The organism is Desulfitobacterium dichloroeliminans LMG P-21439, assembly GCF_000243135.2.
GTDB lineage: Bacteria > Bacillota > Desulfitobacteriia > Desulfitobacteriales > Desulfitobacteriaceae > Desulfitobacterium > Desulfitobacterium dichloroeliminans.
The window spans coordinates 1,079,433-1,194,775 of sequence record NC_019903.1 but is presented as its reverse complement, the minus strand read 5'-3'; the positions used below and the strand labels follow the sequence as shown (position 1 = coordinate 1,194,775).

The 115,343-nt window shown below is 41.9% G+C and carries 124 protein-coding genes and 2 riboswitches (2 of these 126 cut by a window edge); of the genes, 29 read left to right on the top strand and 95 right to left on the bottom strand.

The window, feature by feature from the left end; all coding sequences use genetic code 11:
• Positions 1-810, bottom strand: the start of a protein-coding gene (locus tag DESDI_RS05605; RefSeq protein ID WP_015261670.1) for a methyl-accepting chemotaxis protein. The gene continues 879 nt to the left of window position 1, outside the view; 810 of the gene's 1,689 nt are visible here — the first part of the coding sequence; it begins with the start codon at positions 808-810; the stop codon falls past the left edge of the window.
• A 27-nt stretch (positions 811-837) separates the two neighbouring features.
• On the bottom strand, positions 838-1,491 hold the full coding sequence (locus DESDI_RS05600; RefSeq protein WP_242825444.1) for a GGDEF domain-containing protein: 654 nt from the start codon (positions 1,489-1,491) through the stop codon (positions 838-840).
• A gap of 4 nt (positions 1,492-1,495) precedes the next feature.
• Here DESDI_RS05600 and DESDI_RS18030 point away from each other — a divergent pair, with 4 nt between their 5' ends.
• Both DESDI_RS18030 and DESDI_RS17250 read left to right on the top strand, forming a co-directional pair.
• Positions 1,496-1,648 (top strand): hypothetical protein, encoded by a 153-nt coding sequence (locus DESDI_RS18030; protein ID WP_172635867.1) that lies wholly within the window; start codon positions 1,496-1,498, stop codon positions 1,646-1,648.
• Between the two features lie 79 nt (positions 1,649-1,727).
• Complete coding sequence (locus DESDI_RS17250; RefSeq protein ID WP_015261668.1) at positions 1,728-3,005, top strand: HD-GYP domain-containing protein; 1,278 nt, start codon at positions 1,728-1,730, stop codon at positions 3,003-3,005.
• 145 nt (positions 3,006-3,150) lie between these two features.
• On the opposite strand, the gene DESDI_RS05590 is transcribed toward DESDI_RS17250, so the two are convergent.
• The 24 genes from DESDI_RS05590 to DESDI_RS05480 form a co-directional block, all read right to left on the bottom strand.
• Positions 3,151-3,627 (bottom strand): PspA/IM30 family protein, encoded by a 477-nt coding sequence (locus DESDI_RS05590; RefSeq protein ID WP_015261667.1) that lies wholly within the window; start codon positions 3,625-3,627, stop codon positions 3,151-3,153.
• A 106-nt stretch (positions 3,628-3,733) separates the two neighbouring features.
• Entirely contained in the window at positions 3,734-4,450 is a 717-nt protein-coding gene (locus tag DESDI_RS05585) for a heparan-alpha-glucosaminide N-acetyltransferase (RefSeq protein ID WP_015261666.1), read from the bottom strand.
• Positions 4,451-4,625: 175 nt separating this feature from the next.
• On the bottom strand, positions 4,626-5,579 hold the full coding sequence (locus DESDI_RS05580; RefSeq protein WP_015261665.1) for a Tim44 domain-containing protein: 954 nt from the start codon (positions 5,577-5,579) through the stop codon (positions 4,626-4,628).
• 24 nt (positions 5,580-5,603) lie between these two features.
• Positions 5,604-6,281 (bottom strand): PspA/IM30 family protein, encoded by a 678-nt coding sequence (locus tag DESDI_RS05575; RefSeq protein ID WP_015261664.1) that lies wholly within the window; start codon positions 6,279-6,281, stop codon positions 5,604-5,606.
• Between the two features lie 166 nt (positions 6,282-6,447).
• Positions 6,448-7,083, bottom strand: coding sequence for a Fe-S-containing protein (locus tag DESDI_RS05570; RefSeq protein WP_015261663.1), 636 nt, complete (start codon positions 7,081-7,083; stop codon positions 6,448-6,450).
• A 62-nt stretch (positions 7,084-7,145) separates the two neighbouring features.
• Complete coding sequence (locus DESDI_RS17555) at positions 7,146-7,289, bottom strand: CcmD family protein (protein WP_015261662.1); 144 nt, start codon at positions 7,287-7,289, stop codon at positions 7,146-7,148.
• 4 nt (positions 7,290-7,293) lie between these two features.
• A complete protein-coding gene (locus DESDI_RS05565; RefSeq protein WP_015261661.1) occupies positions 7,294-7,983 on the bottom strand; it encodes a cytochrome c biogenesis protein in 690 nt (229 codons plus the stop codon).
• A gap of 2 nt (positions 7,984-7,985) precedes the next feature.
• On the bottom strand, positions 7,986-8,657 hold the full coding sequence (locus DESDI_RS05560; RefSeq protein ID WP_015261660.1) for a heme exporter protein CcmB: 672 nt from the start codon (positions 8,655-8,657) through the stop codon (positions 7,986-7,988).
• Complete coding sequence (gene ccmA / locus DESDI_RS05555; RefSeq protein WP_015261659.1) at positions 8,654-9,358, bottom strand: heme ABC exporter ATP-binding protein CcmA; 705 nt, start codon at positions 9,356-9,358, stop codon at positions 8,654-8,656. The genes DESDI_RS05560 and ccmA overlap by 4 nt, the downstream gene beginning before the upstream one ends.
• A 24-nt stretch (positions 9,359-9,382) precedes the next feature.
• Positions 9,383-9,595 carry a hypothetical protein gene (locus DESDI_RS17835; protein ID WP_156801120.1) on the bottom strand — a complete coding sequence of 71 codons (213 nt, stop codon included), beginning with the start codon at positions 9,593-9,595 and terminating at the stop codon, positions 9,383-9,385.
• A 263-nt stretch (positions 9,596-9,858) separates the two neighbouring features.
• The gene (locus DESDI_RS05545) at positions 9,859-10,218 is read right to left on the bottom strand and encodes a hypothetical protein (protein ID WP_015261657.1); all 360 of its coding nucleotides are present in this window, start codon (positions 10,216-10,218) and stop codon (positions 9,859-9,861) included.
• A gap of 15 nt (positions 10,219-10,233) precedes the next feature.
• Positions 10,234-10,725 (bottom strand): cytochrome c-type biogenesis protein, encoded by a 492-nt coding sequence (locus tag DESDI_RS05540; RefSeq protein ID WP_015261656.1) that lies wholly within the window; start codon positions 10,723-10,725, stop codon positions 10,234-10,236.
• Complete coding sequence (locus DESDI_RS05535) at positions 10,722-12,749, bottom strand: heme lyase CcmF/NrfE family subunit (protein WP_015261655.1); 2,028 nt, start codon at positions 12,747-12,749, stop codon at positions 10,722-10,724. The genes DESDI_RS05540 and DESDI_RS05535 overlap by 4 nt, the downstream gene beginning before the upstream one ends.
• A 36-nt stretch (positions 12,750-12,785) precedes the next feature.
• A complete protein-coding gene (locus DESDI_RS05530; protein WP_015261654.1) occupies positions 12,786-13,259 on the bottom strand; it encodes a cytochrome c maturation protein CcmE in 474 nt (157 codons plus the stop codon).
• 11 nt (positions 13,260-13,270) lie between these two features.
• Positions 13,271-14,203, bottom strand: coding sequence for a hypothetical protein (locus tag DESDI_RS05525; RefSeq protein ID WP_015261653.1), 933 nt, complete (start codon positions 14,201-14,203; stop codon positions 13,271-13,273).
• A 105-nt stretch (positions 14,204-14,308) separates the two neighbouring features.
• A complete protein-coding gene (locus DESDI_RS17830) occupies positions 14,309-14,488 on the bottom strand; it encodes a hypothetical protein (protein ID WP_156801119.1) in 180 nt (59 codons plus the stop codon).
• 575 nt (positions 14,489-15,063) lie between these two features.
• Entirely contained in the window at positions 15,064-15,801 is a 738-nt protein-coding gene (locus DESDI_RS05520) for a GGDEF domain-containing protein (RefSeq protein ID WP_015261652.1), read from the bottom strand.
• A gap of 175 nt (positions 15,802-15,976) precedes the next feature.
• Positions 15,977-16,429, bottom strand: a complete 453-nt coding sequence (locus DESDI_RS05515; protein ID WP_015261651.1) for a hypothetical protein — start codon at positions 16,427-16,429, stop codon at positions 15,977-15,979.
• 648 nt (positions 16,430-17,077) lie between these two features.
• Positions 17,078-17,728 carry a methyltransferase family protein gene (locus DESDI_RS05505; protein ID WP_015261649.1) on the bottom strand — a complete coding sequence of 217 codons (651 nt, stop codon included), beginning with the start codon at positions 17,726-17,728 and terminating at the stop codon, positions 17,078-17,080.
• A 31-nt stretch (positions 17,729-17,759) separates the two neighbouring features.
• The gene (lgt, locus tag DESDI_RS05500) at positions 17,760-18,563 is read right to left on the bottom strand and encodes a prolipoprotein diacylglyceryl transferase (protein WP_015261648.1); all 804 of its coding nucleotides are present in this window, start codon (positions 18,561-18,563) and stop codon (positions 17,760-17,762) included.
• 24 nt (positions 18,564-18,587) lie between these two features.
• The gene (locus DESDI_RS05495; RefSeq protein WP_015261647.1) at positions 18,588-19,073 is read right to left on the bottom strand and encodes a hypothetical protein; all 486 of its coding nucleotides are present in this window, start codon (positions 19,071-19,073) and stop codon (positions 18,588-18,590) included.
• Positions 19,074-19,160: 87 nt separating this feature from the next.
• Positions 19,161-19,913, bottom strand: coding sequence for a cytochrome c biogenesis CcdA family protein (locus tag DESDI_RS05490; RefSeq protein ID WP_015261646.1), 753 nt, complete (start codon positions 19,911-19,913; stop codon positions 19,161-19,163).
• 132 nt (positions 19,914-20,045) lie between these two features.
• Complete coding sequence (locus DESDI_RS05485; protein ID WP_015261645.1) at positions 20,046-20,648, bottom strand: class I SAM-dependent methyltransferase; 603 nt, start codon at positions 20,646-20,648, stop codon at positions 20,046-20,048.
• Positions 20,649-20,714: 66 nt separating this feature from the next.
• The gene (locus DESDI_RS05480) at positions 20,715-21,560 is read right to left on the bottom strand and encodes a C40 family peptidase (RefSeq protein WP_015261644.1); all 846 of its coding nucleotides are present in this window, start codon (positions 21,558-21,560) and stop codon (positions 20,715-20,717) included.
• Between the two features lies 1 nt (position 21,561).
• A riboswitch (cyclic di-AMP (ydaO/yuaA leader) is annotated at positions 21,562-21,701 on the bottom strand.
• A 573-nt stretch (positions 21,702-22,274) separates the two neighbouring features.
• On the opposite strand from DESDI_RS05480, the gene DESDI_RS05470 reads away from it, so the two are divergent.
• Complete coding sequence (locus DESDI_RS05470) at positions 22,275-22,958, top strand: response regulator transcription factor (RefSeq protein WP_015261642.1); 684 nt, start codon at positions 22,275-22,277, stop codon at positions 22,956-22,958.
• Positions 22,955-24,379, top strand: coding sequence for a sensor histidine kinase (locus DESDI_RS05465; RefSeq protein WP_015261641.1), 1,425 nt, complete (start codon positions 22,955-22,957; stop codon positions 24,377-24,379). Before DESDI_RS05470 ends, DESDI_RS05465 begins: the two co-directional genes overlap by 4 nt.
• Before the next feature lie 45 nt (positions 24,380-24,424).
• Here DESDI_RS05465 and DESDI_RS05460 read toward each other — a convergent pair whose 3' ends face one another.
• Both DESDI_RS05460 and sigI read right to left on the bottom strand, forming a co-directional pair.
• Positions 24,425-25,597: an anti-sigma factor domain-containing protein gene (locus tag DESDI_RS05460; RefSeq protein ID WP_015261640.1), complete on the bottom strand. Its 1,173-nt coding sequence runs from the start codon at positions 25,595-25,597 to the stop codon at positions 24,425-24,427.
• Between the two features lie 11 nt (positions 25,598-25,608).
• Positions 25,609-26,355, bottom strand: coding sequence for an RNA polymerase sigma-I factor (sigI, locus tag DESDI_RS05455; protein ID WP_015261639.1), 747 nt, complete (start codon positions 26,353-26,355; stop codon positions 25,609-25,611).
• A gap of 450 nt (positions 26,356-26,805) precedes the next feature.
• On the opposite strand from sigI, the gene DESDI_RS05450 reads away from it, so the two are divergent.
• The 4 genes from DESDI_RS05450 to DESDI_RS05435 all read left to right on the top strand — a co-directional run bounded on the left by DESDI_RS05450 (position 26,806) and on the right by DESDI_RS05435 (position 29,115).
• Positions 26,806-27,477, top strand: coding sequence for a hypothetical protein (locus DESDI_RS05450; RefSeq protein ID WP_015261638.1), 672 nt, complete (start codon positions 26,806-26,808; stop codon positions 27,475-27,477).
• A gap of 270 nt (positions 27,478-27,747) precedes the next feature.
• Positions 27,748-28,236 (top strand): hypothetical protein, encoded by a 489-nt coding sequence (locus tag DESDI_RS05445; RefSeq protein ID WP_242825443.1) that lies wholly within the window; start codon positions 27,748-27,750, stop codon positions 28,234-28,236.
• Positions 28,237-28,411: 175 nt separating this feature from the next.
• Positions 28,412-28,702, top strand: coding sequence for a hypothetical protein (locus tag DESDI_RS05440; RefSeq protein WP_015261636.1), 291 nt, complete (start codon positions 28,412-28,414; stop codon positions 28,700-28,702).
• Between the two features lie 59 nt (positions 28,703-28,761).
• On the top strand, positions 28,762-29,115 hold the full coding sequence (locus tag DESDI_RS05435) for a YckD family protein (RefSeq protein WP_015261635.1): 354 nt from the start codon (positions 28,762-28,764) through the stop codon (positions 29,113-29,115).
• A gap of 202 nt (positions 29,116-29,317) precedes the next feature.
• Here the strand turns inward: DESDI_RS05435 and DESDI_RS17545 are convergent, their stop codons facing one another.
• From DESDI_RS17545 to DESDI_RS05390, 10 genes are read right to left on the bottom strand one after another with little or no spacing between them, the layout of a single operon-like run.
• Complete coding sequence (locus DESDI_RS17545) at positions 29,318-29,470, bottom strand: CcmD family protein (RefSeq protein WP_015261634.1); 153 nt, start codon at positions 29,468-29,470, stop codon at positions 29,318-29,320.
• Positions 29,471-29,473: 3 nt separating this feature from the next.
• The gene (ccsA, locus tag DESDI_RS05430; protein WP_015261633.1) at positions 29,474-30,145 is read right to left on the bottom strand and encodes a cytochrome c biogenesis protein CcsA; all 672 of its coding nucleotides are present in this window, start codon (positions 30,143-30,145) and stop codon (positions 29,474-29,476) included.
• Between the two features lie 2 nt (positions 30,146-30,147).
• A complete protein-coding gene (locus tag DESDI_RS05425; RefSeq protein WP_015261632.1) occupies positions 30,148-30,840 on the bottom strand; it encodes a heme exporter protein CcmB in 693 nt (230 codons plus the stop codon).
• Positions 30,803-31,531 (bottom strand): ABC transporter ATP-binding protein, encoded by a 729-nt coding sequence (locus DESDI_RS05420; protein WP_156801118.1) that lies wholly within the window; start codon positions 31,529-31,531, stop codon positions 30,803-30,805. The genes DESDI_RS05425 and DESDI_RS05420 overlap by 38 nt, the downstream gene beginning before the upstream one ends.
• A gap of 4 nt (positions 31,532-31,535) precedes the next feature.
• Positions 31,536-32,018: an EF-hand domain-containing protein gene (locus tag DESDI_RS05415; RefSeq protein WP_015261630.1), complete on the bottom strand. Its 483-nt coding sequence runs from the start codon at positions 32,016-32,018 to the stop codon at positions 31,536-31,538.
• A gap of 42 nt (positions 32,019-32,060) precedes the next feature.
• The gene (locus DESDI_RS17245; protein ID WP_015261629.1) at positions 32,061-32,462 is read right to left on the bottom strand and encodes a cytochrome c maturation protein CcmE; all 402 of its coding nucleotides are present in this window, start codon (positions 32,460-32,462) and stop codon (positions 32,061-32,063) included.
• A gap of 11 nt (positions 32,463-32,473) precedes the next feature.
• Complete coding sequence (locus DESDI_RS05405; RefSeq protein WP_015261628.1) at positions 32,474-32,788, bottom strand: hypothetical protein; 315 nt, start codon at positions 32,786-32,788, stop codon at positions 32,474-32,476.
• 10 nt (positions 32,789-32,798) lie between these two features.
• On the bottom strand, positions 32,799-33,263 hold the full coding sequence (locus DESDI_RS05400) for a cytochrome c-type biogenesis protein (RefSeq protein ID WP_015261627.1): 465 nt from the start codon (positions 33,261-33,263) through the stop codon (positions 32,799-32,801).
• 3 nt (positions 33,264-33,266) lie between these two features.
• Positions 33,267-35,225, bottom strand: coding sequence for a heme lyase CcmF/NrfE family subunit (locus tag DESDI_RS05395; protein WP_015261626.1), 1,959 nt, complete (start codon positions 35,223-35,225; stop codon positions 33,267-33,269).
• 40 nt (positions 35,226-35,265) lie between these two features.
• Positions 35,266-36,240, bottom strand: a complete 975-nt coding sequence (locus tag DESDI_RS05390; RefSeq protein ID WP_015261625.1) for a hypothetical protein — start codon at positions 36,238-36,240, stop codon at positions 35,266-35,268.
• Positions 36,241-36,491: 251 nt separating this feature from the next.
• Here DESDI_RS05390 and DESDI_RS05385 point away from each other — a divergent pair, with 251 nt between their 5' ends.
• Both DESDI_RS05385 and DESDI_RS05380 read left to right on the top strand, forming a co-directional pair.
• Positions 36,492-37,187: a response regulator transcription factor gene (locus DESDI_RS05385; RefSeq protein WP_015261624.1), complete on the top strand. Its 696-nt coding sequence runs from the start codon at positions 36,492-36,494 to the stop codon at positions 37,185-37,187.
• Positions 37,180-38,592 (top strand): sensor histidine kinase, encoded by a 1,413-nt coding sequence (locus DESDI_RS05380; protein ID WP_015261623.1) that lies wholly within the window; start codon positions 37,180-37,182, stop codon positions 38,590-38,592. The genes DESDI_RS05385 and DESDI_RS05380 overlap by 8 nt, the downstream gene beginning before the upstream one ends.
• 77 nt (positions 38,593-38,669) lie before the next feature.
• On the opposite strand, the gene DESDI_RS05375 is transcribed toward DESDI_RS05380, so the two are convergent.
• From DESDI_RS05375 to DESDI_RS05360, 4 genes are all read right to left on the bottom strand, one after another.
• Complete coding sequence (locus tag DESDI_RS05375) at positions 38,670-40,514, bottom strand: heavy metal translocating P-type ATPase (RefSeq protein WP_015261622.1); 1,845 nt, start codon at positions 40,512-40,514, stop codon at positions 38,670-38,672.
• Positions 40,515-40,530: 16 nt separating this feature from the next.
• Entirely contained in the window at positions 40,531-40,752 is a 222-nt protein-coding gene (locus DESDI_RS05370) for a cation transporter (RefSeq protein WP_015261621.1), read from the bottom strand.
• Positions 40,753-40,790: 38 nt separating this feature from the next.
• Positions 40,791-41,153, bottom strand: a complete 363-nt coding sequence (locus tag DESDI_RS05365; protein WP_015261620.1) for an ArsR/SmtB family transcription factor — start codon at positions 41,151-41,153, stop codon at positions 40,791-40,793.
• Between the two features lie 147 nt (positions 41,154-41,300).
• Positions 41,301-42,041, bottom strand: a complete 741-nt coding sequence (locus DESDI_RS05360; RefSeq protein ID WP_015261619.1) for a ZIP family metal transporter — start codon at positions 42,039-42,041, stop codon at positions 41,301-41,303.
• Between the two features lie 269 nt (positions 42,042-42,310).
• On the opposite strand from DESDI_RS05360, the gene DESDI_RS05355 reads away from it, so the two are divergent.
• Genes DESDI_RS05355 through DESDI_RS17240 form a run of 3 tightly spaced genes read left to right on the top strand, consistent with a single transcriptional unit; the run spans position 42,311 to position 44,348 of the window.
• Positions 42,311-42,862 carry a hypothetical protein gene (locus DESDI_RS05355; RefSeq protein ID WP_015261618.1) on the top strand — a complete coding sequence of 184 codons (552 nt, stop codon included), beginning with the start codon at positions 42,311-42,313 and terminating at the stop codon, positions 42,860-42,862.
• 24 nt (positions 42,863-42,886) lie between these two features.
• Positions 42,887-43,567 (top strand): hypothetical protein, encoded by a 681-nt coding sequence (locus DESDI_RS05350; RefSeq protein WP_015261617.1) that lies wholly within the window; start codon positions 42,887-42,889, stop codon positions 43,565-43,567.
• A gap of 58 nt (positions 43,568-43,625) precedes the next feature.
• Entirely contained in the window at positions 43,626-44,348 is a 723-nt protein-coding gene (locus DESDI_RS17240; protein ID WP_015261616.1) for a hypothetical protein, read from the top strand.
• A gap of 90 nt (positions 44,349-44,438) precedes the next feature.
• On the opposite strand, the gene DESDI_RS05340 is transcribed toward DESDI_RS17240, so the two are convergent.
• Positions 44,439-44,816 (bottom strand): ArsR/SmtB family transcription factor, encoded by a 378-nt coding sequence (locus DESDI_RS05340; protein ID WP_015261615.1) that lies wholly within the window; start codon positions 44,814-44,816, stop codon positions 44,439-44,441.
• 152 nt (positions 44,817-44,968) lie between these two features.
• Here DESDI_RS05340 and DESDI_RS18025 point away from each other — a divergent pair, with 152 nt between their 5' ends.
• Positions 44,969-45,250, top strand: a complete 282-nt coding sequence (locus DESDI_RS18025; RefSeq protein ID WP_041219291.1) for a DUF5616 domain-containing protein — start codon at positions 44,969-44,971, stop codon at positions 45,248-45,250.
• Between the two features lie 627 nt (positions 45,251-45,877).
• Positions 45,878-46,057 (top strand): hypothetical protein, encoded by a 180-nt coding sequence (locus tag DESDI_RS05330; protein WP_041219289.1) that lies wholly within the window; start codon positions 45,878-45,880, stop codon positions 46,055-46,057.
• A 530-nt stretch (positions 46,058-46,587) separates the two neighbouring features.
• Here the strand turns inward: DESDI_RS05330 and DESDI_RS05320 are convergent.
• From DESDI_RS05320 to DESDI_RS05220, 21 genes are all read right to left on the bottom strand, one after another.
• Positions 46,588-46,839, bottom strand: coding sequence for an SHOCT domain-containing protein (locus DESDI_RS05320; protein WP_015261613.1), 252 nt, complete (start codon positions 46,837-46,839; stop codon positions 46,588-46,590).
• A gap of 86 nt (positions 46,840-46,925) precedes the next feature.
• Entirely contained in the window at positions 46,926-47,336 is a 411-nt protein-coding gene (locus DESDI_RS05315) for a hypothetical protein (protein ID WP_015261612.1), read from the bottom strand.
• A gap of 207 nt (positions 47,337-47,543) precedes the next feature.
• On the bottom strand, positions 47,544-47,936 hold the full coding sequence (locus DESDI_RS05310; protein ID WP_015261611.1) for a hypothetical protein: 393 nt from the start codon (positions 47,934-47,936) through the stop codon (positions 47,544-47,546).
• 204 nt (positions 47,937-48,140) lie between these two features.
• Positions 48,141-48,560, bottom strand: coding sequence for an OsmC family protein (locus DESDI_RS05305; protein ID WP_015261610.1), 420 nt, complete (start codon positions 48,558-48,560; stop codon positions 48,141-48,143).
• 85 nt (positions 48,561-48,645) lie between these two features.
• Entirely contained in the window at positions 48,646-49,566 is a 921-nt protein-coding gene (gene cysK / locus DESDI_RS05300) for a cysteine synthase A (protein WP_015261609.1), read from the bottom strand.
• A gap of 44 nt (positions 49,567-49,610) precedes the next feature.
• The gene (locus DESDI_RS05295; protein ID WP_015261608.1) at positions 49,611-50,639 is read right to left on the bottom strand and encodes an aliphatic sulfonate ABC transporter substrate-binding protein; all 1,029 of its coding nucleotides are present in this window, start codon (positions 50,637-50,639) and stop codon (positions 49,611-49,613) included.
• Positions 50,640-50,722: 83 nt separating this feature from the next.
• Positions 50,723-51,481 (bottom strand): ABC transporter permease, encoded by a 759-nt coding sequence (locus tag DESDI_RS05290; protein ID WP_041219288.1) that lies wholly within the window; start codon positions 51,479-51,481, stop codon positions 50,723-50,725.
• The gene (locus DESDI_RS05285; protein ID WP_015261606.1) at positions 51,414-52,253 is read right to left on the bottom strand and encodes an ABC transporter ATP-binding protein; all 840 of its coding nucleotides are present in this window, start codon (positions 52,251-52,253) and stop codon (positions 51,414-51,416) included. Before DESDI_RS05285 ends, DESDI_RS05290 begins: the two co-directional genes overlap by 68 nt.
• A 216-nt stretch (positions 52,254-52,469) precedes the next feature.
• Positions 52,470-52,910, bottom strand: a complete 441-nt coding sequence (locus DESDI_RS05280; RefSeq protein WP_015261605.1) for a rhodanese-like domain-containing protein — start codon at positions 52,908-52,910, stop codon at positions 52,470-52,472.
• A gap of 41 nt (positions 52,911-52,951) precedes the next feature.
• Entirely contained in the window at positions 52,952-53,893 is a 942-nt protein-coding gene (locus DESDI_RS05275) for a gluzincin family metallopeptidase (protein WP_015261604.1), read from the bottom strand.
• 152 nt (positions 53,894-54,045) lie between these two features.
• Entirely contained in the window at positions 54,046-55,437 is a 1,392-nt protein-coding gene (locus tag DESDI_RS05270; RefSeq protein WP_015261603.1) for a B12-binding domain-containing radical SAM protein, read from the bottom strand.
• A gap of 209 nt (positions 55,438-55,646) precedes the next feature.
• Positions 55,647-56,969: a B12-binding domain-containing radical SAM protein gene (locus DESDI_RS05265; RefSeq protein ID WP_015261602.1), complete on the bottom strand. Its 1,323-nt coding sequence runs from the start codon at positions 56,967-56,969 to the stop codon at positions 55,647-55,649.
• Positions 56,969-58,327 (bottom strand): B12-binding domain-containing radical SAM protein, encoded by a 1,359-nt coding sequence (locus tag DESDI_RS05260; RefSeq protein ID WP_015261601.1) that lies wholly within the window; start codon positions 58,325-58,327, stop codon positions 56,969-56,971. Before DESDI_RS05260 ends, DESDI_RS05265 begins: the two co-directional genes overlap by 1 nt.
• Positions 58,328-58,338: 11 nt before the next feature.
• Positions 58,339-58,971, bottom strand: coding sequence for a class I SAM-dependent methyltransferase (locus tag DESDI_RS05255; protein ID WP_051015664.1), 633 nt, complete (start codon positions 58,969-58,971; stop codon positions 58,339-58,341).
• Between the two features lie 21 nt (positions 58,972-58,992).
• On the bottom strand, positions 58,993-60,294 hold the full coding sequence (locus DESDI_RS05250; RefSeq protein WP_172635886.1) for a B12-binding domain-containing radical SAM protein: 1,302 nt from the start codon (positions 60,292-60,294) through the stop codon (positions 58,993-58,995).
• A gap of 4 nt (positions 60,295-60,298) precedes the next feature.
• Positions 60,299-61,393: a hypothetical protein gene (locus DESDI_RS05245; RefSeq protein WP_015261598.1), complete on the bottom strand. Its 1,095-nt coding sequence runs from the start codon at positions 61,391-61,393 to the stop codon at positions 60,299-60,301.
• A complete protein-coding gene (locus DESDI_RS05240; RefSeq protein ID WP_015261597.1) occupies positions 61,390-62,472 on the bottom strand; it encodes a hypothetical protein in 1,083 nt (360 codons plus the stop codon). The genes DESDI_RS05245 and DESDI_RS05240 overlap by 4 nt, the downstream gene beginning before the upstream one ends.
• 185 nt (positions 62,473-62,657) lie before the next feature.
• Positions 62,658-63,794, bottom strand: a complete 1,137-nt coding sequence (locus DESDI_RS05235) for an ABC transporter permease (RefSeq protein ID WP_015261596.1) — start codon at positions 63,792-63,794, stop codon at positions 62,658-62,660.
• A 12-nt stretch (positions 63,795-63,806) separates the two neighbouring features.
• Positions 63,807-64,967 (bottom strand): ABC transporter permease, encoded by a 1,161-nt coding sequence (locus DESDI_RS05230; RefSeq protein WP_015261595.1) that lies wholly within the window; start codon positions 64,965-64,967, stop codon positions 63,807-63,809.
• Positions 64,964-65,662 carry an ABC transporter ATP-binding protein gene (locus tag DESDI_RS05225; RefSeq protein ID WP_015261594.1) on the bottom strand — a complete coding sequence of 233 codons (699 nt, stop codon included), beginning with the start codon at positions 65,660-65,662 and terminating at the stop codon, positions 64,964-64,966. Before DESDI_RS05225 ends, DESDI_RS05230 begins: the two co-directional genes overlap by 4 nt.
• A gap of 50 nt (positions 65,663-65,712) precedes the next feature.
• Positions 65,713-66,297 carry a DUF2318 domain-containing protein gene (locus DESDI_RS05220; protein WP_015261593.1) on the bottom strand — a complete coding sequence of 195 codons (585 nt, stop codon included), beginning with the start codon at positions 66,295-66,297 and terminating at the stop codon, positions 65,713-65,715.
• 267 nt (positions 66,298-66,564) lie between these two features.
• Here DESDI_RS05220 and DESDI_RS05215 point away from each other — a divergent pair, with 267 nt between their 5' ends.
• A complete protein-coding gene (locus DESDI_RS05215; protein WP_015261592.1) occupies positions 66,565-67,254 on the top strand; it encodes a response regulator transcription factor in 690 nt (229 codons plus the stop codon).
• A 4-nt stretch (positions 67,255-67,258) separates the two neighbouring features.
• On the top strand, positions 67,259-68,656 hold the full coding sequence (locus tag DESDI_RS05210) for a sensor histidine kinase (RefSeq protein ID WP_015261591.1): 1,398 nt from the start codon (positions 67,259-67,261) through the stop codon (positions 68,654-68,656).
• 169 nt (positions 68,657-68,825) lie between these two features.
• On the opposite strand, the gene DESDI_RS05205 is transcribed toward DESDI_RS05210, so the two are convergent.
• The 4 genes from DESDI_RS05205 to DESDI_RS05190 form a co-directional block, all read right to left on the bottom strand.
• Positions 68,826-70,670, bottom strand: a complete 1,845-nt coding sequence (locus tag DESDI_RS05205; protein ID WP_015261590.1) for a heavy metal translocating P-type ATPase — start codon at positions 70,668-70,670, stop codon at positions 68,826-68,828.
• Between the two features lie 18 nt (positions 70,671-70,688).
• The gene (locus DESDI_RS05200; RefSeq protein ID WP_015261589.1) at positions 70,689-70,910 is read right to left on the bottom strand and encodes a cation transporter; all 222 of its coding nucleotides are present in this window, start codon (positions 70,908-70,910) and stop codon (positions 70,689-70,691) included.
• A 53-nt stretch (positions 70,911-70,963) separates the two neighbouring features.
• Positions 70,964-71,326 carry an ArsR/SmtB family transcription factor gene (locus DESDI_RS05195; protein ID WP_015261588.1) on the bottom strand — a complete coding sequence of 121 codons (363 nt, stop codon included), beginning with the start codon at positions 71,324-71,326 and terminating at the stop codon, positions 70,964-70,966.
• A gap of 233 nt (positions 71,327-71,559) precedes the next feature.
• The gene (locus DESDI_RS05190) at positions 71,560-72,498 is read right to left on the bottom strand and encodes a DUF2935 domain-containing protein (protein ID WP_015261587.1); all 939 of its coding nucleotides are present in this window, start codon (positions 72,496-72,498) and stop codon (positions 71,560-71,562) included.
• Between the two features lie 324 nt (positions 72,499-72,822).
• Between DESDI_RS05190 and DESDI_RS05185 the strand changes: the two genes are divergently transcribed.
• Positions 72,823-73,371 (top strand): nitroreductase family protein, encoded by a 549-nt coding sequence (locus DESDI_RS05185; RefSeq protein ID WP_015261586.1) that lies wholly within the window; start codon positions 72,823-72,825, stop codon positions 73,369-73,371.
• Between the two features lie 140 nt (positions 73,372-73,511).
• Here the strand turns inward: DESDI_RS05185 and DESDI_RS05180 are convergent, their stop codons facing one another.
• Complete coding sequence (locus tag DESDI_RS05180; protein ID WP_015261585.1) at positions 73,512-74,087, bottom strand: DoxX family protein; 576 nt, start codon at positions 74,085-74,087, stop codon at positions 73,512-73,514.
• Between the two features lie 344 nt (positions 74,088-74,431).
• Here DESDI_RS05180 and DESDI_RS05175 point away from each other — a divergent pair, with 344 nt between their 5' ends.
• A complete protein-coding gene (locus DESDI_RS05175) occupies positions 74,432-76,660 on the top strand; it encodes a sigma-54-dependent Fis family transcriptional regulator (protein ID WP_015261584.1) in 2,229 nt (742 codons plus the stop codon).
• A 170-nt stretch (positions 76,661-76,830) separates the two neighbouring features.
• Positions 76,831-77,028 carry an alpha/beta-type small acid-soluble spore protein gene (locus tag DESDI_RS05170; protein ID WP_015261583.1) on the top strand — a complete coding sequence of 66 codons (198 nt, stop codon included), beginning with the start codon at positions 76,831-76,833 and terminating at the stop codon, positions 77,026-77,028.
• Between the two features lie 88 nt (positions 77,029-77,116).
• Here DESDI_RS05170 and DESDI_RS05165 read toward each other — a convergent pair whose 3' ends face one another.
• From DESDI_RS05165 to DESDI_RS05145, 5 genes are all read right to left on the bottom strand, one after another.
• The gene (locus DESDI_RS05165) at positions 77,117-77,836 is read right to left on the bottom strand and encodes a gamma-glutamyl-gamma-aminobutyrate hydrolase family protein (protein ID WP_041219743.1); all 720 of its coding nucleotides are present in this window, start codon (positions 77,834-77,836) and stop codon (positions 77,117-77,119) included.
• Positions 77,837-77,997: 161 nt separating this feature from the next.
• On the bottom strand, positions 77,998-78,348 hold the full coding sequence (locus tag DESDI_RS05160) for a type II toxin-antitoxin system PemK/MazF family toxin (protein ID WP_015261581.1): 351 nt from the start codon (positions 78,346-78,348) through the stop codon (positions 77,998-78,000).
• Positions 78,345-78,623 carry a CopG family ribbon-helix-helix protein gene (locus DESDI_RS05155; RefSeq protein ID WP_015261580.1) on the bottom strand — a complete coding sequence of 93 codons (279 nt, stop codon included), beginning with the start codon at positions 78,621-78,623 and terminating at the stop codon, positions 78,345-78,347. The genes DESDI_RS05160 and DESDI_RS05155 overlap by 4 nt, the downstream gene beginning before the upstream one ends.
• Before the next feature lie 278 nt (positions 78,624-78,901).
• Positions 78,902-79,660, bottom strand: coding sequence for a type 1 glutamine amidotransferase (locus tag DESDI_RS05150; protein WP_015261579.1), 759 nt, complete (start codon positions 79,658-79,660; stop codon positions 78,902-78,904).
• Positions 79,657-81,066: a Mur ligase family protein gene (locus tag DESDI_RS05145; RefSeq protein WP_015261578.1), complete on the bottom strand. Its 1,410-nt coding sequence runs from the start codon at positions 81,064-81,066 to the stop codon at positions 79,657-79,659. The genes DESDI_RS05150 and DESDI_RS05145 overlap by 4 nt, the downstream gene beginning before the upstream one ends.
• 185 nt (positions 81,067-81,251) lie before the next feature.
• Here DESDI_RS05145 and DESDI_RS05140 point away from each other — a divergent pair, with 185 nt between their 5' ends.
• A complete protein-coding gene (locus DESDI_RS05140; RefSeq protein WP_015261577.1) occupies positions 81,252-81,776 on the top strand; it encodes a gamma carbonic anhydrase family protein in 525 nt (174 codons plus the stop codon).
• Between the two features lie 112 nt (positions 81,777-81,888).
• Here DESDI_RS05140 and DESDI_RS05135 read toward each other — a convergent pair whose 3' ends face one another.
• The 6 genes from DESDI_RS05135 to DESDI_RS05110 all read right to left on the bottom strand — a co-directional run bounded on the left by DESDI_RS05135 (position 81,889) and on the right by DESDI_RS05110 (position 88,240).
• Entirely contained in the window at positions 81,889-82,908 is a 1,020-nt protein-coding gene (locus DESDI_RS05135) for a 2-hydroxyacid dehydrogenase family protein (RefSeq protein WP_015261576.1), read from the bottom strand.
• A gap of 222 nt (positions 82,909-83,130) precedes the next feature.
• Positions 83,131-84,243: an alanine racemase gene (gene alr, locus DESDI_RS05130; RefSeq protein ID WP_015261575.1), complete on the bottom strand. Its 1,113-nt coding sequence runs from the start codon at positions 84,241-84,243 to the stop codon at positions 83,131-83,133.
• A gap of 12 nt (positions 84,244-84,255) precedes the next feature.
• A complete protein-coding gene (locus DESDI_RS05125; RefSeq protein WP_041219741.1) occupies positions 84,256-85,821 on the bottom strand; it encodes a bifunctional ADP-dependent NAD(P)H-hydrate dehydratase/NAD(P)H-hydrate epimerase in 1,566 nt (521 codons plus the stop codon).
• Positions 85,822-85,890: 69 nt separating this feature from the next.
• On the bottom strand, positions 85,891-86,247 hold the full coding sequence (gene acpS / locus DESDI_RS05120) for a holo-ACP synthase (protein WP_041219282.1): 357 nt from the start codon (positions 86,245-86,247) through the stop codon (positions 85,891-85,893).
• A 39-nt stretch (positions 86,248-86,286) separates the two neighbouring features.
• Positions 86,287-87,567, bottom strand: coding sequence for a histidine kinase (locus DESDI_RS05115; protein WP_015261572.1), 1,281 nt, complete (start codon positions 87,565-87,567; stop codon positions 86,287-86,289).
• 34 nt (positions 87,568-87,601) lie between these two features.
• Positions 87,602-88,240 carry a GntR family transcriptional regulator gene (locus tag DESDI_RS05110; RefSeq protein ID WP_015261571.1) on the bottom strand — a complete coding sequence of 213 codons (639 nt, stop codon included), beginning with the start codon at positions 88,238-88,240 and terminating at the stop codon, positions 87,602-87,604.
• A 225-nt stretch (positions 88,241-88,465) separates the two neighbouring features.
• Positions 88,466-88,593: riboswitch (cyclic di-AMP (ydaO/yuaA leader) on the top strand.
• 119 nt (positions 88,594-88,712) lie between these two features.
• Here DESDI_RS05110 and eam point away from each other — a divergent pair.
• Entirely contained in the window at positions 88,713-89,954 is a 1,242-nt protein-coding gene (gene eam, locus DESDI_RS05105) for a glutamate 2,3-aminomutase (protein WP_015261570.1), read from the top strand.
• A 128-nt stretch (positions 89,955-90,082) separates the two neighbouring features.
• Here eam and mnmL read toward each other — a convergent pair whose 3' ends face one another.
• The 4 genes from mnmL to DESDI_RS05085 form a co-directional block, all read right to left on the bottom strand.
• Entirely contained in the window at positions 90,083-91,036 is a 954-nt protein-coding gene (mnmL, locus tag DESDI_RS05100; protein ID WP_015261569.1) for a tRNA modification radical SAM protein MnmL/YtqA, read from the bottom strand.
• A 37-nt stretch (positions 91,037-91,073) separates the two neighbouring features.
• Positions 91,074-91,454, bottom strand: a complete 381-nt coding sequence (locus tag DESDI_RS05095; RefSeq protein WP_015261568.1) for a VOC family protein — start codon at positions 91,452-91,454, stop codon at positions 91,074-91,076.
• A 47-nt stretch (positions 91,455-91,501) separates the two neighbouring features.
• A complete protein-coding gene (locus DESDI_RS05090; RefSeq protein WP_015261567.1) occupies positions 91,502-92,662 on the bottom strand; it encodes a DVU0298 family protein in 1,161 nt (386 codons plus the stop codon).
• A 127-nt stretch (positions 92,663-92,789) separates the two neighbouring features.
• On the bottom strand, positions 92,790-93,005 hold the full coding sequence (locus DESDI_RS05085) for a tautomerase family protein (RefSeq protein WP_015261566.1): 216 nt from the start codon (positions 93,003-93,005) through the stop codon (positions 92,790-92,792).
• A gap of 204 nt (positions 93,006-93,209) precedes the next feature.
• Between DESDI_RS05085 and DESDI_RS05080 the strand changes: the two genes are divergently transcribed.
• Entirely contained in the window at positions 93,210-93,398 is a 189-nt protein-coding gene (locus tag DESDI_RS05080) for a CooT family nickel-binding protein (RefSeq protein WP_015261565.1), read from the top strand.
• 5 nt (positions 93,399-93,403) lie between these two features.
• Complete coding sequence (gene tsaA, locus DESDI_RS05075) at positions 93,404-94,021, top strand: tRNA (N6-threonylcarbamoyladenosine(37)-N6)-methyltransferase TrmO (RefSeq protein WP_041219738.1); 618 nt, start codon at positions 93,404-93,406, stop codon at positions 94,019-94,021.
• 94 nt (positions 94,022-94,115) lie between these two features.
• Here tsaA and DESDI_RS05070 read toward each other — a convergent pair whose 3' ends face one another.
• Positions 94,116-94,622, bottom strand: coding sequence for a DoxX family protein (locus tag DESDI_RS05070; RefSeq protein ID WP_015261563.1), 507 nt, complete (start codon positions 94,620-94,622; stop codon positions 94,116-94,118).
• 66 nt (positions 94,623-94,688) lie between these two features.
• Complete coding sequence (locus DESDI_RS05065) at positions 94,689-95,519, bottom strand: manganese catalase family protein (protein ID WP_015261562.1); 831 nt, start codon at positions 95,517-95,519, stop codon at positions 94,689-94,691.
• 282 nt (positions 95,520-95,801) lie between these two features.
• Between DESDI_RS05065 and DESDI_RS05060 the strand changes: the two genes are divergently transcribed.
• The 3 genes from DESDI_RS05060 to DESDI_RS05050 all read left to right on the top strand — a co-directional run bounded on the left by DESDI_RS05060 (position 95,802) and on the right by DESDI_RS05050 (position 100,089).
• Complete coding sequence (locus tag DESDI_RS05060) at positions 95,802-97,895, top strand: glutamine synthetase III family protein (RefSeq protein WP_015261561.1); 2,094 nt, start codon at positions 95,802-95,804, stop codon at positions 97,893-97,895.
• A 274-nt stretch (positions 97,896-98,169) separates the two neighbouring features.
• Positions 98,170-98,550 carry a RidA family protein gene (locus DESDI_RS05055; RefSeq protein WP_015261560.1) on the top strand — a complete coding sequence of 127 codons (381 nt, stop codon included), beginning with the start codon at positions 98,170-98,172 and terminating at the stop codon, positions 98,548-98,550.
• 174 nt (positions 98,551-98,724) lie between these two features.
• Entirely contained in the window at positions 98,725-100,089 is a 1,365-nt protein-coding gene (locus DESDI_RS05050) for an FMN-binding glutamate synthase family protein (RefSeq protein WP_015261559.1), read from the top strand.
• Positions 100,090-100,298: 209 nt separating this feature from the next.
• Here the strand turns inward: DESDI_RS05050 and DESDI_RS05045 are convergent, their stop codons facing one another.
• A complete protein-coding gene (locus DESDI_RS05045; protein WP_015261558.1) occupies positions 100,299-102,551 on the bottom strand; it encodes a cell wall-binding repeat-containing protein in 2,253 nt (750 codons plus the stop codon).
• A 915-nt stretch (positions 102,552-103,466) separates the two neighbouring features.
• Positions 103,467-103,952, bottom strand: coding sequence for a PspC domain-containing protein (locus DESDI_RS05035; protein ID WP_015261556.1), 486 nt, complete (start codon positions 103,950-103,952; stop codon positions 103,467-103,469).
• A 181-nt stretch (positions 103,953-104,133) separates the two neighbouring features.
• Here DESDI_RS05035 and DESDI_RS05030 point away from each other — a divergent pair, with 181 nt between their 5' ends.
• Entirely contained in the window at positions 104,134-104,619 is a 486-nt protein-coding gene (locus DESDI_RS05030; RefSeq protein WP_015261555.1) for a LiaF transmembrane domain-containing protein, read from the top strand.
• Between the two features lie 19 nt (positions 104,620-104,638).
• Here the strand turns inward: DESDI_RS05030 and DESDI_RS05025 are convergent, their stop codons facing one another.
• The 3 genes from DESDI_RS05025 to DESDI_RS05015 form a co-directional block, all read right to left on the bottom strand.
• Entirely contained in the window at positions 104,639-105,520 is an 882-nt protein-coding gene (locus DESDI_RS05025; RefSeq protein WP_015261554.1) for an NAD(P)-dependent oxidoreductase, read from the bottom strand.
• 159 nt (positions 105,521-105,679) lie between these two features.
• On the bottom strand, positions 105,680-106,645 hold the full coding sequence (locus DESDI_RS05020) for a DUF2935 domain-containing protein (RefSeq protein ID WP_015261553.1): 966 nt from the start codon (positions 106,643-106,645) through the stop codon (positions 105,680-105,682).
• 270 nt (positions 106,646-106,915) lie between these two features.
• The gene (locus DESDI_RS05015) at positions 106,916-109,138 is read right to left on the bottom strand and encodes a YcdB/YcdC domain-containing protein (protein ID WP_015261552.1); all 2,223 of its coding nucleotides are present in this window, start codon (positions 109,136-109,138) and stop codon (positions 106,916-106,918) included.
• A gap of 281 nt (positions 109,139-109,419) precedes the next feature.
• On the opposite strand from DESDI_RS05015, the gene DESDI_RS05010 reads away from it, so the two are divergent.
• Positions 109,420-109,971 carry a hypothetical protein gene (locus DESDI_RS05010; RefSeq protein WP_015261551.1) on the top strand — a complete coding sequence of 184 codons (552 nt, stop codon included), beginning with the start codon at positions 109,420-109,422 and terminating at the stop codon, positions 109,969-109,971.
• A gap of 130 nt (positions 109,972-110,101) precedes the next feature.
• Here the strand turns inward: DESDI_RS05010 and DESDI_RS05005 are convergent, their stop codons facing one another.
• From DESDI_RS05005 to cydB, 4 genes are all read right to left on the bottom strand, one after another.
• Positions 110,102-111,496: a sodium:proton antiporter gene (locus DESDI_RS05005; protein WP_015261550.1), complete on the bottom strand. Its 1,395-nt coding sequence runs from the start codon at positions 111,494-111,496 to the stop codon at positions 110,102-110,104.
• A 144-nt stretch (positions 111,497-111,640) separates the two neighbouring features.
• On the bottom strand, positions 111,641-113,386 hold the full coding sequence (cydC, locus tag DESDI_RS05000) for a thiol reductant ABC exporter subunit CydC (protein ID WP_015261549.1): 1,746 nt from the start codon (positions 113,384-113,386) through the stop codon (positions 111,641-111,643).
• Positions 113,383-115,158, bottom strand: coding sequence for a thiol reductant ABC exporter subunit CydD (cydD, locus tag DESDI_RS04995; RefSeq protein WP_041219279.1), 1,776 nt, complete (start codon positions 115,156-115,158; stop codon positions 113,383-113,385). The genes cydC and cydD overlap by 4 nt, the downstream gene beginning before the upstream one ends.
• An 82-nt stretch (positions 115,159-115,240) precedes the next feature.
• Positions 115,241-115,343, bottom strand: partial view of a cytochrome d ubiquinol oxidase subunit II gene (gene cydB / locus DESDI_RS04990; protein ID WP_015261547.1) — the end only. 902 nt of this gene lie beyond the right edge of the window; the window shows 103 of its 1,005 coding nt (coding positions 903-1,005); its start codon lies beyond the right edge, outside the window — the gene reads right to left on this strand; its stop codon occupies positions 115,241-115,243.

Sequence of the window (115,343 nt, the reverse complement as noted above, 5' to 3'; positions counted from 1 at the left end):
TACGGTCTGTTTGGCCGTCAAGACGTTATGCTGTACTTGTTGAATCACTCCACGTAGGTTGTCTACCATTATTCCAAAATGATTTGAAAGAAGTTGAACTTCATCTTTTGCCTGATGTCGTATGTTGAGCCTTAATGACAAATCCCCATTGGCAATTTTTGAACTGACCTCTGTTAAATTTCTCAGAGGATTGACAATAGTCTTGGTTAGCCAAAGCCAGCTTAAAGCAGCCAAAAGCACGAAAATGATGCTAATTGTGAACGCAAGAGTTAGGCCTCGTGTGGATATTTGACGAATATTCTCAATATTGGCTGCAACCGCCTTAGTCTTGTGTTCAAGGAGTTCACTAACGTCTTTATTCAATTGATCAATTGCCATCATCTCTTCGCCATAGTGAATTTTTTGAGCACCAGCTATATCTTTTGATTTAACTTTGTTTTCAACCATTTGACTGAGTATTAGATACTCTTCGAGATCTTTTTCAAGAATTTCAATTCTTTCTGATTCTGCTATATCGTTATTAAGCGTTTTGGCTTGGTCTAAGCTTGCTTTAATTGCATCCGTCTGGTGCGAAATCATTTCCAAATGCATAGTATCTTGTGTCACAATAAAGCTAAGCTCGCTCATCCCACGGCCCTGAATATTAACTTGTATATCCTTCAGCAAAATCTGTAAGGGGTAGTTATTCTCAGCTAGATCATTAAATCGATTGATTGTCCTTTGTTCGGTAATGACAAAAGTGCTTCCCAAGATAATAATGAGAAGTACCAGAATAAAATTTGCCAAGCCTATTTTGAAGCTAATTTTCACAATATTCCTCCTATAATTTTAGATGAATTAACCATCAAAGGCTAAGGTACGATTTTTGCCTAACCTCTTTGCTAGTAATAGCGCTGAATCGGACTTCTCAAGAACATCCTGAATTGAGTGTCCATCCTCGGGACAGCTTGCAACTCCTAAGGAAATGGTTATTGGTGGATAAGGGGTATTATCTATGCGGCTTACCTGAACGCGAATCTTTTCGGCAATTTGCAGAGCATTTATCTTTTCACAATCCTTAAGTAACACAACAATTTCCTCTCCTCCATAACGGTATGCATTATCCCCAGATCGAATTATTGCTCTTATTACATCACCCACTTGGTGAAGGACACGGTCTCCGCTTTTATGTCCATATCGATTATTATACATCCTAAAATCATCCACATCAACAAATAGCACGGAAAAAACTTGATTATTGAAATTATTACACTCTAATTCAAGTGCTTTACGATTAAGCAATCCTGTTAAATCATCTCCATATACCTTCGATTTGAGGCTTTCGTTATCGCGCTTAATTTGAGCATTTTTAGCCATGTACCAGTTCGCAAGCAGGAAATTAATTATTCCAAATCCAGATCCCAAAATAAGACAATGAATCAGAGTACTATCAAACAAGGGCATCGATAAAGTATGAAAAAACAGAGCATATATATTACCAATACTTATCATTCCAATGAACAAACCAATTTTGACCATCCTGTCCACCCCTGACTTCGATGTTCATTCTTCTCAATTCTATATTCAAGTTGTGAATTTTCGCTTAATTAATGATGAATATCATATGAAGATTATTACCCGAGCTCCAAAATTTCCTTATGTTCTTTAAGACAAGGAAAATCTTTACAAGTTCTTCATAATCTTGTGTTAAAATTCATCAAAAGAACTTAAGAGGAGCATTTTATGCAATGAATTATTCTCTTTCCAAAAAGTTTATACTCCTAAGTCTTACCGCATTTCTTATTACTGGACTCCAGATTAGTCTTTTCGTTACTAACCATATAAAAACTGATAAGCTAAATAATATTCAAGAATCTACCTTATTAACTCTAGATACAATTCTTACTCCAAAACTAATTCCAAATGATTTTCAATTTTCTGCCCCTAAAAGCAGGACTGTTTCCTTAAATGAAACTTTAAGTAATATTGCAAAATCTTCAGATATCTTCGGAATACGAATTTGGAATACAGAAAGTGAAGAGATATTTTCAACAAATATTCCTATCTCTTATGATGGTGGAAAAGAAATTGCCCAAGCTTTAAATGGCAAAATTCAAAGTAATTTTTTGAATATGGACTGGGAACAACCACAGGGTCGTAGTGCACATGAAGTTATTCAGATCTTTTCACCTATTGCCTTAGATCAGAAAATAGTAGGTGTTTACGAAGTCTATACTTCCTACGACATTAAGAGTCATATTGTTACTTTGAATATAACTATTACTGGAATAACCTTCTTTGGGTTATTAATCCTCTATATTTTTCTTTTACGCAACATCTCCAATGCTTCTCAGACCTTACTCTCACAAAACGAATCGTTAGTAAGGCAAAAACTCAGCTTAGAACAATCTTATGCTCAATTAGATTTATCCTACAGAAATACTGTTATGGCACTTTCAAACGCCGTAGATGCTCGTGATAAATATACTGCTAGACATTCTCAAAGAGTTGCAGGTATCGCTACTGCCATTGGTCAAATAATGGAAATTGATTCACTAAGCCTCCAACATCTTGAGTTAGCTGCTCTTTTACATGATATAGGGAAAATCGGGATTCCTGATGAAATCCTACATAAACCCGGTAAACTCTCTGAATATGAATTTGAAATAATCAGGCTTCATCCTTCAATTGGTTTCAATATCTTAAAAGATATTAATTTTCTCGATAGCGTGTTACCTATCATCCTTCATCATCATGAAAGATATGATGGACATGGTTACCCTGAAGGTATTAAAGGAGAGTCTATCCCCTTTGAATCTCGCATCATTGCGGTCGCAGACACCTATGACGCCATGACCTCAGATCGTCCTTATCGAAAGGGTCTGATCCGTGACGTAGCCATTCAAGAAATACAGAGATGCGCTGGAACACAGTTCGATCCCATTATTGTCGAGGCCTTTATGAAAATTGACTTACAGAGTATACACGGAAACACCCACTCCCAATCCGAAGAGAAATTAGCTTAGATAAGTGTAGTAAGTATCAATCAATACAATTTATAAGAGAAATGTCTGTCGAGATATATTTACTTTGACTGTAAGCGCATATAAATAGAGCCTATATAAGATCCCCGTGCATTGGCACGGGGACTACATGTCCTAATTACTATTTTTATTTTGCTATGTAACAGTACATTGGGGGCTTAGTCTCCTCCCAGTGTTGACGTATTACGAAGTTATTTCGCACTTGTTCTGCCTTACCTATCTTTTCAATTAAGATGCGTAGATTTTCATATAGCGCTTCTAATGTTTGAATTTGGTCGATCAGTTGCACTTCGCAATCAGCCATACTGGTTTCGGCTTGTTTCTTTAAGTCGAGAGCAGTCCGCGCTAAATCATCTTCTCCCTCTTTTTCAGCTAATGAAGCTAGCTTTGCTCTCATCGCAATTTCTACACGTAGTTTTTTAATCCGTTCTACTAGCTGAGTTTTATCGAATATTGCCCTATTAGCTTGAGTCACTAAGTTTCGAGACTCTTCAGCTACCCTTTCAATATAAAGATTTAAGAGTTTCTCTGGGGCCTCGGCCTTGTTCACTAAGTCCAGAATATTTGCGTGAAGTAAAACTTCAGTATGTGAAAATAATCCCATTTGAATCTCCTTCCTTCCTTTATTAAATTTTGCCTACCTTTTGTTCCTTGAATAAGTTATTAGCCATTTCTAATTCGTTTCTGATTTACCATATTTCGTACTAGTTTCACCTTATTTGAAGGGCTGCTTGAACAAGGAAAATAATTGATAGTAGGATAAGTTGATGAATTAAGTAAATTCCTAACGAATGATGACTCATCATTCTGATAAGAAATTGGGGTTTCTTGCTATTTAAGATAGGGATTTGCTCAGCGTCTAACAAACCCTTACCATTGATATAGAATGTTCTATAAAAGAATACTCCAAGAATCGTTACACCAATATAAGGGAATAGTGGGTAGTAATCAATGGAAGAAAAATTAGGATAAGTAACCCCTATAGGAAGAAGCCAAGCTGAGTTAATCAAACTAATCTTCAAGATTTGACCTATCAAAAACGAGAATAAAGCCAGAGGTATAAGGGCTAAGCGAGGTAAAATAGAAAACAGGGGATTAAGCACCATACTGATTCCAAGAAAATGAAGGATTCCAAAGCGGACATAATCTTCTCTGAGAAAGATAAATGTAACAACCGTAATCCCTAAGCCATAGGCAAATATCTTGATACCATTTTTGACAGGGTGTCGGCTAAAACAACTGCTTACTCCAGATACAAACATAAACGAAAAGGCCGATACCCTCCCGATGTAGTACCAAAATGGATCTCGTACATTTATGTCTAGGTTCGTAAATGTATCAAGATCGTATATAAAGTGAAATACAACCATTAGAATAATAGCTATGGTACGAAGTATATCTATTTCTAAAATCCGTTGCTTCTCCATGAACTTCCATTCTCCACCTTTAGTCTATTTGCCCCAAGTTTAGTTACTGGTGGTATTCATAGATTTCCTATAATTTACACTGCGAGTGCCCTCCCTAAGTAGTAAATATATTCCATGGGAGGGCACTTTGTTTTTTTATCCGGGTTGTATATCTCAGTTCAAATCGCCCAGAGGATTACCTATCACCCCGTGCAATTTGAGTCATCTCCAAAGCATCCTCTTGATAAATTTCAGAGAGAATCCATTGACCCCCTTGCCAAGTAAATCTCCAAAACTCCGTAAAGTAAAGTCGATTATCATCCTCACCTGCAATGATTTTCCCTGATGTATCGACAGTATAATCAATCATACTCGCCCTTAACATGACCACGAAGTACTGACTTGATTCGCCAAGGTGGCTATGAATAAATTCTATATCCTCTGCATGAAGAACTGGTTCCTTAATTACGTTGCGTTCACCACGAGATTTAAGCTTTTCCAAATCTGAACAAAATTTTTGCAGGACTGAGGATTCAATATAGTTCTCTCCCCCAGTTAAATCCTGTCGCGTCCAAGCGTCTTGAATCCAGAAAAACGCCTGTCGAACCTGTTCAATCAAAAATCGCCGATCCCAACGGGAGAAGCTTTCAGCATAATATCTCATATTTTCTCGTGTATACTGGATAGCATTATCAAATCGACGCAAATTTTCTTCATTTGTAATTGGTTTTCCAGTAACATCAATTGGATGGGACGAGGAATCATTGTGATCATTATAATTAGAATTTCCCTTGCTTCGCTTGTTCTTCCGAGTCCGACATGAAGATCCCAAAGTTATATATAAGAAATAAATTATCCCAAGGATTAATGCTATACTGATTAATCCACTAAAGAAACTACTACTCCCTCCATAGGGAGTACCTCCCCAGAAAAATGGGAAGAAGGCAAAACCATTTAACCCTCCACCAGAATATCCCCCCGAAAGGCCGCCACCGGAGAATCCTCCACCTGACATAGCGCCTCCGCTGTAGCTTTTCCCCAAGCTTCCACCTCTTCCCCCGCCGGCACGAGCCAGAGCAATATTTGCCTGGCTCGTGACGATCAGGAGAGTGGTGATGGCGATACTCATCTTTTTCGCCCATTTCTTCATAACCATCACCTACTTATACAGTTACTAATCTTTGTATACTTGAGACTTTAATTGTAAAAGCTCATCTTCTATCGCGGATTTCTCTTGATCTTTTTTAAGATCAGCCAACTGTTCTTCCAGTGAATTCTCGTTACTCAGTATTACGCTTGATGCTTTCGCTTCAGCCTCAATTCGTTCAACACGTTCCTTCATGCGATCAAAATTGGCCATCGAGTCATGGTTTGCGATACCTGATACAGTATCATTTGCATCTTTCATAGTCTTTGCCCGGCGCCGACGCATTACAAGATTATTACGTTCTTGTTTAGCCTTTTCCAGTTTCTCTGTTAAGGTCCGCAAATTCTCTTGTAGTTCTTCAACAGCTTTCGCTTGATCCGCAAGTTGCAATTCAAAGTCCACTAAACTTGTTTCCGCCTGCTTCTTAAGCGTTAAGGCTGTCCGCGCCAACTCGTCTTTTCCTTGTTGAACGGCTAAGGTTGCTTGTTCTGATCGTTCAGTAATTTCCTTTTGTAAGTTTGAAATGCGCTCTTCTAATTGAATCTTATCCGCAATTGCGCGATTCACTTGGATTTGAAAGTTGCGAACGTCCTCTGAGGCCTTGTCTACATATAAATTCAGCATTTTCTCTGGATCTTCTGATTTATTTAGCATGTCGGTTACATTCGCTTGAAAAAGATCTTTAACACGATTTAATAATCCCATTGCTATTTCTCTCCTCTCGATATTTCGAAATTACATGCAATACTGTAATGCCTGAATTTCTAAGTATAGTTTAATTGTAACAATTGAATTAGACCGAGTCATGAATAAACTGTGAATAACTAATGAAGTAAGTATTCGACAAAGGAAAGGTACTAACTAACTAACTTTATTTCTTCATCTCACTCGTGGTGGATGCGTCATAATCTCTAGGTTTCCAATCCTTTAGCTCTGTTTCCTCAACATAGATCTTACCAGTAGACTCCTCTACCGTATAGTTGAGCTCGTCCGGTGGGTACTTCGGACACCCTCCGCTCAGCCCTGTGAGATCCGCCATTGCCCATCGTGTATTGCAGACATTACAAACAAGGACATCCCCTTCGATACGGAATTTGCGCGAATAACACGGTTCGCAAAAACTCACGGCGACTGTAATTCGACCTGCCGGTGTCAGATAGGCCATTAACGGTAAGCCTTTTTGCCCATTTCCAACATCATAATTTGGGTCATACATTAAATAAAGGATAGAGCTCTTTTTAAGATCTTCAAGGGATATGCTCACTCGACCATCTTCGATAGTTGGGGTAACCTCGGTCATTTCTATTTTTTGATTTTTGTAATCCATCGATTTCCCTATTGAATATTTATTATCAAAACCCGGAATGGCCTCCCGTGTAGAAAGTATCATGACAGCGATGCCAAGGATAAGCACACTGACAAAAGCACTTAAGACAATCTTTTTACGTCTTCGACTTTGTTGATATACTGCCTCAAACCGGGCTTTTTTCTCATTAAGCTTTGCCATGTATTTCCTCCCCTAAACGATCTCCTTCTAATAACACTTTACGTTCCATACTTATTCTCCATTTAGGGCTTATCCTGAAGATATCTATTAAGCAATTCGAGCTCCTCTTGCAATTTCTTCTGGCGCGTACCTAGTCGTGATATGTACCAAAAAATTAGAACCCAAATAAAGGTGTACCCTACAAAAAGAAAGAACAAACGATCCATTCTCTCACCTCAATGTTTCTTTAAGAGCTGTAATCTTCGCTCTAAGCGTTTCAATTCTGGAACCTTTAACCATAAGCAACAAATAGAGTAATGTAAATGCCAAAAGACTCATATAAAAGGCTAGCTTCATATCCGGAGCAAGTGCTAAACCACTTCCCGAGACGATGGCACCAGGATGCATAGTTCTCCACCAACGAATCGAGAAAAAAACGATAGGAACATCGGTAAATGCCAAAATTCCAAAAACCGCTGCATAGCGGGAGCGTTTATCATCCTCATGAAGAGAAGAGCGAATCTTAACATAAGCAATATACAAAAACCACATAATCAAAGTCGTTGTCAGCCGAGGATCCCAAGTCCACCAAGTTTGCCATATCGGTCTGGCCCATATGGGACCCGTGACAAGGACAATGGTAGTAAATATCACGCCAATTTCGGCGGATGTATAAGCATAATTATCCCATTTCTTTTCTCGTTTGATGAGATAAAGGATGCTGGATAAAAATACAACAAAGAAAGCAAGCATCCCCAACCAAGCAGAAGCAACATGGAAATAGAAAAGTCGTTGTATATCCCCCATGGTCTTTTCAGTGGGGGCATAAACTAATGCCATATACAAAGCCAAAAACATTGTAATAAACGTTGCCCAAGCTAATATTTTCTCTCCATAACGATTTACTAATTTTTTTAACAAAATTACACCTCCAGTAGGTGGTCGAACAATAGAGCAGGTAATACGGTAAAGATTACGGCGTAGGTACCGAGCAGTTTCATATAAATTCCTACGTCATTAGGCATTATTTCAAACGCCCCCTTGGTGACGAGGGTAGAACAGAGCAATACCGGCATGGTCATGGGTAACATTAGTAAGGGTAGAAGCATTTCACTTACTCTAGTTCCGGCTGCTAAAGCAGCAAGAAACGTCCCTACCGCCATGAAGCAATAGGTTCCAAGTATCAGAACCAAGACGAGTAGTGATAGGTGTGGGGGGGCTGGGTAATTGAGCATAATGAAAAATAAAGGGACGATGATAATTTCTACGACGGCCATTAGCAACAAGTTCGTTATTAGTTTAGCAAAATAGATTGTGCTTCGGCTCGCTCGCGTGAGCATGAGACCATAAATACAATCGTTTTGAAGTTCAGTGGTAAAAGAACGGTTTAAGGCTAAGATTCCGGCAAAGATCAACGTCACCCAGATAACCCCAGGTAAAACCTTGCCTGTTTCAGAACGATCCAGATCAAGAGCAAATCCAAAAGCAGCAACCACTAACAAAGAAAAAACCAGCATTGAACTTAGAACCTCTTTGGTTCGGAATTCTCCTCTGAATTCTTTCCATAGAAGAGTCTTTAGATGTATAAAGCTCATGCAGCCCCACCTACGTACTCCAAGTAGGTCTTACGAAAATCCACCCGATCAATATCCTTAGAATTGCAACGGTAAACGATACGACCTCCGACAAGGATAAGACTCTTGTTGCTCTGTGCGAGACCTTGCTCAAAATCATGAGTAATTAAGAAGATAGTTCGTTTGTTCTGGGATATTTGGGCCAAAAGGGTATTCAGAATATGCTTAGCTCGTTCATCAAGACCCGTATATGGTTCATCCAGCAGAAGAATCGAGGGCTTATGTATGAGTGAACGTGCAATGCTTAAACGTTGCTGCATACCCCGTGAAAAAGCACCTACAAGTTCATTCGCAGCATATGTTAAACCCACTCTCTCAAGCAAATCACTTACTCTCGCCTTGGGATGAGATACTTGATACATTCTGGCATAGAATTCTAAGTTATCCTGTGCCGTGAGATTATTGTACAAAAATGAGTTGTGGGATATCACACCAATCTTTGAACGCAAACTTTCGGTATTTTCTTTTGTATCTTGACCGTCTATCCAGAGATTGCCCCCTGAGGGTTTACTAAGGAGTGCCAAAATATTTAAGGTGGTACTTTTTCCTGCTCCATTGGGACCAAAACATGTAACAAACTCACCGTCGTGAATTTCTAAATCAATACCTTTTAAAATTTCCTTGGTTCCAATTTTCTTGGTCAAACCTTCAGCGACAATCATCTGTTACCTCCGTAAGATGGTGGTTTAACCATCTGTTAAATCTTTGAGTCTTATTTTAACTCGTACAAGCATTTCCTTTTTCTGCTCACGCAAATCCTGATACCGTTCCTCAGGAATTTTTCCAGAAGTAAATTGTGAATCCAGTGATTTTATCTCGCCCAGCAACCTATCATTTAAACGTTTAAGCCTTAGAAATGCTTCTTCTTCATCAACCACTTCGTTCTTTTTACTATCCAAAGTCGGTATGCTCCAATTCGGCTTTTCCTGACACCTATCCCTGCGCCTTCTACCTATGAGAACGATACAGGCAATTCCTAAACTAAGCATTATTAAGAAGTAAACTACCCACAAGTGGGGATTTGTATAAACAAGAGGCTCTGAGTTAAAAAGGGCAATGTGAGACTGAAGATGCCCCGGAACAGTATACCCTGATTCTATGCGTGCACCTGTAAGGGCTAGAAGAATAGAGGAATTTCTCATTGTGCTTGCCCTTTCATAATTTACCTATTCATAGTCTCCAATTCTTTTTCGATTTCGTCTTCAATGTCTTGGAGATTATATTTCGCCAGGTTTATATCATCCTTGGTATAGGCATTTGATTTCTCAGCTTTCAAAACCTCGACAGCTATATGAGAATAATTGCTCTTCAACGTCTGATAATCGTCTAATGAAAGCTTGTCCATGTGATAATCAAATTCGATTTCACCTAAAGTACCGAGTATCAAATCCTTTTGATTAACTGATTCTGAAGATTGCCCGTTGCTAAATGCTAATGTGGCAGTATGCCTCCTCCTAATAAAAGGAAGTATAATAAGAAGAATCGTTAAAATCATTAGAAGGGTACTAAAGAGGATATTCAAAGACTATTCCTCCTCTCAAATATACTTTTTAATTTCCTCGTCAAGCTGTTTTTCAAGCTCCGGATCTATGGATGAGATATCCTCTTGGGGCTCTACCAGTCGATTAGGAATAACCCACTTCTCCAAGCCCAAATAAATAAATGCTCCTCCACCGATCGTAAGAACAAAGGGGGCCAACCAAACCGTCCAGTTAAACCCTTTCTTTGGCGGTGCAGCCAAAACCTTTTCACCGTAGATCTGAGCAAGATAAGTATAGGTTTGTTCCTTGTTAAGCCCATCTTTAAACATCTTCTCGCGTATGACATTCCTTAATTGTTCTGCTGCTACATTTTCACAGGAAGGAAGATTCATCATGCAACCATCGAGTACACAGACAACTCCTTGCTCAACTTCGACAGGTATTTGGCGAGTTTGCCATTCTTCAGCCTTTACTGACCAAGGGGTAAGTATACCTACCACGACAAGCACTAAAGTCAACGTGAAGATTCGAAATAAGAATTCCCTCACGAAACCTGTCCCCCTTCACCTAAGTTGGTAGCCGTTGGATAAGAGGCTTTGCTCAGGTATTTTGAACCTGCTTGACTCCCACGTCCTGGCCATAGAGCAAATATCGTGCCAATTATCAGTATATATCCTCCAATCCAGATCCAAGCCACTAAGGGGTTTACGTGGAACTTAAACGTCGCTGTCCCATCTTTTTCCCAAGCCGATAAAATGATATACAAATCTTCCTTAAGTGTGGAGCGAAGCCCCACTTCTGTCGCTGGTTGTTTGGTCGTCTGATAAAAAACCTTCTGTGGTTCAATCCTGCCAAGCAATTTTCCGCTCTCTTTATCCGATATCAAAAGGTCGGCATAGACTATATCCTTTTTGCCATTTTGTTTTTCGTAAAGCCCTTCATAAACAATCCGGTAGTTCCCAATCTCAACACTTTCTCCAAAATTAACTGTTTTGGTAAGTTGTATATCCGAATTATTCGAACCAATGATGCCGATCAACATGATGACAAGGCCAAGATGAATGATATAACCACCATGGCGACGACGGTTGCGTAGCAATAAGCGTATAAATGCTAGAGGATATGGTTCTTTAGTAATACGATGGCGTACTCTAGTTCCTCGAATAAACTCTAGTAGTATAGTTGCCATAGTGAAAAATGCTGTAGCATATCCGAGCATAGGATATATTTTTCGTTCTCCACTAACAAACAAAATGATAACCACCACCAGTGCCCCTAAGGCTGGCCACAGAAAGTTTTTCACAAGATTTCGCCACGAGGCTTTACGCCATGCGATAAGCGGGCAAATGCCCATTAGAAGAAATAGCACAATGCCTAGAGGAGCGATAACTGAGTTAAAGTAGGGAGCTCCAACAGAAACTTTAACTCCACGAACCGCTTCAGAAATCAAAGGATATATAGTCCCAAAATATATTGCAAAGGCCATCCCGACTAGGACTAAGTTGTTAAGTAAGAAACTACTTTCTTTTGAAAGAAAGGACTCAAAGGTATGGTCCTGGGTAAGGAGATCATATCTGAATATGATAAGTACTCCTGCAAAAAAACACATGAACACAGTAAAGATGAGAAAGTAACGTCCCAGGGGGCCACTGCCAAATGCATGAACAGAGGTTAATACTCCACTGCGAACAAGGAATGTTCCGAATAAGGTTAGAACATAGGTAATACTAATGAGGGATACATTCCAGACCTTAAGCATATTCTTACGTTCTTGAATCATCACCGAGTGTAAAAACGCCGAACCTGTGAGCCAAGGTATAAACGATGCATTCTCGACAGGATCCCATCCCCAGTATCCTCCCCAGCCAAGTTCTATGTAAGCCCATTGTGCTCCCCATAAATTTCCGAGAGTTAAAAAAAGCCAAGCCACAATAGTCCAACGTCGAGTGACCCGGATCCACTGATCATCAGAATTGCGAGTAATCAAGGCAGCCATTGCATAGGCAAAGGGTACAGCAAAGCCGACATAACCGAGATAAGTTGTTACAGGATGGAAAACCATACCGGGATTCTGCAACATTGGATTCATCCCTGCTCCGTCTGCCAGATATGTACCCGGATACCAACCCGAAACCCTTTCAAAGGGGTTGCTCAGAAAGGCTAGAACGAAAAGAAAAAAGGCTGAATTGAGCAACAAGATGCTGCTTGCATAAGGAGTTAAGTGTTGCGTCTTTTTGGAATACGCGACAATAACGGTATACCAGACTAAAAGCAACAGCCAAAGTAGCAGTGAGCCGGCATTTCCTGCCCAGAGAGCAGCAAAGCGATAGAACACAGACAGATCGTTACTTGTATAACTATAGACATATTTGATCGTATACTCACCCGTCATTAGATAAAACACCATAATCCCAGTCGCCACCGTACATAGGAGGGCAACTGCAAGCGATGCGTTTTTGGCACTGGATAGAAACATTGGATTCTGTTTGCGCACGCCTAAAAGGAAGGCAATGATGCCATATAAACTTACAATCAAAGCTAGAATCAGTGAGAAATAGCCAACTTCGGCCATTGCTATATGTACCTCCTTAAAATACTTAAAATAGGACTAAGATTTAATGCCAAGGGAGCGTAAAAATTCAGAGACTCTCCCTTCATACTCTGTTGGTTCGCCTGCTTCGTACTTCGAAGGGCACTTCAGGTTTAGGATATCCGCATTAAAGGTGCCGTCTTGTTGAAATTTCCCCTCAACAATGGCACCCGTGGCATCTTGAAAATTGTCCGGTTTTACGTCCTTGAATATCACAGTAAGCTTTTGATCTGGGTTATCCTCATCGTAGATTTGAAATTTTAGCTCAATAGGCGTTTTTTTTGTATTATAGGTGGCCTTTTCAACGTCAATCTTTCCCTCAATACGGTACGATTTGTCCAAATCAATGTTTCCCTGTAAAGCTTCTCCCACCTTAAGATAGTACGCTGTGGTCACTGTAGATAAACTTGAGAGTATGAGGTAGGCTATAGCAACTACAATAACTAGTGTGCCAACTAGAACTTTTAAGTTTTTTTTATTGCTAAGATCCATTGTTCTGCCCCTTATCGATTCAATTTCTCCTCCAGGTCCTCAATATGTTGCTTATATGTATCTTCACTAATTTCTCCATCTAAGAACATCTGACGTATTCGTCTTTTTTCTTTATCTAACTTGTTATTGCTCACTAATTGACTTTGGGGTTTTCGTAAGGCATATATTACGAGAAAGCCTATGGTAACTATAGCTAGAATTGTCGGTATAATGACAGCTGGTTTCGTTAACCAATTTTCTCCCGCTCCAGATAACGAAGGTGATGTCTTCGCTCCAACTTGAGGCGTATCAAAGGTAGGTTTGTTATCGGACTTCACATAACTAACGTTAACATTCACGGGTGTATCTGAAGTTAGGTTATTGTAAGTATAGAGATAATTCGCGAGACCTTCCTTATCTTGAGTAACATTTAATGATGCGGGATTTGTCATAAAATTAGTTGCAGCCTTCGGCGCTATGATCCAGAGCTTCAGTATATCAATGCTTGAGGTGGGAATGAATGTATAATCAAAACTTTTATTGGGAGCCACGGCTTTATTGTCATAATAGAATTCAAGGAAGATAGGGTACTTTTGATTTGGGGCTATATCCTTAGTTATTTTCCACGATAATTGAACTTTGTTGTCTCCAAGTTCTTTGGTAGTATATGGTTGACACTCATGACCCCCTTGGACATTAAGTTCGCAGGCCATGCCAATCTTGGCATCCTCGGGTATGATAAAGGAGATAGGAGTGCCTTTCTTTATGATCTCATCCCCTGAATTGACAAAATCCCCTTTATAAATAACTAAAGTCTGCGGATCATCATACTCTGGTTTTACATAGACATTAAAGTTCTGGGCGTTTAGACTGTTCGCTTCTGCTAATGATATATTGGGCATAAGAAGAACTAAAAATAGCGAAAACACCAGTGTAATAACAGATATTTTTTTTCGTGTTAGCAATTCGAATCACCTCTTACCTTTTAATGAAAAGAGATCTCTCCAGACAATATTCAGAAGAGATCTAACTATGGAGGCTGTACATTTGATGCTTTATTCTGAAAGAATTTATCCCTTTACCTTGTGCCTCTCATCATCATGAACATCATTGGCATCATTATCAACAAACAGAGCAAAGGAGCTAGAGTTAGCAACATATTCCTTATTCCAGGAGATAAAAAACCTCCCATAACTGGTATTAGTAATATAATAGCAATCGGTAAACCACAGCATAAAACCATCATCCACATATGGGATAAAAATCCCTTATGTTTCTTCTTCTCTTGTAAGATAGTTTTATTAAAAGTATAAACTACAAATTCGATTATCTCATGAATTGATTGTGAATTTCTTGCGAGGATTCTTGAGGTTAGGGAAAAAGCGTCCTGTATCATCAGCGTAAGTTACGTATTCTTCACCGAAAATTTTAATGGACTCACGCTCTTCAACCTTTGCCAACTTTATATACATGATGACTAAGATTGGGAACATTAATTATGTTAATAACGTAGGCCATTGTAATAAGAAGCCAAACATAATCACGATAAAAGCTACATATTGAGGATGTCGTATCAGCGCATAAGGGCCGCGTTTGGCTACAATACCCTTACGCTGTGCCCTATATAAAAATATCCATGTAATAGCTAAGAACAAAAGCCCACCGTTAATGAACCACGTGCTTGCAATGTAGATAGGGCTTGTGTGTGGGTCCCCGCTTAAACCCAAGAACCCATTATTTTCGCCATGATTCAAGTTCTCTTAGTCACAAATTATCGCACCATTCTTTAATCCCATAATCATGACATCTCCAGGAGTTTCTAACCTTAAGCGTTAATTATATTTTTTGGATCAAATACGATGGTGCGATTTTTTCCAGCGCACTTAGCCTGAAGTAAGGCAAAATCCGCTTTCTCAATTACATCCTGTATCGGTTCACTCTCTTCGGAGCAACTCGCTACCCCTAAAGAAATTGTAATTTGCGAATAAGGATCGTTGCTTAGCATATCAATTCGGGTGCGAATTTTTTCTGCGATTCCTTGAGCATTTTTTTGATTACAGTCTTTAAGAATTATTACGATTTCCTCGCCCCCATAACGGTATGCTCGGTCCCCAACTCGTATAGTCGTTTTAATGGTTTCAGAAACTTTACAAAGAACCGTGTCCCCCGCTTTATGGCCATATTGATTGTTAAAAACATGGAAATTATCAATATCGATAAAGATCACAGAATAAATCAATTCATTACAACTATTTAATTCTACATCCAATGCTCTACGATTAAGTAATCCCGTTAAATTATCGGTTATAAGTCTCGATTTTAATAGTTCATTTTGATTTTTAAGTTTGTTATGTTTATACAAATATAAATTCGCTAACAAGAAATTGGCAAGACCAAAACTAAGGCCTAAAATGATACAATGCAATAGTAAATTATTATTAAGGGGTATCATAACGAGATGTGAAAACCATGCGTAAAAAACACTAAGCCCTATCATTCCAATGAATAAATACAATTTGAGCATGCCCGTACCCTCTTCTATTCCTTCATTGTTGCATTTCATATTCTACCTTCATCATTATAAGTTAAAGTTCGACCAAACAATTATTTAATATTTCAATAGAACCATTGGTATTTTAAATAGACCCACTTAGGGGTAGAAGCTCATGCGAGCATCTACCCCTTGACATTTTGAAGTATCCATTAAAGAACTCGAACCCGGTCCCCATACCCGATTATTACCAATTCATCATATTGGTCCCTGACCCCATCATATTTCCATTATGCATAGAGTTCATATTTCCATTATGCATAGCATTCATGTTTTCATTACTCATCATTTGATTCATAGCGTCAACTGCATCCTCGCCTATTTGAGCTTTAATCTCAGGAGAATTCATGGCCTCCTTCATTTTATCAACATTTCCAGAATTCATAGCCTCTTGCATCACTGTTGATTCGTGCATATTTTGCATAGCTTCAACATTCATATAGTTATTTTTAGTGGTATTATCTACTGGTTGGGTATTCTCTACCGGTTGGGTATTATCGGTGACCGCAGCCATTGGAGCTAAATTCGCTTGATTCGCGGTTTCTGTGTTAGTACCGGCAAATACGGGTACAGCCAAAATTCCAAGAGCCAAAGCTGCACTACTTAAGATTAATCCTGCTTTTGCATTAAGTTTTTTCATTATTTTCTTCTCCTTTATTTCGTCAATTTCTCTTTGACAATTATGATTATAGCAATCGAATTTGTCAAAAGAATGTCATAGTTATGAATAACTTATGAATTTCGAAATTCAATTACATATGCATAACCAAAGGGATGCCCTCCCTAAGTAGTAAATAGCTATCATGGGAGGGCACATTGATCCATTGCAGGTAAATCTCCAAAACTCCGTAAAGTAAAGTCGATAATAAAAAGAAATCTCTTCTGAAAATGTTCAGAAGAGATCTCAATATGGAGGCTGTAGATTTTGAGGCTTTATTCTTAAAAGAATTTATCCCTTTTCCTTGTGCCCTCTCATCATCATGAACATCATTGGGATCATTAACAACATACAGAGGAAGGGAGCAAAAGATAGCAACGCAATCCTTATCCCAGGAGATAAAAAACCTCCCATAAGTGGTATTAGCAAAATAATAGCAATCGGTAAACCACAGCATAAAACCATCATCCACATGTGGGAAAAAAATCCCTTATGTTTCTTCTCATGCTGACAATCCGTCTCATTCCCGCTCTCATCCACATTTGACTTTTCGTTATCACAACATTTCATCGATTTACTCCTCTCTTGTAAGATAACTTATTAAAAGTATAAGCTACAAATTCGATTATCTCATGAATTGATTGTGAATTTCTTGCGAAGTTTCTTGAAGTTAGGGAAAAATCGTCCTGTATCATCAGCATAAGTTGCGTATTCTTCACCAAAAGATTTAATGGACTCGCGCTCTTCAAGCTTTGCCAGCTTTATATACATGATGACTAAGATTGGGAACATCAATAAGGTTAATAAGGTAGGCCATTGTAATAAGAAGCCAAACATTATCACGATAAAAGCTACATATTGAGGATGTCGTATCAGCGCATAAGGACCACTTTTTGCTACAACACCTTTACGCTGTGCCCTATATAAAAACATCCATGTAATAGCTAAGAACAAAAGCCCACCGTTAATGAACAACGTGCTTGCAATGTGGATAGGGCTTGTGTGTGGATCCCCGCTTAAACCTAATAATTCATACCAAAGGTGACCTGAATCATGGGCAAATAGGTTTAGTTGGGGGAACTTCTCGCTTAACCAGCCTGAAAGTAAGTAGATCGTGAGGGGAAACCCATACATTTCTGTAAATAAAGCTACTATAAAGGCTGAGAAAGTTCCGAAAACACGCCAATCCGTTGCATTTTTCGGTCTCACAAAGCTAAATGCAAAAATGATAAAAATTAGTGAATTTATGACTACAATTTCCCAATAACCATATTGAAACATTTATATCTCCTTTCCATGGAATATATTCTAATCATTTAGATTGTTTCGAACTTACCTCAGTTTGTTTTAAATTTTTATGCTTGTTTCTCAAAACTACCATAAACCCAAGACTTATAATAATCATCCCCATACTGGTCCATTGACCTGATGTCCAATTGAACAAGTAATACGGACTATCACCTCGGAGAAACTCTAGCGCAAATCGACCGACTGAATAAAGAATGATATAGGCTAGGAAAATGAAACCTTCGGACCATTTACGCCAACGACTAAGCATAATAATTATGGCAAAAACAATAAAATCCCACTGTCCTTCCCATATTTCAGCCGGCCATAACGGTTGACTCCCAAACGCTGCATAGGCAGGTGTCCCTTCAGGGTAAACGGTTCCAAAGTTCGAGCCTGTAGGCGTTCCATAAGCATCGCCATTAAGAAAACATGCAATCCGCCCAATGCCTTGACCTAGAATTAATCCTGGTGCAGCAATATCTGCTAAACGCCAAAAGTTTATTTTCTTAACTTTGGTATAGATTACTGCGGCAAGAACAGCACCCACAAGAGCTCCTTGGATTGCCAATCCCCCATGCCAAATCTTAGGGATCTCCGCTAGATTTTGAGAATAATAATCCCATTCATAGAAAAACACTTGCCAAGTTCGTGCACCAATAATTGCACCAATAATCCCATAGATAGGTACATCTAATAAATGCTCTCTATATTCCTTATCCGACGTGAGAAGATAGGCAACTGTTAAACCCATAAATATTGCGAAAGCTACAATAACTCCATAGGAACGAAGGGAGAAATTCCCAATAGTAAATAAAATCGGTGCCATAATTAACCTCCATAATAATTTTTTTTAGTATTTCCAAGTAAAACTTCGTGCCGGAGTATCGTACACATTTTTAACATTCAATGTGAAGTTACTCCCTGGGCTAATCTCAGTAAACTCTGGACTTGTAATTTTGAGTTCAGCTGAAAGGTGATGTCCTGAGCCTTCCCTCTCTAGTTCTTCAATCTGAATAGGGACTTCTTTGTCATCGAGTAAAACAGTAATGTTACCTTCAAATTGAAACTCATCCACATCGACGGCATGATTATCCAAAGTTATCGAAAAAATTTGTTCTTGAGATGGATTTTCTTGTTTCATCCATTGTACGATCACTTGTAGTCCCTCTTTGTCATCAATGATGGGGTCAGTTATCTTCTGGTTGGAAGTTTCGCTTGTATTCGAAGAAGCAGCATTTGTCGTACTTACCTTCGCTTTTTTGGCTGCGTCTACGCCCCCATAAATGCCACCGACTAATAGAAGTACTAAAACTCCAATAATTACTTTAGTCTTCACAATCATGCCTCCCTGAATATCATGGTATTACTATACAGCAAGCTTCTAAATATACGATGAATTAGATGTGAATATCTTATGAATAGGTCACATCCCTAACGGTAGATTGGGCAAAAAACGTCCTAGGAAGCCTGTTATTTCAGTTAATTGATTGGTGTAAATGACATATGCCATAAAAAGCATAAGAACCCCTGCTAAACGCTCAGCAATTACTTGGTGGCGACGATAGCGTTTCAATAAGTTTATCACCTTATTAAAAGTCATTCCCGCTAATATATAAGGGATAGATAGCCCCAGCGAGAAGAAAAACATCACAAGCATACCACTTCCGGGAGTTTGAGTCGCACCAGCAAGAGCTAAAATAGAAAAGAGTGTCGGGGCAATACAATGAGAACACGCGATCGAAAATAATAGTCCTACTAGGAAAGAAGACCCGGCACTTCGAGTTGCTTTTGCCCTGAGCTTTGAAAAAAAACTTGGTTCCCAGTGAAGTCTATTAAGAAAAAGGAGTTGAAAAAAGCCAAGCATTTTGAGGGCAAGAATCAAGATCATTGTGCCCCCTAAGAAATTCAGAACCCCTTGCCATTCACTGAGCAAGGAAGCCAATTGCCCTGCTACCGCGCCTGCTGCAATAAAAACTACAGAGAATCCTGCAACAAAGGCAAGGGTATTTTTCAGGATTCTTAAGCGTAAAGCAGAATCTACTGCGGCCTCTTTTAGGCCTGAAACAGTCAAACCTGTAATTAAGGAAAAATAAACTCCCAACATCGGTATAATACAAGGGGATAGAAAAGATAAAATACCTGCCGCAAAAGCAATAATGATAACGGTTGTACCCATATGTTCCTCCTAAGAAAAGAGCCCTGAGTAGGCTCTTTTCTTACTTACTTTAGTTCTTATATCCTTATCTTTATGGTAGCAGATTCTTTTGAATTTCCTCTGAAAACCCTATGAAAAAGTTATGAATTGCATTTACGGTGCTGCCTGGATCGACTTCAAAATTTTGAAGTAACGATCCTCGATATACTTTATCCTTAGTCCAGCCTTTGCTATATTCTCAACCGTTCTACGGTTAATGTGTGGCCCCACTAATCGAACAGTTATGGGGTCCATAATATCCATGATTTTCCCCAATACTGGATTTTCACTGCGAACATGCTCAAGGAGAAGTACTTTACCTCCTGGCTTGCAAACTCGCTTAATCTCCTTTAACCCTTTAATGGGATCCGGTACAGAACAAAAAACACAGGTAGCAACTACAGTATCGAAGAAGTGATCAGGGAACTGGAGTTCCTGAGCATCCATTTCCTGCAGGGATATATTAACTTGTAATCTTTGGGCTTTTGCCTTTGCTTTCGCAAGCATACCGGGACTTAGATCAATACCGATCACCTGACAATCCGGTGAATAATACTCCAAGTTTTTTCCCGTTCCTACCCCGACTTCGAGAACTTTACCCTCTGCTTCACTGAGTACCTTTTTCCTCAAATCGGGTTTAATCATCCGATCCATGATATCGTAGAATTGTGCCGTCCGATTATATCTTTTGCGGGTTAATAAAGTTTCTTTGTCCATTTACACCATCCCTTTGAAGTAAAAAGAAACGACAAGGGCATCCAGCTCTTGCCGTTTCGCTTTTGATTATAGTACCCTTCTTGCTCCATAATAATGCTTATCCCAATAGCTCTCTGACAAACTACGAATGTCCACACCGCCACTTGATGCTCCAATCGTTTGATTTCCTCCGATATAGATTCGTACATCTGATGCACCCTTCTGATACGTACTGAAGAACACCAAGTCCCCAGGTTTAAGTTGATTCCTTTCTACTGGCGTGCCGACTTTATACATATCAAATGAGGTACGGGGTAAGGAAATGCCTGATGCCTTAAATACATATCCAACAAAACCAGAGCAATCAAATCCTTTAGGAGTTGTTCCTCCCCAAAGATACGGTACTCCTATTAAACCGTTAGCCCTGTTAAGTAATTGCTCTATCTCACCTGCTCCTCTGGAGACTGCCGGAGGTGAGCTCTTTTGAGCTGTTTGTTTTTGAGGTTGCGCTGGGGTTGGCTTTGCTTTAGCCGGTGCTGGCTTTGATCTAGTAGGTGCTGGCGCAGTAGATACCTCTTTTTTTACTTCTTCAGTATTTATTGTGGATAACTTAATTTCCGTGGATTTCAGAGAACTTTGCGAAGCTTCTATAGATTTATCTCTCTTTGATTGTCGAAGCCATTTTTTCTCTAGGAAAACCTCTTTTTTTAAAGATTCCGTCTCCACACGTGCATCAAGTGCTATCATATTAAGCTCTTCTTTCACAATAGGATTTAAAATCTTATCCTGTTCTAGGCTGATATTTGTAGGTACAATACGGGAAACCGGATTTTTCCAAGCTTGTGCTGGAATGGCATTGAATAGACTAGTAGCTAAAACTATTCCTGAAATAACTGCCACACCAAACCATTTCTTGGGGTACGGGATATTCAATTTTTTACCACCTTTCTGCTTACGAGGTTAGTTGACGGATTCGGGCAAAGGTGTATGCCCTACGCAATATACTGCGATTCACCCCACGAGAAGTTTCCCCCGTTCTAAGGCTTTGCACCTCAGATTCAGCTTCACTTAATTTGCTGAATATAACTTTATACTATAGATATGTTGTACCAATGAAAAACTTATGAAATTCTCATGAACGCCTCATACTTCTCTAGACCAAGTAAAACTCGTGCCATTAATTAAGTAGTACGAGGTTTTTAACAAAATTGTTATATTGCCGTTAAAGTTCTGTAAAGATTAGAATTTATAATGTAAACTACGTATATATGAACGAAAATACAACTGCTATCAATGTACAGAATCTTAGAAAAAGAGTCAGAGCCTAGTCGGAGGGGAATTGGGATGAGAAATAAAATCATAATGATCTTTGTTATAGTAATTGCGTTTCTGGGAGGTCTCGTTATATCTAAAGGATTAGATATAGTCCAGCCCTATCTATGGACAAAGGGTTCATCCACATCACAACCGAATGAACCTGGTATAATAAATTACCCGCGATCAACCAATCAGCAATATCCTCCAAGTGGAGGCGGAATGATGTTTAGTCCCATGAATCCCAATTACAATCCTCAATACGATTGGTATACTCCTCCTAAAAATAACGGAGGATATTGGTGTTGGTAGAATGGAGGAAGGACAGTTAGAATGAGAATTTTGGTAGTCGACGATGATGAACGAATACGAGAGATTGTTCGCCTATACCTTGAGGCAGAGGGCTACGAAATTGAAGAAGCTGAAAACGGAAATAGCGCTTTAGAAAGGGTTCGAAATGGTGCATTTGACCTTATTGTCTTGGATTTAATGATTCCTGGTTTAGATGGGTGGACCGTGTGCAAGATCTTAAGAAAAGAGACTCAAATTCCGATTATCATGTTGACTGCTAAAGGTGAAGAAAATGATCGGATTCTCGGCTTTGATTTAGGTGCCGATGACTATGTAGTAAAACCATTTAGTCCAAGGGAACTGAATGCACGTGTAAAAGCTGTTCTTCGAAGGCTAGATGGAGAACAATCTAAAGATCATCTCATCATCTTCCCTGGTTTTACAATTAACCAAATTACCCGTGAAATCGTAGTAGAAGGCAAAGAAGTTAAACTTACAGCGAAAGAATTTGACCTATTATTAGTTTTAGCCAAATATCCAAGTCGAATTTTTACACGAGACCAGTTGCTTAACTCAGTCTGGGATTTTGATTACTGCGGAGATTCAAGAACGGTCGATACTCATATTAACAGATTACGTTCCAAATTTGATAGTCAAGTAGGTTACAGTGATTTCATTCAAACTGTTAGGGGAGTTGGTTACAAATTCGAATTCAATGGTCATTGAAAAAGAGCCTTAGCCTAAAACTTTGGCTGACAATTATCGCCTTGGTTTTAGGGGTATTTCTGTTTTCTATTTTGGTTCAAGCTCAGCAAATTAGAACGCTAATTTATAACCAACAAGCTAAATTTTATATCTATGAGGCTCAGGAAGTTGTTACCATCTACAATACCTATAAAGATACAGAAGGCGAACGTATCAATGAAAGGTTTCGGATTCTTGGAAAATTCTTAAACGCTAATATTTCAATAGCTAATCTTGACGGAGAGTTGTTATACGGACAGCCGCTTAATGAACCCCTTGAAAGGATTCTTCATGAACCAGGGTTTAAAGAAAAAGTCTCAAGCGGAAATAATGTAGTTTACTCCGGAAAACTTCCAGGAGTAATCGATGAAATTTTTTTAGTTGTAGTTCCTTTAAAAGACCAAAGTAAAAATCTTGGTTCTGTTGTTATTAGTAGTCCATTATCAACAATAAAGCAGCATGTTAACAGCATTTTAGTCATAGCTCTCATTGGAGCTGTTATTGGAATTATACTAGCGACTATTATTAGTGTATTCATTTCAAGAAAGCTCGTTCGGCCTTTGATTAAGATGGAGGAGACTGCTCAGTATATAGCAGAAGGAGAATATGGCCGACAAATTCAAGTAGCATCAGAAGATGAGGTCGGTCGTCTTGCCCATTCATTTAACGTTATGTCCTCCGAGCTGAAGGGAAAAATCGATGATATTGAACGTCTCGATCGTTTAAGACAAGAACTTCTTTCGGACGTCTCCCATGAATTGCGTACGCCATTGACTGTTATTCAGGGTTTTTCCGAAGCCATCCTAGACGGTTTAGTAAAATCTAAAGAACAAGAACAACACTATTTGAAACTAATTATTGATGAGACCGAACGACTTAGAGAGCTCGTCGATGATCTTCAAGACCTCAAGGGATTAGAAGCTATCAATTCCTTAGATGATATGGATTATATCGTACTAAATAAGCTTGTTCAGATTTCAGCGGAACGATTAAAACATTTTGCAGAGTCAAAAGAAATTCAATTAAATGTTATTTTACCAAAACAACAAATCACGATTTGGGGAAACAGTGATCGACTTAAACAAGTTCTTACTAATTTAATGGATAATGCGATAAAACATTCCGATTTAAATGGAACAATAAGTATTCAGCTTGGGATAGAGAACAGTTGGGCTTTTATTGCGGTAAAAGACTCTGGACCCGGCATTCCCCAGGAAGAGCTCGAAAATATCTGGGAAAGATTTTATAAAGTGGACAAGTCGAGGTCCAGGAGAGGAACCGGAACGGGTCTAGGACTTTCCATTGTAAAGAAGATAACTGAAATGCATGGTGGAAAGGTTGCGGCCGAAAGTAAACTAGGGAATGGTACAATGTTTACCGTCTATTTCCCGTTAGAAAATTAAACAATAAGGAGAGGTCGAGATATTCTCGCCTTCTCCTTATTGTTTTTACCAGGAACGATGTTTGCTCCAATCTGAATTATGATTTGAATCTCGCCATGAATTCATTGGCTCAGAGGAATTGTATTCACCATCGTGTTCTGATTCCCCATTCCAGTTTTCATCGTGATTTTTATTCATAAAATTCGGAGTAGTCGTCGAGTTCTGCTGTGGGGGACTTTGGGGCGTTGAATTTTGCTCTGTAGGGCTTTGAGGTGTTGAGTTGCTTGAATTTGCAGGTGAATTATGCCAGACTTCAGGAGTTTCGTTAGACCCGTTGTTATGCATAGAAGAGGGACTTTGTTCACCGGATTCCATTCCCCGATTATCATGAGCCTTTGGTCCCATTTCGGAACCCCATGAATTTGAACTACTCTCAGTTCTTCCCGACTGCATAGATGATCTAATCTCAGTACATTCTCCCGGAAAAAGGTCACTTATGTTCATATTAGTATCGGATAAAACTTGTTTTGGATCACTACCGCGCAAGGCCTCAGGCTGTACAACGATTCCGTTTTCTTGGAAGCGCTCATACATAATATGGTCATTCACGGACATTCCATGTTCTATAGCTTCCTTACGCACTTCTTCATTGGACTCACCAACGATCAAATTCCCAGCGACGTTTAAACGTGACATTTCAGCCTCAATTGAACGTTTTAGGGTTTCTTTATCAAGATTATTATCAAACCATTGAGAGAGAGGAACGATACGGACAAAGATAAGATTTTCAGACTCTTCTAGTTCTCCTGATTTCACAGCATTCTCGATAATGAGGTTAATGGCTTGGTAGGGATCTTGACCGGTTAGAGATAATCCCTCAACCATATATGCCCCGCCATTAACATCGCGTACTTCAATCACTTTACCATCTTTATTCACCAGAAGTTCGATACCTTTATTCATATCTAGTGAAACAGAGGCCACTGCCATGTTCGGAAGAGCTAAAATATTAAATGCGGCCAACGAAAAGACAAGGAGAAGGATAGCAGCAGAGGCCGTGTACTTAAGCCAAGATTGACTGTAAAGCGGGAGCCGTTTGTTTTTAATATCCACCTCAATCATATCGCCTACACGCGGAATTTCTTTTGGCGTAGGGACTTCAATAAAGTCTCCTTTTTCCGTGTATATAGCAGTCACCTTTTTTGAGGTTCGCATAACAATTCCTTTGGTTTTTTCCATAATATAACCACCTACTCCATTAAATCTGTAGTGATTTTGGTAAACGTTTTGAGTGGATAAAATCCTGGCTCAGAGAGAATCAAGGTAAGAGCAATAATATACCTTCTTCCTTTTTCTAAAACCTTTCGCTTAACTCCGGTTGTAAGCTCGAGTTCTTTGATAGGTAAGAGTTTATGCTTCTTTAATTGGGCAACTAAATGAGGGTATTGAATCAATGTCATTGTCACTCGGATAAGGGTTTGTTTACTATCTCGATGCTTAGGAGATACTTTGAGTAAATCATCAATACAAACACCATATTCACTGAGTGCATGAATGTAGGTCTCCATGACTTCGGCAAACTGGGCATTACTCTTTTCTTCTCGATATTGCTCTTGAGAATTATTAAGGTCGTAAATGCTCAATTCCTCGTCCTCAGGATTCATTGGGGACAAGGAGAGATACTTATGTTTTCCTTCTTTGCGAAAATAATCGACTAATCTTCTTCGAATAACGGTGTGTGCAAAACTTTCAAAAGCTGCTCCGCCTTGAGGGTCAAAGCTGTCAATGGCTTCATTAAAGGCCATGAGCGCTATGCTCAGCTCATCATCATTATCCCAGGTTAAATACCGATTGCATATTCTAGAACTTACCTTTGCGATAAAGTTTTTGTGAGATTTTATGATTTCCTCCCGGGAGAGAGTATCACCGTTTTGAGCCGAGAGAAGAAAATCTTTTAAAATCGGTTCATGCACATTAATCACTCCACTGTTATTCATTCGTATAAAGTGAACCTCTTTTATGGGGTAGGATAAAATAATTTACATTTCATTTTAGATTCCATTATAGAGCTTAAATGTTACAGGAATGTCACAAATCGTATGTTTTCCTGTTACATAGGGCATAGAAACCCCGAAGACACTGTCTTCACTTGTTGGCCTAAAGTCATACAGTGGGAGGCGGAGTCACTGGTTACATAAAAAATTGCACTCCTTAAATTGAAAGGCTGAGCAATTCTTCTGCTATTAAATTGCGCACCTCAGAATAGACCCGTTACTTGGTAGCGGCCTGTTTTTTTGAAAAGTTTTTACGGCCACCCCCCTAAAGGTGATCTTTGATGTCGAAAGACTACTTGAACACGGAGGTGGTCAATAAATTCGAATGATACCTAAATATTCTTTACATGCAAGTTGAAAAATTATAAAGACAATTGAAGGGAGAAAATGATTATGAAGATTTTCAGAAACAAGCTCTTTACAGGTGCATTAGCTTTAGGTCTATTTGTTGGAGGAGCTGGAATTGCAACAGCCGCAACTTCTACAGATTATGAACAAAAAATGGCAGATTGGATTAAAAATGATCCTAATCCAATGGTTATGAATATGAATACGAGTTCCCCCAGTGCTACAACGCCAACAGCTGATCCTTCTACTACTACACAGACTCCGGCTGATTCTACAACAACAACTACTGATCCCTCCACACAGACTCCGGCTGATTCTACAACTACTAATAATACAGATCCCTCTACAACGGCTCCTGCTTCTACAACACCTTCCCAAGAAACTGTTCAGCAGCAGACTCCAACTCAACTGACACATCAAAAACCTGCAGTATCTAAACCTACTCCAAGTCAGCCTTCAACGCCAGCTCCAAGCCAAAACTATCAATATTATTGCAATGATTACCAAGATCATTCAGATATGAATTCTCAACAACACCAGCAATGGCATAACGCTCAAACGAATCAAAGCGCTCAGCCATCAAGTACGGTTAAAAACACAAATAACATTACCACAAACGGTTATAACGAAAATCATAATATGAACCGTGATGGTCAAAATCATAATTCCATGGGCGAGAATCATATGTCAGGTAGCTATAACGGTGGGCATAGGTAATATATGTGAACATATAGTTGTACTCCTTAATTGTAAGGATGTGAATTTTTTTGTTTAGCTAAGAACAAATTGGCGGTATAGTCTTGGTGCTTATGAGTCCGATTATATGGACTTCTAAAAGACAGTACCAAATTTTATATAGACCCCCCTAAAGGTAATCTTTGATGTCGAAAGACTACTTGAACACGGAGGTGGTCAATAAATTCGAATGATGCCTAAATATTCTTTACATGCAAGTTGAAAAATTATAAAGACAATTGAAGGGAGAAAATGATTATGAAGATTTTCAGAAACAAGCTCTTTACAGGTGCATTAGCTTTAGGTCTATTTGTTGGAGGAGCTGGAATTGCAACAGCCGCAACTTCTACAGATTATGAACAAAAAATGGCAGATTGGATTAAAAATGATCCTAATCCAATGGTTATGAATATGAATACGAGTTCCCCCAGTGCTACAACGCCAACAGCTACAACTCCTTCAACTACGACTGATCCCTCCACACAGACTCCTGCTTCTACAACACCTACCCAAGAAACTGTGCAGCAACAGACACCAACTCAACCGACACCTCAAAAGCCAGCAGTAGCTAAACCTACTCCTAAACCGGCTCCCAGTCAGCCTTCAACACCAGCTCCAAGCCAAAACTATCAATACAATTATTGTCCTCCTCAATGGGATCAGAATTGTTGGAATGGAAATTGGAACGGAAATGGTAACGGAAATATGATGTCTAATAACGGTTCAGGTTATAGGTGGTAACATCTTAAAAGGCACAAATGGCAGGTTACCTAAAAAGGGCCTGCCATCTGTGCTTTTTAAGGAGTAACGAACAGGTAAATTACGGTGAATCCCTATCACAAAAATGTTAAAATTCCGTAACATTATTGTGATTTAAGGATTATATAATTAACTTATAAAAAAAGGGGGTGTACAAATGAAATTTTTTAAGAAAACCTTGATTCTATGTGCTGCGGCTACATTCCTAACGGTTGGATTATCCACCTCAAACGTCAACGCTGCTCCAATGTCACCACAAGGATACTGGGCTGCTCAAGAATCTGATCAAAATCAGTCTGAATCCTCTCAAAGACCATCTTATTATCCCTACTATGGTCAGATGAATCCTGGGAACTGGTCAGATAATGGTTGGTACAACTACGGAAATAGCCGCTGGAACGGTAATAATGGTTCGATGATGAGCCGTTCAGGGTGGTGGTGCTGGTAACGTACCAATCATGCAAAAAAGTTTGTCTTAACTAGAATAGTATTGAAGGGGTAGTTTATATGAAAAAAAGATTAATCACTATTATTGCCTCTCTTTCCATCCTAGCTTTCGCAGCAGCTCCTACATATGCAGCAATAACAGATCAACAAAAAACGGAAATTGAGGCTTTGAACCAACAAATATTAGAGTTGCAGAAACGGATCGTCGATAAATATGCAGAGGCAGGAGAAATTACCCTGGATCAAGCAGATGTAACTAAAGCTAATATTGATATTTATGAGCAAAATAGGCAACAGTATACCCAACAGTATGGTACAAATGCACCGACTCAAGACTACGGGTGGGGATATGGCCGTGGATATTACGGCGGCTGGGGTTCAAATGGTGGCGGCTACTACGGTGGTTGCTGGTAAGAAAATTAATATTTGTTTATAAACAGCTCAGATTAGAGCTGTTTTTTATGCTTGTTTTTAAAATGCTTAGATTCAATAAATAGTAACATATCTAAATTCCCAAAATAGTGAAACGAGCCACTAGTACTAACTGTATTCGTGGCTCGTTTTATTTAAGTAACGAGTGATTTTTCTGCCCAATCAATGGGAGCGTCCAGCAATATTATAAATCAGTTGGCACACTTCCCTTAGGATCTATAATAGATTTAATATACAGTACTTCCTTCTCAATACTGCGTTGACGTTTAGACACCGTAAAGACATAAAAGAAAATTACAAACCAAATGGCTGAATAGGCAGCAAATAAATAACTCATATTCTATCTCCCCTCTCTAATCTTTTCTTTTAGCATAGCGAGTTCGGATTGCATTTTCACAACAAACATAGTATTGGCTAATAAAAAGAAATAAAGAAATGTAAATGCGACTACGCTAACCAAGAGAGTAACCACCATCTTTGAAGACATTGCAAAACCGGAACTACTTACGACTACTGGATGGATCGTTCTCCACCATCGTATTGAGAACCATACGATAGGCACATCTATAAAACCTACCATTCCAAAAATTGCTGCTATGCGAGCTTTTTTCTCCGGCTCAATAATTGAAGAGCGGACCATAAAGTAGGCAATATAAATGAAAAACAAAACTAAGGTTGTTGTAAGTCTAGGGTCCCAAGTCCACCATGCATTCCAGGCAGCTCTTCCCCAGATAGGCCCTGTAATCAGAACGATAGCCGTAAACATGATACCTATTTCTGCCGAAGCAGCACCAACAGCATCCCACTTTTCGTTCCTTGTCCTGAGATATAATACCCCTGCAACAAAAACCACAAAAAAGGCAAAAAAGCCAATCCATGCTGCTGACACATGAAAATAAAAAATCTTTTGAACCGGGCCCATAATTCGCTCATTGGGTACCCACATAAACACAAGATAAGTAGCTATCAGGACTGTTATAAAAGTTAGCCAGGCTAATACTCTTTTTACCATTTTCACACCTCCAACAAATAGTCAAATAGTATCCAAGGGACTACAGTAAAGATAGCTCCAAATGCCAACAGAATTTTTAACCAATTGGAGACGTCGAACCAGGTACCGCCACTGAGTATTACACCTGTTCCTTGGACTGCAGCGATTAGCACAGGTACAATTAGAGGAAATAAGATAATCGGAAGTAAAATTTCACTGTTTCTCGTATTAATTGCTAACGCCGATAAAAATGTCCCGATGGAAATAAATCCCCAGGTCCCTAGTATGATAACGAGACCCAAAAAAAGAGGCGAACCCTTAAACTTGTAATCAAACAAGATAAACATCATTGGGACAGTAATGACCTCCACAATGAACATAAATATAAAATTCGATATAGACTTAGCTAAATATATTACCCCTCTATCTAACGTACATAAAGTTAGCCCTGTAAGACAATCATTGGTTTTCTCCGTGAGAAAGGAGCGATTCAGTCCTGTTATTCCCGCGAAACTGAACGCAACCCACATAATTCCTGGAAAGACCTGTTTAATAGTATCTATATTTGGATCAAAGGCAAAATTAAAGATCACCATGGTTAGAAGGGAAAACACGAGAATACCACTAATCATTTCCTTTGTTTTCAACTCAGAAAGAAGGTCTTTCCAGATCAGCGTTTTAACTTGGTTGAGGTAGTTTATTTTTTCCACCTCCATTTACGATGCAAAGCTTTTGAACTTCATCTTTATTCAAACCTTCGGTCGTTCCTTGGTACACTATCCGCCCCCGAGACACAACAATTGCTTTATTCGCTAGGAGTAAGCCCTCTTCTATATTGTGGGTAATCATGATTATCGTGCCGCCTGCCGAATTAATCTTCGTCATTATATTGTTAAATGTATTAGTAGCCTGTTGATCCAACCCAGTGTGTGGCTCATCAAGGAATAGAATCTCAGGGCTATGAATCATAGCCCTGGCGATTGCTAGACGCTGTTGCATTCCCCTCGAATAACTTTGGATTCGTTCATTCAAAGCAAGTTCCAAACCAACCTCTTTTAGGACACTGTAAATGCGCTCTTCAAGATGACTTACCCCATACATTCGACCGTAAAATCGAAGATTTTCATAAGCAGTTAACTGTTCATATAAAAAGGTGTGATGGGATATTACACCCAAGTGCTTACCAATAACCCCACCAGCAGTTGTCGCATCGACCCCGTGAAAGAATACTTTGCCACTCGTAGGCTTCATAACTAGGGAAAGAATCTTCAATAGTGTGCTTTTCCCAGCACCATTCTCTCCGAGAATACAAATAAAATCTCCCTTATTCACTTTCAAATCTACACTAAAAAGGATGGTTTTAGTGCCAATTTTTTTAGAAATTTTCTCAACTACGAGCATATCCATCCCTCTATTCTTGTTTGCTAATCTGCTCGATTTCTCTTATCTTTTCTTGAGTCTTCGAGAGGTTTTCCTCATACGATTTCAGAAAACGTTTGTAATCTGCTTCAGTGATCTCACCTGAACGGTGTTTTATGTCAACCTCTTGAAACTTTTTAGTTAAGCGCTCTTCTCGCCTGATAAGCTCACTTAGGTATTGACTTAATTGATCCGTAGGATTTTCCTTGGCTTCACGACTCTTTTTTCTTATATGTATTGAAGTGAATACTCCTCCGCTAACTAACAATGTCAACAACATCGCTGTCCAGAGGTGCGGATTTTGCTCACTTAAAGGAGACGTTTCCCATCTCTGGATATGTCCTGGACTATGAAAACCAACGTCTGGAGGAGTATACTCATTAATTTCTCTAACAGATACCTGATTCGCTTGATTTGGGTTAGCTACTACAGCTGTTGAACTTCCCAGTACTACCGCTAGAATAAGTAATAGCACAAACAAAGGCCTTCTAGCTCTCACTTCGCACCTTCATTCCCTTTATGATTTAATCTCTTCTTCGTATTTAGACGGACATTTAACCAGTACCTTATCCGCCTTAAACTTGTTATCCTCACCGAATCTTCCTTCAACGATTACGGGATAGCCAGAATCAAAGTTATCCGGCTTCGCATCAGCATACTCGACGCTTATCACGTTTTTATCATCGGTTAAATCGAAGGTCAATAAGGGTCGCGCGCTGTCATATTTTACTGATGAACTGACGACTACAGCCTCTAACTGAATGAATCTGTCCCTTTTATCCTGAGCAGCAGATAAAGCTTCTTCAATTGTGAGATACTCACCTACCCCTCCACTGGCCCTAAATCCCTGGATGAACAGAAATGCCACTGCTATTAAGACGGTGCTGACTGCAATAAGCATTTTTATCTTTTTATTCATAGTCAGGCCCCCTAATCCTTTTTCCTTTTCCTATGCTTCTTAATCTGCTGCTCTATTTCTCGATCAAATGTTTGATCCTCTTCATCAAGCAGATCAAGGGCCTGCAACTGATACTTGCTTTTTAATTCTTCATAGTCCTCTCTCTCAAGCTTATGCATATTATATTCAAATTCGATTTCTCCCAAGGCTGTAAAAACAGTTTCTTTAGGGTTATCACTTAAACCATCTAAGGCCGGTTCAATACTTTGCCTACTTGATTTAAACAAGGGTTTAGCAATCAAGATCCCCGCAGCAATCGCCATTAACATCTTTATTACCAGTATCATGTTATCCCCCCTACAGGTACTTCAACATCTCTTCATGTATTCGATCCTCATCGACTGAATCCAAAATCTGTTGCTTCTTTTTACGAGATTTCCGCTTCTGTGAGTTTTTAACCCATTTGTTAATGGCATAATATACCAAGAATGTGCCTCCAAGAAGGGCGACAGGCGGGAGCACCCAAGCCAGCAAATTGAAGCCGCTTTTCTGTGGAAAAGCTAAAATAATCTCCCCATACTCTGCCACATAAGCTTGTATAATCTCGTCCTTCGTTTGTCCGGAAGACAGCCTTTTTTGGATATCTTGTCGGGCTTTTTCTGCTGTACCATCCTGACAAGCAGCGACTGTCATACGTTCATCGAGACAAGCAGGACAAATTAAGCTCTCTTGAATTTCATCATATAACGCGGCCTTTGCCTGCCCTGGCGAGAAAAAAATGAGTATAACTACTAAGACCATAACTTGTCTAATGTATCTCATTGCTTAGCTCCTTCCTAAGTACTTAGCCCCTACTGCGCTGCCTTTACCTGGCCATAGTGCGAACAAGGTGCCTAGGATTAATACATAACCACCTGTCCAAAGCCACTTAATCAAAGGATTGATGTTAACTTTTATAGTTACTGCCTCATCTTCCCAACCTACAAGTGTTACGTAAAAATCTTCTTTCCATGTGCTTTTCACAGCCGGTTCGGTAGATGGCTGTTCGGTCGTAGGGTAAAATACCTTTTCAGGGGATAGTTTAAACTTTAAAGAGTCTGACTTGCTAATATTTAAGTCTGCACTGATAACCATATTTTCTCCTTTGGGTTTCTGCTGAAGGCCTTCATAGGTCACTAAGTAATTATCAACACGGACTTGTTCTCCGGCTTTTAGAGTTTTTGTGAATTCTTGGTTATAAATATTCGACCCGGCAATCCCAATAATCATCATCACAACGCCCAAATGTATCACATATCCACCATATCTTCGACGGTTTTTGGTGAGCAGGCGGTAAGAGCTTATGAGCCATCCCTCGCCCGTCATTTTATGCCTTACCCTAATTCCTTTAACGATATCCTGAAGAGTAGACACAATGACAAAAGCACAAATACTAAAGGCGATAACAGCATAGGGCTTTCTTATCCCCACTACGATAAGAGTTAAACCCGTGAGGCCAAGTACGACCAAAGGGACTCGGAAGTTTCGCACGATACCCTTAATACTTGCTTTGCGCCAAGCAATTAACGGACAGATTCCCATGAGAAGAACAAACGCCAGACCGATTGGAGCATTGATTGCATTAAAGAAAGGCGCACCTACGGTTATCTTTCTCCCGGTAAATCCTTCTGAAACGATAGGAAATATCGTCCCCCACAGAATACTAAACGCCGAAGCGACAAAAAGTAAATTATTCAGCAAAAAGCTACTTTCCTTAGAGATAAGGCTTTCAAACTCGTTGCCCTGCTTCAATAATCCGATACGATCAAGAACCAAATAGAGCGAACCCATAGTAACTACCGTAGTGAACACAATAAAATATAGCCCTAAGGTAGAATTCCCGAAAGCATGAACAGATGCAACTACGCCACTTCTCACCAAGAAGGTTCCGAATAAAGTTAAAGCAAAGGTAAAAATGATTAAGAGCATATTCCAGATCTTCAGCATATTTTTACGTTCCTGAACCATAACGGAGTGGAGGAAGGCTGTGCTCATTAACCAAGGAATAAGTGAAGCATTCTCAACAGGGTCCCAGGCCCAATATCCACCCCAACCCAGTTCTACATAAGCCCATTGAGCTCCGAAGAGATTACCCATGCTCAAAAACAACCAGGACATAATAGTCCATTTGCGGGTAACCTTAATCCAGCGATCGTCGGCCTGACGAGTAAACAAGGCCGCGATTGCATAAGCAAAAGGAACGGTAAAACCGACATATCCCAGATAGGTTGTTACAGGATGGATAACCATGCCCGGATTTTGGAGCATCGGGTTAAGACCATTTCCCTCGAGTAAAGGTTTAGGGAGTTTTACAAAGGGATTCGAAGTATTGATAATTAGGAATAGGAAAAATGCACTAATCAGCATCATGACTGCTCCAACATAGGGCTTTAAGTCCTCATCTCGCCGCCCAACGGTTACAATAGCTGCGAGTATCGTTAGAATCCAGGCCCATAATAAGAGCGATCCGTTATTACCTGCCCAGAAGGCGGATAACTTATAAAAGGGAGGCAAATCACTACTTGTATACGACGCTACATACTGAATTGAAAAGTCCCCGGTCATGAGTAAATAGATTAAACTTATTGAAGCGATTGTTGTGAAAATTGCTGTCGCAAACACTCCTCCTTTGGCACTAGCCAGCAGGGGCTCTTCGTTTTTTTGTAATCCGATAATATAAGCCGCTAAAGCATAAACACTCGTAAGTAAAGCAATCACTAAAGCGAAAGTTCCGATATCAGCCATGTTTTCCCTCCTCGTGAAAATACAGTTTTCTTTTGGGATTTCATTTATAGTCTCGTTCAATATCGACTAAGATTTCACGATATGTCTCTTCATTAATTTCACCATCTAAAAGCTTTTGCCTCAATTTTCGTTTTTCTTGAGCATATAAACTTTCTATTCTGTCAGAAGAATTCTGCTCTTGATTCCTCTGTATTGATTTTTTAGGTCTTTGAGTTGGAGTTTCCCTAGCACTTGAAGTGTTAAACGACTTAATAGAAATAAGAATAACAAGGCCAAGCATTCCAACCATAGGAAGCAATACTGCAGCACTGCTTAAAGAACCCTTCTGCTTGACGCTGCTTCCTGCATTCTGCGTAGCACTTAGAGGTGTAATAGAAGGCTCAGGATCAGTTTTTATATAAGAAATCTCGACATTTAAATTCTGACCTTTACTTAGTGGTGAGGGATCAATCCTATAAATGTTAAGACCTTCGCTATCCTTCTTAACAAATTTGCCGGCAGGCTCCATCTTAAACTCCGTAGCCTTCAATGGTTCGAATACATTTACTTGGACTTGACCAATATCGAAATTAGAGTAGAGGGTATAGGTAAATTTTTTCTGTCCTGTACCGGGTAAAGGATTAAAATAGTATTCCAAGTGAATGGGATAATTCTCCATAGCTTTAACTGGATTGGTTGGATTCCATACAATTTCATCGTACTCGCCCTTGTCCTCGACTCTAACTTGAATATGACTATCACTTCCTGTGGCCTGTGGAGTGTCCTCTATAACAATTGGTTTGGTAACTCCTTTAGGTACAGCAAATCGTACCTCCCCCGTATAATCACTTTGTGAATCATTAGTAAATTGAATTCCGTAAATTATTAATACATCAGATGTGTCGTACTCAGGCAATACATGCGCAGATAATTGCATTATTCCAAGGGTTGGAGAATTTTCAGCATACCCAGGGCTGACGGAGAAAAATAGAAGGAATAATAGTACCATAAAACTTATTACAAACCTTTTAACCACATATATCCTCCTTTAATTAAATTTGGTAGCCCTATTTTACTCCCAAGTTGTAACAAATCTATATCAAAAGTTAAGAAGTCTGTAATAAATTTGTAACAATTAGCGCAAATACGAGCCTAAACTTATCTTTCGATGTCAATCATATACAAATGGGGTTCGTTTCTTTATAATTAAGGTAAGGATTAACTAATACACTTATTTTGATGTTTCTTGCGTGTAATAAATTAACATATGAATTAGGGTGATAAAACATGGACAAAAAACAACTCCTCATAGTAGATGATGAAGAACATATCTGTAATCTAGTTAGTCTATACTTAAGCGACGAATTTCATATTACAAAAGTATATGATGGACACACTGCCCTATCGGTGTTCGTAGAGAAAAAATTCGATTTAATCGTGCTCGATATTATGCTGCCTGGTCTTAATGGTTGGGAGTTGTGCCGAAAAATCCGTATGTTATCCGATACGCCCGTCATTATGTTAACTGCTAAAGACGACCCACACGATAAAATTCTCGGATTCGACTTAGGCGCTGATGATTATGTCACAAAGCCATTTAATCCAGGTGAACTTTTGGCTAGAGCCAAAGCCGTATTACGCCGTTTTAATTCAGCTAGTTCTGAAGAGCTTCAAATCATAAAGTACCCAGGGTTCATCCTTAACAAAGAATCCTTTAAGGTGGAAATCTTGGGCCAACTTCTTGAGCTCACTGCCAAAGAATTTAGTCTGCTTTGGTTTTTTGCCAGCAATCCAGGAATAGTACTGCAACGAGAAAATATTATGCTAAAAGTTTGGGGATTTGATTATTTGGGGGATACCCGGACCATTGATAATACTATTAAACGCCTAAGAAGAAAGCTTGAATCCGTTCCCGAAGCACCCGTATACATACAAACTGTCTGGGGACTTGGCTATAAGTTCGAGGTCGCCCGAAATGAATAAAAGTATTTTTTTCAAACTATTAGCGAGCTATATAGGACTTGTGATCGTAGCCATTACGATTATTGGAAGTATGCAAGTGTATCTAGTGGAAAACTATTTAATTAAATCCAAAGAACAAGAAATGGTTGTTCGAGGCCAAGAGCTAAGTAATATGGTAATGCCTTACTTAATGTCCAACCTAAATCCGCGGCCTGTGATACTTAATGTAAATAGAGCCGATAGAATTTTAGGTACAGAAGTTTGGGTCATTGACAGATATGGCAAAGTCATTACTGCATCAGCAGATCACTTGTACTGTGAGGGAAACACTCTAGAGGCGATGGACCTCACGCAACTACAATCCGGAAAAGCCAGTATCAAAAGCGGACAGTCCGAATATTTCCAGGAAGCTGTAATACGTGTAGTTACTCCAGTGATTCACGATAATGAGTTCATCGGCGGAGTTATCTTATATTCACCCGTTAGGGGAGTGAATGATACTTCCAAAAATATGAGTAAAATCTATGTTGGTGCTGCTTTGCTTGGAATACTCATTTCAGTTTTTATAGGAATTATTTTCTCTCGACAAATTACAAAGCCAATTAAAAGAGTTTGCGAGATAACCCGTAATATTGCTGATGGGAAATTTGATGAGAGAGTTGAAATCCATTCTAAAGACGAATTAGGTGTTCTAGCCTTATCTATAAATCACATGTCTAAGCAATTATCAGAATTAGACAGTATGAGGCGTAATTTTGTTGCCAATGTCTCCCATGAACTGAGAAGCCCGCTAACCTCTATCCAAGGTTATATTGATGCCCTCCTTCAAGGGAAAGGAAAAGATAAGCAAGAGGAGAAGAATTACCTTCAAATCGTTCAAAAAGAAACTCATCGTTTAAGTCGCCTTGTTAATGACTTATTAGAAATTTCACGTTTCGATTCACAAACAGCGCTATTTAACATGGACGAGTTTCCATTACGCTCTATTATCGATAGGGCGATGAAAAGTCTTAGGCTTCAAACGGCTGCCAAAGACCTTATAATCACTACAAATCTGACCTCTGACTTACCTCTTTGCTACGGTGACGAAGATAGAATAGAGCAGGTGATATATAATCTTTTAGATAATGCCATACGATACTCTTCTGATAGAGGTGAAATCCTTATCTCAGCTATACCTTATGATGATGATATCTTAGTAGAGATTACTGATTTTGGGCAGGGTATCCCTTCGAAGGACATTCCTTTCATTTGGGATCGTTTTTATCGAGTTGATAAGGCCCGCTCCCGTAATGAGGGGGGAACTGGCTTAGGTTTAGCAATTGTTAAGGAAATAATCGACCTACACGGAGGTAAAGTCATGGTAGAGAGCACCCCAGGGGAAGGAAGTACGTTTGGTTTTACCTTAAAACAGAGTGGTGGATAAATAAAACAGAGAGCAGTTTCAAATAAATCAAACTACTCTCTGTTTTTATTGTGCCAACTAGAACCTATATTGTACTACTAAATTTTCTTCGTACTCAATACCCTGGAAGCATTGATTACCGCAATGATAGTCACCCCTACATCAGCGAACACTGCCTCCCATAGGGTCGATAGCCCAAAGGCACTCAATACAAGGACAACTGCTTTTACACCCAATGAAAAAGCGATGTTTTGCCGTGCAATTCTAAGTGTCTTTTGTGAAATCTTCATCGCAGTGGCAATTTTTGAAGGCTCATCGGTCATAATGACAATGTCCGCAGCTTCAATAGCCGCATCAGAGCCTAAACCGCCCATCGCTATTCCAATATCTGCACGAGCTAAAACAGGAGCATCATTAATCCCGTCCCCTACAAAAGCAAGTTTTCCTTTTGCGGACTTCTGAGCAAATAGCTCTTCTAGCTTTTCAACTTTATCCGCCGGCAACAATTCAGCATAAATCTTGTCAAGACCCAGCTCTTTGCCAACTTTCGTACCTACATTTTGAGCATCACCCGTCAGCATTACGATTTGTTTAATGTTAGCAGCTTTCAGTTCTCTGATGGCCTGTGCTGAATCTGCTTTGACTTCATCGGCAATGACAATGTAACCAGCATATTCATTATCCACTGCAACGTGTACTACAGTACCCACGACTTCACCTTTGAAGTAAGGGATACCCATTTTTTCCATGAGCCTAATGTTGCCCGCCATCACTTTTTTACCATCGACTGTTGCTGTAACACCATGACCTGCTGTCTCTTCAACATTGGTAATGCGTTCATTGTCAATGTCTTTACCATAGGTACGCTTTAGTGAATGAGAGATCGGATGATTTGAGTAGCTTTCAGCGTATGCTGTTAACTCCAACAACTCTTCTTTAGATATATTTTCAGGATGAATTTCCTGGACGTTAAACACGCCTTTAGTTAAGGTACCTGTCTTATCGAAAACAACAATTTCCGTTTGTGCCAACGCTTCCAGATAGTTGCTGCCTTTGACGAGAATTCCGCTTCTAGATGCTCCACCTATTCCACCGAAGAAACTTAACGGAATAGAAATAACGAGAGCACACGGGCAGGAAACCACGAGAAAAGCGAGTGCACGGTAAATCCAATCACTAAAGGTTGCTCCCTCAATAACAAGTGGGGGAACAATTGCAAGAAGAACGGCGACGATTACCACAACGGGGGTATAGTATCTTGCAAACTTTGTAATAAACTGTTCCGATTTCGATTTCTTACTACTTGCATTTTCGACCAAATCAAGAATCTTAGTGACAGTGGATTCACCAAATTCCTTGGTGACTTCCGCAGTAATTACACCGTTAATATTGATACATCCGCTTAAAATATCATCAGCTACGCCTATTTCACGTGGAACAGACTCCCCAGTAAGTGCTGAAGTGTCGATCATAGAGTTGCCGTCAATGACCTTTCCATCGAGCGGAATTCTCTCGCCAGCCTTAATGACGATAATATCGCCAATCTTTACTTCATCCGGGTCGGTTCTGACCAGTTCATCACCGTGCTTCACATTCGCATAATCCGGGCGAATATCCATCAAGTTTGCAATTGATTTTCTAGACTTGTCAACTGCGTAGCTTTGAAACGTTTCACCAACTAGATAAAATAGCATGACTGCAACGCCTTCTGGATATTCACCAATAAAGAATGCGCCGATGGTAGCAACACTCATCAAAAAGTTTTCATCGAATACCTTACCCCTAAGAATGTTTTTAGCAGCCTTTAATACCACATCGCCGCCCGCAATAATATAACTAGCAAGATACAACGCAAGCTCTAACAATTCATTGTCTGTTTTTAAAATGAGCGCGATAGCAAAAACTGCACCGCCAATAATAATTCGCCAAAGACGTTTTTTCATATTCGCAACCTCTTTTTTAAGCCTTCTTCACGACAACCTGAGGCTCAATTTTCTTTATTATTTTTTCAGCAGCTTCTACAATCATAGCCATTTTTTCATCTTCAGCTTCAATCACCATTTTTGTAGTCATAAAGTTAACTGTAGCATTTTTTACGCCATCCAACTCAATGATCGCGTTTTCCATTTTCGCAGCGCAATTTGCGCAATCTAATCCTTCAAGTCTAAATGTTTTTTTCATATAAAAACTCCTCCTATTTTTTGTTGTTTTTTATAAAATTATTTATCTTCTCTGATGTGCTCTAAGCCTTTTTCAAATATATCTTTTACATGGTCATCTTTTAAGGAATAAAATACTACCCTTCCCTCTTTTCTGGATTTTACTAGGCCTGCTTGTTTTAACGATCGAAGTTGGTGTGAAATAGCAGACTTGGTCATATTATGAAGTACCGCTAAATCACATACACACATCTCGCTTTCATCAAGCGCCCACAGGATCTTTACCCGTGTGCTATCACCAAAAACTTTAAAAAAATCAGCGAGATCATATAATACATCTTCATCGGGCATTTTCTTTTTAACGGAGTCTACCACATCTGCATGAATAACGTCGCAATCACATAAAATTTCACTTTTAGACAAATAAACACCTCCTTTTTCAATTGAATAATTGTTCAACTATCGAACCTATTATAATTGAACAGACACTCAACTGTCAATTGTTATTTTTAGATTCTGCATAAAAAAATTAACTATTGTAAAGGTTCCCAAGAGCATGTCACTTTACTTCTATAGTACGAATTGAACAAACAGAGCTCCCAAGATAAAACCAGTAAAGATACTAGTTACCAGGTGTACTCTTCGGGTATTTTTTATAGCGTGCCCCAAGATTTCATGCCAAGTCACTAAGAATATAGTGCCGATTGCGATTCCAAAGAATATGGCTAAGAGCACCGAGTTGATAATTCCTAAACTTGAACCTAACAAAGCCCCGAATCCTGCAGGAAGAGCCACAATTCCAGCAATAATTGGAATAGAGATCGGACTGAGACCACTGAGTGCCAAGGGAAGTGCGATAGCAAAACCTTCAGGGAAATTATGGAGAAGCATGGTTGTTGCTAGGTCTAAACCGATCTTATCATTGTTGATCAAACCGGTTCCCAGAGCAAACCCTACCGGTAAGTTATGAATGGCTACCCCTAAGGCAAGTAATACTCCTGAGCGAATGAACATCGATTTGCGTGGGTTGTCTGTAATAATCACTACTTTGTGAAAGAATTGCTCCAGACGGACAATTAAGAACGTACCCACGATAATACCTATTCCCGTGGCGATTAAGCCACCGGCATTAATGCTTTCAGGCAACAGTTCGAATAATAAGAGTGCAAAAATCATACCCGCTGCACACGCTAAGATCATTCCGGATATCCTTTCAAAATATCTTCCCAAGCCGAACGCGACGATGCCTCCCAAGGCAATACCTAAACCACCAACAGCCAATCCTATTAATGTCGGAAATAATTGACTCATCAGTAATCATCCTCTCCCCTTCCTACTGTCTTGGTTTTAGGTCTCTACTCGCAAAGAGCATCTCCTTAGTTCATTTGAATATATGTTCATGTGTAACGATAACAAACTTAGGATAAACTAACAAGTCGTTGCTTGTACTATTTAGCGCAATAATTTTGACGAATCTTGTTCGAAACAGACCCAATTCAGGAAATGTCTACAAAAGAATATATGTTCAATTATTCATAAGTTCGGTAAACCATCATATAGAATTTCTAGGAGGTGAAGTTATGAAACCGATAAAAAACCTGAATTTTAACCCGAATCCTTACATTCTAATTCTAGTTCTCATTTTCGGAATCTTAATTTGGGGTTTAACAACCAACAATCCGACCACTTTTTTTACTACAGCACCCATCAAACGCTGGAATACGATTGATCCTGATGTTACGTCGAATGGCAACACGTTACGAGCACTAACCTTGCTCCAAACAAAAAAAAATAATTTAACCCCCAAGACTCCCTCACCCAGTGCGGTATTGAATAAACCTTCGAACTATTACAGTAAGTATCTACAACTTTCGGGCACCGTTAAATCAATTCTACCTTTTTCTCCAGTGAGCAAACTTGAAAGTATAACTATTGGGGGTTCGACTGAAATTATTGTCCTCGCCAATGATGGAAGGACCCTGATTGATTTCTTTCTGATAGGCTATAAGCCAAACCTTTCACAAGGTGCCCCCATAATCCTTTACGGTTATACGCCTGGAATACGATATATCCAAAATACCCAAGGAGTTGTTACTCCAGGGCTGGTTATCCTCGGTAGCTTACAACGTTAAATTTCTGATTAGAAGGTGAAGTTAATGTCAAATCAGTGGGGCCGTCCCTCAAGAGTTGAAAAAAATCAATCCATCTTGAAACTTGTTTCAAGCATCCTTGTAATTGGCATAATAGCTTATCTAATTTTCACAGGATTCAAAGATAAGATATATCCTCTCCTCAAGCCAACCTATGCATCTACGAATTCTAATAACGATAGCCTTCCTAGTCCCAATAATTCCTCAGCGCTAAATACATCCACATATTCCGCACAAGACTCCCCGAGTCCTTATAACCTATCGGTTGCCAATGAGAATAATGAAGTTACAACAGGATATTGGCTACTCTTTGTAGCAAAGGGGCAGATGAGTCAACTCTCTGTTGAATCTGGAACCATTACTTTTATTCAGCAGTTGATTGAAAGAGATCGGAAAACTACAGGCAAGAATACACTCGCTCTGGTCGAAAATGGTCGCTTTCGTCAGTATATAGTAAGTGATGAAATTTATTCGGTCGTGTCCAATCTATCAGTCATCAATATACGAGTATCTGAGAGCTCCGAAAACTCTAGTGTGAATAGTTCTGATAATTCCAGTCTTACTGAATCATTAAATCCAAACCTTTCTGCTCCTGAAACGACCCCAAATCCTTCAACCGAAGAAAGCGCTAATACCAATAATTCTGGCTCAGTTAATACTCCTGATTCCATATCAAATTCTTATTAAATTTGCACCTTTAAATTGGCTTTGTACAAATAATGCCTTTAAAGAAAGGAGAAAATTTATGCAAAGAGGGCGTACACCTTATGGAACAAAACAGCAACAGCTTGGTAATTTTGGTTTTGCCATTGTCTTTATAATCATCATCATTTACCTGTTGTATCAATTCTTTTCAAAAAGTAGTTATTATCCCTTTAGCTCCTCCCTAGCTACAACAAGTCCAATTAACTACTCTAGTACTTATCAAACGAGTAACTTGGATTCCTATAACTATCCTAACCAAAGCTCCTCAAATATGTATGATCCTTATTCATATAACTCATACAATTCATATAGTGCATATGATTACTCTACTCAAAACTCCCTACCCACATCGGAAAAAAATTATACACTAACAGGATATTGGGTCTTATTTGACATGAATGGAGTAATCACTCAATTTAATTTGAATTCAAATGATTATGCCTTTGTTCAACGATTGATTCAAAATGACACTAAAGGAATTCCAAAAATCAAAATCTTCCTTATTGAAAATGGTCGAACACGTCAATATATAGTTAGTACTGAACTCTATACAATTATTGCAAATATGAATTACATCATCGACTCAAGGACTATCAATAGCTCGACGACCTCACCATCCTACGGCTCTTCATATACAACTCCCAATTCTTATTCGAATTCATCCACTCCCAATTCTTCTGCTATACCTAATTCATCAACATCAAATTCTTATCCCAATACATCGACCCCCAATTCCACCTATAACCAAGGCATTAAACCCTAATTATATTATTCTATAATCGCCTGGATAGGCGCTTAATAATAGAAAGCAGAGAGGGTTTGACACCTCAAACCCTCTCTGCTTCCATAAATTTCATTCGTCAATATGTTCTAATCCCTGACGGTAAAGTTCTTGCACATGGTTATCCTGAAGTGAATAATATACCATTTTGCCATCCTTGCGGTATTTCACAAGGTTACTATTCCGAAGGATTCTCAGTTGATGAGAAGTAGCGGATTGACTTAAATCTAAAAGCTCCGCTAAATCACAAACACAGAACTCTGACCTAGCGAGTGCATCCATTATTCGTATACGTGTAGGATCTCCTAATGTCTTAAATAAATAGGCAAGCTTAGTCGCTCGTTCTAAACTTAAAATTTGGTCTGCATACATATGAATTAGGTCTGGATGAATACATATGTCGTCACAACTTATATATTCACTTTCCTTATTATGTTTATTAGACATCATTTTCTTTTCACCCCATCATGCTATTCCCTCTAGTTAGTAATATATCAGTAAATTCTAAATCGTTCAAGCTAACAAAAATCGTAAAGTTGCTCAACACTATAAGTTGGAGCCATTCATATCATTATTACGAGTAATCGCGACTCCTTATTCTTGTGCTACTCTTAGAATTACTACTAATCATCGATGGTTTTAACTTAATCATCGCTCTGGAAGTTACACTTTCGGGAAGCATCATTATCCTTGGCCGTGATGGCGTTCAAAGAGATCTTGCCGGCCTGAGGGGTTCTTATAAAATCATTGAGCAGACGGATAAGGCCAGAAAGGCGATATCATCTCTTTTTGGGTTTTGGCAAACAAAAAACACCTCAAGATTAAAATCTAACATGTTAGGTCTTCATCTTGAGGTGTTAAATTTTGAGGAGAGAGCAGCCTAGTTCTCTTTTCGGCAGCTCTACTCTAGTCCTCTTCCCCTGGCCAAGCACAGCGAGCATTTGAAACTTCCAAAAGGCGGAAGTTCCAGAAGCCTATGGAGCTTATTTTCATGGGTTCAGTATGATCGCGTAGCCTAATTCCGGGATCGAGGTAAACCGTAATCTGATCGACTTGGTGCATAATATATTCTGGATCATTGGGTGTACCCCCTCGAACTGAGGGGACATGGCTTTCTATAGCCGTGCCTGAACTGCATTTTCAGCCACCGTCTATAACGCAATGAATAGTGACTTGGGAATTGTACTTTTCATGGATAAAAAGTTTGGTTTTTTCCGTGATGACAATGTTCATGCTGACTCTCCTCTACTTTAATTGTGAACAGATGTTCATGTAATGTAGTTTACCATTTAGCAAATTGCTTTGCAATATAATAATATAGTCTATCTATTAGCATTTGTTTTAAATAAACTTGAGCACATCCTGCAAGCGAGCTTAAGTGTTCGCCAAGCGGGGTAAGTCATGGCTACGAGTCCTACTGCAAGTGAGCCGAGGATGAGAGTAACTCCTAAACCTGGCTGGAGAGAGAATACCATTGAGTCATAGGAGGCCTTATTGGCTTTGCTTTGGGAATGGAATTAGCAATTCAGTTTGGATCTACCTTGGCTCAAATGACCGTACAAGTGCCTTTCCAGCCTATTTTTGCTCTTTACTCCATCTTGGCGGCTTTAGTAATTAGCCTTTTGGCCAGTGTCTATCCTGCCTTAAAGGCAACTAAACTCGATCCTGTCGAAGCACTTCGTTACTTCTAACCCGGAGGTACCTATGACACTTAACCTATGGCTTCTGCTGACTCCTCACGATAAATCTTGTTTCAACCAGGTTTCTTACTCTGTTTCCACCTGTCCGTGAGGCCTCCCACGGTAAGACGATTCACTTTCATTCCATGTACCCGCAACATTTACGCTGACGTGTCCGTGTAGCTTTTGGGCTTTAACTTGTTTAGCAGTCTTACCCCACGTTTCACGCCTGATGATGTTCGTGTTCCTCGGGTCGAAACTTTGCCGACTGGCTTCCTTCAGATTCCACCTCGCGGTGGACACCCTTGCCCTTGGCTAATGGTTGGTCGCTACATACCCCCACAACGGACTCTCACCGTCTAGTTAATCGCCATGAGTGGCGCACTAAAAAAGATCTCTTCAGAATATGTTCAGAAGAGATCTAAGTAATGGAGGCTGTTCATTTTAATGCTTTATCAGAGGCTCCTTCTGTATACGTACTAAAAAATACCAAATCTCCGGGTTTGAGTTCATTCCATAGGTAAAGCTCCTTACGAATACAGCTATTTTGTTAAATCTTCTTTCCGCCGATGAAACTCTTCAGAATCAATCTCACCTCGAGCATATCGCTCTCTGAGAATCCCCATTGCATCATTTCGAATACTCAATGAATCAGTGCGTTCATTACCCTTTTTAAAGAGCGACACTCCGAACCAGATTATGAGTACCCAAAAAAGAACTTGAACCGCCATCATAACGACGCTCCAAAACCAACTTCCGCCACCTGACCAAGGTCCATAACCCCACATCATCATGTTATTTGCACCTCCAACACCTTTTCGTGACCTGTACATAGCCATTCCAATCTCTTTATGAGCACCTTTTTAGTGGGTTGTTTTTATTACCAATTCATCATAGTGTTCCCTGAACCCATCATGTTACCACGATGCATAGAGCTAATGTTTCCATTACTCATCATTTTATTCATAGCGCCAACGACTTCCTCGCCTAGTTGAGCTTTAATCTCAGGAGAATTCATTGCCTCCCTCATCTTATCAAAATCACCAGATTTCATAGCATCTTGCATAACTTTTGAATTGTGCATATTTAGCATAGCTTCATTATTCATGTAGTTATTTACAGTCGCATCTCCTACGGATTGGATATTTCTACTGGCCGCTGCCACTGGAGCTGAATTCGCCTGATTTGCTACTTCTGTATTTGTACCGGCAAGTACTGGTACAGATATAATTCCAAGAGCTAAAACAGCACTGCTTAAGATTAAACTTACTCTTTTATTTATTTTTTTCATTATTTTTTCCCCCTTGTAATTTTGTCGGTATCACTTTGACAATTTGAATTATAGCTATCAAATTTGTCAAAAGAATGACATAGTCATGAATAACTCATGAATTTTGATTAAATAATCATAAAAAAACAAGTGGTCGTTCGCCACTTGTTTTTGAATTAATATATTAAGTCCCCTTCTCTGTCAAAAATCAGTGAAGTCTGAACTTTTTTACCTACTAAGCACAACCAAACCATCATCTTGTAATGTGTAAACAAGTTTCTCTAGTTCCGTTTCTTCACTAAATTTCTCTTCACATTCTGAGCATATATAGTCGACATTGCTGTCCATGTCTACTGGTGGCGTGAACCATTTACCGCATCCTATACAACTATACTCTCCATCCGTGCAGTGAACCATAACTTCTAATTTTTCATACACGTAATTTAAATCCAATCTAGTCTGTTTCATTTCTGTGTTGAAGGTTTTTTCATCTCTATAAAACTCTTTGCATTCCTCATAAGTAATTGAGGACAATTCTTCGCTTAACACTTTTGCTTTTGCTAATAACCTTTTAAATTTATTCATAGGCTTAACTCGCTCTTGAAAAATACTATGGATCATTACATTATCACCTCTTCCACTTTTTGTTACCCTATTTTTTAGTTTATACTAGTGAATTCTTGCATGATTTAAGTATATTCTTACAATTAGAACATCTGATGAACTACTTATGAATTTCTCATGAATACCTTACAAAAAAGAAGTGCAGATCACTGATCTACATTCCCTCTCTACTTACTTGCCCCTGGGTTAAACTTGAGCACTCTAGGAATTTTGGCTATGAACTTCATATTTATAACTGACTTGAGCGACCTTATTAACGGTATGAATAACACTGCAATATTTATTAAAAGAGAGCTCGATGGCACGACTAATTTTTTCCTCCGGCAGGTCATTTCCCCAGAATTGATAAACTACTTGAATATCAGTAAATACCTTGGGATGTTCCTCTGCTCGCTGGCCATCAACATAGATTTCAAACTTCTCATAGTTCACTCGCATTTTCTCCAAAATGCTTACAATGTCTATCCCGCTGCATCCAGCTACTCCCATTAAGACGAGTTCCATTGGGCTGGCTCCCAAGTGCTCAGAAACTGCTGTGCTCGAAGAGATTTTTACGGACTCTCCAGAATGGCCCATCCCTTCAAATGCCATTCCTCCCGCATGTTTAACTGTAATACGCATCGCTTATAACTGCCTCCTCTCTCTGTTTTCGATAAAGAAAAGTTCTGGTTGATTGTTTATAGTAGTGGATCAATTATAGATAGAACTAGGAGTCAAACACAGAAGTACTCAGATAGCGTTCCCCAGTATCCGGTGCTATAGCCAAAACGCGCTTACCTCGACCTAATTGTTTTGCAACACTGAGCGCAATGTGCACTGCAGCTCCAGCAGAAACCCCTACAAAGATTCCTTCACGTCTTGCTAAGTCTCGGGTCGTAATGGCTGCATCTTGATCGGAAATCAGAACGATTTCGTCATAGATCTCCCTGTTAAGAATATCCGGAATAAAACCAGGTCCTGTGCCGGGAATACCATGGGGCCCCGGTTCTCCTCCCGAAAGAACTGGTGATGTCTCGGGTTCAACGACAAATATTTTGATTCCCGGGATTCTCGCCTTAAGCACCTCTCCAGTACCGGTTATAGTTCCACCCGTTCCAGCTGTACTGACGAAAGCATCCAATTGACCATCCATCTGCTCAATAATCTCTAATGCGGTCGTACGACGATGGATCGCCGGGTTGGACAAGTTCTCAAACTGATTGGGCATAAAGCTACCTGGAATTTCGACCAGAATTTCTTGAGCCTTCTTAATCGAGCCGGACATACGCTCCGCTCCTGGAGTGAGCACAACTTCTGCTCCATAAGCCTTGAGGATCGCGATTCGTTCCTTTGTCATGGTATCTGGCATGACAAGGATCGTTTGATAACCCCTCGCTGCCGCAACCATCGCCAGGCCGATTCCAGTATTTCCACTGGTGGGCTCGACAATAGTTGCTCCCGGCTTAAGCAAACCTGCTTTTTCCGCCTCTAATATCATATTAAACGCAGCTCGATCCTTGACGCTTCCACTGGGATTGAGATTTTCCAACTTGACGAATACTTCAGCCCCTTCAGCAGCAGGCAAGTGATTTAACTTGACGATCGGTGTTCCCCCAATAAGCTCAGTGATACTCTCTACAATTTTCATAATCAAAATCCCTTCTTTGGCAGGTAAATTAATTCGAATAAGAATTATTTCTTAAGAACTTCATTCAGTAAGGTGAGATCGACTAAACCGGTTACATCCGTATTTCCTTGGACTAATCCTAAGTCTTTTGACCATTGTTCCATCTCGTTAAGAATATTTGCATCGACCTCATAGGTTATTTCAGTTCGTGCAAAGGACTTTTCCAGGATTTCAATGGGCAATTCTTGCTTGGCTAATTCAGCTAAGTTCTTCTGTGTTAACGTAATGGCTTCATCTGGACTTGTTTTTACAAAATCTACAGCAGCCACATGACCTTTAAGAATAGCTTTAACAATCTCTGGATTTTCACTCACAAATTTCTTCGAGGCAACGAGAACCGTACTTGGCAATTTGCCTTCCCAGGGCATATCTTGGGCATCCACGATCACTTTTGCTCCTACTTTTGCTTCCATTTGGGCAGCCCATGGTTCTGAAACAATAGCCGCATCCAGTTGCTTTTGTTGGAACAGGGTCATCATATCTGCAGGCTTTTGAGTTACTTGCTTAACCGTTCCCCCTTGACTTTCCATCTTTAGGCCTTGCTCATGCATTAAGATCTGTAAAGAAATGTCATGAGTGCAAGCCCGTGAGGGTGTGGCGACAATTTTCCCGTTTAAGTCACTGATACTATTGATATTGGAATCTTTTGCTGCAACGAGCACATTACCCCCATTGGCAGCCCCAGAGAGGACTACTACATCCCCACCTTGTAAATAGCGCGCTATGGCAGGTTCAGGTCCTACATAACCCATATCGATTTGCCCGGTGGTCAGTGCATCCATAAGAAGAGAACCATTCGGGAATTGGGTGGTTTCTAATTTTACCTTTTCACCAAGCTCAGCTTGAAAGAAGCCTCTTTCAACTCCAATCATCGCTGAAGCATGTGTAACATTGGGGAAATAACCGAGTTTAACACTGGATAACTCGCTGTTTTCCGAGGTGGTTTTTGTGGTTCCACAGCCTGCCAAAAATACTAAGGAGCTGGCCAGGATGACTGCTATGGGGCGTTTGATTTTCTTTAAATTAAGTTTCATAGGTTTCTTCCTCCATATTCATACGCTTATTGCTATTTTTGATCTATATTTTTCTTGTGGTGTTTCGGCATCTTAAGCCCTTATTATACCTTTGCTAACCCCCAACGAGTTAAGACGTTCTTTTCAATCCTTTGAAACACGAGATTATCTAAGATCATACCGATCACAGCAATAATAACCATAATCGAGAGGACTAAGCTCATGTTCCCGACATCACGTCCAAAATTGAGCATTTGACCCAAGCCGCTCCCACTCCCGATCAATTCTCCCGCCATTAGTGCCCGCCAGGCGAACGCCCAAGAAAGACGCATCCCCGTAATCAGGTGGGGCACCGAAGCCGGTAAGGTCACTTTAAGGAAAAGATGCCAACCCGAGGCACCCATGGTCCTTGCTGCACGCGTCAAAACCGGTTGTACATTGCGAATACCAGTAGCCGTATTCGTGGTCATCGTCCAGGTCCCTCCCAGAGTAACAATGAACGTTATGGCTGTTTCAGACATCCCGAACCAGAGTAAAGCCAGTGGTAACCAGACAATGCTCGGCACACTTTGCAAGCCTATTACCAACATCCCTACCGTCTCATTCATGATTTTCGACTTGGCAATACTGACTCCGAGAAATATACCAATGAAAACAGCTAAGCTATAGCCCATCAATAGCCGCTGGAAACTAGCCTTCAAAGCGATGATGAAACTACCATCTTGGAACCCATGAATGAGGGTTTGGGCAACGTTTAAAGGGGAAGGAAACATGAAGGGCGGCCAAATCTGGAATCTAAATATTACTTCCCAGATCCCGATCAGCGCTCCAAGGAAGACGATTCGACGTAACATGGTAGTCATGATCCACCTCCTCCTGCATCACTTTTTCGATCTCTTCTTTCAAATCGTCGAAGATCTGCCCTTCGATATAAGTCAAATTCGGATCACTTTTACTTCTCGGCTGGGAATACGGGATAAGGAATTCCTTAATGATCCGTCCCGGTCTCGTACCCATTAACATTACGCGATTGGAAAGCTGGACTGCCTCATGGATACTGTGGGTTACAAAGATAATTGTCTTTTTGGTCTTCTGCCATATATCTTGCAATTCACTGTGGAGAAGAAGCTTTGTTTGCTCATCCAAAGCTCCAAAGGGCTCATCCATAAGTAAGTATTTAGGATCCATGACCAATGCCCGAGCAATCGCTACCCGTTGACGCATCCCCCCGGACAATTCATGTGGATACGCCTTAGTAAATCGGCTTAAATGCACCATCTTTAAGGTTTCCTGAGCCAATTCCTGTGCTTGCCGCGCTGGCACACCCTTCATCTTTAATCCAAACATAACGTTGTCCATTACCGACAACCAAGGAAAGAGAGCTGCTTCTTGGAAAACCATCACTCGATCACTCTTCGGGCCTGTCACGAGCTGATGATCGACGAGCACCTCGCCCTTTGACGACTTCTCCAACCCAGCAATGATGTTGAGCAAGGTCGATTTCCCACATCCTGAGGGCCCCAGCAAAGAGACAAAATCCCCATCATTTACAGTAAGATTGATATCGACCAAGACATCAGTTTGTTTTCCATCTTGGGGAAAATGCTTACCTAACCCTTTGATCTGTATGGCCACGTTCTTTCACCTTCTTGCTTCTAATGTATACTATTCCGCTAGGTTTTATTATCCCATTCCGTATTGAAATCTTACCAGAAGACTTGGATTTCGTCAAGCAATAAGAACCCTGAAGTTTCTGCCGAAAAACAATGTAGAGCTTAACCCGAAAAGCAAAAGCCCTAGATGCCTTACATAAGGGCATCTAGGGCTTGGATTTGACTGATTTCGTTGTGCTTACTTACCACTTTCCGTATCATAGGGCCAAGAATTTATCCCCCCAAGATTATGAACATTCGTATATCCCATATTTACCAAAATCTTTGCTGCTGCAACACTTCTACTGCCGCTTCTACAATAGACAATGATTTGGGTATCCTTATTGGAAATCTTACTAGGCGCTTCCTTTTCAATTTGACCTAGAGGGATGAGTGTACTGGCGGGAATATGCTTGTCTGCATATTCCGAGAGTGTTCTAACGTCAACTAAAACGATTTCGTTGTCGCTTTCGAGAAGTTTTTTAGCTTCTTCAGGTTTAATATTTTTATAACTTGGGATAGATTCCTCTACCTTTGATGGGTTATTGGCCGAGGGATTCCCGCTGTTATTTGAAAAACCACAGGCGGTGAGTCCAAAAGTCAATAACCATACAAGTGCAATTCCTAATATTTTTTTCATTGGTTTTATCCCCTTTACATTTAATACTCCCTAGCAAGAACTTATGGTTTAAAGGCCTTCTCATAATCGTAAAGACTTAATTTGAAAGTCCGCTCGAAGCTATCATTAACCCTGCTATTTTGAGTTTGGTTAAGGAACTCTTGGAAGGTTTCTAAACCATATTTTTTAATGAGTGCATCCGTCGCTAGATAACCCTGAGCTTCTAGATAATACAAACCTTGCTCGGTGTCATCTAAGGGTTGAAGTTTACCCTTTTCGGCTAAATTCTGAACGCTTTCTCTCATTACTACCGTTTCAACCTTAGCTTGAAAGGAATCAACTTTTTCCTGTGCAGCAAGCCCCGTAACCCAGGCTGTTCCCTCATTTAACCACAGTGGCAGCTTACTCGCAATACCTAGTTGGTTTAAGGTGACATGAACTAATTCATGAGTTAAGGCATTAGCGATTCCGCCTTTACCCTCTAAATTATAGAGAGGAATCCAAATCGATGAATTTAAGGCGACACCACCTGAACTCTTAACCATTGTTGTTACATCAGAAGAAGCAATCCCAGCTTGAAGGAGAGCTTGTCCAAAAGATTCAGGCGTGGTAAACAGGGTAATCCTAACCTTCTTTACGGGTACTCGATTGAGCTTGCTTTTTAAAGCGGGCAAGGAAATCTCTTTGATCATCGTGCTATAATCGCTAAGTTCAGTATCCGTAATCCCTGTGTCACCAGCAACCACCCAAATCTTATCGGTGACCTGGTGTTTTACACTGGATTCCTCAGGTAAAGGTAAATTCCCTAGAGCGGTCAAACTGTAGCTTTGCACAACCTCTTTACGAATAAGATCATCGATTCCAGTCTTTCTTAGATAACTTTCCGTCATTTTCAGATAATGAGAAACCGGTTCAGATTCAATAATTTGGGTGTACGTTATTTCTAGTTCATTTGAAAAAATAAAGGTAACAAGTGTGAAAAACAGGATAAGCGCTCGTCTCACTCTATCACCTCTTTTTGGGTTTTGGCTTAAAGAAAACAGGAAAACAAAAACACCTCAAGATATTCTAACATGTTAGATCTTAGTCTTGAGGTGTTAATTTTTGGAGTAAGATTGTTCGCACTTTATGAGATTAAGCCCGAAGAATGACGGAATCACTTTGAGGTCAGCATAAGGAGACAGTATTTAAAAAACGTGCGACTTGAGCCCAAAGCGAGCTTAACAATTCTTCTGAATCCGTACTGGTTTATCATTTCTGTCTTACGATTTATGATTAGGTTTATATATAAATTGGTTAGAAGCAATTCGTAATAGTAACGTTTTAGCGACATCTGAGAGGGCCTAATCATCACTTGGCCAAAAGACCAGCTCTCAAAGTCCTCAGCAGGATACAGTAACCTATCCTCATATTTTCTGTAAAGGGGAAGATTCGGAAAGGGCGTTAAGGGATTGACTGTTGCAATCTGTGGCCTAAGCAAGCTTACGGTCTTCCTGAGTTTCCGAAAATCTGCACTTGACCAGTCCGGATGTGCTATGAAGGAAGCCCATACATCAATTCCTAATTCTTCAAGGATTCTTGCAGCCTTCAAATTATCGTGGGTATCCGATTTTTTTCGGTAGTCAGAGAGTTCTGAGTCATTAAAGCTTTCATACCCCACAAGCACAGCCTTTAGCCCCAATTCCTTAAACTCCTTCACAAGGGGCTCATAACTTAGAATGCCTTTTACGGAGGCATAGACAATAAAATTCTTCTGTAAATGTAGCTCCCTGATCAAGTCGAAGAAGGTCCTGATCTTCTGTTCATTGGCAAAAAAATCATTATCCACAAGCATAATGGTGGGTTCCCGAACGGACTGTAGATCCTCTATGAGGAGATTCCGTTCGATTAGATTTTCCTCGTAGCCCTCAATCCTCCATCGCAGGCAGAACTCACAGCCCTTTTGGCACCCTGTTCCATACTCTAGGATAGCAGCAGGCTTATAGCCAAAGTAGGAATACTCACTCCTGTATCGAGAAGTGGATTCTCGATTAGGAAGGAGGTACTTGTTCCTGCCCTTTAAGCCATTCAAAGCAAAGCCTTTGAACCGGGTCCTAACTCCTTGAATTAAGGAAATATTCTCTTCCCTTTCGTCTCTCTCGCTATCTAGACCCACCAGTTGGGCAAAAAGCTGCTTCACATTGGACTCGTCCACAAACTCAAAGATATAGTCTACTGAATCCTCAGCAAAAGACATGGGGTTAAGAAAAGCTTGAGTGCCACCCACTAGGGTTATAATGTTAGGACTAAACGCCTTGGCTTCCCTACACAAGCGAAGCACGGCATGGACATCGATACAAAGGCTTGTTATCCCTACAGCGTCTGGAAGATACTCCGCCATTTTGCTTGTGAGACTCCCTTTTTCGACCATCATATCAAAAATCTCTACCGTATGATTCTCTTCAAGCTGCCCGTAGATCATCTCCAAACCTAAAGGCTCAGCAAACATAAAGTCACTTACCGTAATCGCCTGTTTGATCCTTGGGGGTCTGACTAGTAGTATCTTCATTTAAATTAAATCTCCTAAATACTTTGGTAGTCATTGGCAGGCTACTCTGAAAATGACCCGAAAGCTAATTCTCCAGGATTTTGCTTTCGGCGTTCACTCCATAAGCGGCGCGGATGTAGGATATGCTGCCTGACCTGAGCAAGATTTCGAGCCTCAAAATTGCCGCAAAGCCGCGTGAGTTCGTCCTTAGATGCTCAGGATGACACCGATTAAAAAATATTCGGTGTGACCCTTTGCTTAATCTGATGCCTATAGTAAAGATTAACTGCCGCGTAGAACAGATATTTCCCGGGATTCCTAAGAAACTCTTTTCTAAACATATTCCTTTTGGCGATCGACTTCAGGGTGAACAAGGATTCATACAAATCCCAGTACGCCTTCGTCAATTCTTCCGGAGTCATATGAGGGATGGTATGAACTGCCTCAGTTCCGTCAAAGGAATAGATATCCGACTTAACCAGCCTTCCCTGTTCTTCGATTTCCTTGAAAAACCGGGTACCTGGAATCGGAGTAAGAATGTAGAAGCGAGGAACAGAAATCTTGTTTTCTTCAATAAAAACCTTGGTCGCTTTAATGGACTCTAGGGTATCGGCTTCCCCGCCGACCACCATCTCTGTCGACACATCAATCCCGTGATCCTGGATATTTCTTATAAGTGCGGGATAGTCTTCAGGGTTGGCCCAGGATTTATTCATTGCTTTAAGGCTATCCTTCGTTATACTCTCTAAGCCAAAGCTTAAGGTGGTGCATCCGCTATCCCTGAGCATCTCCAGCAGCTTACTATCCTTGCCGACCCGAATGTCGCACTGGCTCATCCACTCCATGTCTAAGGCCTTAATCTCCCCCATGAGCTGGCTAAGATAGACTCTGTCAGAGAAGATATTGTCGTCTAGCAAAAGGAACTTCTTGTAGCCAAGCTCCTTAATCTGCTTGATATCTCGCACAACCTCCCCGACCGGTTTCTTAACATAGCACCCCTCATAAAGGCAGGCCACAGAGCAAAAGCTACAGCTATGGGGACATCCTCTACCTGCCTGGACCGGCAAAAAATCGCCGAGATTCTTTTTTAAGATAAGATCAAACCTTGGCGAAGGTGTTGAGAACCATCCTTTCTCTAGCCTCTTCTCATAAACAGGTTTTAGGGCACCCTGTTCATAATCCCTCAGTAGCTCCTCCCAAACAAACTCCGCATCGCCGATCAGCACAGAATCGCAGTACTTCTGTGCTTCTTCTGCCATGATACTGGCCATATAGCCTCCAAGCACCACGGTCTTTCCCCTGTTCCTGAATTCCCTGGCGATATCAATAGAGCGGATCACACCATGACCCATAGAGCTAATCCCGATTAGCTCCGCATCAGTATCAAAGGGTATATCCTCAAGGATCTCAAAGATTATTTCGACTTCGTAGTTACTGGGGGTAAGAGCAGCCAAAAGGGGTAGCGCCAACCCAACGAAATAGAGCTTTTTCTTCTTTAGAGGCCTTTTGTTCTTATCATAGGGACTGGGTTGGATGAGTAAGATTTTTTTCATTAGTAACCCCGCATTACTTTCATCAAGTACTGTAGTGACACAGCCGAGCTTCCAAGAAGCATCTTCAGATTTTGCCGGACCCCATATTTCTTAACCAAGGCCAGAATATGCTTGGGTCGCATGATAATCCTGTAGTAGGCTTTTACGATCTCCCAGTAGAAGGCCCGGATCCCCATGCCCTGAGGCTCCAAGATCACATGGGCCATATCCCACATTTCATAGCGCTCCCTCGGATATAAGAATTGATCGGAATACTGTTCGAATATCCCCGTTCCCCGAAGTGGAGTGAGCGGCTGCAAGTTGACGAAGCGGACATTAAGCTTTCTCAGCCAGGCTGTCAGCTCTTTAAAGTCCACTCGATCAAAATCTGTGGGAAGAATCAGAGTTGCATAGAGCTCGATATCCAGCTTCTTCAACACCTGAATCGCTTTCTCGTTCATCTCTTTATCTGTCTTTTTATTATATTGCTCTAGGTCCCCTGCCCTAATGGATTCGATGCCGACAATCACAGCCTGAAGTCCCTGTTTTTTAAACTCTCGAAGGACATCCTCCTGGGCAGCTACAAAATCTGCCCTGCCATAGACGAGAAAGTTCTTCTTTATCCCTCTTTCCTGAAGGAGTCTTAAAAACTTTCGAATCCTTTCCGTGTTGAAGAGGAAGTCATCGTCGACGATATAGATTTCTTTCTCAGGGATGGCTGCTAGTTCCTCGACCACATCTTCTAGGTCCCTCGTAAAATAAGTTCCGTCCGTAATCTCTTTGCAGAAGCAAAAGCTGCAGTTATAGGGGCATCCATAGGAAGTCTTAATCAGCGCACAGGGGCTATGGAACATATAGTAATAGCCCTGACGGTATTTTGAGACAGACTTCCTGTCTGGTTGTTTGTAAGCGAAAGACCTTTTCTTTTCACCCATTTCCCCAAGTGACGCCTTAATTTCTTCCGTCATTTTATTCTCAAGCATCCCGCTGAGGGTTATATTAAAACCGTCGATACCATTTCGCGAATAAACAAAGTCAATATCTTCCGACAAGAAATCCATGCCTACAACTTCAGCATGCACTCCCCCCACTCCTGTCAATACACCCGGCAGAAGAGACTTTGCTGTAGAAGACATCCTTTTGATTAGTCCCACATGGGTTATATATCCTGTAAAAACGACCAAAGCAGGTCTTGTTCTAGTCAGGATGCATTCATAGGATTCCTTTTCCAGAATCATATCCACTATCTCTACCTCGACCTTCGACTGGAGGTCTTCAGGGACATTCGAAACCAAATATTCCAGTTCCAAAGGTTCACAGACCATAACATGCTGCAATCCGATGGTTTCTTTATCCGGCCTTGGTCTTACAAGCAGCACCTTGATAAACCTCACTCCCTGCTGTCATTTTTCTTACTTAGGGTATAGACGGCAATCCTCGGCATAAAGAAGGCCTTCTTAATAATCTGAAGTTTCCTTACCTCAAAACAATCCTTAACCATGTCCAAAAATTCAGCGTCACTGGGATAATGAGCTTTTCCCGTGGTTAGTTTTACAGGCGAGAGAGCTACTTTATCGTAAACGCTGTTGCCGCTTGCAAAGCCAATGATGAGCCGCCCTTCCTGATTAAGAAGCCGGCTTAGCTGCCTGAAGACTTCCTTAGGGTTACGGTAATAAGGCAGAGAATGGGTACAGATAATCATATCGTATCTTCCCTCAAGCTTGTCTAGATCAGCAGCGTCCATTAGCACATGCTTTACTCTTTTATTCCTTTGCTGAGATATTTCAAGCATCCGTGGGGAATAATCGATTCCTGTAAGGTGCAGTTGGGGAAATTTCTCCCCTATTTGATTAAGGAGTTCACCCGGACCGCAGCCCAGATCCAGAAGCGTCTTCCTGTCAGAGGAAATTTCGGTAATTTCCTTTAAGACATATTCCCTAGTCGGTCCAAGACTGACCTTTTGAACCCAAAGCCTACTATATCGATCCGCCCAGAAATCCCATAGTTTTACTGTCATATTCATCCTTCGCTTTCATCCTAATATCTACCGAGAGGCATCGGCTGATAGGGGGACAATTTTTCTTGTGAGTCTGGAATGAGCAAAAAGCTGCCCTAGGTAAGCATGGATCCTTCTGGACTTGAGAAGCCTCCAATGCAAGCCATAAAAAAGCAAGTAAAATACGGCCTTGGGGAGTTTAGAGGGAAGTACCCTGTGCAGAAAATCAAATTTTCTGGGATCCTCCGTTAGCAGTTGGGATTTTTTATCCTCATAATTTCTTGTGCCTTTGATAGGGGTAAGGATAGAAATCGTATAAACACTTAAACGGTTTTTAGCTATAAACCGGTTCAACCTTTTGAAATCGGCCAAGCTGTAATCGGGTCTCACCATAAACAGAGCCGTTAGGTCGATATCATTTTCTTTAAGCAGTTCAATGACCTTAGGGTAATCCAGAGCATCTGTGAGCTTATTGTACTCCTCCAACTCCCTGTTTTCCGTCGCCTCAAATCCCACGATAACTTCATCAAGCCCGCACTCCTTAAGCTTCCCAAGTAGATCACTCTCTTGGGCAAGGAAGTCTGCCCTTAAATAAGCAATGAGCTTGATGGCCATTTCGCCCTCTTCTTGGGTCAGCTCCCCGTAGGCCTTAATGTAATCTAAAGCCTCCTGCCTGGAAGCCAGAAAAACATCATCCACCACCCAATGGTACTTCGCAGGGGCCTCCTTGACTTCCCTTAACATTTGCTGATAATCACCTTTTACCTGTACCCCGTCATTAATAAGCTTACAATAGCAGAAATCGCAGGAGTAAGGGCACCCCATCCTGTTTTTCACCAAGGCAATCTTTTCTTTGTCCAGGTATCTCGTCCTATTGACCCCATGCCCGGTTAATAATCTGGTTGGTTTTATTTTCTGTGGGGTCTTCACCGTAAGACGGGTTCCTTCACACCAGGCATCGCTGCCGTCCGCAGCTAACCTTCTTACATCCACCCCGGCGCAGGGTATCTCCTTGATATCTCCGCGTATGAACTCTAGAACCTTTTGAAACACGGTTAGATCCTGACTATGAATAACAAAGTCTATAGGGTGGGTTTGAAAGGATTCCCTATTCAGTTCCACATGCACCCCACCGACAATAATTTTGGCTTCCGGATAGATCTTCTTGTAGGCATCTGCTTCCTTAAGAATTTCTCCCTCCGCCGTATTATATCCTGTCAGAACGATAGCCTCAGGCCAAATGTCCTGAGGCTCGGGAAATCCAAAAAGATCATCGACAATATAAGCTTCAACGCCCATCGCTTCGGAGACGGCTTGAAGATAGCCTAGCTCAAGTGGCTCAACCCGCACAGGATTAAGAAGGGTGAATAACGTCCTCGCCCTGACTTTTTTTAGAAAAATCTCCATCCATACCCGCCCTTCCATTGAGTCCTTCGTTTTCCTTGAATACTCGATGGCCAACTGGGTATCCCCTATAGGAGAACCTTCCGGAAAGCTTTCTTAAAATACTATCGACAAAGGAATTGCTATGCCTTATATAAAGATACTTCTTCTCTTCAACACAGCCCAATTTAAGCTTAGCTTCCTCGGAGGTCTGTCCAAGGTTAATCGTTTGATAGCCCTTCTCTATACCATACCTAAGGATAAAAAGAAGCATAGTGTGATAGAGAACTGCACTATGCCCTTCCCGATCTCTTTCGAAACCACAGAACATAAAATGAAGCGTATCCCCTATACCCTTCATTTGGAGGAAGGCGAGCAATTGCCCTGCCGAATTTCTTACTGCAAAGATCTCTGCCTGATATCTTCTAAAAAAATCCTCGGAAAGTATTTCAAGTGGATATTCAGAGCGTTTCATAATGCTTTGATAAAGCTGATAATGCTCCCCTTTAAAAGAAGAGGGGGAAATCTTGTGGAAGGCAAGATCTCCTCCCTTTATCATTGCGATAGTATGCTGCCTTCGGTAGGAGGATCTCATTTCTTTTAAATAGTGTGCGAAGGAGGTAAAACGGTTTTGGAATACTAAATTTGAAAGCGTTTTATTCTCTCCAGGAAAAGCAATATCGGAGTTGAGTACGACTGTAAGTCCCTTGAGGTTATCAAGGGCCTCAAGCACCTTATTTTGCACCGTGATATCCTGTTCACCACGGGCCCATAGACCACTTTGACTTATAGAAAGGGGCATCCCGATTATTCTCGTCCTAACTTTTATGCTCTTGTTCTTCCCAAAACTCAGAAGGTTAAGCTCGCATTGATAGCTGATCAAGATGATGTCTTTGTGGACAAGGTATTCCTGCTTGCAAGGGTTTACCTCTTCTAGAAGTTCAAGCAGATGGATAAGTTCCCGCTTCTCCTCGATAATCTTTTTTAACTTTTCCGAATCATATCCCAGAGTAGCGTTGCCACAACACCAATCCTCAAGAGCTCTAACAGAAAGGAACCTTTTCATTCTGTCACATCCTTAAGGTAGGCCTTGTACTTCTTGTCAACGTGATCCGTAAGTTTTACTCCTAGCATCCTGGAACGATAATTGGAATGAAGAATCCAGCCCGATTCAAAAAAGGAGTACTTCCCTTTTGCCAGCTCGAAAACCTTGTTAATCAGCGCTATCACGGCGCCCTGCCTCATTTCCTGAGGAAGTACTCCTACTTCCACAATTTTAACGGTCTTGACTTTATGTGCCATAAATTTGTTCCTAATGACCGTTCTAACGCCTAAGGTCTCTCCAGGCCTCATAAGTTCGTGGAAGTCGGGATACCACAGCAAGAATCCCACCGGTTCCTCTCCCTTGTAGGCAAACAGAAGGTTTTCAGGCCGCAGAAGGGGCTTAAAGTCCTTGAATAATTCCAAGTCCTCAGCTGCTTTTCTTTCATAGTAAAACGGGTGGTCCTTGAAGGCTTCGTTGTTAATGCTTGTGTAAATTTGAGCATCCCTTTCGAGATTTTTATAATCCAGCTTGCGTATGGAATAGCGTCGATTCACTCGTTCCAGCAATTTTGGGCTAAATAACTCCTCAAGTTCACTCAGATCCTTTCGAAAACTCACCATATCAAGGGCTTCGAACCCGCTCTCTTCAAACAGCTCGTTATAGAAAGCAGGGTTATGCAGGGTTCCAAAGCCCTGTGGTTTCTGATAATCACTAGCCAGGAAGCCAAGCCCATAGTTTACGTGAACATTGAGAGAGCCTGTAAGCTTACTGGCTCCTTTTTCCCTGGCCAGTTCCTGGGCCCGGTCTAGAATAAGCTTAAAGGCTTTTTCATCCTTATAATCCCCTTCGAAAAATGCAATCTGGACACAGTCTGGCATCCTATCGACATAGGCTAAGAGGGCAATCATAATAATCCTGCCGCCCTCTTCCACCATAACCGGTTCAAGATAGGAGGATTTGCAGATCACACTCTTACCCTTAAGGAGACTCTTCAGGAGGCCGGACATGGAGTTCCGCTTCAAGGGGTCTGTTAAATATCTTCTTTCATAAAAGTCTATAAAGACATCAGTCTTAGAACCATGCAAAAATTCAAGTTTCATTTTTCACCATACCATATTTAAAATGACTAAACGTTAGCCCTTTTCATTATATATCAGGCTTATTCATTATGAAAGAAAGGATAGCGTCTTTCCCGTATATCATTTCCTACTCTCCCCCCAGAGTTCCCCCAAAACCTTCCTCGTCATATCACTAACCTTAATCCCAGCTCGGAACTCTACCCCTCTTATATAAACTTAAGGACATCCTGCAGATCTAATTTCAGTGTTCTCCAAGCAGGGTATATCATTGCCACCATTCCTACCAATAGAGAAGCAGCCACTAGAGCACTTCCTAGCCCTAGATGGGTCGAGAAGATGAAAGAATTATATCCTAAAAGCGGCCCGACGATTAAGGGGACAAAGATTCCTATTATATAGCCCAACAGACTTCCCGTGAGGCTAATGATCAAAGCTTCCCGGCCAAATAGGTTAAGAATATGATTTTGTCGAAAACCGATAGCCCGAAGCACACCCAATTCACGAGCTCGGTCATTGACGTTTCCCGCCAAGGTCACGATAATCACTAAGGCTCCTATTAACCCCATAGCTATGGAAATGGTCCAAGAAAAGCTAGCAAAGCGTTCCACACTATCCTTGGAGCCTTGAACGAGCTGAGTCACTTCAGTCACATTAGCCTCAGGTAATACTGGGGCTAATTGAGCCGCAGTTTGCGCTGTGTCTTGAGTGTTGAGCTCAATTAAGGACCATTCGGTAGTGATACCCGTAAGAGAACGAGCCGTATCAATCGTGGCAAAAACTCCTTGATCCTCTGATCCTCCAGTTTCCGCCAGGATTCCTATTACAGGGTATTTAGCCTTGCCGAAGTGCATGATATCCCCGATATGAAGATTTGCACTCATGGCTAATTGTGAGCCAAGGACAATTTCATTTTCCTTGGGAACCTTTCCATCAATCTTCCACCAGGGCTTAATCTTAAGTTCCTGGTCAAAGTCCACCCCAACAATCATGTAGAGTTTCTCTGGGGATTGTATAGAGCCGATTACTTTAGGGGCAATGGTTACTGTCTCCCCCACCTGTTTAGAGATAATCTTCACAGTACTAGAATCAAGCTTCTTTACCTCATATTCCACACTGGAAACAGATAATCCACCATAGCTTAAGTTCAATTGCTCAGTGCGTGGACTAACGACGACATTGGCTCCGTACTCTGTTAAACTTTGTTGTAAGTCCTCCTTCATCCCCAAAGCGAGGATGGTTAAAGCAGAAATCGTTGCGACGATAAAAGCAAAGGTTAGAACAAGAAATAGAGTTTTCCCAGGTCTTCGTCTTAGATTTTGCAGGGCGATATGATTAAGTGTCATAGGTACCTCCGATTAGAAGTAACGTAAAGCTTCTACAGGATCAAGCTTGGTAGCTTTCCAGGCTGGATAGATACTTGCCATAAGGCTGATTCCTAAGGCAGCCAAGATGGAGTACAGCACTAGGATAGGCTGGAACGGTACTTGAAGGGTCATTTGGGCTAAGGACGATCCAAAATTCATGGCTAATCCCATTCCCAGACCAAATCCAATTAAACCGCCTAATACGCTAACTAAGCTTACTTCGTATAGAAACATGCGCAAAATATGATTTTTCCTAAAGCCAATGGCTCGAAGGACACCGATATCTCGAGTTCGCTCTTTTATCGCTGAAATCATGGACATGGCGACCACGAATCCACTGGTAACCAGCAAGATAACCGAAATGACCGTAGCGAAAAGGCTGAACTGATGGACGGTATCATCCCGTGATTCTAAAGTTGATTGAAGGGCCGTAACTTTCGCTTCAGGCAACTTTTCATTCAGTTGCATCGTTACATCTTCAATTGGGCAAGTGTAGCAAAGAACAGCTGCTTCAATAAGGCTAATGGCTGCAGGCTTATTTTCTGCCTTTTGCAAAGTGGCTAAATCCATAAAAATGGCCTGATCGTTTTCAATAGACCCCGTAGGTTGGATAATTCCTCCTACGCGGAATTCCTGACCCTTAAATTGGACAAGCTGCTGGGGGCCTAGCTTAAGGACCCGAGCCACTTCACTTCCGACTAAAACTTCATTGGTGTCAGGAAGTTGTCCCGCTTCTAAGCCATCAATCTCCCACCATTTTTTAAGACGGAGTTCATCAGAGAATTGCACCCCTACGAGAAGTACCTTTTTATCTTGGATATCTGCCTCAGTAAGCAATTTTGGCGATAGGGTTGCTAAGGTTTCATTATTTTTAATCGTTTTCATCAAGGGGATCATGGACATGTCTAGCTCTTTACCTGAGCTAGTCCCCACAGTTACACCGCCAAAGGATAAGGTTTCACCCGCTTTCGGCAGAATCAGAAGGTTTGAACCAAACTGGTCGATCTTATCAGCTACATCCTGTTCCATAGAGCGAGTGGTGGTAAAGAGAAAGACGCTGGAAGAAACGCCGATGATGATACTTAACAGAAGCAATAAAGAACGCAGCTTACGCCTTTTAAGATTTCCTAAGGAAATATCGAGGATCTTCATAGCGCATCACCGACTACTGGCTCAGGGTTTCTTTCGATTATCCCATCCCGAATTTGCACTGAATGAGAAACATAAGCAAGGTTTTCTAGGTTATGGGTTACCATAATAATGGTCTGCCCATCCCGGTTCAAGGACTGGAAAAGCCCGAGGATTTCCTTCGCAGTTGTGCTATCTAAACTTCCCGTGGGTTCATCCGCAAAAAGAAGAACTGGCTCGTTTACAATGGCACGAGCAATAGCCACCCTGTTTTGTTCTCCCCCAGAAAGTTGGTTGGGTAAGCGCATGGACTTATTGCCTAAGCCTACCTTTCCCAGAACCTTTTGGGCCATCTCCCTTTGCTCCTTATCCGAATACTTGGTTATAGCTAAAGGAAGCATCACATTTTCTAAAGCTGTGAGATACGGTATTAACTGATATTGTTGAAAGACAAACCCAATATACTCATGCCGAAAATCGGATCGCCTTTCCTCATCCAATCCATAGATATCTATGTCATCAATCAAAACCTTTCCCTCAGTAGAGGGATTCAAGGCCCCAAGAATACTCAGCAAGGTACTCTTGCCAGACCCTGAAGGGCCAAGCAAGGCCAGAAACTGACCTTGCGTAACTTCCAGATTGATATTTTTTAAGGCAAGAACTTCTCCATCTCCACCTTGATAGACTTTCGAGACATTATTCACCTTGATAAGACTCATCATTCAACCCCCTTAGCTGTCCAAGTTCTTGGTCAGGCTAACCAAGAGATTTAAACTCTTGGTTTCCATGCATCCAGTACAGCTTGATCAACCTCTAGGTTATCTCCGTTTTGGGTATAGACTAAAAGTTCAGGTGGATAATCCTGACATCCGCCACTAAGCCCTTTAAAGGTTTCTAATTCCCAAACCGTGTTGCATGCATTACAAACTATAGTTTCTCCTTCAATCCGGAAAGAATCACTGTTACAAGGTTCACAGATGCTGACAGCCACTACGATACTGCCATCAGGGCGAACTAAAGCAGTAAGCGGAAGGGCCTTGCCAGACTTTTGGTATTGTGTATAAATAAATTTCTTATCCTTTAGTTCTGACAAAGTTGAAACGACGACTTTACCGTTTTCAGCTTTCACAGGGGTAGTTTTAACCTGTTGGATAGCAGTTGATCCACTATAATCAACAGTTTGACCCACAGTGGCGGTGGCAAATTGATCTGAATCAGAGTTTTTGTTCCCCAACATGAAACCTCCAGCGATGATTGCTATGCCTAGAACAATGGCACCGCCAATGAGAGGAGCTTTGCTCTTCTTTGCAGGTTGGGTGAATTTTTCTCTTTTACTGTTATTCTCTTTAGTCATTGATAGTAACCCTCCACAAATTTTATTTATCCATTGGTTTCGTCTCAACATTGGGCTCTTTTCTATTTTTGCTTACGCATATGATTTCCAAGTGAAAAACTCATGAATTTCTCATGAATTTCCGGTTCATTCTAGGAATTTACCTTTCCAACGCCACGTTTGTCTAATAAAATAGGATTAGTAACAACACTATCTCCAAAATCTCTAAATCTCAAGATAGTAAATATCAAACAATTTCAATTAATTTCTAATATGAGGTGAATCTCCATGCGCATACTTTTAGTAGATGATGAAAAAAACATCAGCAATGTCCTTAAAGCCTACCTTCAGCAAGAAGGATTTCAGGTGACTACTGCAATTAATGGGGTGATCGCCTTAACCTTGTTCAAAGAAAACTCCTATGATCTTGTCCTTTTGGATCTCATGCTTCCTGGCTTATCCGGCGAAGAGATTTGTAAAGAAATTCGCAAAATCTCTGCCATTCCTATAATCATGCTCACTGCTAAAGTTGAACTCGAGGATCGTATTCAAGGTTTTCATCTGGGTGCCGATGATTATCTTAGCAAACCCTTTAGCCCCCGGGAAGTAGTGGCCAGGGTAAAAGCCGTTTTGAGACGTTCTTCTGAGACTTCTCCCCTGGCTGATCTGATTACCTACGATAATGGAATTACCATAGATAACTCTCGTCATGAGATCCTTTTGCACGAGGAAGCTGTCCCTCTCACCCCCACCGAATTCAAAATCCTTGGTGCCTTAGCGAAATATCCGGGAAGAGTCTATTCTCGGGGGCAATTGGTGGAAATTGTTCAAGGTCATGATTTTGGCGGGGATGAACGGGTGATTGATGCTCATATCAAAAAACTTAGACAAAAACTAGAGAAAATCCCCAGTCAGCCGAAAATCGTCCTTACAGTCTATGGGGTCGGCTATAAATTCAATCCTCATCAGGAGGAATAAAGACATGCATAAACGACTTTTTCTATCCTTCTTAGCGATTATCCTGATAACTTTGTTATTCAGTATCTTATCCGTCAACTACGTATTCCAAAAACAATTTAGTGATTACCTAGCTCGCTCCACTATAGAAACCTTGGAGCAGCTGCCTGAACGCTTAAGCAACAGTTTTTACAGCCATGGGTGTTGGGATCCAAATTCCCTTAATTCCATCGCGCACTCCCTACCTTTAGGAACACATATCCAGATTAAAGAACCCTCCGGAGAAACCATTTTAACACTTATCAACCCCATGGAAACCATGATGCAAAATGACTCTGATATGGACATGGGCATAGACATGGGGCTAAATTATTCTATTGAAGAATGGAAAAGCAAAACGCTCTCGATTGTTGGTCCTGAAGGTGTCTTTGCTATCGCAGAGGTACGTTATCCTGCCCGAGCTAAAGTTTTAAACCCTGCGGATCAATCTTTTGTCTCCGCTATTTACCAATCCTTATTTATTGCCGGCGCCTTAGTTCTTCTTATCGGTAGTTTATTAAGTTATTGGACTAGTCGGCGTTTGATATCTCCTTTACAACGCTTAACAAGGGCTGCTACACGGGTAGGAGAAGGGCATCTTGATGAGCAAGTTTCTGTGACGAGCAGGGATGAAGTGGGACAACTAGCAACAGCTTTTAATGAGATGGCGGATAATCTTAAAAAACAGGAGCAACTACGCAAGCAATTCACAGCAGACATCGCTCATGAATTACGCACTCCCTTAACCTCAATCCGTAGCTATATTGAGGCCTTTCAAGATGGAGTGCTGCCAGCCGACAACGAAAACCTTACCATCATTAATGAAGAAATCGAACGCTTGACGGGGTTGTCCAGTGACCTTAAGGATCTCAATGTGGCAGAGATGGGTGCCTTACAACCGAATTTCACTCAAGTGGATATCAGCGAGCTCATCGATAAAACAGTGAATAAACTTACCCCACTTATCCAAGAAAAGGGGCTCTCTCTAGAATGGCATAAGCCGGACTCGGTCCATATTGAAGGAGATGAATATCTATTGACTCGCCTTTTCTATAATCTCCTTCACAATGCTTATAAATTTACAGAAAGTCCGGGAACAATCTCAATCCAAATGGAGCCACATCCGGAGAATATACAAGTATCCGTTCGTGACTCGGGGGTTGGTATTCCCGATCAAGATCTTCCCCTGATCTTCGAACGGTTTTATCGAGCAGAAAAGTCTCGCTCTCGGGAAACAGGGGGTACGGGCATTGGGCTGGCCTTAGTCAAGCAGATCACCCACCTTCATCAGGGGACCTTGAAAGTTGAAAGTACACAAGGCGAAGGAAGCCAGTTCACAATCTTACTTCCTCTAAACATTAACGAGCAGATTAATCGTCAATAGCAATACTCCCTATACAGAAACTTGGTAGTAGGCCAAGTTCTGTATAGGGAGTCCTAAGGAGCTTATTCATTTCAAGTATCGCCTGATATGAAACGTTGGAATTCTCTGTCCAAAAGGCTAAGGAGGCTGACTTTAATTCCATAATCATGAAAGGGGCCAAACCTATGGACTAAAGACCTTTCACATCCATGGCTCGGAAGGAATTGAGTATCGCCAGAACTGTCACCCCTACATCAGCAAACACTGCTTCCCACATAGTTGCTAGTCCAAAGGCGCTTAAAACCAATACCGCTACTTTAATGCCGATAGCAAATCCAGCGTTTTGTCGCGCAATCTTTAAGGTTTTCTTAGAAATCTTTATGGCGGTGGCTATCTTTGAAGGTTCGTCATTCATAATAACGATATCTGCCGCTTCAATAGCTGCATCGGAACCTAAGCCCCCCATGGCGATACCAATATCCGCACGAGCAAGTACGGGAGCATCATTGATTCCATCACCCACATAAACTATTTTGCCACCTTCAGACTTTTGCGAGAAGATTTCTTCAAGTTTTTCGACCTTCTCCCCAGGCAAAAGCTCGGCATATACTTTATCTAGACCTAAATCTTTAGCTACCTTTATACCCACACTTTGGGTATCCCCTGTTAGCATAAATGCATGCTTAATATTTAAGTTCTTTAACTGACTTATAGCCTGTGCTGCATCGGCCTTTATTTCATCGGCAATCAAGATATACCCCGCATAATTGCGATTAACCGCCACGTGGACCACAGTTCCTGCTACTTCACCCTTAAAATAAGAAATATTATTCTTTTCCATAAGGCGGAAGTTTCCTGCCATCACCTCTTGATCATCGATAAGAGCCGAAACCCCATGCCCGGCGATTTCTTGAATATTTGAAATGCGTTCATTATCAATCTCTTTACCAAACGCCCGCTTCAAGGAGTGAGAAATAGGGTGGTTAGAAAAGCTTTCGGCATAAGCGGTAAGCTCTAAAAGCTCTTCTTTGCTTAAACCTTCAGGATGAATTTCCTGAACGTTGAAGACTCCTTTGGTCAAAGTCCCAGTTTTATCGAAAACGATGATTTCCGTCTTAGCCAAGGCCTCCAGATAATTGCTGCCTTTTACCAAAATTCCACTTTTGGATGCCCCGCCGATTCCCCCAAAGAAGCTCAAAGGGATGGAAATAACGAGAGCACAGGGACAGGAAACCACGAGAAATGTCAACGCGCGATAGATCCAGTCGCTAAAGGTTGTGCCTTCAAAGACCAAAGGAGGAATTATGGTTAAAAGTACTGCGATAATTACTACGATAGGTGTGTAATAACGAGCGAATTTAGTAATAAATTGTTCAGATTTCGATTTCTTGCTGCTGGCGTTTTCGACCAAGTCTAAAATCTTGGCCACTGTAGATTCTCCATATTCTTTGCTTACTTTTACTATAAGGAGACCGTTCAGGTTAATGCAACCGCTTAATATATCATCTCCGACATTAACTTCTCGGGGGACAGACTCCCCAGTCAAAGCGGTTGTATCCACCATGGAATAACCTTCTAAGACTTTTCCATCAAGTGGAACTCTTTCACCGGGTTTTATCACGATAAGCTCCCCGACACTGACTTCATCAGGATCCGTCTGAACCAGTTCATCCCCACGTTTTACATTTGCATAGTCCGGTCGAATATCCATCAAACTAGTAATAGACTTTCTTGATTTATCTACAGCGTAGCTTTGGAACAATTCCCCAACTTGATAAAACAGCATCACCGCTACCCCTTCGGGATATTCGCCAATTGCAAAGGCCCCGATCGTCGCAATACTCATCAGGAAGTTCTCGTCGAAAACACTCCCGCGAAGGATATTTCTACCCGCCCTTAGAACCACATCCCCACCTATTAGGATATAGCTAGCAATAAATAATGTTAGGGATAGCCCAAACAAATATGGATTAATAAACAGTGCAGCAATAAAAATCACAAACGCAAGAATGATCCGCCAAAGTCTATTTTTCATTTTATACCTCTTCTAAGCCTAAGCCTTTTTCACTATAACTTCGGGCTCGATTTTCTTGACTATTTTTTCGGCCGCTTCAATAATCGAGGCCATCTTTTCCTCTTCTCCTTCGATGACCATCTTCGTTGTCATAAAGTTGACAGTAGCATCATTCACCCCATCCAAGGCGCAAATGGCATTTTCCATTTTGGCAGCACAGTTGGCACATCCTAAGCCTTGTAACCTAAAGGTCTTTTTCATAAGAACTCCTCCTCGACATTCTCGTATTTTTTCTAGAAATGGTATGAAAATGGCTAGACTTCCTTAATATGTTCTAATCCCTTTTCAAATATCTCTTTCACATGGTCATCGGACAGAGAGTAAAAAACTATTTTTCCCTCTTTTCTAAACTTCACCAAATTAGCTTGCTTCAAAGAACGAAGCTGATGAGATATAGCGGATTTAGTCATATTTAAGAGCACAGCCAAGTCGCACACGCACATTTCACGCTCGTCCAGCGCCCACATGATTTTCACTCGGGTGCTATCTCCCAAAACCTTGAAAAAATCCGCTAAATCATAAAGAACATTTTCTTCAGGCATCTTCTTCTTGACTTCCTCGACCACCTCAGCATGGATGACATCACAATCGCAGAGCACTTCATTTTTATTCACCATGAGTTGGCCTCCTTTCTCGCGCTGTATAGATAGTCTTCGCAAATGATTGCTCAACCGTTCAACCATTGATTATTATCATAGTTGAGCGGTTGCTCAATTGTCAATGCTATCTATAAAAAAGTTTGGTAATAATAATTGGTAAAATATTCTTCATCCCAGAGGATAACCCTCAAATATGTAAAACTCAAAGGGCAGAATAGTGTATCCTGCCCTAGTTTCAGTAATGAATTCTTCTACTGCAAGCTCCCTGGATTCTCTAGGATTCTGAGAAAGTGGTTAGCCTCTCTTAGCACATGATCCCCTAGCAGCGGGATGATGATGGATCGGATCTGATTCGCCAAAATTTCTTCTGTAGCCGCCGCCTTGAAATTCCTGATCTCCCTGGTGGCTGCGGTTTCTTCTGTGATCAACCTACCCAATACTAGCCTCGTTGAGATATTTTGTTCCACACTTCGAATTCTTTCGAGAAGGGAAGCAAATAAATCTGCAAAGTCATCCGCTGTGTTGATTAAGGCAACCTCTGTGGGGTCTAGTAATTGAGCTATAAATTCAGCATGCTCTTGCATAATTTGATCCCAGAAGGTCTTTTCTTCAATAATTTCTTGCATTAAATTAATCGGCTCTCTTCTCTGTAAACGCTGTAAATGTTCAACAAAGAAGATAGCTTCACGTCTTATATGCTCTATTAGCAAGGGGAAGTTAAAGGTAAACAAATCGCCGCTTAACATTTCATTGAGAACCAAGGTCTTAAATTGAATGAGTTGCTCGGTTAGAGCGATAGCCCGTCGATTTAACTCGAATACCGCAGGCGCTAAGAATGGATTTGGAGCACCGGGTTGGAGGGCTAACTCCTGTACTGTTAACTCGGTATCAAAAGGTACATCTGAAAGTTCCATGGTCTTTTCTTCTGCTCTAAGAGTCTTATCCGTGACCACTTCACCGGAGGAAAGGACAACGTTACTTACATTCCGATTAGCTAACCGGACAGCCTCACGTAAAAGAGCATTAAATTGTTCTCTAAACTGGCTTGCCTGGTTAGCCAAGTTAGCATCCCTAGACAAGAATCCAGCTTGCAGGAAAAAAGAGTGTTCCTTCATGATGCGCAAGAAAAACAGGTGAAGTTCGAGTGACAATCGTACAAAATCCCTTGATGGAACTCTTTGACAAAACATTTCTATACCCACCCCATTCATTTTTATTTAATACATGATATGCAAACTTCCGGACATGGGTGACAAGCTCGCATCGTAAAAGATTTTAAAATCAATAAGAAAACGAGCTTCACACATCTATCAAGGGTGAGCAGTAGATCAATGGTCGATATGCTTCATAATTCAATTGGGATATTCTGTTTGGGTAAAGCAGATAACAATGATATAATTTTTTAGCGATGTAAATATTTATATTTCATTTACGAAATCGATTTAAGTCAATCTTTCATAAATTTTTATTGCATCAATTTGTGAGTGGATAAATTTGGAGAGGGGCACATCATCATGGATACTTTAATGGCAATTGAGTTAAGGAAAAGCATACGTAATTATCTGCCTAAACCGGTAGAAACCGAAATTATCGCACAACTTTTGCGAGCAGGAAATAGTGCACCCAAAGTGGGTTTTTTTCATATCACTGTCATCGAAAACCCCGAAGTACTTAAGGAAATCAACGACCAAGCCTTAGTTCAATATAAGAACTCTGGTGATAAGCTTCTAATGGGGCCTGCTGCAGTCGAGGGATACCAACCCTTATACGGTGCCCCTGTGTTCTTCCTCTTCTCTGCTCCATTTGCGAGCCCTTCAAATGAAGCAACAGCTTCCTGCGCGGTAACGTGCATCACCATAGCTGCGACAGCTCTAGGACTTGGTTCTTGTTATATTCATTCGGCTTTGCTAGGCATCAAGGGTAATCCTAAGCTCATCGAAAAAATAGGCATCCCTTTTGGTCTCACACCGATCTGTGGTGTTGTCATCGGTTATTCTGCTGATGAATCCTTGACCTCTCCCCGATCCCGATTTACTGAAGAGAATGTTAATTATTGCCGGTAAAAAAGAGCGTCTGTCCTTGAATTATCACTCATGGACAGGCGCTCACAATTTTAATAAAAATTCATTGTACTACATTGAATCATTCATATCGTCTTGTTTAATTTGGGTCTAGCAAGGACTGTGGTAAAAGCACTCTCTTCTTAGACAGCTTGACTCGTTGTGTTAGAACGTCCTGGCTTATTCCCCTCGTCAACCGGGAACAAATGCTGCAAAAATCCTTTGTTCAAGAAGGGGAACTTAGCGACCAGTTTGTTCATAAAGAAGCGATCTACCCCAATTGCCCCAGATGCGGCTGCAAAGTATAAAATGAGCAAGAAGCCAAGAACCATTTGGGGGTTGGAAGATACTGTTCCCGTAAGCAAGAAAGAAAAGTTCATAGTCAGTGCAAAGAAAGCTGCTAAGGTTGTAAAACAGCCAAGGATAAGTCCTAAGCCGATAAGCACTTCACCTGATTTAACCATGAAAGCCATAACGTCGGCATTCGGTAAAAATACATGATTAATGAGCCAAGCCCAAGTATCCGTGACATTCGCTTTTCCTGTTTTGCCCGCGGCAGCTAAAGCATCTGCTGTTTGGGCTAAACCTCCCTTTAAGAATCCACCAACACTGTTACCATTAAAGCCACTTTGGAACTTGCCGATTCCTGCATGAAGGAAGTAGTATCCGAAGTAGAAACGAATAAGTAGGGCAATGACGGATTTGATTGGATTTTTCATAAACTAAACTCCTCCTGTTAAATATGATTGTTATTACCATATTTTTAATTACAATAATCTATTATGCAAATTTCATGCCAACCCTTATTAACTTGAATTTGCCCACCTCTCAAGTTAATAAGGGTTAACTACTTAACATGCAAGAGTTAACAGTGTTAACAGCGTTAACTCTGTTGCGTTCATTCTGAATTCCATGTACTGTTTCAAGGTCTTCGGAAGAATCCAGTTAACATCTGAACTGGGAACAGGTATAATCGATTAATAAGGAGATTTGCTTCTGGTGAAGCACAAACTCCAATAAAAACCGTAAACGTCTGATAGTGGTACGACATAGGAGAATGATCATGAGAGATGAACTTTTTGAATCCTTTCCCTTTGGGATAATTCGTATAGACGAAAACGATACGATTCAACGCAGCAATTATTTTGCTAAGCAGTTAATCCATACGTTGGACCCTGAGTCCCTAAAAATGCTCTTGACTCTAAAACCTAAGAATAATATTACAACTTGGTCCGTAGCTAATCACCATGTTGCACTGAATGTTGAGGTTTTTGAGGTGAGTGGCGATTCTCACCGCCTTCTACTTCTCGGCATGGAATCTAGTTGCACATCAATTCTTCCCTCCCATTTTGAAAGAAGTCTAGAAGATCTAACTACTGATCCTGAAGAAATCATTTCCCGAATTGTGAATTTAATCAGTGATGTGACCTCTTTCGAGCGATTTGATCTGATGCGGGTAGATCCCCATCTTCGCAAATATAGCTATGCTTACTCCATCGGTTTTGGTATTGAAGGAAGCTTATATGCTCCCTACTCAATGATTCGCAAGACAGGTTTAGGCTGGGTTCTAGAGACCGAGTCCCCTCAGCTAGCTTCCTCACTTCATCCCGAAAGCTTCTCTTTTAGTGAAGATCCTTTATTGTATCAGACCGGATTTCGTTCAGCCTTGAGAATTCCTATCCTCTTTGATTACGAGGTCATCGGCGCCATCTTACTTGGTAGCATGAAGCCCTCACAATTTGAAATCGAAGATGCTTATTTAATTAACCAGCTCGCCAAGCACTTCAGTCAGGCCTTCTTTCATTCAGGAATTATCCAGGAACGCACCTATCAGACAATGGCCACTTCGACCTATATGCACAGCGTTGCCAAGAATCTTCAAGTCGAACATGTTCCTGATTTCCTTACTGACTATTGTACTCAATTACAGCACACCACTGAGCTTGAAAACATAAGCCTCTATATCCTCGATAAGCAGCTTCAAAATTACCAATGCCTGGTGAATGTTGGAGAGAACCTTCCTTTTGAAAAAGAGTGGATGCCTCTCAATAAGGGTATGACCGAAATGCTCCATGCTAAAAGTATTGTTTACTACACTATTGCCGATTCTCAATCACTGGGCATAGATCCTTTCCTTGGCAAAGGGTTTACATCTATCCTATACGCTCCTATTGAACAAAACGAGAGTATCATCGCCGTACTTGCTGCCTCAGCCATGGATGAAAAAGCATATTCTCCTCTTCTTGCTGGGTTATTCAAGGTTGCTTCTGAGCAACTCAGCCCCATAATCGCCACACTCCTTCCCCAGTATTCTGGTGGGGCTATCGCGAAATCCCATCCACCTAAGAAATCTCCCTATCAGTCTCCTAAACGAGCAGTTCCTCCTGGATTTTCACGTATTATTGGAAATTCCGATGTCATTCAGGATACGATTCAAAAAGCTGCCCGGGCCGCTCAATATGATTTTCCGATTCTTATTACGGGGGAAACGGGAACCGGTAAAGAATTATTCGCTAAAGCCATCCATCAAGCAAGTCAGGTTGCCCAAGGGCCCTTTATTGTGGTGAATTCTGCTGCTATACCTGCTAACCTCTTAGAATCTGAACTTTTCGGCTACCACGAAGGAGCTTTTAGCGGTGGACTAAAGGGTGGAAAGCGAGGAAAGATTCTTTTAGCTGACGGCGGAACCCTGTTTCTCGATGAGATTGGAGAACTTTCTTCTGAACTTCAAGCTAAGCTCTTACGGGTTATCCAAGAGCAAGAGGTCGAACCGCTAGGAGCTATTAAGCCTATACCGGTTAAGGTACGCATTCTCTCCGCAACTCATAAAGATCTCAATCAAATGGTTGAGCAAGGACAATTCCGCGAAGATTTGCTTTATCGCCTTAACTCCATAGAATTAAAAATTCCTCCTCTGCGCGAACGCGGGAAGGATATTATAGAACTAGCCGAGCATATGCTTCGATACCTTGCCCAGACTCATGGAACTCTTGAAAAAGACCTTTCTCTCGGTGCCCAAGACATTCTGCTTAGATACACTTGGCCGGGAAACATTCGTCAACTCCAAAATATAATGAACCGACTCTACGTATTCGTGGAAGATTCCATCATTCAGTCTCATGATCTCCCTCCTGATCTTCGAGTTTCTGATCCATATAAAGGAAATTCCGAAAAGGAAGAAATTGAACGCTTACTTGGTGAATTCGGAGGAAATAAAACGGCTCTTGCTCATTATCTTGGGATTACCCGTACTGGTCTTTGGAAAAAACTTAAGCGCTTAGGTCTTCAGTGATCCCCCAGTGATTCCCCCTTTAACTCGCTTCTGCACTGCAATCCATAACTTTCCTGTTTATTTTGTTTTGAACAGGTCATACTAGAATCAGTCTCAGAAAACATAAATGACTCAAAGAATTCAGAGCTTCAAAGTTGAAAAATTACAATTTTAAAAGGGGGTTACTTATCATGCCTAACAACAATCAACCTGCTACCCAAGGCGCAAGTCAATCACTGGACCAATTCAAATATGAAATCGCTAACGAATTAGGCGTTCAACTTGGTGGAGACCGCACCAGCCGCGAAAACGGTTCCGTAGGTGGAATGATGACTAAGCGCATGATTCAATTCGCTGAGCAAAACTTAAAGGGTGGTACAAAAATCTAACCCTCTATCCTCTGAAACGTTGTACAAAAGCACTAGCCTTCGCGGCTAGTGCTTTTTAACTTGGTGTCTACGCAGTGGACTAGGACATTCATTTCATCATGCCATAATCTTTCCCTGCCTTAATGAATTGTTGAAATAATCTCTGACTGTTCTTATCTTTGACCATCACTTCAGGATGCCACTGCACTCCCACACAAAACGAGGCTTCCTTCTTTTCAATAGCTTCGATGATTCCATCTGGAGCAACTGCGCTGACAGCAAATTCTCTGGGTACCTCAGCAACCGCTTGATGGTGAACACTGTTGACACTGATGCGCTCTTCACCTAGGAAGTCTTTTAAGTGTGATTCCATAAGAAGAATTTCATGCCAAGGAAAATCACGAGGTGCTTTCATTTTATGTTCCATCGACTCCGGACATTCGCTGACAATATCTTGATAAATCTTACCCCCCGCGGCAATTGCCAGTATCTGGATTCCCTTGCATATGCCGAGAAGAGGCAGATCCTTATCTAAAGCCTTTTGGGTCATGAGAATTTCACTGAGATCCCGATCCGGAAGACATTCACCTACTCCCCGTATAGGTTCTTCTTCCAACAAAATCGGCGATATGTCTCCACCACCCGTGAGAATCAGCCCATCGATTAACCCCACGATATCTTCTGCCTCTTCAACTGTAGCAATAGTCGGTAGTAATATAGGCTGCCCTCCAGCTTGCTTCACAGCCTCTACATAGAGTGCCCGCGGATAAGATTTCAACTCTTCATTGCAGTGTGCAATAGTTATGCCAATGATGGGCTTACGCTCCATCTTCATATTTGACATGGTATCCATTATGTATTCACCCTCCTAGAATAGCTTTGCTTCTCCACTAAGTATTCTATTCAAGAATCCTCTTAAGGTGCGATCGGATAGTGAAGCTTGTCAAATAAAAACAGCATCAGTTGTTCCCAACTAACGCTGTCCACTGCTTATATATCTGTTAGTCCCAAGCTGATTTCGATAGCTTGGTCTACTCTCAGCATCACTTCTTCATCGAGCACGGCGACCTTCTCTTTCAAACGGCTTTTATCTATGGTGCGGATTTGCTCCGTCAGAATCACAGAATCCCGTTCCAAGCCGCTACGTCTTGCCCGTACTTCTACATGAGTCGGCAATTTTGCTTTAGCAATCTGCGATGTAATCGCGGCAATAATAGTCGTCGGACTGAATTGATTTCCGATATCATTTTGGACCACCAAAACAGGACGCGTACCGCCTTGCTCGGATCCGATGACGGGGTTTAGTTCAGCATAATAAATTTCCCCGCGTTTTATAATCATCTCTGACACTCCGCATTAGAATCTTCAAATGTCGGTTGAACTTCATCCTCGGCAAGGAATAATTCTCTTGCAATGGCTAAGTTTAATTGAGCCATTTCCTGATATCCTTTACGCATTTGCTCGCGGATTCCCCGTTTCCGGCGTTCGTGAAGAATACTATTAATTGCTTCGCGTATAAATTCGCTACGATTTCTATTCTCTAATGTAACGACATCATCCACTTCCGCAAGCAAATTCTCCGGTAAACTGATCATTATCCGCTTACTCTCAGCCACATCAGCACCCCCAAGTCATTTAGCCACAGCTATACTCCATTATAGACAATAAACCTAAAAAGTGTCAACGAAGTAGGACCTTAGGAAGGCAAAAAAACCGTCATATCAGCCTTTTTGAGACATGTAAATTTTGGCATCTCATAAATCCCCTAATCTTGTAAGCCTTTTTAAGGCTATATCTATTATATGAGTATAGCAAGAATGATATACTATGAATCTGCCTAAGTTAGTATCAACCCTTGATTTGACTGCAATACCCAATAGAAGTTATTAAATAATCACATCTTACTAAGGATCCTTTGTACCACAGTCTGATGGGCAAGCTCTTCTAATTCATCATCAAGCAAACTCAGCGGTTCGGTCAGCCCCCTTCTCTCCATAGCCAATCTCAGTAGCAAATCCGCCAAGTGAGGATTTTTGGGTAAAAGCGGTCCATGAAGATAGGTTCCAAAGACATTCTTATAGCGCATACCTTCGCCCGAATCTTCCCCATTATTTCCGTGACCATGGATAACCTTACCCAACGGCTTAAGGTGAGTTCCCAGATAGGTTCGCCCCGAATGGTTTTCAAACCCTACCATAGTGGAAAGCCTTGCACGCTCACTCTCAGCGGTTAAATCTTCAATATCTAAATCAACTACAATATTGCCGATAAGGCGGTTGGTTCCGGCAACGGTCCAGAGGTCCAAAACTCCTAAACCTGGAATCTTATTCCCTTCAGCAGTCTGATAATACTTTCCTAAGAGCTGGTATCCACCACAGATGGTTAGGACTACAAGACCATCCTCAACGGCTGCCTTGAAATCATCCACGCGTTCCATAAGATCTTGGACAAGAATGTTCTGTTCTCGATCAGAGCCCCCCCCTATAAACAGGATGTCTAAGGATTGAAAGTCGATTTTCTCCCCCAAGGATACTCTTTGAACTTCCAAATCTAGCCCCCGCCAGTGTGCACGTGCGGATAAGGCCATGATATTACCACGATCTCCATAGAGATCCAACAAATCCGGATAAAGATGGCAGAGTTTAATTTTCAAGTCGAACCCTCCCCTCTTTGCCTTTGATACTCGGAGACACCTAGGTTGTCTTTTTTAATCTGCATGTTTTCCAGAATCCCTCGAATTGGGAAAAGCAAAGTATAAGTCGGTAGGATAAAGATTGTTTCCGTTCCCTCTGAGTCAGCCTGCACTTTATCAAGAGCTTTATTCATTTCACGCTCAATGTGTAGCTTGTTCACCGGCACTCCCGCATATTTAAGCCGAACTGCCATATCTTCAGCGCGAAGACCAAAGCAGATTATTCTTTGAATTCTCTCCTCTTCTTGGCCTAAAAGTTCGAAATCCACATCCCATAACCAAGAGATGTCCCGCCCATCTGCAGCTAGATCATTAATGCCAATCAGCAGCCGTATCGGTTGCTCCTTACGGTTTAAGACAGTTTGGATGACTTGATTAAAGCCTGTCGGATTCTTAACTAGGGTCAAAGTGATGGGACCCTTCGTTAAAATAAATTGCTCCATACGACCGGCCTGGGGAACAAATTCTCTCAAACCACGTTCTATTTCCCGATCTTTTATGCCCAACCGCTTAGCTGCGGTCAGGGCGGCTAAAGCATTATAGAGATTATAGTAGCCCTGAAGAGCTATCGAATAAAAGATGGGCTCGACTTTAAACTGGATTCCACCCTCATTGGCTATAACATCTTCAGCTAGAACAGATGGTTCCGGTCGCATATAACCGCACGAGCAGGCATACTTCCCCAATTGTCCATAGTGATAAAGAGTATACTTCAGCTCTTCTCCACAACGGGGGCAAAACCTCGCCTCTCGAGTCTCTGTACTCACTGATTTACTGTCTGATGTGCGTTCCACCCCGTAATACAGAGTATGTAGTCTCCCCTGTCCAAACTGAGCCACTAGAGGATCATCAGCATTGAGGATAAGGTGCGTTTCCTGGGGAAGTGCGTCTTGGACTAGCTTAATAGTGGTATCCAATTCCCCATAGCGATCGAGCTGATCCCTAAAAAAGTTAGTTATGATCGCAACCTGTGGGATAACCTGTTGACAGAATTTCGGCACGGTAGCTTCATCGACCTCTAAGAGAGCCATCTTGACCTGGGCTTGCCCTCCCCAACCTGTGTTTGCCAGCATGGCTCCTGTAATACCTGTGACTAAATTGGCTCCTGCCTGATTAAAGGCGAACGTCTTTCCAGCCGTTTTTAGAATCTGGGCAAGGAGATTGGCGGTAGTGGTCTTCCCGTTGGTTCCCGTCACCATAACGATCCCGTCGGTAAAACCCACGCCTAATAAGCCGATAAGATGGGGTTCGAAGCTTAAAGCAATTTTTCCAGGTAGGGTTGTCCCCTTTTTGCCCAGAAGCTGCAAGATGCTACTTATTCCTTTACCTGCCCAGAGGGCAAGCCAAAAGCGCCACGTTCGTTTCACAACTGTGTCTCCTCTTATTTTAAGATTTGTTATTTTTGTATTCGATGTCCCAATTTTAGCACTCTTTAAGGAAGCATATCAAGAAATATGCAAAGGGACCGAAAATAATTTACTGAGAAATTTGGCTTAAGGCTATCTCTAGTATAGAATAAGGTTAGTCCAACCAAAAAACGGAGGGGAAATCCATGTTATATTCTTTCAAAGATAAAAAACCACAGCTGGGTAAGAACTCCTTCATTGCTGATGGGGCTAAAGTCATCGGGGATGTGCAAATTGGTGACGAATCCAGCATCTGGTACAATTCCGTACTTAGGGGTGATTTAGCTTCAATTACAATCGGTAACCGCACCAATATTCAGGATTTATCAATCGTTCATGTCGATAGTGGTCATCCCGCAGTTATTGAGGATGATGTTACTGTGGGGCATTCTGTAACACTCCATGGCTGTACTATCAAAAAAGGTTCCATGATTGGCATGAGTTCGATCATTCTCAATGGTGCAGTTATCGCTGAATACTCTCTAGTGGGGGCCGGTTCCTTAATAACTGAAAACAAACACTTTCCACCGGGAGTTTTGATTATGGGTTCTCCAGCTAAGGTGGTGCGCGAACTCACTAAGGAAGAGATCCAATCGCTTCAAGGCGCTGCCAATCGATATGTAGAAAAATCATACGAGCACCGGGAAAATGTCATCCTGCCAACTCCTTAAATCAATCTTCAAGGACAACTAGAGTGTATACGAACATAAACAAAATCACTAAACCTTCAAACCGAAGATTTAGTGATTTTTAACATCAAGTAGACTTGAAGCTCATGGTGCCTTACTTAGCAGCGATATTCGCTCCCCGTATGAGATGCTTTTCATTAATACAGGTCAGGGGCTCTTCCCCATGAAGTACAGCTATGATATTACGGGCAGCGATTTCTGCCATTGCCTCGCGAGTCTCAATCGTTGCATTACCAATATGGGGTGTAAGAATGACTTGGTCCAGTTGATCCAAACCCGCCGTGATTTGAGGCTCATGCTCATACACATCTAAAGCGGCTCCGGCGATTTTTCCCTGCTGCAAGGCTTCAAGGAGGGCTTGTTCATCTACTAAAGGCCCCCGGGCTGCATTGATGAGGTAAGCCGTTTCTTTCATCATCGCCAAAGCTTGGGCGTTAATCATATGGTGTGTTGACGGACCATAGCTTAAATTCAGACTGATAAAATCTGCTTGCCCCATGACTTCTTCAAAGGTCCCGTAGCTAATTCCGAGCTCTTTTTCTTTTTGCTTGGAGAGTCGCGTACGACTATTGTAGATAATCTTCATATCGAATCCCTGTGCCCTTTTGACAACCGCTTGGCCGATACTCCCCATGCCAATAATCCCAAGCGTTTTTCCCGTGACTTCGACTCCAAGATGGTAAAGGGGTGCCCAGCCTTGAAAACGTCCGGCTCTGGTCTCTTTATCTCCTTCGACAATTCTACGGGCGAGGGCTAGGATTAGACCCATCGTCAAATCAGCTGTTGCCGCAGTTGACACATCCGGCGTATTCGTGACCGGTATGCCCAGTTTGCCCGCGGTCTCAATATCAATATTATTAAAGCCCGCGCCATAGTTGGCAATTACTTTTAACTCAGGATTTGCTGCGATAATTTCACGATCAATGGAATCCGATAACAGACAAAGTAAGGCATCCTTGCCTTCTAGTCCGTTTGAAATTTCTTCTTTACGCAATAGTCGAAGATCATCATGCATCGTCACCTCAAATTCTTGGGAAAGAAGTTGAAATGCTACCTTGGGCACCCTTCCTGAGATAAAAACTTTCTTTTTTATATTTCTGTCTTGTTTCATCATACAAAACCTCCATTCACTATGTGAAACGCACTCTATGCATTAAAGATAACATAGAAGATTGAGGTTAGCAATGGATTTTCCAGAAGTTTCTATTTTGCAAATTCCGTTAAGCTTATAACGATTCTAAATAGAAAATTATTTCAGACAATTTGCATTTCTTGCCGCATACTAAAATGCCTCCCATCACTACGCTAGCGTAGGATGTGAGGCATTTTAGTATGCTTATTTTCGATAGACTCTCGGTACCCGCTTCGCTATTCCACAAACAATTTCATAGTTGATAGTATTAAGCCAGCTCGCCATTTCATCGACATCAATTCGATCGTAGCCATCAGTGCCTAATAGCGTGACCTCGTCTTCCATTTGAACATCCGGAATTTTCGAGACATCCAGCAAAGTCTGATCCATGCATACTCTACCAATTATTGTAGCCCGTCTTCCCTTGACGAGAACCTCGCCTCGATTAGAAAGACTCCTTCGCAATCCATCGGCATAGCCTAAGGGGATGGTTGCCACTCGAGTAGGATAAGCCGTTCGGAAGGTCCTACCATAACTTATAGTTTCTCCCTGAGGAACTGTCTTAATATGGCTGATCCTTGCTCTCCACGAAAGTACAGGTTCAAGTCCGATATCTTTACCTATATATTGGGAGGGGGCAAGTCCATAGAGGATAATTCCTGGCCGTACTAAATCCAAATGAGCTTCCGGCAATTGCAACAATGCTCCGCTATTTGCGGCATGACGAATCGGTATATGGGCCCCTTTGGTCTTTATCTTGTCAGTTAGCTCCAAAAACTTCTTTAATTGTTCCTGTGCAAACCCTAAATCAGCATGATCGGCTGTGGCGAAATGGGTAAAAATCCCTTCGACAAAAAGATTCGGTAGCTTCAAACAGTCGAAAAGCTCCTCCCAGTTTTCTTCTCGAAAGCCTATTCGCCCCATTCCTGTATCTACCTTCAGATGAATGACAGCCTGCTTGCCTTGTTTCTTAGCTTCTTTCGATAAGAGCACTGCTTGCTCCAAGCGATACACCCCACAGATGATCCCTTCTTTAACAATCATCTCTATGGAATCCATGGGTAGTGTTCCAATTAACACAAGCTTAATATCCTGAAAAGCCTTTCTTAGCTCGATCGCTTCCTCTAATAGGGCAACTCCAAAACGCCGGGCACCTTTTTCATAAAGCGCCTGCACCACTTGTAAAGCCCCATGTCCATAGGCATCAGCCTTGACAATGGGCATCATTTCACTGCTCGTCAATGTCGCAATTCGGTCATAATTCCTTTGCAGCGCCGATAAATCAATCTCAGCCCAAACTGGTCGTCTAATATCCATGATGTCTCATCCTTATTGATTATTTTCTAAGCGTCTCCGTGCCTTAGGTAGCTCGTCCGCTACCTCACTTGCTGTAAAACCACTCCAACCAAATTCTCCTGCCAATAGATCAGCGGCCATCCCATGAAGATATACTCCCAAGCAAGCTGCTGTAAGGGGCTCCACCCCTTGAGCTAACCAGGCTAGGATGCTTCCGGTGAGTACGTCTCCCGTACCTCCCGTTCCTAGTCCAGGGTTTCCCGTAGGATTAAGGAAAGCCCGTCCATCAGGGGCGGCAATAATCGTGACAGCTCCTTTTAGAACGATGATGCTCTCCCATTCTACAGCCTTGGCGAGGGACAATTCAAGCCGATTTGCCTGAACTTCTTCTGTAGAGCAACCGCAGAGACGAGCCATCTCCCCCGGATGGGGAGTCAAAATTAAGGGCCCTCTCCCCTGCCGCCAACCCAAAATTCCCGGTTCTTTCGCCACTATATTCAGGGCATCAGCATCAAGAATTACCGGAAGAGGCAGATTGCGTAAAACTTCCTCTATGACCTGAAGAAATTCTGACTCTTGACCTAACCCTGGGCCTATGGCTAAGGCCTGAGCGTTTTCTGCCCGTTCACAAATCACTGACCAGGCATTGTCGTTGAGAGATTTTTCTCCTTCCGCCCCCCAAACGGTGGCCTCCTTTAAGGCTAGATCGATCCCGTGGGCAAGTCCTTGGGGAACAACCATCTGTAAGAGTCCTATCCCTGAGCGCAGTGCAGCCTTACCTGCCAATAAGGCTGCTCCAGTCATACCCTCCGAACCAGCCACCAAAATCCCTCGGCCATGGGTTCCCTTATGACCTTGGAATCGACGCACGGGTAAAAGTTTGCGGATTTCCTCCGTTAAAACAAATGTGGTTAGGGTTTCATGTTCTAAAAACCTCTCCGGAATAGAGATAGGATCGACAATCACTCGACCAGCATACTCAGGACCGGCTCCTAAAAAATGCCCAAGCTTAGGCAAGCCGAAGGTCAATGTCTCTTGGGCTAGGATTGCTTGGCGGTATACCTTCCCTGTATCTGCTTCGACACCACTAGGAATATCCACAGCGATTATCGGGGCCTGAGCTCGATTAATTTCTTCCACGTAGCCTTCAATCAAACTGGGTAAGGCCCCCCGAAAACCCGTACCATAAATAGCATCAATGATTACATCCGCTTGGGTTAGGGAGATCCTTACAAGTCGGAGCTGTTTCTCTCCATCGATGGTAAATAGTTTGCCTCCCGTGTTCTGGTAAAGACGGTAATTGAGTGCTGCATCACCTTTGAACTCCTCAGCCCCAGCAAAGGAATACACGATGACATCCATCCCTAAAATGCTGAGATGGCGAGCAACGGCTAATCCATCTCCCCCATTATTGCCCTTGCCGACAAAAACAGTAACCTTCCCTTCCGTCAATTGCTTTTGACGAAGGCCAAGAAGGTGACGTACCTCCTGCACCACAGCCAAAGCTGCGTTTTCCATGAGCAATAGGCTTGGTATGCCAAATTCTCGGATAGCACGATCTTCTATTTCTCGCATCTGTTTGGCGCTGACCACCCGCATGATCTCTACCCCCGCATCCTGAATCAAGATTCGTAGTTCCTCTTCTTCCTCATTATGGCTTATCTCTCTTTAGTAGAGTATGGCCATTCCTATTGCATACTCTTTTTCATGGGAAAGACTGAGCCGAATTTGGGTCCCACCCCGAGCCCGAACGAATTGCTCAGCCCTCTCTGTTAAGGAGACCACAGGTTCTCCTAAATCGTTGCTGAGAATTTCTATATCATGCCAGGATAAACCTCTTAATCCCGTCCCTAAGGCTTTCAAAATTGCCTCTTTACCCGCAAAATGAGCCGCCCAGCTTGTCATGTTTTTAGCTTGCAACTCCATAATTTCACGATGTGTAAATAGACGCTCTTGTAGCTTGGGCGTCCGCTCACATGCTGAGGTAAAACGTTGAATTCCTATAATATCTATCCCTGGAAACATATTGAACCCCCCAAAAGAATACACAATTGCCCCCACGCTCTAGATCATTTCTGATTCATCTTCCTCATCTAAAAAAGAGAGTGGTAAGTGCATGGTCACTGTTGTACCCACATGTGGCTGGCTCCGAATCTGCAAGCCATACTCTTCACCGTAATAACCAAGTAAACGTTCATGGACATTGGCCATACCGACCCCATTGCCCGATCCTACCCCAGGTTTCAATACATCTTGTAAACGGTCCGGTTGAATCCCCACCCCATCATCAGCTATGTCAATGTAAAGTTCCTGCTCTCTGCGTTCAACCTTCACAGAAACAATGCCATTGCCAATCTTCTCACCGATTCCATGTTTGACTGCATTTTCTACCAGAGGCTGAATGCTTAAACGAGGAACCATCGCCTCCATTAGTTCCTCAGGAATCTCGCCCAGAAAATATAGCTTGCGGCCAAAGCGTGCTTTTTCTAAGATCAAATAGGTCTTAACAAAACTCATTTCCTCCCGCAAGGTAATCAAGGTTCCATGAGATTTGAGGGCCTTACGAAAAAACTCCGCCAGATGAATCAACAATCGCCGTGATCGATTGGGACTGGTACGACTAGTAGCGATAATGGTATTGAGTACATTAAAAAAGAAGTGGGGATTGATTTGGGCTTGCAAGGCATTCAACTGGGCTTCCGCCGCTAACTTGGCCTGATGATCCAGTTCAGCTAACTCGATCTGAATCCCCAACAACTGCGCCATTCCTATGGCTAAGCGAATTAGGTCCGGCGAGATGTGCCCATCCTTCGTTTCATACAGCTTCATGGTCCCCACAACCTTACCCTGACAATGCAACGGAACAATGACAGCCGCCGCCAAAGGACAGTCACAACTATTTTGGCGAGGGCAATTTAATTCTTTCTGTGTTCTAACGATTTTATAGGAGCCTGTTTTGATCACATCAAGGGTCGCCCGGGTAAGGATACGATCTCCTGGATGATGTTGGTCACAACCGGCACCTAAGTATGCCAGTTGCTTTTCACAATCTGTAATGGAAACCGCGGCAACTTGACCGATCTCTTGAATGATCTTAGCTATCGATTCGGCATTTTGGACATTTAGACCTCTGCGCAAATAAGGCAGGGTCTCATTGGCAATCTTAAAACTTAGCTCAGCATTGCGTTCCGTAGCTTTGCGAGCAGTCATTTTATTTTGTACATTTATTTTATAGAGTAGAAAAAATGTATTGCCTATTAAGAAAGGAATAAGGAGTTTCATTTCACCTGTCACTAGGACAAGTGTCAATTCAGCACCTAAAATAACACAGGTTTGAAAGACCATCCATCATCCCTCATCTTCATCTCGAATTATTAGTCTATTCGACAGACGCGATTTCGCTTCCTGTATCTTCACTGAGGATTTTCTGGAGCTTTTCCTTGCCTTGCTCAGATCCTACGACTAAAAGTATATCTCCCTCAGCTAAGACAAACTCTGCACCCGGCGAGAACTGTTCAATCCCACTTCTCACTACGGCAACTACAGTCAAGCCGGTTCTCTCTCGCAATTTCAAATCACTTAAGGTTTTCCCTTTAGCACTTGACCTTTGGACGATCTCGATTTCGGCCACATCCATCCACCGGCTAGCTAGGCGATCCGTATAATTGACGATCTTCGTTAAATAGGCATCGATTTTTACATCGATCTCCCGTCTCTGCTCCATTAATTTCTTCATCTCATCAAAGTAAACTTGAATTTCTGCTTTCTGGTCAAATCCTCGCATGAATTTCTCTGCCATGCTTTTGGAGACTACTGTAATCCCTACTCCTTGACTCACCATCACGACACCCATGGTTTGAAGGATGGCAATAGATCGCCGAATCGTCTCCGGAGATACATTATAACGCCCTGCTAAGGTTGAACGCCCATGAATCTTTTCACCTTCTCGATATTCTCCCATAACGATGGAGTGAGCAATATCTATTGCAATTTCCTGATAACGTGCTTGATGATCCATATGATTCCTCTCCTTGATTCCATATCTTTTAGTAACAATGACTACTACCTACTATAGCTTTTTCAACACATATTATCTTACTCCATATCAACCATCTTCTTCGAGCCCTGACTAAGCGCAGTTAGTTATAATTCCAGCCGCAGTAATACAAAAAAGTTTAGATGAACACAAATCTGTAATTGACCGCCACCAACCCATATGTTACTATTAAGTTGTTAGTTATGCAACTTCATAAGGCTTAATTTCCCAGAGGGAAAACGGGGGAACCAATATTGGGGTGAATCGCTTCTTAGCGTAGAGCATGTTTCAGCTCGAATCCGTCAGCTAACCTCGTCAGCACTGAGACACATGAAAGGGTGAAAGCACACCTATTTATGTATAATGCTTTGCTTTGGGGACCGTATCGGTTCTTTTTTTATTTGGCCTAAAGAAACTTCTTAGCTCTCGAGTACGAATAGAGGAGGTAAACATTATGGCAGTGGAATTCCTACCCCCTAACCCTAGAGAAGCTTCACAGGCAAGGGCCTTAGAATTAAAGCAAATGGCTCAGCCTTACTTTAAATGCAAAGAAACAATTCCTAGTGGTCTTGCTTTAAGCGAGGAATACAATAAGAATCGAGATATTATTCTGGGGCAATTCGATGCTAACCTTGATGATTGGCAGGATTGGCGGTGGCAACTCAAAAACCGCATTCAAAATCCAGAAACCCTAAGCAATCTATTGCCACTGACAATAAAACAAATTCATGAGATTAGCGAAGTCGGAAAAGCCTATCGTTGGGCGGTTTCTCCCTATTATCTGAGCCTGATCGATAAGGATGATCCTCAAGATCCCATCCGCTTGCAAAGTCTTCCTTCTATTCAAGAAATCCGTGATTCATCTGGGGAAGAAGATCCCATGGGTGAAGAGTTTACTTCTCCTGCACCCTGTATCACGCGCCGTTATCCTGATCGATTAATTATCAATGTTACTAATCTTTGTGCCATGTACTGCCGGCACTGTCAACGCCGTCGGAATATTGGAGAAACGGATCTCCATGAAACCCGCGCTAATCTGGAGGCAGCCTTAGACTATGTACGCTCTAATCCAGAAATTCGCGATGTCTTGATAACGGGGGGCGACTCCCTTCTCCTCAGCGATCAAATGCTGGATTGGCTTTTAGGAGAATTGCATGGAATTCCGCATGTAGAGATCAAACGCATCGGTACTCGGGTCCCCGTAACTCTTCCCATGCGAATCACCGAAAACCTATGTAAGATTCTTGAAAAATATCCACCCCTTTATATCAATACTCAGTTCAATCATCCCAAAGAGGTGACCGAAGAAACCAAGAAAGCTGCTGACCGATTAATTAAGGCCGGTGTCATCTTAGGCAATCAAGCTGTTCTCCTCAAAGGGATTAATGATCAACCCGATATTATGAAACGACTTAACCAAGAGCTTCTTAAGATACGGGTACGACCCTATTATATTTTCCATGCCAAAAATGTCAAAGGGACAAGTCACTTCATTCCCCGTATTCAAGACGGTTTAAAGATTATGGATCACTTACGTGGCTACACCTCCGGTATGGCAATTCCGACGTATATTATAAACGCTCCAGGTGGGGGTGGTAAAACTCCAATTCTACCTCAATACCTTGTTTCCCTTAATGAGCATGAAGCTATATTAAGAACTTGGGAAGGAAAAATTGTTCATTACCCTAATCATTAGTACAGCTAATTACGTAAAGACTGCCAACTTAATTAATCAATGCTCAGAATTCCTTTAATGAAAGGATGCTATTGAACGGCTAAACTGCCCTCCAATAAGGAGATCAGCAGGTTAGTCGTTTGTTTTTGTTATAGCTTCTTCCCTTGCCAAGTTCCACGTCTTTCTAACTCCTGATCAATACCGTTGAGAATCTCCCACTTCTTGAGACTCCAGAGGGGGGCAATTAGATCCTGCCGCGGAGCGTCTCCTGTTAAACGGTGTATCACCATCTGGGCAGGAAGAATTTCTAGGGTATTGCAAATCAGCTGAATATATTCTTCCTGAGTAAGCATAGGAAACGGATTGTCTTCGTATAATTTGGCCATTGGTGTTCCCCGCAGGACATGGAGAAGATGAAGTTTGAGCCCTTGCAGATCGAGCTTGGTGACAGCTTGAGCAGAGTCGAACATATCCTCTATGGTTTCCCCCGGCAGCCCGTAAATCAAATGGGCACATACTCGAATATTTCTTTGGCGCAATTTTTCTAGCCCCAACAGGAAATCCTCATAAGTGTGCCCCCGACCCACCCATGCCATGGTGCGGTCATGAATGCTTTGTAAGCCTAACTCCACCCATAGATAGGTCCTCTCATTCAACTCTGCTAAATAATCCAAAACCTCTTCCGGTAAACAATCCGGGCGGGTAGCGATGGACAGACCTACTACCCCCTCCTCCTGCAAAGCTTGCTCATAAACTGCTCGCAGGCGTTCGACGGGGGCATAGGTATTGGTATATGCTTGAAAATAAGCCAGATATTTGGCTTGAGACCATTTATGACTCATAACTTCTTTAACTACACGAAACTGATCATGAATAGATTGGTCTACTTGCCCGGCAAAATCCCCTGATCCCCGCGCACTGCAGTAGATGCAACCCCCTTGCCCTACTCGACCATCACGGTTCGGGCAGGTAAATCCCGCATCCAGTGATACCTTAAAGACCTTATCACCAAAAAAATCGCGAAAATGCTGGTTTAAGGTATAATAACGTTTCTCACCATTTTGCCAATTATAACTCCCTTTGCCCTCATCTCGGTAACTCAACTTAATATTGCCTCCATTTTCCTTAGTTCACTACTAGTTAACCTTGATAAAGTTCGAGTTTTTCTCCAGAGGGGCCTCGAAAGAAAAAGTTAAAGCGCCCTTCCCCCATTTCACGAGGTTCTTCATTAATACATTCTACATGGTGGTCTTTCAGCCAAGTAACTGCCTGGAAGATATCCTCAACCTTTAGGGCAAGGTGATTGATCACACCATCTTCAAATTTACGTTGGTCATCAATCTCAATGAGCTCAATAACATTCTCCCCAAATTTCATGAAAATAAGCTCAACCTTTCCTGGTTTAATTCTCTCGATGAGATCAAATCCCAAGACATCCTTATAAAAGGTCACAGATCGGTCCATATCCACTGTCTTAATCCCAATATGGACTAAGCCTTGAAACATCACCTTCCCATTCAAAGTTACGCCCTCCGTTCTTAATAATTACACCATTTGTTCCAATCTTGCTATTCTTGGCAATGGGAAGCCTCCAAGCTAAGAAGACGTTCTTTATGATCAAGACCACTGGCATAGCCGACCAAATCTCCGCTTTTTCCGACCACCCGATGACAAGGGGTAATGATGCCGATAGGATTCCTATTATTCGCCATGCCTACAGCTCGTGGGCCTTTAGGATTTCCTACATTTCGAGCAACTTCTCCATAACTCAGTGTTTCCCCATAAGGGATTCTTCGTAGCTCCTCCCAAACCTTTCGTTGAAAGGGTGTCCCACGTGAGTCGATAGGGATAGTGAATTCTTGACGACTTCCTGCAAAGTACTCAGTCAATTGCGTTATCACTTCGCAATTAGGATGCATTCCCCACAGGACGAGTGCCCCTGGCGCTTGCTTTTTAGCCCAGGCTCTAAGTTCACTTTCTTCTGTTCCCGGGTTACCAATGCTCAACCAACAGAGACCTCTTTGTGAGCTGGCAACACAAATGCTCCAGGTGAAGTCTCCTTGCTGGAACTCTTTAGTGTAAAAAGTAATGACTTCCTTTTTTAACAACTCTGAAACTTTAAATGGTAGTAATTCACCATCGATATAAATCTCGAGCATCGAATGATCCTGTTCCAGTCTTTTCTTTAGATCTTCAGGAATCACCCACATTTCTTTTGCCTGCGCATAATTCTCCATTAAGGAAAAAGTCCATACCGCTAAGCCCCTTAATTCGGCATTCTCTACAGATAGAAAAGGACAGACTTTCTCAAAAACCGGATCCACTGCTTTTGGAAAGACAATCGCAAGATTACATAGTCCCCAGAGAACACCCACTTGCAAGCTTTCGTCATCGCTGAGATTTGCCAACTGCCAATTAAAATGTCCGCATTCTTTCGGGTTATGAGCCATGATGCTGCCAATCGCCTCGGAAGCATTCCAGGCCGTTCCGCCGGATTCATCATTCAAGGACCAGAAGTAGCGCCTGATAAGCTCTGCGGCGTAACCCTTATTCTGCTCTTCTACCAAAGCAGCAGCTACACCCAAGGCCTCTATAGCCCGCCAAAACATCAAGCCATCCTTCACATAAATCCTGCTCATGAGGCCTCGAATGCTATCTTTCTCTCTTAGAATCTCACGGCCCCCAGACCAATCTCTTTTTAGCAGGATGCTCTCCAATTTCTTCTGCATATTCACACCTTCTCTTTTTTCACTCTGTTTCCCTAATCATCCAACAAAAGTCATCTTTTTTCAATAGTATCTTCGGCCCAAAATAAAAAAGCCGGCAGCTACCCACCGGCTTTCATTTGATGACTTCTTAATCTTTAATCTCTTTGACCTTATCCCAGTATGGACTCTCCACTAAAACATCTCCACCAATACCAAAATTACTATACTTATGTTCGTCGAGAACAACAGTGAAAGACGCCATAGGCAAACCCGTTGCTTGAGAAGCCGCTTGAGATATACCGTGAATTAGACTCCGCTTCTGATCCATGGAAAGTTCGGGACCGTCAAAATGAATCATTGGCATAAAATTACACCTCCCTATTAGCTTGTTAAATACATCTATTAAAATTCCCGATTTCACTGAGAAACATGTAAATCTGAGAAGGAAATTTAAATAGTATGGAGAATAAAGACTATATAAAAAATGGATTAATAAAGACCATGGAGGTCTTACCGTTTTAACGGCATCTCCATGGTCTTTTCATAGCAATTTAAAGGAGGAATGGCAATGTGTGAAGCGAATGCTTATTTAAAAGAAGGTGCGGAGGAAGTTTTGTTTATGGAAGCGGTGGATATTATAGAACCCCATGAAGAAGGCCTAAAAATCGTCGACATCTATGGCAAGCAAAAGTTCATTCGTGCAGTCATTAAGGATATGAATTTACTCAATCATCGCATCGTTCTTGAGAAAGGTTGATGGATATGAAAATCGAATTCCAAGCTATTGGTACTATTCACACCCCTTATCTTCCTTCTCTTCCGATACCTAATCAACCTCATCGAGATGCGCCTGGAGAGTTTTGGATTAGTCTTAATCCCGAACATACCGATGGGCTAGATTCTCTTGCGTCTTTTCGCTATATTACAGTACTATTCTATCTGGACAAAGTCTCTGAACAGAGCTTAAAAATCAACCCTCCCTTTGCCCCAGAGTTGGAAGTCGGAGTTTTTGCCAGTCGTACACCCCGCCGCCCGAATCCAATCGGCTTAAGTGTAGTGGAACTGAAAAATATCGAGGGGCATGAGATTCTAATCTCCGGTATTGATGTCTATAATGGCACTCCCCTCTTAGATATCAAGCCGTATATCAAGACACTTGATAGCAAAGCCGATGCTAATGACGGGTGGATGGATACCCTTCCTGATAAAGAGCATCGATTAGCGCACTTCTTAGGCCTCGAGCATGAGCACGGGCACGAGCATGATCACTCAGGCGACCACGCTCATGGACATTCACATGACCATGCTCACGATCATTCACACGACCATGATCATAAACATTCACTCGACCATGATCATAAACATAATCATAAAATATGATTAATATTAAAGATGCTCCCTAGAGGATAGGTTGAATTCCATACCTCTAGAGAGCATCTTTTCAGTTACGTTGTTGCGTACGTGAACAGCTTTACTATCCCTTTGCCAATCGCCACTTCTTCCAACGAGGGAGGAAGACTCGATCCACACCCCAATAGTAAGCAGCGGCACCGGCCCAAAGAAGCAAACCTTCCCAAAAAAGCATAACAGGATTAGTACTGACTGCTCCAGCTAGTAGATAGCTTAAGTTCATCAATATAGCAGCTAGGAGGGCAAGGGAAGTAAACAAACCAAGAATTAGCCCTATCCCAACTAACAATTCACCCCAAGCCACAATGTAACCAAAAATAGTGGCATTTGGCAAAGCAACATTTTCGATGAACGTGCCATACCAGCCTTGAACGTCCGGATGCTGACCGCCCGTCTTGGCTAAGGCAGCATTCAGAAAACCCGTCACTGCCGTACCGGCTTGCGGTCCAACCCAAACCGCAGAACTTGCACCAAACACTTTATCGAGGCCATGACTAAACCATTCCCATCCTACATAGACCCTTAGAACGGTCCATATAACCTGCATAAGCCGTGATTCTCGCCAAGCCATTTGCCATTCCTCCAGTCAAATGATCCATTGTTACTGTATATTTTCTCGTTTTAGATACTTCTGAGGTTAATGCATTTGATTTTCTTGCCCCGGTACATTTGGCGTTATTGGTTTGGGTTGTGTGTATTGAGGGTTATTTCTGGTTTTATCGTTATAGCCAGGGCCAACCTCTCCTTTGCTGTCCGCGCCGCGATCTTTACCATATTGAGCGGGTCCTCCATATTTCTCATTGGGGCACTCTTCATATTGAATCCCATTGCCTTGATTCCAAGGCCCGCGAGAATCTCCCACCCCAGTAGATAAATTCATATACTTTTTCGAGAACTCGGAATCGCGGAAATTCGCATCTGTCCCGGTGCCTTTAAGGGTTTCAATTGCTTGCATGAAAGAGAAATTATGAGATTCTTCCCGACTAAGAAGAAAACGAACCATATCTTTGACTCCTGCATCATCGGTTTGCTGCAATAAGCGTTCATATATTAGCTTAGCACGAAGCTCTGCTGTCGAGTTAGAAGCCAAATCCGTATAAAGATCGCCGGAGGTCTCGATATATGCCGAAGTCCAGGGAGCTCCCATACAATTCGTAATAGGCGGGCCTCCAGATAAGAGCGCCATATGTATAGCAGGAAAATCCCGAGACACTTTATCTGTTGGACCAAGTAGCATAGCGATACATTCCCCTACCATCTCGAAATGGCTCAGCTCTTCTGCTGCAATATCATGTAGCATGTCCCGAATCTGAGGATTGTTGCACCCCACAGCCTGGGAGAAATACTGCATTGCAGCTTTTAGTTCACCATGGGGACCCCCAAATTGCTCGAGCAATAGATTAGCAAACCGGGGATCGGGGCGATCAACATGCACTGTGTATTCCATATCCTTGATGTGTTTAAACATAACGACACCCTCCTTTTAATTGCTAAGCAGACAAATTTATTATCTTCTAAAAGGAGAAAACTATACTTAATGTAATATGAAACGGACATATTATATTAATACTAGAGGAGAATTGTAACAAACTATTCAATTGTCTGTTAAACATCTTGTATTTTGAAAAAAGATATGATAGTTTATAGGATAAGGTATTCGTGAGCAAAGACGCTCTATAGAGATTTTCTGAGCAGAGAGTCCTATGAGGGTCTTTTTCTTTGTTTAGCCGGATTAAGGGAGGATAAAAGAATGGATTTCTTCGGAAAAAATGTATTTAATGATACGGTTATGCGGGAGAAGTTACCCAAGAACACTTATAAAGCGCTCCATAAGACCCTCGATGAAGGCCTTCCCTTGCAACTAGAGGTCGCTGAAGTGGTCGCTAATGCCATGAAGGACTGGGCCATCGAAAATGGCGCAACACATTATACCCATTGGTTCCAACCCATGACTGGCTATACTGCAGAAAAGCACGACTCTTTTATCTCTCCTACTGCTGATGGACGAGTGATTATGGAATTCTCCGGCAAAGAGCTGATTAAAGGCGAACCGGATGCTTCCTCCTTTCCTAATGGTGGTATCCGTTCCACCTTTGAAGCCAGAGGATATACAGCATGGGATTGCACCTCTCCCGCTTTTCTGCGCGAGGATGCAGGCAAGGTTATACTCTGTATCCCTACCGCCTTCTGTTCCTATACAGGTGAAGCATTAGACAAAAAAACACCGCTTTTGCGTTCTATGGAAACTCTCTCGAAACAAGCATTAAGAATACTCCGTTTATTTGGTAATAGCACTGCTAAACGGGTTACTCCCACTGTTGGTGCCGAGCAGGAATTCTTCCTTATTGAAAAGAAATACCATCAAAAACGTTTAGACCTCATGCTTACAGGCCGCACTCTTTTTGGCGTATTGCCTCCTAAAGGTCAGGAAATGGAGGACCATTATTTTGGCAGTATCAATGAGCGCGTGACAGCCTTTATGCAAGAGGTCAATATTGAGTTATGGAAGCTGGGGGTTCCTGCCAAAACCCAACACAAAGAGGCTGCTCCTGGCCAATATGAAATTGCTCCAATTTTTGCTACAACCAATATTGCCACCGACCATAATCAACTTATTATGGATACCTTGCATAAGGTTGCTAATCGCCATGCCCTTGCTTGTCTCCTCCATGAAAAACCCTTTGCTGGTGTGAATGGTTCAGGCAAACACAACAATTGGTCTTTAAGCACAGATGAAGGCGCGAACTTACTCGAACCGGGCACAACTCCTCATGAGAACGCACAGTTCTTGACATTTATTTGCGCCGTTATTAAAGCTGTTGATGATAACGCTGAACTTCTCAGGGCATCTGCGGCCAACCCTGGCAATGACCATCGACTGGGAGCCAATGAAGCACCACCCGCCATTATCTCCATCTTCCTTGGTGATGAATTATCTGATATTATTGAACAGCTAAAAATCGGCAAACCCAATACCTCCAAACAGGGAGGTCAAATGACCATTGGAGTATCAACTCTACCTTCCCTGCCCAAGGACTCTACAGACCGCAACCGGACCTCCCCCTTTGCTTTTACAGGTAACAAATTTGAATTCCGCATGGTACCCTCTTCCCTTTCCATTGCAGGTCCCAATGTGATAATCAACACCATTGTGGCTGAAGTTCTTTCCCAAATGGCAGATCGCTTAGAGCAAGCTGATGACTTCCATAGTGAGCTTCAAGCTATTCTACGAGAAGTCGCCATCAATCATTCCCGAGTAATCTTCGATGGCAATGGTTATTCCGAAGAGTGGGTTAAGGAGGCTGAGAGACGAGGCTTACCCAATCTCACTTCCACAGTGGAAGCTATTTCCGCATTAATCAGTAACAAAACCATTGATCTCTTCAAAAAGCATGGGGTCTTCAGTCACACAGAACTTCACTCTCGCTACGAAATCTATCTTGAGCTATATTCCAAAACTATTAATATTGAAGCCCTCACCATGATTGACGTGGCTAAACGCCAGGTCCTCCCCGCTGTTGTTCGATACTCAACTGAGCTGGCGAACTCTATTAATACGATTCGCACTGCAGATCCGAAAGCAGATGTTTCAGCACAGAAAGATTTGCTCAACGAAATCGCCCCCTTGCTTAAAGACCTTGGCCTTATAATCAAAGACTTACAAGATGCAACCACAGCAGCAAAACAGCTTCATGGAGACGCCTATAGACAAGGCATCTTATACCGCGATTTAGTCTTCAAGACTATGAACGAGTTACGCCAAATCGTCGACCATCTGGAAGTTCTGGTGGACTATGAAATGTGGCCGTTGCCTTCTTATACCAAGATGTTATTTAGACTATAATCATGCCATGATCTCTACCCTCTATATAAGCTAACGTGAAAACGCTAGCTTATTTTTTTCTACATTACTTGATTAAAGCAATTGGGGTGCAATGATTCCTATCACTGCGCCCCATCAGGTTTGGATACCGACTTCAACTAAACACGTTTCGTCAAATATTGCCATCTTAATGGATGTCTACCCTCGGTTGGTGTTATAATAGAATCATTATCAACGCGACCAAGCTAATTTTATACAAAATTAATCTAAAGCATTTCGAATTGGAGGTTCATCTATGTCCAAAAAGGTTTTACACACTGATAAGGCTCCCGCAGCCATCGGACCCTATTCTCAAGGAATTAAAGCCGGCAACTTGGTGTTTACTTCTGGCCAATTACCTCTTAATCCAGCTACTGGTGAATTAGAAAGCGATATTCGTAAAGCGACTCAACAGTCCTTGGAAAATGTAAAGAACATCTTAGAAAGCGCTGGTGCCTCGATGGATAAAGTCGTTAAGGTTACTGTTTTCCTAAGAGATATGAATGATTTTGCAGACATGAACGAAATCTATGGAACCTTTTTTCCCGCGAATCCACCGGCACGCTCTGCCGTACAAGTTGCTAGACTCCCCAAGGATGCTATTATCGAAATAGAAACCATTGCTTTAGTAGACTAATATCCTCCCTTCGCAGCAAAGTGTACTTGTTCTTTGTACTAAAATTGTGCTTTATGCACCCATATGTAAACTATTGCCCTATGCAGTCACGATTTAGTCGTGGCTATTTTTTTACCCATAAAAAATCTCAAAATGCACATACTAAACTAACTTTGTAGAAGAAGGTGTAAAAATATGCTTAACGAATTGATGCTTCGCCTCATGAATCCTTTAACCGATGCTATGTTAGAAAATATGCTCACCGAATCCTATCCCAATAATCCTATGGTCATGACCACAACCTTTGAAAAACTGAGTTTAAGGGCTGTGATCGAGGCGGGGATTCGGGCTGAGACAGGCAAAGCCCTCTCAAGACCTCTGGGAAGTCCCTTGCGTTTATCTCCATGGGAACAACTCTTGCTCAACCCTAGACAACTCTTTCAACTTCCTACCCCAGACGATACCACCCTTGAAACCAAAGTGGTTATCGGTCCCCATGCCAAAAAACCTCTCAAGTTGGATACTCCCATTTTAATCACTGGTATGTCCTATGGAGGATCTCTGAATCTGCCCATGAAAATAGCTCTTGCCAAAGGAGCCTCCATGGCCGGAACAGCTACCAATACTGGCGAATCCGCTGTATCTGAAGAGGAACGGGAAGCCGCCGACTTCTTGATCGGTCAGTACAACCGCGGTGGCTGGCTCAATACCCCAGAACAGCTGGAGCTGGTGGATGCTATTGAAGTTCAACTGGGACAAGGTGCTTGGGGAGGCGCCGTTGCTTCTTCTGTGAAGGAAGATGAAATGGATGAACACTTGCGGGCACTATGGAAAATCGAAGAGGGCGGAAGCACAGGAAAACACTCTCGCTTACCCGAGGTTAATTCACCAGATGACGTAGTTAAACTCATTAAAAAGTTGAAACAAGACTATTCCGTTCCGGTTGGAATTAAAATAGCAGCTACTCACTTCATGGAAAGAGAACTTGAAGTCATCGCCAAGACAGAGGCTGATTTCATATGCATCGATGGCCAAGAAGGTGGAACTGCTGCTGCTGCTCCTACTTTGGAAGATGATATGGGCCTACCTACCCTCTTTGGTTTGGGCAGAACCATTCATTGGCTCCGTGAACAAAACCTCCGCGATAAATTCACTGTAATCGCTGCCGGTGGCTTCCGTACACCGGGTGAAATGCTAAAAGCTTTAGCGTTAGGCGCAGATGCCGTATACATAGGTTCTATTGCCATCATAGCCACTCTACAAAAGCAGATGACTAAAGCCCTACCTCAACACCCTGCTCATCAGCTTGCTTTGTATAACGGGGCACTAACTAATGAACTCGATATTGAGGAAGGAAGCCAACATCTTGCTAACTTCCTGATTTCTTGCCAAGAAGAAATGAAAATGGCCCTACAAGCCATGGGGAAAAAGAGCATTCAAGAACTCGGTCGGGATGATCTTGTCTGCCTCAATCCTGAGCTGGCAAGAAACCTAGAGATTGGCTATGCAGGCACCCCTGTATCAAATTACTGGCGAAGCGCACCTTTAGCGGCTCGCTAAGGGTGCCTAATGCCACCGGAACGGGGTGGATATATGGCAATGGCAATGGAAACTCGGTTTAGTGAAGAATGAACAGAAATTCTAGCCGGTTCGGGCTAAGAGTCGCATAGAAACCTGATAAGCAAAAAGGAGGGGTAGCCCCCTCCTTTTTCGAATTCCACAATCTGATTCTATTTTAGATCGTGATACATCTGTTTTCTATTATAGTTTTACTCGTTGTTCTCTGCAGGCGCTGCAGTGACGACTACTTCACCCGTGGTGAAAGCAAGGACTTCATTTTCTTGGCCATCTGCGACAACCGTTATAACTTCTAAAGCATACTTATAGGTGCCCGCTTCACTAAAAGCGACTTTGAATTGACTTGCACCATTGATGAAAGGGAATCCTGTTGCAGGACCATAAAGAGCACTACCTTTTTCATCTAAAGTAAGAGCCTTATAGGTTCCGTCATTTTCAAGGTATTGAAGAGCCACCTTTTCCTTGTCCCCTTCAGTTAAAGTCACCTTGACAAGAACCTTGGCATTAGCTGCTGCAGGCTCAGCCGCAAAGCTGTTTGGAGCAGTGGTCACTTCGAAATCAGCAGTTTCACCAACAGTTAACGCTTTAGCTAATCCAGAAGTGATGGTAGGGTCATCCAGAAGCTTCACATCTCCGGTTAACTCAGTGCTTTGAACCGTGAATTTGCGTCCATCCTGATATTCGATGGTGATTACAGCTTTGGTTGGGACATCTTCAACTGTTCCCTTAAACTCACCATAAGTCCAGTAACCATCCTCCTCAAAGGATCCATCAATGTTAAAGGGAGAAGAAAGTTGTTTACCAGTCAATTCGAAGAGCTTTGCGTTCTTAGCACGAGTAGCCATGTTGGTAACCAAGACTGTCTCGGTAACTTGCTCTTCTTCTGTTTTTTCATCTTTGCTGGTTTCTACTTTAACCAAACTCACTTCAATGCTCTTTAAATCTACAGGGAGTTTGTCCACTAAGGAGAAGCCAACACTGTATCCGTTAACTCCAGAGCTTTGCATTACACCGAAATCTTCAGCCTTAACATGGTTGAGAGCTTCTTTGTTCAGATCTTCAGGATTTCCAGTAAGATTGGTATTCACTATTTCGAAAACACGATCATCAGAATAGGTCACTTTAATGACAGCTTTATTGGGAACATCAAGAACTGTCCCATTATACTTGCCATAGGTCCAGAATCCATCAGCAGCGAAGTTTCCGTCAATATTAAAGGGAGTAGAAAGTTGTGTAGCATCAGGGTATGAGTTAAAGAGTTTATCCAAGCTGGTGTTTTTTGCAAGGATGTTGTCCCCCTTATAAAGGGTAACTTCAACACTCTTTAAATCCCTTGCAGTTCCATCAACAATTTGGAGACCAACATTATAGCCATTCACACCCGAAAACTGCATAACACCGAAGTCTTGGGGACGAACATGATTAAAGGTGAGAGCTTTATCAGTGACAACCGTCGATCCACCGAGGGCTACGATGCTCTTTTGCCCTAGTTTAGGAAGCAAGAAGTCTTCTACTTTTTTGCTGAGACTATTATCAGTCAAGACAATCGGAGAATTTGTTTTTGCTGCAAGAGCAGATACAACCAGAGCATCCACAAGATGGTTATCAAAACCATTGCCTACATAAACCTTGTCATATTTCAGATCCGAAAAGGTCTTTAAAACTTTCAGGTTCGTATCGAAACGATCATCCCCAAAAATACGAATCTTACTTTCGCCATCTTTTCCTGGCAATTCCTCATAAACTTTTTTACTGACCAAGGTTTCCCCACCGAGAACGTAGGTTTTCTTCACTTGATCTTTGATGCTATCCAAATATTCTGCCTGTGCTTCCAAACCTTGATTCGGATGGGCTAAAAGAATCGGCATATTCTTCGCAGCCGCTATAGAGGCAACAGAAAGAGCATCAGCATTCTTAAAGGCTGTGGTTACCATAACCCCTTGTACCCCTTCAAGCTGTTCTGCAATATTTTTTGCCGTTTCAAAGCGGTCCTTGCCACCTAACTCCTCTTTAACTACAATTTCTAACTCATTATCTTTGAAAGCCTTCTCTAAAGCTTCCTTTTTAATTGCACCGCTTACAGTATAAACTTCTTCAACTTTTAAGGCCTTAAGCGCCTTGATAGTGGCCTCAGGAATCTTTGCCCCATCGGTCAATAGAATAGGTGCATCCACAGACTTAGCAAAGGGTGCGGCAGTCAGGGCATCCACGAGGTTCTCTTTTTTACCAGAAGCCAGGATTGCAACTTTAGAATCTTCCCATCCTTCAATTGCTACTTTTGCTGCTGTCTCAAAACGATTCTCACCATATAAACGATCAACGGAACTCTTTGTTTCACCGGCAGGAACCTGGGTGTCGGCTAAAACAGCAGCCGGAAATGCAGTGCCTAATACCATAGTTGCAACAATTGCACTGGATAAAACACGAGCTCTTGTCTTTTTCATTCGAAGAATTTCCCCCTATAATTGTAATTATTTATGATTATTGCTGCATGCAAATCACGAAGTACACAGTATATCTAAATCTGCTAATTATAATATACACTGTTGATATACTTAATGATTGCCTGTCCGCAATACCAATGATATATCAGATGCACCTATAAAGTCATTAGTGTTTTTCTGGAAACGATTGTGAGATATATCTCGAAGCATTCATTACGAATTATAGTTGTACTGCTAAGTCCATTGGTAACCTTTACCATATAACTCGAATATTGTGGATTAGAACATTGGGTAAGTCGACAATGGTGTTTTCCATAAGGAGGGAATAAATATGCACCTTTTCTCGCCAGCCAAACCACAAGGCAATTCCTTGGGCACCCCTCAAGCCAACTCTCGATTCTTTCAAAATAATATATATAATCTTCCGCTTGCACCATCTACACCGTCTTCACTAACTTCTCAGCAACAATCCCCGCTAAGTTCTAATCCCCTACCCGCAAATCCTAATAGTGCACCACAGTCCAGTACGGATAAAAGATTGCAAAGCACCCCCCAGACAACAGTTAATCAAAAAACACCTAATATCATAAGGCCGACTGGAAAACCAAAGCCTTCTCAGAATTCCCCAGCGAAATCTTCTGAAAATGCTCTTGAAAACAGCAACTTATCTCTAAGTTCTCTTCTTCAACAACAAGGCTTAAGGCTTCTCCAAAATTACGGTCCTACCCTTGCCCGAGAATTGGGGACACCTTTCGCTCGAAACTTCGCGCCACAACTCGCTCAGCGATTAGGTCCAGCCCTCGCCGACAAAGTAACTCTTCCCCTAATAAAAAAGGTAGGCTTTCCCTTGGCTAAAAGGGTTGGCCTACCGTTAGCAAAAAAATTGGGCGGACTCGTTTTGAAACGAATCGGTTTTTAGGATCTTTTCCAAATCATCGTGGCCCCAAGAATAATTAAAACTAGGGGCCACATTTTACTTAGGATAAAAGACAAGGTATCCCAGATCGGAAACCATTGATTCAGCAGAAATAGTACACCAAGGGCAACTAGGATGATTCCTGCTGTTCTGCCGCGTCGCGGGTAATCCTTTTTACTTGTAGTGTACGTATGAGAGTCGACTCCAAAATCTCTTGCCGTATTCTTAACATTTTGTACGACCTCATCCATAATATCTTGAACATGATCTCCTTGCCCACCATAAGAAATGGGGCGATCATGCCGATCACTGGGGATAATAACTAACGCGGCAAGATAAAGTAGAATACCTGCCCCTCCCATAAATAAGGTAATCAGTGCGACTATCCGCACTAAGGTTACATCCACATCGAAATAGTCTGCCAACCCTCCACACACGCCGCCAATCATCTTTTCCCTCGAGGAACGATACAAACGATTTGTCATGTTGATTTCCTCCCTGTTTATCTTCCCAATTCACTTTCTTGTTTTGTTACTACCATTTATAATGATGATAGTAATACTTTACTATTTAAACACTTCCTTCATTTCTTAATACGTAATTGGCCTTAAAAGGTTTCACCTAGTTAAAGGATGAATTCATATGAGTGCTAAGGAGGTAAATTTGATGGAAAGAAACAAGTCGTTTTTGGGAATTCTCCTTATCGGGGTGGGTGGTATCCTATTGAGCGCTAATCTCCTCGGATTTCAATTTGGAATGATAGCCACTCATTGGCCGCTCTTGCTTATTCTCTTGGGTTTGTTCTTTGAAGGAGCTTATCTTGCCGACAAGAAAGCCCCCGGAATGCTTGTTCCCGGGGGGATCTTACTCGTTATTGGTTTTCTCTTTGAGTTCGAAATGTTGACCCATTGGCGTTTTTCCGAATATACATGGCCGATTTACCTCTTAGCAGTAGCCTTTGGCCTCCTCCAACTCTATTTTGCTTCAGATCGCCCGCGAGGGCTCCTTTTTCCTATCGCAATATTGAGCAGTATTGCTGTGATTGCGTATTTATCATTTATCTATAATGCCCTAGCTGTCACAGTTAATCTAGGCTTAATCATTCCCCTTATTCTCATCGTCAGCGGATTATTGATTATCCTTCGCCGCTAATCAGGCCATCGTTCATAACTTACTTTATATAGAGCTTGTATAAGGCATGGGTACCGCTATTTTCTTCGCCCTCAGCAGCCAATCGCTCATAGAGAGATTTTGCCAGCTCCAGGCCGGGAGTCAACAAACCCATTTCTTGGGCAGATTCCAAAGCGATCTTCATGTCTTTGATAAAATGCTTCACATAAAAGCCCGGTTCAAAATTCCCGGCAATCATCCGTGGACCAAGGTTGCTTAAAGACCAGCTTCCTGCTGCACCTCCAGCAATACTTTCCAGAACTCTTGTAGGATCTAAGCCGGCCTTCTGTGCATACGCGATTGCTTCACAAACTCCAACCATGCCAGCGGCAATCGTGACTTGGTTGGACATTTTTGTATATTGTCCTGCACCGGCTGGTCCCTGAAGGATAATATTTTTTCCCATGGCTTCTAGAACGGGTTTGACAGAGTGGAAAACCTTTTCTTCTCCGCCAACCATGATCACGAGGGTACCATTTTTTGCTCCCACATCTCCACCTGATACTGGCGCATCGAGGGTGTCTATCCTTCGCGCTTTACCTTGCTCGGCAATCTTCTTGGCCAAGATCGGGCTAGACGTGGTCATATCAATTAAAACACTTCCCGGTTTGGCATGAGGAATCAATCCCTCTTTGTTAAGGTACACCTCTTCTACATCCTTAGGGTAGCCTACCATAGTGATAATTACATCGGATTGTTGCGCTAACTCGGCCACCGTATCCACCCATACAGCACCTAAAGCGAAAAGTTCTTCCGCACTAGCTTTAGTCCGGTTATATACCGATACGGAATATCCTGCATTCAATAGATTTTTAACCATACTTCTCCCCATAACGCCTGTACCTATAAAACCTATCTGATGCTTAACTGTACTATCCTTCATTGTTTTAACTCCCTTCACTTAATCTAGTCTGTCTCCGTAATTATTTAGTAAATCACTTTTTATTATAACAGCTTGTCCTTTTGAAGGAAAACCCGGCTTCCCAAGAGCAAATAGCCATGGTTGATTTTTACAATCCCACCATGGCTATTTGCTAAGAAATTACCCTTTTCCGCCTTTGAACTCTGGTATGGGCAGACCAAGAATCCTCAGGAAATGAATCGCCTCTCGTAAGACGTGATCCGCTAATAAGGGAATAATTAGAGATTTTAATCGACAAGCCAAGATTGCTTCAGTACCCGCCCCTTTAAAGTCTTTAAACTCTTCTGTCACTCTTATAGTCTCATTGGTAATCTGTCTAAGATTAGGGCGAGGCACCATTCCATCGCTAAACTTGCTTAATATCTGCTCATAAATCAATGCAAAATGATCAGCTTGGGCAATCATGACCTTTTCCTTGGGATCCAACAGATGGCTAATCACTTCAGCATGCTCTTTCATGATATGATCCCAAAACATTTGCATCTCCACTATATAATAGGTAGTGTCTAGATGCTGATTATTCTGCAACCTCTTGATCTGTTTCATATACATTTCTGTTTCTTCCATCTGATGTTCATAGATCGACGGGAAATTATGACTGACAATACAACACCGACTGATTTCCTTCAATGCACGGTCTATATATTCATACATGGAACAGGCACAAGCGAGAGCTTTTTCATTGAGTAGGCGTACCTGCTCGACAATCTCTTGTTCATAAGGAATCATTCCCATTCCCCCACCCATGGAGGGGTGTAGACTCATAGTTTCGACCGTCAACTGGGTCGCTATTGGGATACATGTCATCTCTTGGGTCGTTTGCTCTGCCTTAATGGTCTTATTGGTAAATAACTCTCCGGATCTCATGACTTCAATACTGACATTTCCATCAGCTAAGCAATTTGCCTCATGAAGGATTTCTTCAAACTGGCATTTGTATGAGTCCGCCTCCTGCATCCACTCGCCATCTTTACACATAAAACCGCTCTCCAAAAAGATGGCATGCTCTTTCATAATCCTCGCCCAGAAAAGATGAAGTTCCAAAGATTCTCGCAGAATATCGCCGGTCATTGGCAGGGTACTCATAAAGGCAACTCCTTTCCATCAACGCCCCATGCACAAAGTATTTCTGACACAGCATATTCAGAACTACACAGTCTAGCAACCTCAAATCTCATTCCTTTTTATTCCATTATGTTTAGCACTTTTCATTGGACTAAACTCAACCCCCTTTGGGACCCGACTCCTAAAGAGGCGAGTGAAACACGGAATTTTAGTTAAGTAAAAAAAGAAAGACCCGAAGAAGGCGTAGCCGTTCTCAGTCTTTCTCTACTTAGAACTATTCAGTTATAAACCTTAGCGATTAGCCATCAGTGATTTTACAAGGGTATAAGCCGCTTCTTCACGGGTCACTTTTTCCGTTGGGTCAAATTTATCACCTTCGATGTACATAACATCCAAACCCTTGGTAAGGGCGATATAGCCAAGGCTTCCGGTGTTAAATGCCTCTGAATCTTCATAAGGAGCTTGGAAAAGCTCTTCCATCTGAGCAATTTTGTCGAGCTGGAGCATCCGAATGACTAATTTGGCATGCAACTCGCGACTGACTTGATCATTAAGTGACAAATTTTCTTTCAGCCACCCGAGTTCCTTCGCTTGTTTCAGAAGTTCTTCATCCGTCATTCCTTGATAAGACCAGGCACCATTTTTGGCAACGAACATAGCTCTTAACAAGGATTCAACAGTGACATTTTCAGTGGGTCTGAATTCATTCTCATATTCGCCAAATGCTCCGGCTTGACCGAGGAGTTTGATCTCTTCTTCGGCAAAGCTCCCCGAGCTATCAGTGAAGTTATATGGTCTTGGTTGTTCCTTGATGGGTTTACCCTGCCAATCAAGAAATTCGCCGGTTTTGGCATCCATTAGATTGGAGACCGTGTTATTATATTCTATTTTGGGTTGATAAACGATTAGTATATCGGACAATTGGCCATTCTTGTTAATTTGTACGTATTTTAGCTCTAGAGCTCTTTTATTGAGAAAAGTGTCTTCACCTTGTTTTTGACTCATGGCTACAGAAGTGCTGGGGAAGTTCACATCGGCAAAATTCATATCGAAGCCAATCACTTTTTTACTATTACGATCCACAGTGACGGAGAATCCATTACCAGGCACAGGAATCCCATTCACTAGACGTTGATAACGATAATCATGGCTGGGTTGGTCTTCCGGATACTTTTGTCCATTATCTAGATTCTCTAAGTATTCAACTTGTAGAAGGCGGTTGGGTTGAATTTCCTTTAAGAAAGCATCCGCAACTGCTTTGGCCCCGACTCGATTTAAGGCATCCGCACCTTTCGGGGGTTGAGTGGAGGAATAGAGATTAAAGCCCATGACTTCTCCGGTGGCTGCATCCACACGAGCATACACAGAGTTATATCCTTCGGCGCTATCCTCACTGCTCCAATCGAAGGACCAAACTTGTTTTTGATCAAGATCTCCTTGTCTGCCTAGATTGGCACTACGCAAGGTAAGTCCCTCAGGTATCTCCACCCACTTCTTGACACTTTCAACGGCCTTTTCTTGTGAAAGGAGCTTGGCGTTATTGTCGACTTCTTTCTGCTCCTCAGGTGTGATAGCATTCTCCGCAGCAGATTTAGCCATGCCCCCCAAACCACCTATGGCATCAAAGGACGAATCTTGGAGCCACTCCCCCGAGTTAAGCTTGATTGGTTCACCTGTTTTAGCATCGATCATACCGTTAAAAGCATCATTACTCAATTGATAGACCAACAGGGCACTTTTTTTGGCATCGCTCATCTTGCTATCCAGTGGTCTAACACCTGAACTCAGGAAATACTGTAGTTCCAGAAGCTTATGATTGACGAAGGCATCTCGTGCCTTAGTTTCCACGATGACACCCGTAAGACTTGGGATAGTTTCCTTACTCCAATTAAAAGAATAGCTTGTAACGGTACCATCATATGCATTCACTTGGACGTTAACTCCATTACTAGGGAATGGAACACCATTGACAACTCGCTGCCATTGCACGGAATAGGTGGTATATCCATAGTCTATGGCAGGGATAATTTGCGTATTTTCTGGCTTAAGCTCTAATTGACTGAGTCGATCGCCGAGAATACCTTCTACTAAACTTCGGGCGACAACTTGTGCCTCTTCGTATGTATACTTAGGAACACTACCTTGATTGGCTGGACTTATGTTGTTCCAGCTGTTCATATAAATGATTTCACCGGTATCTACATCAACTTGCGCATTAAAGCTCCCACCTGATTCCTCCTTTGAATTCCAGAATAAGGACCAGGTTTGCCTTCCGTTATAGTTATTATAACCCGATGTAAATTCGGTAAAAGCTGCCGGAACTGCAAAGTTCTTTTTCACTAGTTTTATCGCGTCTTCCAGAGTCACTTTTACTTGGGTAGGAGCTGCAATAGTCTCCACCACGTTCATAGGTTTTGCACTGAGTTCCGCTGCCAATATCGAGGCAGGTAGTGTGCCCTGGACCAATAAAGCAACTGCCATTGGAATTGCTAGTTTACGAAATTTCTTACTCATTTTCCATCCCCTTCTTTCATTAGCTTTATCAACCTCATTTGCCATAATAGACGCAAAATCCTGCCTAGATATGACGTGCAAGATAATCTTTTTATATATTGTATTACATATTGTATTATATATTGTAATCTTCTCCTCGATAGACTAATCATCTAACCAAGACTATCCAAAAACTATTTTTAAATTAGTACACTTTTCTAAAGGTTTTCAATTCTCAGAAGGTAATCTCAACTTTTTGCAGAATAATTATGTAAACAACAAACGACAGGAGTGAGAAGAAAATGAATCGCAACATTTGGGGTTTTTCTGTTGTCTTAGCTTCCTTATTTCTTCTTGGACATTGGATTCCCGAGTTTTCAACAACTTCTAATCTCGTCTCCCCTGCGCAATCTGTACTAGCTTCCACCGTAAGTAATGCGATTAACCCTGCTGAACGCAAAGAAATGGAATCTCTAGCACTAGGCTTTACTAAAGTGTATTACACATATACTTTGGACAATTATTTGCAAGAAGGTCAAAGCCTCCTTCCCCTTTTAACGAAGAACTATCAAGAGACTTACCGTACCTCACTTGAAAAAAGTTATACTGCTGCCAAAGCTGTACAAGCGGAATCTTCTGTAGTTAGCGCTTTCATCATGGGGATCGAGAAGACTGCCCCTGATACCGGTGTAATCAAGATGCAATTTAAAGCCAAAGTTTTAACTCATGAAATAGAGACCTTGAACCGCTATAGCACGACTTTAGAACTCAAAAATGAAGATGGGGCTTGGCGAATCAACGATATACTCGAAGAGGATCCCGTTGCATTCTCGAATCTCCGGAGTCTACTCTAGGAAACACACAGCAATTATAATTAAAAAACAAGTACTCTCCTAGTTGTTCAGAACAGCTGGGAGAGTACTTGTTTTTGGTATTAGAATGCAAATTATTCGATTGATAGAATAACGCAACCAATGTTCCTTATTAGAAGAAGAATAGCCAAGTTACCAGCGCAAAGAGCGGTAACAAGATACAAATGCTGTAAACCATATAACCGAAAAAGCTAGGCATTTTTACCCCGGATTCCTCGGCGATCGAACGGACCATGAAATTCGGTGCATTACCAATATACGTAACTGCCCCAAAGAACACAGAACCAGCAGAAATCGCCAAAAGGTAGATGGGTTGATTAACTAAAAATTGAGCCACTGCCGGGGCTTCAGCGACACCGGGGTAGAATTGGCCCAAAGCGGTGCTAAAGAAGGTCAAATACGTGGGAGCATTGTCAAGGAAACTGGATAAGGCACCGGTAATCCAGAAATACTGAGTAGGTTCCTTCACGGCATTTGTGATAAAAGACAAAGCTCCGGATTCACCAGCTTTCAAAATGGCAAGAACGGGGGCCATGGTCACAAAGATTCCGAAGAATAGATACACTATCTCCAAAATAGGACCCCAAGAGTACTCATTTTCCTCGCGTAGAGCTTTAGGGGTGATTTTCATCGATAGAACAATAATCGCGACCAACACTATATTACGTATGAGATCCTGCCATCCAAGGTGTACACCCAAGATGGATACTTCGCTCATCTTAACATAACCGCTAAAAAGAATAACGCCAATAATCACTGCTAAAAGGATAAAGTTCTGAGAACCTAATATCTCTAATCTCTTGCCTGTGGCTGGGCTGCTAGAAGGTGATTGGGATTCCAACCGATCCCCCGTGGATGTAGCTAAGCTGCCTTCCTTTTGCTCCTTAGCTAGATAATACTTATCAAAGGCAATATAAATCAAGAGAAGACCAAGCAGCACGACAATCATCGGAGTGATAAGTCGCAAGGTCCAAAAGAAGGGTACGCCATGTAAGAAGCCAAGAAATAACGGCGGATCCCCCAACGGGGTAAGAGCTCCACCTACGTTAGCAACCATAAAGATGAAGAATACAACCATAAAGGCCCGATACTTACGGTCTTTATTCACGCGTAAAAAAGGTCGAATTAAAAGCATTGCCGCCCCAGTGGTCCCCATCCAGGACGCAATAATAGCCCCCACCGTTAAAAAACTTGCATTAACCCAAGTCGTTCCCTTTAAAGTGGTACGGACTAAAATGCCCCCACCGACCGTAAACAGGGAACCAATTAGAATAATGAAAGGGATATAATCAACAATCAAAAGATGTAGTAGTTCATCCACGCCCTGTTTTCCAAACGCGACGATTAAAGGGATAGCTAATAGAGCTGCCCAAGCTGCCGATACCTTTCCAAAATGATGATGCCAAAACTTAGAAAACAAAACGGGACCGAGAGCGATGGATAGTAGCATGCCTACAAAGGGTATAGCCGAGAATAAGGGCAATTGTGTACCTAACGAATGTTCCATTTGTCCTCCTATTGTGCAGAATTTAGCTTTTGAAATTTTTTAACTTTACTTACTATTCTATTCCATAATGTTGAATTTCACAATATTAATTTTCTTAATTAACTAAACATTCTGCTTGTACTCAGAGACAACTTCTATTAGTAACTACGAATCAGTCCATAAGTGCTTATAGTCCCTATCCAGTCTAAGGAGATCGTCATGATTTCCTCGTTCGCTTATACTTCCTTGCTTAAACACTAGTATTTCATCCATATCCTTAGCCAGTTCTAGTTGATGTGTAATTACGATGAGGGTTTTCCCCTTCATCAAAGCAAGTATTTCTTTTCTAAGCTCCTGTTCTGTCACTGGGTCAAGCCCGGTGGTTGCCTCATCTAAGATAAGGATAGGCGCATCTTTTAATAATGCTCGGGCGATGGCCAGACGCTGCTGCTGTCCACCGGAAAGCTTCATTCCTTCTTCCCCGATTAAGCTATCATACCCTTGAGGGAGGGTATGAACAGATTCATGAATCTTTGCCCGACGAGCCGCCTCTTGAATCTCTTCATCCGTGGCCTCAGGTTTTGCCAACAACAAATTCTCTTTAACGGTAGCATGAAAAAGGTGGGGCGTTTGGGTTACTACCCCCATCCTTGCTCTGACCTCTTGGGAACTTAGTTCTTTAATATTTACACCATCTATGTAAATCTCTCCTGAATCCGGTTCCCAGAACCGTAGCAGTAAATTGACAACACTACTTTTCCCTGCACCGCTAGGGCCTACAATAGCAACCCTACTGCCTATCGGAATTTTGAAAGATAGGTTGTGTAAGACCTGTGGCTCATCCGCATGATACCGAAAACTAACATTCCTAAATTCAATGACTGGACTGTGTACAGAGTGTGCCTTAGCTGCCTGCTTATAGTCAATCCTTTCATGGGTTTCCTGCTCAAGTAGCTTTTGCCCCTCATCGACCAGGTTCTTTAGTCGTTGTCCAGCCACGATACTCTCTTCATAATAATGTGGAATGACTGGCATAGTCGACAAAGCTTCAAAACTGCTTAAAACCCCTAAGGCTAACATACCTAGCAAAATTCCATCAAGTTGCTCCTTTTCTACGAAGAGAATTCCTAGCACCAAAACTGCCAACATTCCTAAATTTGCGGACATCCCCATGAGTGCATTGGAAATTCCGGTCACACGGGCCATTTTGCGATCCGACTGACTGAGGTCATTTTGTGCTTCCCTGATTTTCCGCACCATCGCTTGGGTCTGCCCAAAAGCCAGCATCTCCGGCATCCCTTGTAACATATCTAAAACAAAGGTGTGCATCTTGGCCTTGGCTTGAACTTTTCTCTGACCAATACCTTGGCCTATGATCCGAATCAAAAAAGGCAAGGCTACCCCTGCAGTTAGAAAAACAGCTGCAAGGATATAGGTGAAGCCTAGGTCGATGTGAGCCAGAAACCCTCCGTACCCAATCAAAACCAACACTGCCACGAGAGGGGGAGCCAGCACCCGCAAAAATAAATTTTGCTGAACTTCCACATCACCAACAATACGACTGAGCAAATCTCCCTTTCGTAGATCCTTTAAATAGGCGGGAAGCAAGGGCTCAATACCTTCATAGACAATGACCCGGATCCGGCTCAAGACTCGAAAGGTCACATCGTGAGAGACCAGACGTTCAAAATAGCGAAAAACCGCCCGAGATATACCAAAGAAACGAACCCCCACGATCGTCACCATCAAATCCATAAGAGGGGGATGAAGAGCTGCTCTGGCCAGCAGATAGGAAGAAGTAGCCATTAAGCCAACATGACTGGTAATCGTAAGCGCACTGAGTAGCAGCGCTAAGCAAACTCGGGGCCAGAAGGGAATGATCTCTTTAATGATCCATCCTAGATTCTTCATTCCACTTCCCTCCGATACGTCCTTAGGAAACGAGCATATAATCCTGTTGTCTCCATTAACTTCTGAGGAGAACCTTGCTCGATGATTCTCCCCTTTTCAAGGACGATAATTCTATCCGCTTGAATCGTCGTCTGCATCCGATGAGTAGTAAAGATGACCGTCCTGCCCCTACCAAGGTCTTCTAATGCCACCAGCAGATCCTTTTCATTTTCTGCGTCAAGTCCGCTGGTGATTTCATCCAATAATAACAGCGGAGAATCCATAAGGAAGGCTCTCGCTATAGCTAAACGCTGAGCTTGTCCACCACTTAGTCGAGCTCCACCTTCGCCGATAGGCGTTTCATAACCTTGTGGGAGTGACAGAATGAATTCATGAGCCTTAGCCATCTGAGCAGCCTTGATGACATCGTCAAAAGAAGCATCCGCTCGGCCAAAGCGAAGGTTTTCCACAATTGTTCCGGCAAATAGATATGGCTTCTGTGGAACATAAGATAGCATCCCTCGCCAATCTTCAACGGAGTGGGCCTCTATATTTGTGCCATTAACCAGTACCTCGCCCCCGGTCGGCTTTACAAAACGGAGTAATATCTGAAGGATCGAGCTTTTACCGGCACCACTTGGTCCGATAAGCGCAATGTGTTCACCCCATTGAACATCAAAGCGGACATCCTTCAAGGCCCTTTCGCCGTCTTTTTCATAACGAAGTTCCACTTGATTAAATCTGAGCCAAGGACTCCCCTTGCCGACCGCTAGCTTCTCTTGGTCAATTTTGGCCACTAATTCTTGCTGTACTGCTTGTGGTTTGCCTCTTTCAGCCGATCCTTTCTCTATCTCGAGGACTTCAAAAATTCGGTTAGCTGCATTAGCCCCGGAGAGCCTGGCATGAAAATATAACCCTAAGGTTCGCAAAGGCAGATAAAATTCAGGTGCGAGAATCAAGACAAAGAGTGCTTCTGAATAAGGAATTGTCCCATTAATCAAACGTAGTCCTAAAGTGACTGCGATAATCGCCGTGCTGATCATACCCATAAATTCCAGTACAAAGGCCGAAAGGAACGCTACCTGCATCACACTAAGGGTATTTTTCCGAAAGGCTTCACTTACCCGACCAATGACTTTCGCTTGATCCTTACTCCGACCGAACACTTTTAGAGTCGCTAAGCCTTGCAGCATATCGAGAAAATGGGCGCTCATGCGACTTAAGCTTTGCCATTGTCGTAGAGACTTTTTCTCAGCTAGTTTACCAATTAAGAGCATAAAAAAGGGAATGAGGGGACCGGTAATCATTAAAACTAAAGCCGACGTGAAATCTTCAGGAATAACGAAAGCTAACATCATGATCGGTACGATCAAAGCCAGAATGAGCTGCGGGATATAGCGAGCAAAATAATCATCCAAGGACTCAATGCCTTCAACTGACGTATTGAGGAGTTCCCCCGCCCGTTCGCCACGAGCGTATACGGGACCAAGGGAGATAATTTCCTGCAGAAAATTCTCCCTCACCCTTTCCTTTGCTCGGATGGACGCCTCACGGGCCGTGACTTCACTAAAGTATTGGAAAATGGCCCTCAGACCCACGATGCCTAGAATGCCCAAAACATAACCCTTCACTTGAGAAAAAGGGGCGTTTTCCAAAAATACTTGCGCAATGACCTGGGATAATAGATACGCTTGAGCAATCGCCAAAAAGGCAATGCCTACCCCCAGTGCTATCGCCCCCATAAGATGACCCTTGACCTGTGTTGCTTCCCGCATCAATCGCTTATCAAGCATAAATTTAAGGGGCAAGACTAACTTGCCCCATCCCCCCTTGGCTATTTCATTCATCCTTATTCGTTTTAGTAATAATGAGGATTTAATAATGAATATTTTTTGCTGTCACACGTTTTCTAAAAATCCAATAGCTCCAGGCCTGATAGGCTATAACTATAGGAACCGTAGTTAAGGCCACGATGGTC

Coding starts and splice junctions, on each gene's coding strand:
- DESDI_RS05600 (WP_242825444.1), bottom strand. CDS start 1,491: ATGATAAGTATTGGTAATATATATGCTCTGTTTTTTCATACTTTATCG.
- DESDI_RS18030 (WP_172635867.1), top strand. CDS start 1,496: ATGAACAAACCAATTTTGACCATCCTGTCCACCCCTGACTTCGATGTT.
- DESDI_RS17250 (WP_015261668.1), top strand. CDS start 1,728: ATGAATTATTCTCTTTCCAAAAAGTTTATACTCCTAAGTCTTACCGCA.
- DESDI_RS05590 (WP_015261667.1), bottom strand. CDS start 3,627: ATGGGATTATTTTCACATACTGAAGTTTTACTTCACGCAAATATTCTG.
- DESDI_RS05585 (WP_015261666.1), bottom strand. CDS start 4,450: ATGGAGAAGCAACGGATTTTAGAAATAGATATACTTCGTACCATAGCT.
- DESDI_RS05580 (WP_015261665.1), bottom strand. CDS start 5,579: ATGAAGAAATGGGCGAAAAAGATGAGTATCGCCATCACCACTCTCCTG.
- DESDI_RS05575 (WP_015261664.1), bottom strand. CDS start 6,281: ATGGGATTATTAAATCGTGTTAAAGATCTTTTTCAAGCGAATGTAACC.
- DESDI_RS05570 (WP_015261663.1), bottom strand. CDS start 7,083: ATGGCAAAGCTTAATGAGAAAAAAGCCCGGTTTGAGGCAGTATATCAA.
- DESDI_RS17555 (WP_015261662.1), bottom strand. CDS start 7,289: ATGGATCGTTTGTTCTTTCTTTTTGTAGGGTACACCTTTATTTGGGTT.
- DESDI_RS05560 (WP_015261660.1), bottom strand. CDS start 8,657: ATGAGCTTTATACATCTAAAGACTCTTCTATGGAAAGAATTCAGAGGA.
- ccmA (WP_015261659.1), bottom strand. CDS start 9,358: ATGATTGTCGCTGAAGGTTTGACCAAGAAAATTGGAACCAAGGAAATT.
- DESDI_RS05535 (WP_015261655.1), bottom strand. CDS start 12,749: ATGGCCGAAGTTGGCTATTTCTCACTGATTCTAGCTTTGATTGTAAGT.
- DESDI_RS05530 (WP_015261654.1), bottom strand. CDS start 13,259: ATGGATCTTAGCAATAAAAAAAACTTAAAAGTTCTAGTTGGCACACTA.
- DESDI_RS05520 (WP_015261652.1), bottom strand. CDS start 15,801: ATGAAATGCAACAATGAAGGAATAGAAGAGGGTACGGGCATGCTCAAA.
- DESDI_RS05515 (WP_015261651.1), bottom strand. CDS start 16,429: ATGAAAAAACTTAATGCAAAAGCAGGATTAATCTTAAGTAGTGCAGCT.
- DESDI_RS05505 (WP_015261649.1), bottom strand. CDS start 17,728: ATGTTTCAATATGGTTATTGGGAAATTGTAGTCATAAATTCACTAATT.
- lgt (WP_015261648.1), bottom strand. CDS start 18,563: ATGGCACCGATTTTATTTACTATTGGGAATTTCTCCCTTCGTTCCTAT.
- DESDI_RS05490 (WP_015261646.1), bottom strand. CDS start 19,913: ATGGGTACAACCGTTATCATTATTGCTTTTGCGGCAGGTATTTTATCT.
- DESDI_RS05485 (WP_015261645.1), bottom strand. CDS start 20,648: ATGGACAAAGAAACTTTATTAACCCGCAAAAGATATAATCGGACGGCA.
- DESDI_RS05470 (WP_015261642.1), top strand. CDS start 22,275: ATGAGAATTTTGGTAGTCGACGATGATGAACGAATACGAGAGATTGTT.
- DESDI_RS05460 (WP_015261640.1), bottom strand. CDS start 25,597: ATGGAAAAAACCAAAGGAATTGTTATGCGAACCTCAAAAAAGGTGACT.
- sigI (WP_015261639.1), bottom strand. CDS start 26,355: ATGAATAACAGTGGAGTGATTAATGTGCATGAACCGATTTTAAAAGAT.
- DESDI_RS05450 (WP_015261638.1), top strand. CDS start 26,806: ATGAAGATTTTCAGAAACAAGCTCTTTACAGGTGCATTAGCTTTAGGT.
- DESDI_RS05445 (WP_242825443.1), top strand. CDS start 27,748: ATGATTATGAAGATTTTCAGAAACAAGCTCTTTACAGGTGCATTAGCT.
- DESDI_RS05440 (WP_015261636.1), top strand. CDS start 28,412: ATGAAATTTTTTAAGAAAACCTTGATTCTATGTGCTGCGGCTACATTC.
- DESDI_RS05435 (WP_015261635.1), top strand. CDS start 28,762: ATGAAAAAAAGATTAATCACTATTATTGCCTCTCTTTCCATCCTAGCT.
- DESDI_RS17545 (WP_015261634.1), bottom strand. CDS start 29,470: ATGAGTTATTTATTTGCTGCCTATTCAGCCATTTGGTTTGTAATTTTC.
- ccsA (WP_015261633.1), bottom strand. CDS start 30,145: ATGGTAAAAAGAGTATTAGCCTGGCTAACTTTTATAACAGTCCTGATA.
- DESDI_RS05425 (WP_015261632.1), bottom strand. CDS start 30,840: ATGGAGGTGGAAAAAATAAACTACCTCAACCAAGTTAAAACGCTGATC.
- DESDI_RS05420 (WP_156801118.1), bottom strand. CDS start 31,531: ATGGATATGCTCGTAGTTGAGAAAATTTCTAAAAAAATTGGCACTAAA.
- DESDI_RS17245 (WP_015261629.1), bottom strand. CDS start 32,462: ATGAATAAAAAGATAAAAATGCTTATTGCAGTCAGCACCGTCTTAATA.
- DESDI_RS05405 (WP_015261628.1), bottom strand. CDS start 32,788: ATGATACTGGTAATAAAGATGTTAATGGCGATTGCTGCGGGGATCTTG.
- DESDI_RS05400 (WP_015261627.1), bottom strand. CDS start 33,263: ATGAGATACATTAGACAAGTTATGGTCTTAGTAGTTATACTCATTTTT.
- DESDI_RS05395 (WP_015261626.1), bottom strand. CDS start 35,225: ATGGCTGATATCGGAACTTTCGCTTTAGTGATTGCTTTACTTACGAGT.
- DESDI_RS05385 (WP_015261624.1), top strand. CDS start 36,492: ATGGACAAAAAACAACTCCTCATAGTAGATGATGAAGAACATATCTGT.
- DESDI_RS05380 (WP_015261623.1), top strand. CDS start 37,180: ATGAATAAAAGTATTTTTTTCAAACTATTAGCGAGCTATATAGGACTT.
- DESDI_RS05375 (WP_015261622.1), bottom strand. CDS start 40,514: ATGAAAAAACGTCTTTGGCGAATTATTATTGGCGGTGCAGTTTTTGCT.
- DESDI_RS05370 (WP_015261621.1), bottom strand. CDS start 40,752: ATGAAAAAAACATTTAGACTTGAAGGATTAGATTGCGCAAATTGCGCT.
- DESDI_RS05360 (WP_015261619.1), bottom strand. CDS start 42,041: ATGAGTCAATTATTTCCGACATTAATAGGATTGGCTGTTGGTGGTTTA.
- DESDI_RS05355 (WP_015261618.1), top strand. CDS start 42,311: ATGAAACCGATAAAAAACCTGAATTTTAACCCGAATCCTTACATTCTA.
- DESDI_RS05350 (WP_015261617.1), top strand. CDS start 42,887: ATGTCAAATCAGTGGGGCCGTCCCTCAAGAGTTGAAAAAAATCAATCC.
- DESDI_RS17240 (WP_015261616.1), top strand. CDS start 43,626: ATGCAAAGAGGGCGTACACCTTATGGAACAAAACAGCAACAGCTTGGT.
- DESDI_RS05340 (WP_015261615.1), bottom strand. CDS start 44,816: ATGATGTCTAATAAACATAATAAGGAAAGTGAATATATAAGTTGTGAC.
- DESDI_RS05330 (WP_041219289.1), top strand. CDS start 45,878: ATGGAATTAGCAATTCAGTTTGGATCTACCTTGGCTCAAATGACCGTA.
- DESDI_RS05320 (WP_015261613.1), bottom strand. CDS start 46,839: ATGATGATGTGGGGTTATGGACCTTGGTCAGGTGGCGGAAGTTGGTTT.
- DESDI_RS05315 (WP_015261612.1), bottom strand. CDS start 47,336: ATGAAAAAAATAAATAAAAGAGTAAGTTTAATCTTAAGCAGTGCTGTT.
- DESDI_RS05310 (WP_015261611.1), bottom strand. CDS start 47,936: ATGATCCATAGTATTTTTCAAGAGCGAGTTAAGCCTATGAATAAATTT.
- DESDI_RS05305 (WP_015261610.1), bottom strand. CDS start 48,560: ATGCGTATTACAGTTAAACATGCGGGAGGAATGGCATTTGAAGGGATG.
- cysK (WP_015261609.1), bottom strand. CDS start 49,566: ATGAAAATTGTAGAGAGTATCACTGAGCTTATTGGGGGAACACCGATC.
- DESDI_RS05295 (WP_015261608.1), bottom strand. CDS start 50,639: ATGAAACTTAATTTAAAGAAAATCAAACGCCCCATAGCAGTCATCCTG.
- DESDI_RS05290 (WP_041219288.1), bottom strand. CDS start 51,481: ATGACTACCATGTTACGTCGAATCGTCTTCCTTGGAGCGCTGATCGGG.
- DESDI_RS05280 (WP_015261605.1), bottom strand. CDS start 52,910: ATGAAAAAAATATTAGGAATTGCACTTGTATGGTTATTGACTTTTGGA.
- DESDI_RS05270 (WP_015261603.1), bottom strand. CDS start 55,437: ATGAAGATACTACTAGTCAGACCCCCAAGGATCAAACAGGCGATTACG.
- DESDI_RS05265 (WP_015261602.1), bottom strand. CDS start 56,969: ATGAAAAAAATCTTACTCATCCAACCCAGTCCCTATGATAAGAACAAA.
- DESDI_RS05255 (WP_051015664.1), bottom strand. CDS start 58,971: ATGAATATGACAGTAAAACTATGGGATTTCTGGGCGGATCGATATAGT.
- DESDI_RS05245 (WP_015261598.1), bottom strand. CDS start 61,393: ATGAAAAGGTTCCTTTCTGTTAGAGCTCTTGAGGATTGGTGTTGTGGC.
- DESDI_RS05240 (WP_015261597.1), bottom strand. CDS start 62,472: ATGAAACTTGAATTTTTGCATGGTTCTAAGACTGATGTCTTTATAGAC.
- DESDI_RS05235 (WP_015261596.1), bottom strand. CDS start 63,794: ATGACACTTAATCATATCGCCCTGCAAAATCTAAGACGAAGACCTGGG.
- DESDI_RS05230 (WP_015261595.1), bottom strand. CDS start 64,967: ATGAAGATCCTCGATATTTCCTTAGGAAATCTTAAAAGGCGTAAGCTG.
- DESDI_RS05225 (WP_015261594.1), bottom strand. CDS start 65,662: ATGAGTCTTATCAAGGTGAATAATGTCTCGAAAGTCTATCAAGGTGGA.
- DESDI_RS05220 (WP_015261593.1), bottom strand. CDS start 66,297: ATGACTAAAGAGAATAACAGTAAAAGAGAAAAATTCACCCAACCTGCA.
- DESDI_RS05215 (WP_015261592.1), top strand. CDS start 66,565: ATGCGCATACTTTTAGTAGATGATGAAAAAAACATCAGCAATGTCCTT.
- DESDI_RS05210 (WP_015261591.1), top strand. CDS start 67,259: ATGCATAAACGACTTTTTCTATCCTTCTTAGCGATTATCCTGATAACT.
- DESDI_RS05205 (WP_015261590.1), bottom strand. CDS start 70,670: ATGAAAAATAGACTTTGGCGGATCATTCTTGCGTTTGTGATTTTTATT.
- DESDI_RS05200 (WP_015261589.1), bottom strand. CDS start 70,910: ATGAAAAAGACCTTTAGGTTACAAGGCTTAGGATGTGCCAACTGTGCT.
- DESDI_RS05195 (WP_015261588.1), bottom strand. CDS start 71,326: ATGGTGAATAAAAATGAAGTGCTCTGCGATTGTGATGTCATCCATGCT.
- DESDI_RS05190 (WP_015261587.1), bottom strand. CDS start 72,498: ATGTTTTGTCAAAGAGTTCCATCAAGGGATTTTGTACGATTGTCACTC.
- DESDI_RS05185 (WP_015261586.1), top strand. CDS start 72,823: ATGGATACTTTAATGGCAATTGAGTTAAGGAAAAGCATACGTAATTAT.
- DESDI_RS05180 (WP_015261585.1), bottom strand. CDS start 74,087: ATGAAAAATCCAATCAAATCCGTCATTGCCCTACTTATTCGTTTCTAC.
- DESDI_RS05175 (WP_015261584.1), top strand. CDS start 74,432: ATGAGAGATGAACTTTTTGAATCCTTTCCCTTTGGGATAATTCGTATA.
- DESDI_RS05170 (WP_015261583.1), top strand. CDS start 76,831: ATGCCTAACAACAATCAACCTGCTACCCAAGGCGCAAGTCAATCACTG.
- DESDI_RS05165 (WP_041219743.1), bottom strand. CDS start 77,836: ATGGAGCGTAAGCCCATCATTGGCATAACTATTGCACACTGCAATGAA.
- DESDI_RS05160 (WP_015261581.1), bottom strand. CDS start 78,348: ATGATTATAAAACGCGGGGAAATTTATTATGCTGAACTAAACCCCGTC.
- DESDI_RS05140 (WP_015261577.1), top strand. CDS start 81,252: ATGTTATATTCTTTCAAAGATAAAAAACCACAGCTGGGTAAGAACTCC.
- DESDI_RS05135 (WP_015261576.1), bottom strand. CDS start 82,908: ATGATGAAACAAGACAGAAATATAAAAAAGAAAGTTTTTATCTCAGGA.
- alr (WP_015261575.1), bottom strand. CDS start 84,243: ATGGATATTAGACGACCAGTTTGGGCTGAGATTGATTTATCGGCGCTG.
- DESDI_RS05125 (WP_041219741.1), bottom strand. CDS start 85,821: ATGCGGGTGGTCAGCGCCAAACAGATGCGAGAAATAGAAGATCGTGCT.
- acpS (WP_041219282.1), bottom strand. CDS start 86,247: ATGTTTCCAGGGATAGATATTATAGGAATTCAACGTTTTACCTCAGCA.
- DESDI_RS05115 (WP_015261572.1), bottom strand. CDS start 87,567: ATGGTCTTTCAAACCTGTGTTATTTTAGGTGCTGAATTGACACTTGTC.
- DESDI_RS05110 (WP_015261571.1), bottom strand. CDS start 88,240: ATGGATCATCAAGCACGTTATCAGGAAATTGCAATAGATATTGCTCAC.
- eam (WP_015261570.1), top strand. CDS start 88,713: ATGGCAGTGGAATTCCTACCCCCTAACCCTAGAGAAGCTTCACAGGCA.
- DESDI_RS05090 (WP_015261567.1), bottom strand. CDS start 92,662: ATGCAGAAGAAATTGGAGAGCATCCTGCTAAAAAGAGATTGGTCTGGG.
- DESDI_RS05085 (WP_015261566.1), bottom strand. CDS start 93,005: ATGCCAATGATTCATTTTGACGGTCCCGAACTTTCCATGGATCAGAAG.
- DESDI_RS05080 (WP_015261565.1), top strand. CDS start 93,210: ATGTGTGAAGCGAATGCTTATTTAAAAGAAGGTGCGGAGGAAGTTTTG.
- tsaA (WP_041219738.1), top strand. CDS start 93,404: ATGAAAATCGAATTCCAAGCTATTGGTACTATTCACACCCCTTATCTT.
- DESDI_RS05070 (WP_015261563.1), bottom strand. CDS start 94,622: ATGGCTTGGCGAGAATCACGGCTTATGCAGGTTATATGGACCGTTCTA.
- DESDI_RS05065 (WP_015261562.1), bottom strand. CDS start 95,519: ATGTTTAAACACATCAAGGATATGGAATACACAGTGCATGTTGATCGC.
- DESDI_RS05060 (WP_015261561.1), top strand. CDS start 95,802: ATGGATTTCTTCGGAAAAAATGTATTTAATGATACGGTTATGCGGGAG.
- DESDI_RS05055 (WP_015261560.1), top strand. CDS start 98,170: ATGTCCAAAAAGGTTTTACACACTGATAAGGCTCCCGCAGCCATCGGA.
- DESDI_RS05050 (WP_015261559.1), top strand. CDS start 98,725: ATGCTTAACGAATTGATGCTTCGCCTCATGAATCCTTTAACCGATGCT.
- DESDI_RS05045 (WP_015261558.1), bottom strand. CDS start 102,551: ATGAAAAAGACAAGAGCTCGTGTTTTATCCAGTGCAATTGTTGCAACT.
- DESDI_RS05035 (WP_015261556.1), bottom strand. CDS start 103,952: ATGACAAATCGTTTGTATCGTTCCTCGAGGGAAAAGATGATTGGCGGC.
- DESDI_RS05030 (WP_015261555.1), top strand. CDS start 104,134: ATGGAAAGAAACAAGTCGTTTTTGGGAATTCTCCTTATCGGGGTGGGT.
- DESDI_RS05025 (WP_015261554.1), bottom strand. CDS start 105,520: ATGAAGGATAGTACAGTTAAGCATCAGATAGGTTTTATAGGTACAGGC.
- DESDI_RS05020 (WP_015261553.1), bottom strand. CDS start 106,645: ATGAGTACCCTGCCAATGACCGGCGATATTCTGCGAGAATCTTTGGAA.
- DESDI_RS05015 (WP_015261552.1), bottom strand. CDS start 109,138: ATGAGTAAGAAATTTCGTAAACTAGCAATTCCAATGGCAGTTGCTTTA.
- DESDI_RS05010 (WP_015261551.1), top strand. CDS start 109,420: ATGAATCGCAACATTTGGGGTTTTTCTGTTGTCTTAGCTTCCTTATTT.
- DESDI_RS05005 (WP_015261550.1), bottom strand. CDS start 111,496: ATGGAACATTCGTTAGGTACACAATTGCCCTTATTCTCGGCTATACCC.
- cydC (WP_015261549.1), bottom strand. CDS start 113,386: ATGAAGAATCTAGGATGGATCATTAAAGAGATCATTCCCTTCTGGCCC.
- cydD (WP_041219279.1), bottom strand. CDS start 115,158: ATGCTTGATAAGCGATTGATGCGGGAAGCAACACAGGTCAAGGGTCAT.